The 112,153-nt window shown below is 55.5% G+C and carries 112 protein-coding genes, 1 tRNA gene and 2 pseudogenes; 50 read left to right on the top strand and 65 right to left on the bottom strand.

The window, feature by feature from the left end:
- Nucleotides 1-108: 108 nt before the first annotated feature.
- The 10 genes and pseudogenes from ACO07T_RS05545 (at nt 109) to ACO07T_RS05500 (ending at nt 10,357) form a co-directional block, all read left to right on the top strand.
- Nucleotides 109-606 carry a flagellar basal body-associated FliL family protein gene (locus ACO07T_RS05545; protein ID WP_422048576.1) on the top strand — a complete coding sequence of 166 codons (498 nt, stop codon included), beginning with the start codon at nt 109-111 and terminating at the stop codon, nt 604-606.
- Between the two features lie 11 nt (nt 607-617).
- Nucleotides 618-908 (top strand): annotated as a pseudogene (locus ACO07T_RS05540) (hypothetical protein); the annotation flags it as partial.
- A gap of 350 nt (nt 909-1,258) precedes the next feature.
- Nucleotides 1,259-1,912 carry a MotE family protein gene (locus ACO07T_RS05535; RefSeq protein WP_422048575.1) on the top strand — a complete coding sequence of 218 codons (654 nt, stop codon included), beginning with the start codon at nt 1,259-1,261 and terminating at the stop codon, nt 1,910-1,912.
- 60 nt (nt 1,913-1,972) lie between these two features.
- On the top strand, nt 1,973-2,842 hold the full coding sequence (gene motA, locus ACO07T_RS05530) for a flagellar motor stator protein MotA (RefSeq protein WP_209058421.1): 870 nt from the start codon (nt 1,973-1,975) through the stop codon (nt 2,840-2,842).
- Nucleotides 2,839-5,163 carry a hypothetical protein gene (locus tag ACO07T_RS05525; protein ID WP_422048574.1) on the top strand — a complete coding sequence of 775 codons (2,325 nt, stop codon included), beginning with the start codon at nt 2,839-2,841 and terminating at the stop codon, nt 5,161-5,163. The genes motA and ACO07T_RS05525 overlap by 4 nt, the downstream gene beginning before the upstream one ends.
- A 343-nt stretch (nt 5,164-5,506) precedes the next feature.
- A complete protein-coding gene (locus ACO07T_RS05520) occupies nt 5,507-6,001 on the top strand; it encodes a transglycosylase SLT domain-containing protein (protein WP_422048573.1) in 495 nt (164 codons plus the stop codon).
- Between the two features lie 63 nt (nt 6,002-6,064).
- On the top strand, nt 6,065-8,089 hold the full coding sequence (gene flhA, locus ACO07T_RS05515) for a flagellar biosynthesis protein FlhA (RefSeq protein ID WP_422048611.1): 2,025 nt from the start codon (nt 6,065-6,067) through the stop codon (nt 8,087-8,089).
- A gap of 20 nt (nt 8,090-8,109) precedes the next feature.
- Nucleotides 8,110-8,862, top strand: coding sequence for a flagellar biosynthetic protein FliR (locus ACO07T_RS05510; protein ID WP_422048572.1), 753 nt, complete (start codon nt 8,110-8,112; stop codon nt 8,860-8,862).
- The gene (locus tag ACO07T_RS05505; protein ID WP_422048571.1) at nt 8,859-9,950 is read left to right on the top strand and encodes an EscU/YscU/HrcU family type III secretion system export apparatus switch protein; all 1,092 of its coding nucleotides are present in this window, start codon (nt 8,859-8,861) and stop codon (nt 9,948-9,950) included. The genes ACO07T_RS05510 and ACO07T_RS05505 overlap by 4 nt, the downstream gene beginning before the upstream one ends.
- On the top strand, nt 9,947-10,357 hold the full coding sequence (locus tag ACO07T_RS05500; RefSeq protein ID WP_422048570.1) for a hypothetical protein: 411 nt from the start codon (nt 9,947-9,949) through the stop codon (nt 10,355-10,357). The genes ACO07T_RS05505 and ACO07T_RS05500 overlap by 4 nt, the downstream gene beginning before the upstream one ends.
- Before the next feature lie 69 nt (nt 10,358-10,426).
- Here the strand turns inward: ACO07T_RS05500 and ACO07T_RS05495 are convergent, their stop codons facing one another.
- Genes ACO07T_RS05495 through ACO07T_RS05455 form a run of 9 tightly spaced genes read right to left on the bottom strand, consistent with a single transcriptional unit; the run spans nt 10,427 to nt 15,008 of the window.
- A complete protein-coding gene (locus tag ACO07T_RS05495; protein WP_422048569.1) occupies nt 10,427-10,945 on the bottom strand; it encodes a flagellar basal body-associated protein FliL in 519 nt (172 codons plus the stop codon).
- 12 nt (nt 10,946-10,957) lie between these two features.
- On the bottom strand, nt 10,958-11,692 hold the full coding sequence (gene flgH / locus ACO07T_RS05490; RefSeq protein ID WP_209058407.1) for a flagellar basal body L-ring protein FlgH: 735 nt from the start codon (nt 11,690-11,692) through the stop codon (nt 10,958-10,960).
- A gap of 9 nt (nt 11,693-11,701) precedes the next feature.
- Nucleotides 11,702-12,121: a flagellar basal body P-ring formation chaperone FlgA gene (gene flgA / locus ACO07T_RS05485; protein ID WP_209058406.1), complete on the bottom strand. Its 420-nt coding sequence runs from the start codon at nt 12,119-12,121 to the stop codon at nt 11,702-11,704.
- A 1-nt stretch (nt 12,122) separates the two neighbouring features.
- A complete protein-coding gene (gene flgG, locus ACO07T_RS05480) occupies nt 12,123-12,908 on the bottom strand; it encodes a flagellar basal-body rod protein FlgG (protein WP_209058405.1) in 786 nt (261 codons plus the stop codon).
- Between the two features lie 15 nt (nt 12,909-12,923).
- Nucleotides 12,924-13,637, bottom strand: a complete 714-nt coding sequence (locus ACO07T_RS05475) for a flagellar hook-basal body complex protein (protein WP_209058404.1) — start codon at nt 13,635-13,637, stop codon at nt 12,924-12,926.
- Nucleotides 13,638-13,639: 2 nt separating this feature from the next.
- On the bottom strand, nt 13,640-13,909 hold the full coding sequence (locus tag ACO07T_RS05470; RefSeq protein WP_209058403.1) for a flagellar biosynthetic protein FliQ: 270 nt from the start codon (nt 13,907-13,909) through the stop codon (nt 13,640-13,642).
- The gene (gene fliE / locus ACO07T_RS05465) at nt 13,909-14,196 is read right to left on the bottom strand and encodes a flagellar hook-basal body complex protein FliE (RefSeq protein WP_209058401.1); all 288 of its coding nucleotides are present in this window, start codon (nt 14,194-14,196) and stop codon (nt 13,909-13,911) included. The genes ACO07T_RS05470 and fliE overlap by 1 nt, the downstream gene beginning before the upstream one ends.
- 22 nt (nt 14,197-14,218) lie before the next feature.
- Nucleotides 14,219-14,605 (bottom strand): flagellar basal body rod protein FlgC, encoded by a 387-nt coding sequence (flgC, locus tag ACO07T_RS05460; protein ID WP_209058400.1) that lies wholly within the window; start codon nt 14,603-14,605, stop codon nt 14,219-14,221.
- Between the two features lie 19 nt (nt 14,606-14,624).
- On the bottom strand, nt 14,625-15,008 hold the full coding sequence (locus tag ACO07T_RS05455) for a FlgB family protein (protein ID WP_422048568.1): 384 nt from the start codon (nt 15,006-15,008) through the stop codon (nt 14,625-14,627).
- A gap of 84 nt (nt 15,009-15,092) precedes the next feature.
- Between ACO07T_RS05455 and ACO07T_RS05450 the strand changes: the two genes are divergently transcribed.
- The gene (locus ACO07T_RS05450) at nt 15,093-16,427 is read left to right on the top strand and encodes a FliI/YscN family ATPase (RefSeq protein WP_209076468.1); all 1,335 of its coding nucleotides are present in this window, start codon (nt 15,093-15,095) and stop codon (nt 16,425-16,427) included.
- Between the two features lie 118 nt (nt 16,428-16,545).
- Here ACO07T_RS05450 and ACO07T_RS05445 read toward each other — a convergent pair whose 3' ends face one another.
- From ACO07T_RS05445 to ACO07T_RS05420, 6 genes are all read right to left on the bottom strand, one after another.
- On the bottom strand, nt 16,546-17,283 hold the full coding sequence (locus ACO07T_RS05445) for a DUF1217 domain-containing protein (protein ID WP_422048567.1): 738 nt from the start codon (nt 17,281-17,283) through the stop codon (nt 16,546-16,548).
- A gap of 47 nt (nt 17,284-17,330) precedes the next feature.
- Entirely contained in the window at nt 17,331-17,735 is a 405-nt protein-coding gene (gene flbT, locus ACO07T_RS05440) for a flagellar biosynthesis repressor FlbT (protein WP_422048566.1), read from the bottom strand.
- Entirely contained in the window at nt 17,732-18,112 is a 381-nt protein-coding gene (gene flaF / locus ACO07T_RS05435) for a flagellar biosynthesis regulator FlaF (protein ID WP_422048565.1), read from the bottom strand. Before flaF ends, flbT begins: the two co-directional genes overlap by 4 nt.
- A gap of 81 nt (nt 18,113-18,193) precedes the next feature.
- Nucleotides 18,194-19,423, bottom strand: coding sequence for a flagellin (locus ACO07T_RS05430; protein WP_422048564.1), 1,230 nt, complete (start codon nt 19,421-19,423; stop codon nt 18,194-18,196).
- Between the two features lie 225 nt (nt 19,424-19,648).
- Entirely contained in the window at nt 19,649-20,017 is a 369-nt protein-coding gene (locus ACO07T_RS05425) for a flagellar biosynthesis protein FlgN (RefSeq protein WP_422048563.1), read from the bottom strand.
- Nucleotides 20,010-20,315, bottom strand: coding sequence for a rod-binding protein (locus ACO07T_RS05420; protein WP_209058385.1), 306 nt, complete (start codon nt 20,313-20,315; stop codon nt 20,010-20,012). Before ACO07T_RS05420 ends, ACO07T_RS05425 begins: the two co-directional genes overlap by 8 nt.
- 110 nt (nt 20,316-20,425) lie before the next feature.
- Here ACO07T_RS05420 and ACO07T_RS05415 point away from each other — a divergent pair, with 110 nt between their 5' ends.
- The 3 genes from ACO07T_RS05415 to ACO07T_RS05405 all read left to right on the top strand — a co-directional run bounded on the left by ACO07T_RS05415 (nt 20,426) and on the right by ACO07T_RS05405 (nt 23,481).
- Nucleotides 20,426-21,853: a flagellar hook-length control protein FliK gene (locus ACO07T_RS05415; RefSeq protein WP_422048562.1), complete on the top strand. Its 1,428-nt coding sequence runs from the start codon at nt 20,426-20,428 to the stop codon at nt 21,851-21,853.
- Nucleotides 21,854-21,862: 9 nt separating this feature from the next.
- Entirely contained in the window at nt 21,863-22,543 is a 681-nt protein-coding gene (locus tag ACO07T_RS05410) for a flagellar hook capping FlgD N-terminal domain-containing protein (RefSeq protein ID WP_422048561.1), read from the top strand.
- 92 nt (nt 22,544-22,635) lie between these two features.
- A complete protein-coding gene (locus tag ACO07T_RS05405) occupies nt 22,636-23,481 on the top strand; it encodes a phosphotransferase family protein (RefSeq protein WP_422048560.1) in 846 nt (281 codons plus the stop codon).
- Here ACO07T_RS05405 and ACO07T_RS05400 read toward each other — a convergent pair.
- The 5 genes from ACO07T_RS05400 to ACO07T_RS05380 all read right to left on the bottom strand — a co-directional run bounded on the left by ACO07T_RS05400 (nt 23,460) and on the right by ACO07T_RS05380 (nt 28,785).
- Nucleotides 23,460-24,704: an NAD(P)/FAD-dependent oxidoreductase gene (locus ACO07T_RS05400; RefSeq protein WP_422048610.1), complete on the bottom strand. Its 1,245-nt coding sequence runs from the start codon at nt 24,702-24,704 to the stop codon at nt 23,460-23,462. The genes ACO07T_RS05405 and ACO07T_RS05400 overlap by 22 nt on opposite strands.
- Nucleotides 24,705-24,781: 77 nt before the next feature.
- Nucleotides 24,782-25,600, bottom strand: coding sequence for an ABC transporter permease (locus tag ACO07T_RS05395; protein ID WP_209058375.1), 819 nt, complete (start codon nt 25,598-25,600; stop codon nt 24,782-24,784).
- Nucleotides 25,597-26,484, bottom strand: a complete 888-nt coding sequence (locus ACO07T_RS05390; protein ID WP_422048559.1) for an ABC transporter permease subunit — start codon at nt 26,482-26,484, stop codon at nt 25,597-25,599. The genes ACO07T_RS05395 and ACO07T_RS05390 overlap by 4 nt, the downstream gene beginning before the upstream one ends.
- Nucleotides 26,485-26,487: 3 nt before the next feature.
- Nucleotides 26,488-27,612 (bottom strand): ABC transporter ATP-binding protein, encoded by a 1,125-nt coding sequence (locus ACO07T_RS05385; RefSeq protein WP_422048558.1) that lies wholly within the window; start codon nt 27,610-27,612, stop codon nt 26,488-26,490.
- Nucleotides 27,613-27,699: 87 nt separating this feature from the next.
- Nucleotides 27,700-28,785 carry a polyamine ABC transporter substrate-binding protein gene (locus tag ACO07T_RS05380; protein ID WP_422048557.1) on the bottom strand — a complete coding sequence of 362 codons (1,086 nt, stop codon included), beginning with the start codon at nt 28,783-28,785 and terminating at the stop codon, nt 27,700-27,702.
- Nucleotides 28,786-28,951: 166 nt separating this feature from the next.
- Here ACO07T_RS05380 and ACO07T_RS05375 point away from each other — a divergent pair, with 166 nt between their 5' ends.
- The 6 genes and pseudogenes from ACO07T_RS05375 to ACO07T_RS05350 form a co-directional block, all read left to right on the top strand.
- Nucleotides 28,952-29,650 (top strand): GntR family transcriptional regulator, encoded by a 699-nt coding sequence (locus ACO07T_RS05375; protein ID WP_422048556.1) that lies wholly within the window; start codon nt 28,952-28,954, stop codon nt 29,648-29,650.
- An 89-nt stretch (nt 29,651-29,739) separates the two neighbouring features.
- Nucleotides 29,740-31,128 (top strand): aspartate aminotransferase family protein, encoded by a 1,389-nt coding sequence (locus tag ACO07T_RS05370; protein WP_422048555.1) that lies wholly within the window; start codon nt 29,740-29,742, stop codon nt 31,126-31,128.
- Nucleotides 31,129-31,433: 305 nt separating this feature from the next.
- On the top strand, nt 31,434-32,537 hold the full coding sequence (locus ACO07T_RS05365) for an ABC transporter ATP-binding protein (RefSeq protein ID WP_209058361.1): 1,104 nt from the start codon (nt 31,434-31,436) through the stop codon (nt 32,535-32,537).
- A gap of 85 nt (nt 32,538-32,622) precedes the next feature.
- Nucleotides 32,623-33,729, top strand: coding sequence for an extracellular solute-binding protein (locus ACO07T_RS05360; RefSeq protein WP_422048554.1), 1,107 nt, complete (start codon nt 32,623-32,625; stop codon nt 33,727-33,729).
- Nucleotides 33,730-33,869: 140 nt separating this feature from the next.
- Nucleotides 33,870-35,144: an ABC transporter permease gene (locus ACO07T_RS05355; RefSeq protein ID WP_209085210.1), complete on the top strand. Its 1,275-nt coding sequence runs from the start codon at nt 33,870-33,872 to the stop codon at nt 35,142-35,144.
- 14 nt (nt 35,145-35,158) lie between these two features.
- Nucleotides 35,159-36,004: pseudogene (locus ACO07T_RS05350) on the top strand (ABC transporter permease); the annotation flags it as partial.
- Between the two features lie 71 nt (nt 36,005-36,075).
- Here ACO07T_RS05350 and ACO07T_RS05345 read toward each other — a convergent pair.
- Entirely contained in the window at nt 36,076-37,347 is a 1,272-nt protein-coding gene (locus ACO07T_RS05345; protein WP_422048553.1) for a lytic murein transglycosylase, read from the bottom strand.
- 68 nt (nt 37,348-37,415) lie between these two features.
- Complete coding sequence (locus ACO07T_RS05340; protein WP_422048609.1) at nt 37,416-38,126, bottom strand: helix-turn-helix transcriptional regulator; 711 nt, start codon at nt 38,124-38,126, stop codon at nt 37,416-37,418.
- Nucleotides 38,127-38,209: 83 nt separating this feature from the next.
- Between ACO07T_RS05340 and ACO07T_RS05335 the strand changes: the two genes are divergently transcribed.
- Nucleotides 38,210-38,947 carry a glutathione S-transferase family protein gene (locus ACO07T_RS05335; protein WP_422048552.1) on the top strand — a complete coding sequence of 246 codons (738 nt, stop codon included), beginning with the start codon at nt 38,210-38,212 and terminating at the stop codon, nt 38,945-38,947.
- On the opposite strand, the gene rnr is transcribed toward ACO07T_RS05335, so the two are convergent.
- From rnr to dapE, 3 genes are all read right to left on the bottom strand, one after another.
- Nucleotides 38,928-41,189 (bottom strand): ribonuclease R, encoded by a 2,262-nt coding sequence (gene rnr, locus ACO07T_RS05330; protein WP_422048551.1) that lies wholly within the window; start codon nt 41,187-41,189, stop codon nt 38,928-38,930. The genes ACO07T_RS05335 and rnr overlap by 20 nt on opposite strands.
- 114 nt (nt 41,190-41,303) lie before the next feature.
- Entirely contained in the window at nt 41,304-41,885 is a 582-nt protein-coding gene (locus ACO07T_RS05325; protein ID WP_422048550.1) for a TIGR04282 family arsenosugar biosynthesis glycosyltransferase, read from the bottom strand.
- A 10-nt stretch (nt 41,886-41,895) separates the two neighbouring features.
- Nucleotides 41,896-43,041, bottom strand: coding sequence for a succinyl-diaminopimelate desuccinylase (dapE, locus tag ACO07T_RS05320; protein ID WP_422048549.1), 1,146 nt, complete (start codon nt 43,039-43,041; stop codon nt 41,896-41,898).
- Nucleotides 43,042-43,333: 292 nt separating this feature from the next.
- Here dapE and ACO07T_RS05315 point away from each other — a divergent pair, with 292 nt between their 5' ends.
- Both ACO07T_RS05315 and ACO07T_RS05310 read left to right on the top strand, forming a co-directional pair.
- Nucleotides 43,334-44,908 carry a Hint domain-containing protein gene (locus tag ACO07T_RS05315; RefSeq protein ID WP_422048548.1) on the top strand — a complete coding sequence of 525 codons (1,575 nt, stop codon included), beginning with the start codon at nt 43,334-43,336 and terminating at the stop codon, nt 44,906-44,908.
- 66 nt (nt 44,909-44,974) lie between these two features.
- On the top strand, nt 44,975-46,069 hold the full coding sequence (locus tag ACO07T_RS05310) for a Hint domain-containing protein (RefSeq protein ID WP_422048547.1): 1,095 nt from the start codon (nt 44,975-44,977) through the stop codon (nt 46,067-46,069).
- Between the two features lie 23 nt (nt 46,070-46,092).
- Here ACO07T_RS05310 and ACO07T_RS05305 read toward each other — a convergent pair whose 3' ends face one another.
- The 3 genes from ACO07T_RS05305 to ACO07T_RS05295 all read right to left on the bottom strand — a co-directional run bounded on the left by ACO07T_RS05305 (nt 46,093) and on the right by ACO07T_RS05295 (nt 48,481).
- Nucleotides 46,093-46,458: a hypothetical protein gene (locus tag ACO07T_RS05305; RefSeq protein ID WP_209058343.1), complete on the bottom strand. Its 366-nt coding sequence runs from the start codon at nt 46,456-46,458 to the stop codon at nt 46,093-46,095.
- Between the two features lie 193 nt (nt 46,459-46,651).
- Nucleotides 46,652-47,479, bottom strand: coding sequence for a 2,3,4,5-tetrahydropyridine-2,6-dicarboxylate N-succinyltransferase (gene dapD, locus ACO07T_RS05300; protein ID WP_422048546.1), 828 nt, complete (start codon nt 47,477-47,479; stop codon nt 46,652-46,654).
- Nucleotides 47,480-47,557: 78 nt separating this feature from the next.
- Nucleotides 47,558-48,481 (bottom strand): threonine/serine dehydratase, encoded by a 924-nt coding sequence (locus ACO07T_RS05295; protein ID WP_422048545.1) that lies wholly within the window; start codon nt 48,479-48,481, stop codon nt 47,558-47,560.
- 76 nt (nt 48,482-48,557) lie between these two features.
- Between ACO07T_RS05295 and ACO07T_RS05290 the strand changes: the two genes are divergently transcribed.
- A complete protein-coding gene (locus ACO07T_RS05290; protein ID WP_422048544.1) occupies nt 48,558-49,391 on the top strand; it encodes a TIGR00730 family Rossman fold protein in 834 nt (277 codons plus the stop codon).
- Between the two features lie 87 nt (nt 49,392-49,478).
- Here the strand turns inward: ACO07T_RS05290 and ACO07T_RS05285 are convergent, their stop codons facing one another.
- From ACO07T_RS05285 to rlmN, 3 genes are all read right to left on the bottom strand, one after another.
- On the bottom strand, nt 49,479-49,688 hold the full coding sequence (locus ACO07T_RS05285; protein ID WP_422048543.1) for a hypothetical protein: 210 nt from the start codon (nt 49,686-49,688) through the stop codon (nt 49,479-49,481).
- 79 nt (nt 49,689-49,767) lie between these two features.
- Nucleotides 49,768-50,169 carry a phage holin family protein gene (locus ACO07T_RS05280; protein ID WP_422048542.1) on the bottom strand — a complete coding sequence of 134 codons (402 nt, stop codon included), beginning with the start codon at nt 50,167-50,169 and terminating at the stop codon, nt 49,768-49,770.
- A 79-nt stretch (nt 50,170-50,248) separates the two neighbouring features.
- Nucleotides 50,249-51,442, bottom strand: coding sequence for a 23S rRNA (adenine(2503)-C(2))-methyltransferase RlmN (gene rlmN, locus ACO07T_RS05275; RefSeq protein ID WP_209085196.1), 1,194 nt, complete (start codon nt 51,440-51,442; stop codon nt 50,249-50,251).
- A 164-nt stretch (nt 51,443-51,606) separates the two neighbouring features.
- Here rlmN and ACO07T_RS05270 point away from each other — a divergent pair, with 164 nt between their 5' ends.
- Both ACO07T_RS05270 and ACO07T_RS05265 read left to right on the top strand, forming a co-directional pair.
- Complete coding sequence (locus ACO07T_RS05270) at nt 51,607-51,912, top strand: hypothetical protein (protein WP_209085195.1); 306 nt, start codon at nt 51,607-51,609, stop codon at nt 51,910-51,912.
- Between the two features lies 1 nt (nt 51,913).
- Nucleotides 51,914-52,594 (top strand): helix-turn-helix transcriptional regulator, encoded by a 681-nt coding sequence (locus ACO07T_RS05265; protein ID WP_422048541.1) that lies wholly within the window; start codon nt 51,914-51,916, stop codon nt 52,592-52,594.
- Here ACO07T_RS05265 and ACO07T_RS05260 read toward each other — a convergent pair.
- Nucleotides 52,591-53,232 (bottom strand): Hint domain-containing protein, encoded by a 642-nt coding sequence (locus ACO07T_RS05260; RefSeq protein WP_422048540.1) that lies wholly within the window; start codon nt 53,230-53,232, stop codon nt 52,591-52,593. The two genes, ACO07T_RS05265 and ACO07T_RS05260, sit on opposite strands and share 4 nt — an antisense overlap.
- 101 nt (nt 53,233-53,333) lie before the next feature.
- Nucleotides 53,334-53,864 (bottom strand): invasion associated locus B family protein, encoded by a 531-nt coding sequence (locus tag ACO07T_RS05255; protein WP_247738564.1) that lies wholly within the window; start codon nt 53,862-53,864, stop codon nt 53,334-53,336.
- 169 nt (nt 53,865-54,033) lie between these two features.
- Here ACO07T_RS05255 and ACO07T_RS05250 point away from each other — a divergent pair, with 169 nt between their 5' ends.
- The gene (locus ACO07T_RS05250; RefSeq protein WP_422048539.1) at nt 54,034-55,029 is read left to right on the top strand and encodes an asparaginase; all 996 of its coding nucleotides are present in this window, start codon (nt 54,034-54,036) and stop codon (nt 55,027-55,029) included.
- 88 nt (nt 55,030-55,117) lie between these two features.
- Here the strand turns inward: ACO07T_RS05250 and ACO07T_RS05245 are convergent, their stop codons facing one another.
- The 5 genes from ACO07T_RS05245 to serB are packed head-to-tail and all read right to left on the bottom strand — an operon-like array spanning nt 55,118 to nt 57,909.
- Complete coding sequence (locus tag ACO07T_RS05245) at nt 55,118-55,432, bottom strand: YciI family protein (RefSeq protein ID WP_209085189.1); 315 nt, start codon at nt 55,430-55,432, stop codon at nt 55,118-55,120.
- Between the two features lie 36 nt (nt 55,433-55,468).
- Complete coding sequence (locus ACO07T_RS05240; protein WP_422048538.1) at nt 55,469-55,897, bottom strand: SRPBCC family protein; 429 nt, start codon at nt 55,895-55,897, stop codon at nt 55,469-55,471.
- Entirely contained in the window at nt 55,894-56,214 is a 321-nt protein-coding gene (locus tag ACO07T_RS05235; protein WP_422048537.1) for an ArsR/SmtB family transcription factor, read from the bottom strand. Before ACO07T_RS05235 ends, ACO07T_RS05240 begins: the two co-directional genes overlap by 4 nt.
- A gap of 54 nt (nt 56,215-56,268) precedes the next feature.
- Nucleotides 56,269-57,027: a TSUP family transporter gene (locus ACO07T_RS05230; protein ID WP_422048536.1), complete on the bottom strand. Its 759-nt coding sequence runs from the start codon at nt 57,025-57,027 to the stop codon at nt 56,269-56,271.
- Between the two features lie 3 nt (nt 57,028-57,030).
- On the bottom strand, nt 57,031-57,909 hold the full coding sequence (serB, locus tag ACO07T_RS05225) for a phosphoserine phosphatase SerB (protein WP_422048535.1): 879 nt from the start codon (nt 57,907-57,909) through the stop codon (nt 57,031-57,033).
- Between the two features lie 295 nt (nt 57,910-58,204).
- Here serB and ACO07T_RS05220 point away from each other — a divergent pair, with 295 nt between their 5' ends.
- From ACO07T_RS05220 to ACO07T_RS05195, 6 genes are all read left to right on the top strand, one after another.
- Nucleotides 58,205-59,353, top strand: a complete 1,149-nt coding sequence (locus tag ACO07T_RS05220) for a phosphoserine transaminase (protein ID WP_422048534.1) — start codon at nt 58,205-58,207, stop codon at nt 59,351-59,353.
- Nucleotides 59,354-59,439: 86 nt separating this feature from the next.
- Nucleotides 59,440-61,035 carry a phosphoglycerate dehydrogenase gene (gene serA / locus ACO07T_RS05215; protein WP_209076288.1) on the top strand — a complete coding sequence of 532 codons (1,596 nt, stop codon included), beginning with the start codon at nt 59,440-59,442 and terminating at the stop codon, nt 61,033-61,035.
- Between the two features lie 139 nt (nt 61,036-61,174).
- Nucleotides 61,175-61,762 carry an ATP-dependent Clp protease proteolytic subunit gene (locus ACO07T_RS05210; RefSeq protein WP_422048533.1) on the top strand — a complete coding sequence of 196 codons (588 nt, stop codon included), beginning with the start codon at nt 61,175-61,177 and terminating at the stop codon, nt 61,760-61,762.
- Nucleotides 61,759-62,490: a metallophosphoesterase family protein gene (locus tag ACO07T_RS05205; protein ID WP_422048532.1), complete on the top strand. Its 732-nt coding sequence runs from the start codon at nt 61,759-61,761 to the stop codon at nt 62,488-62,490. Before ACO07T_RS05210 ends, ACO07T_RS05205 begins: the two co-directional genes overlap by 4 nt.
- Nucleotides 62,491-62,622: 132 nt before the next feature.
- Entirely contained in the window at nt 62,623-63,825 is a 1,203-nt protein-coding gene (locus ACO07T_RS05200) for an ABC transporter substrate-binding protein (protein ID WP_422048530.1), read from the top strand.
- A 14-nt stretch (nt 63,826-63,839) separates the two neighbouring features.
- Complete coding sequence (locus ACO07T_RS05195) at nt 63,840-66,593, top strand: ATP-binding protein (RefSeq protein WP_422048529.1); 2,754 nt, start codon at nt 63,840-63,842, stop codon at nt 66,591-66,593.
- A gap of 56 nt (nt 66,594-66,649) precedes the next feature.
- Here the strand turns inward: ACO07T_RS05195 and ACO07T_RS05190 are convergent.
- Nucleotides 66,650-66,725 (bottom strand) — tRNA-Thr (locus ACO07T_RS05190).
- A gap of 214 nt (nt 66,726-66,939) precedes the next feature.
- Between ACO07T_RS05190 and ACO07T_RS05185 the strand changes: the two genes are divergently transcribed.
- Together ACO07T_RS05185 and ACO07T_RS05180 are read left to right on the top strand one after the other, a co-directional pair.
- Nucleotides 66,940-68,166, top strand: coding sequence for an argininosuccinate synthase (locus ACO07T_RS05185; RefSeq protein WP_422048528.1), 1,227 nt, complete (start codon nt 66,940-66,942; stop codon nt 68,164-68,166).
- Between the two features lie 247 nt (nt 68,167-68,413).
- Complete coding sequence (locus tag ACO07T_RS05180; RefSeq protein WP_422048527.1) at nt 68,414-68,695, top strand: SCP2 sterol-binding domain-containing protein; 282 nt, start codon at nt 68,414-68,416, stop codon at nt 68,693-68,695.
- A gap of 62 nt (nt 68,696-68,757) precedes the next feature.
- Here ACO07T_RS05180 and ACO07T_RS05175 read toward each other — a convergent pair whose 3' ends face one another.
- Nucleotides 68,758-69,471, bottom strand: a complete 714-nt coding sequence (locus ACO07T_RS05175) for an HAD family hydrolase (protein ID WP_422048526.1) — start codon at nt 69,469-69,471, stop codon at nt 68,758-68,760.
- A gap of 523 nt (nt 69,472-69,994) precedes the next feature.
- On the opposite strand from ACO07T_RS05175, the gene msrA reads away from it, so the two are divergent.
- Entirely contained in the window at nt 69,995-70,657 is a 663-nt protein-coding gene (msrA, locus tag ACO07T_RS05170) for a peptide-methionine (S)-S-oxide reductase MsrA (RefSeq protein WP_422048525.1), read from the top strand.
- Nucleotides 70,658-70,745: 88 nt separating this feature from the next.
- Here the strand turns inward: msrA and ACO07T_RS05165 are convergent, their stop codons facing one another.
- Nucleotides 70,746-71,615, bottom strand: coding sequence for a ribokinase (locus ACO07T_RS05165; RefSeq protein WP_422048524.1), 870 nt, complete (start codon nt 71,613-71,615; stop codon nt 70,746-70,748).
- Between the two features lie 181 nt (nt 71,616-71,796).
- Between ACO07T_RS05165 and mutS the strand changes: the two genes are divergently transcribed.
- The gene (gene mutS, locus ACO07T_RS05160; RefSeq protein WP_422048608.1) at nt 71,797-74,412 is read left to right on the top strand and encodes a DNA mismatch repair protein MutS; all 2,616 of its coding nucleotides are present in this window, start codon (nt 71,797-71,799) and stop codon (nt 74,410-74,412) included.
- 69 nt (nt 74,413-74,481) lie between these two features.
- Here the strand turns inward: mutS and ACO07T_RS05155 are convergent, their stop codons facing one another.
- Nucleotides 74,482-75,042, bottom strand: a complete 561-nt coding sequence (locus tag ACO07T_RS05155; protein WP_209076308.1) for a nucleotide exchange factor GrpE — start codon at nt 75,040-75,042, stop codon at nt 74,482-74,484.
- Nucleotides 75,043-75,051: 9 nt separating this feature from the next.
- Nucleotides 75,052-76,116 (bottom strand): heat-inducible transcriptional repressor HrcA, encoded by a 1,065-nt coding sequence (gene hrcA / locus ACO07T_RS05150; RefSeq protein ID WP_209076310.1) that lies wholly within the window; start codon nt 76,114-76,116, stop codon nt 75,052-75,054.
- 129 nt (nt 76,117-76,245) lie between these two features.
- On the opposite strand from hrcA, the gene rph reads away from it, so the two are divergent.
- From rph to ACO07T_RS05130, 4 genes are read left to right on the top strand one after another with little or no spacing between them, the layout of a single operon-like run.
- Nucleotides 76,246-76,959, top strand: a complete 714-nt coding sequence (rph, locus tag ACO07T_RS05145; protein WP_209076312.1) for a ribonuclease PH — start codon at nt 76,246-76,248, stop codon at nt 76,957-76,959.
- Nucleotides 76,956-77,567, top strand: coding sequence for an RdgB/HAM1 family non-canonical purine NTP pyrophosphatase (gene rdgB, locus ACO07T_RS05140; protein ID WP_422048523.1), 612 nt, complete (start codon nt 76,956-76,958; stop codon nt 77,565-77,567). Before rph ends, rdgB begins: the two co-directional genes overlap by 4 nt.
- On the top strand, nt 77,560-78,717 hold the full coding sequence (hemW, locus tag ACO07T_RS05135) for a radical SAM family heme chaperone HemW (RefSeq protein WP_422048522.1): 1,158 nt from the start codon (nt 77,560-77,562) through the stop codon (nt 78,715-78,717). The genes rdgB and hemW overlap by 8 nt, the downstream gene beginning before the upstream one ends.
- Nucleotides 78,718-79,071 (top strand): YbaN family protein, encoded by a 354-nt coding sequence (locus ACO07T_RS05130; RefSeq protein ID WP_422048521.1) that lies wholly within the window; start codon nt 78,718-78,720, stop codon nt 79,069-79,071.
- On the opposite strand, the gene ACO07T_RS05125 is transcribed toward ACO07T_RS05130, so the two are convergent.
- The 7 genes from ACO07T_RS05125 to ACO07T_RS05095 all read right to left on the bottom strand — a co-directional run bounded on the left by ACO07T_RS05125 (nt 79,061) and on the right by ACO07T_RS05095 (nt 86,424).
- Nucleotides 79,061-79,951, bottom strand: coding sequence for a ParB/RepB/Spo0J family partition protein (locus ACO07T_RS05125; protein WP_422048519.1), 891 nt, complete (start codon nt 79,949-79,951; stop codon nt 79,061-79,063). The genes ACO07T_RS05130 and ACO07T_RS05125 overlap by 11 nt on opposite strands.
- A gap of 11 nt (nt 79,952-79,962) precedes the next feature.
- Entirely contained in the window at nt 79,963-80,772 is an 810-nt protein-coding gene (locus ACO07T_RS05120) for a ParA family protein (protein ID WP_422048517.1), read from the bottom strand.
- Nucleotides 80,750-81,388 (bottom strand): 16S rRNA (guanine(527)-N(7))-methyltransferase RsmG, encoded by a 639-nt coding sequence (rsmG, locus tag ACO07T_RS05115; protein ID WP_422048516.1) that lies wholly within the window; start codon nt 81,386-81,388, stop codon nt 80,750-80,752. The genes ACO07T_RS05120 and rsmG overlap by 23 nt, the downstream gene beginning before the upstream one ends.
- Nucleotides 81,388-83,250, bottom strand: a complete 1,863-nt coding sequence (gene mnmG / locus ACO07T_RS05110; RefSeq protein WP_422048515.1) for a tRNA uridine-5-carboxymethylaminomethyl(34) synthesis enzyme MnmG — start codon at nt 83,248-83,250, stop codon at nt 81,388-81,390. The genes rsmG and mnmG overlap by 1 nt, the downstream gene beginning before the upstream one ends.
- Before the next feature lie 23 nt (nt 83,251-83,273).
- Nucleotides 83,274-84,572, bottom strand: coding sequence for a tRNA uridine-5-carboxymethylaminomethyl(34) synthesis GTPase MnmE (gene mnmE, locus ACO07T_RS05105; RefSeq protein ID WP_422048514.1), 1,299 nt, complete (start codon nt 84,570-84,572; stop codon nt 83,274-83,276).
- Nucleotides 84,573-84,582: 10 nt separating this feature from the next.
- A complete protein-coding gene (gene rho / locus ACO07T_RS05100) occupies nt 84,583-85,854 on the bottom strand; it encodes a transcription termination factor Rho (RefSeq protein WP_209058261.1) in 1,272 nt (423 codons plus the stop codon).
- A 120-nt stretch (nt 85,855-85,974) separates the two neighbouring features.
- Nucleotides 85,975-86,424, bottom strand: coding sequence for a CopD family protein (locus tag ACO07T_RS05095; protein ID WP_422048513.1), 450 nt, complete (start codon nt 86,422-86,424; stop codon nt 85,975-85,977).
- Between the two features lie 413 nt (nt 86,425-86,837).
- On the opposite strand from ACO07T_RS05095, the gene ACO07T_RS05090 reads away from it, so the two are divergent.
- The 4 genes from ACO07T_RS05090 to dnaQ are packed head-to-tail and all read left to right on the top strand — an operon-like array spanning nt 86,838 to nt 89,596.
- The gene (locus ACO07T_RS05090) at nt 86,838-87,437 is read left to right on the top strand and encodes a Maf family protein (protein ID WP_422048607.1); all 600 of its coding nucleotides are present in this window, start codon (nt 86,838-86,840) and stop codon (nt 87,435-87,437) included.
- Entirely contained in the window at nt 87,434-88,267 is an 834-nt protein-coding gene (locus tag ACO07T_RS05085) for a shikimate dehydrogenase (RefSeq protein ID WP_422048512.1), read from the top strand. The genes ACO07T_RS05090 and ACO07T_RS05085 overlap by 4 nt, the downstream gene beginning before the upstream one ends.
- A complete protein-coding gene (coaE, locus tag ACO07T_RS05080; protein WP_422048511.1) occupies nt 88,264-88,866 on the top strand; it encodes a dephospho-CoA kinase in 603 nt (200 codons plus the stop codon). The genes ACO07T_RS05085 and coaE overlap by 4 nt, the downstream gene beginning before the upstream one ends.
- Complete coding sequence (gene dnaQ / locus ACO07T_RS05075; protein WP_422048510.1) at nt 88,859-89,596, top strand: DNA polymerase III subunit epsilon; 738 nt, start codon at nt 88,859-88,861, stop codon at nt 89,594-89,596. The genes coaE and dnaQ overlap by 8 nt, the downstream gene beginning before the upstream one ends.
- 37 nt (nt 89,597-89,633) lie before the next feature.
- Here dnaQ and secB read toward each other — a convergent pair whose 3' ends face one another.
- Entirely contained in the window at nt 89,634-90,128 is a 495-nt protein-coding gene (gene secB, locus ACO07T_RS05070; RefSeq protein ID WP_209058244.1) for a protein-export chaperone SecB, read from the bottom strand.
- Between the two features lie 54 nt (nt 90,129-90,182).
- Nucleotides 90,183-90,725, bottom strand: coding sequence for an FxsA family protein (locus tag ACO07T_RS05065; RefSeq protein ID WP_422048509.1), 543 nt, complete (start codon nt 90,723-90,725; stop codon nt 90,183-90,185).
- Nucleotides 90,726-90,829: 104 nt separating this feature from the next.
- Between ACO07T_RS05065 and ACO07T_RS05060 the strand changes: the two genes are divergently transcribed.
- The 3 genes from ACO07T_RS05060 to ACO07T_RS05050 are packed head-to-tail and all read left to right on the top strand — an operon-like array spanning nt 90,830 to nt 93,128.
- Nucleotides 90,830-91,489, top strand: a complete 660-nt coding sequence (locus ACO07T_RS05060) for a Tim44/TimA family putative adaptor protein (protein ID WP_422048508.1) — start codon at nt 90,830-90,832, stop codon at nt 91,487-91,489.
- Nucleotides 91,486-92,538, top strand: coding sequence for a murein transglycosylase A (locus ACO07T_RS05055; RefSeq protein ID WP_422048507.1), 1,053 nt, complete (start codon nt 91,486-91,488; stop codon nt 92,536-92,538). The genes ACO07T_RS05060 and ACO07T_RS05055 overlap by 4 nt, the downstream gene beginning before the upstream one ends.
- On the top strand, nt 92,535-93,128 hold the full coding sequence (locus tag ACO07T_RS05050; protein WP_422048506.1) for a Smr/MutS family protein: 594 nt from the start codon (nt 92,535-92,537) through the stop codon (nt 93,126-93,128). Before ACO07T_RS05055 ends, ACO07T_RS05050 begins: the two co-directional genes overlap by 4 nt.
- Here the strand turns inward: ACO07T_RS05050 and ACO07T_RS05045 are convergent.
- From ACO07T_RS05045 to hslV, 5 genes are all read right to left on the bottom strand, one after another.
- Complete coding sequence (locus ACO07T_RS05045; protein WP_422048505.1) at nt 93,114-94,337, bottom strand: MFS transporter; 1,224 nt, start codon at nt 94,335-94,337, stop codon at nt 93,114-93,116. The two genes, ACO07T_RS05050 and ACO07T_RS05045, sit on opposite strands and share 15 nt — an antisense overlap.
- A gap of 110 nt (nt 94,338-94,447) precedes the next feature.
- Nucleotides 94,448-95,758 (bottom strand): ATP-dependent protease ATPase subunit HslU, encoded by a 1,311-nt coding sequence (gene hslU / locus ACO07T_RS05040; protein ID WP_422048504.1) that lies wholly within the window; start codon nt 95,756-95,758, stop codon nt 94,448-94,450.
- Between the two features lie 11 nt (nt 95,759-95,769).
- The gene (locus tag ACO07T_RS05035; protein WP_422048503.1) at nt 95,770-96,834 is read right to left on the bottom strand and encodes a hypothetical protein; all 1,065 of its coding nucleotides are present in this window, start codon (nt 96,832-96,834) and stop codon (nt 95,770-95,772) included.
- A gap of 19 nt (nt 96,835-96,853) precedes the next feature.
- Nucleotides 96,854-97,888, bottom strand: coding sequence for an aldo/keto reductase (locus tag ACO07T_RS05030; RefSeq protein ID WP_422048502.1), 1,035 nt, complete (start codon nt 97,886-97,888; stop codon nt 96,854-96,856).
- The gene (gene hslV, locus ACO07T_RS05025) at nt 97,885-98,442 is read right to left on the bottom strand and encodes an ATP-dependent protease subunit HslV (protein ID WP_209058218.1); all 558 of its coding nucleotides are present in this window, start codon (nt 98,440-98,442) and stop codon (nt 97,885-97,887) included. The genes ACO07T_RS05030 and hslV overlap by 4 nt, the downstream gene beginning before the upstream one ends.
- 98 nt (nt 98,443-98,540) lie before the next feature.
- Between hslV and ACO07T_RS05020 the strand changes: the two genes are divergently transcribed.
- Nucleotides 98,541-99,449 (top strand): hypothetical protein, encoded by a 909-nt coding sequence (locus tag ACO07T_RS05020; RefSeq protein WP_422048501.1) that lies wholly within the window; start codon nt 98,541-98,543, stop codon nt 99,447-99,449.
- Nucleotides 99,450-99,519: 70 nt separating this feature from the next.
- Here the strand turns inward: ACO07T_RS05020 and trxA are convergent, their stop codons facing one another.
- From trxA to regB, 8 genes are all read right to left on the bottom strand, one after another.
- On the bottom strand, nt 99,520-99,840 hold the full coding sequence (gene trxA, locus ACO07T_RS05015) for a thioredoxin (RefSeq protein ID WP_422048500.1): 321 nt from the start codon (nt 99,838-99,840) through the stop codon (nt 99,520-99,522).
- A 47-nt stretch (nt 99,841-99,887) separates the two neighbouring features.
- The gene (addA, locus tag ACO07T_RS05010; RefSeq protein ID WP_422048499.1) at nt 99,888-103,283 is read right to left on the bottom strand and encodes a double-strand break repair helicase AddA; all 3,396 of its coding nucleotides are present in this window, start codon (nt 103,281-103,283) and stop codon (nt 99,888-99,890) included.
- Nucleotides 103,280-106,216 carry a double-strand break repair protein AddB gene (gene addB, locus ACO07T_RS05005; RefSeq protein ID WP_422048498.1) on the bottom strand — a complete coding sequence of 979 codons (2,937 nt, stop codon included), beginning with the start codon at nt 106,214-106,216 and terminating at the stop codon, nt 103,280-103,282. Before addB ends, addA begins: the two co-directional genes overlap by 4 nt.
- Entirely contained in the window at nt 106,209-106,901 is a 693-nt protein-coding gene (locus ACO07T_RS05000; protein ID WP_422048497.1) for a nucleotidyltransferase family protein, read from the bottom strand. The genes addB and ACO07T_RS05000 overlap by 8 nt, the downstream gene beginning before the upstream one ends.
- Nucleotides 106,877-107,899: an aminoglycoside phosphotransferase family protein gene (locus ACO07T_RS04995; protein WP_422048496.1), complete on the bottom strand. Its 1,023-nt coding sequence runs from the start codon at nt 107,897-107,899 to the stop codon at nt 106,877-106,879. The genes ACO07T_RS05000 and ACO07T_RS04995 overlap by 25 nt, the downstream gene beginning before the upstream one ends.
- Nucleotides 107,896-108,369, bottom strand: coding sequence for a tRNA (adenosine(37)-N6)-threonylcarbamoyltransferase complex ATPase subunit type 1 TsaE (gene tsaE / locus ACO07T_RS04990; RefSeq protein WP_422048495.1), 474 nt, complete (start codon nt 108,367-108,369; stop codon nt 107,896-107,898). The genes ACO07T_RS04995 and tsaE overlap by 4 nt, the downstream gene beginning before the upstream one ends.
- A 41-nt stretch (nt 108,370-108,410) precedes the next feature.
- Entirely contained in the window at nt 108,411-109,937 is a 1,527-nt protein-coding gene (locus ACO07T_RS04985) for a PAS-domain containing protein (protein WP_422048494.1), read from the bottom strand.
- Nucleotides 109,938-110,031: 94 nt separating this feature from the next.
- Nucleotides 110,032-111,423 carry a sensor histidine kinase RegB gene (regB, locus tag ACO07T_RS04980; protein ID WP_422048493.1) on the bottom strand — a complete coding sequence of 464 codons (1,392 nt, stop codon included), beginning with the start codon at nt 111,421-111,423 and terminating at the stop codon, nt 110,032-110,034.
- Between the two features lie 84 nt (nt 111,424-111,507).
- Here regB and ACO07T_RS04975 point away from each other — a divergent pair, with 84 nt between their 5' ends.
- Nucleotides 111,508-112,137 carry an SCO family protein gene (locus ACO07T_RS04975; RefSeq protein WP_422048492.1) on the top strand — a complete coding sequence of 210 codons (630 nt, stop codon included), beginning with the start codon at nt 111,508-111,510 and terminating at the stop codon, nt 112,135-112,137.
- Nucleotides 112,138-112,153 lie beyond the last annotated feature (16 nt).

The following is a 112,153-nucleotide window of genomic DNA, read 5'->3' as shown; positions in this document are numbered from 1 at the left end:
TGCCGCACCTTCTGCACGACCTTGAACAACTGTTTCCACGATCAGGCTTAACAATCGGTTAGTTTCTGTGTGGTTGAACTTGCAGGGACAAAGAATTTGGAACCTGCGATGACTGACGAAACTGTCGACACAGAGGAGACGCCAAAAAAGGCGTCAAAACTCCCTTTAATTATTGGGCTTGTGCTTGCTTTGGCAGGCGGAGGCGGCGGCTTCTTTGCCGTCTATTCAGGCATGATATTGGGAAGCGATTCTGCACCAGCGGCAGAAGAAGAATCGGTTGAGATGGATAAACCCGAAGCTCTCCCGGACATCACATATGTTGGTCTCGACCCGTTTGTCGTTTCACTGACATCTGGTGGTTCTGCTGACTATTTGCGGTTTCGCGCGCAGCTAGAGGTTCCCAGCGCACACCAAGAAGAAGTCGAACGCGTTCTCCCACGGGTCGTTGATGTCCTTAACGGATATCTCCGCGCGCTTAGCCCTTCCGACATCGAATCGCCCGATGCCTTGGTGAAGCTGCGCTCTCAGATGTTGCGCCGTGTCCAAATTGTAACTGGCCAAGAGCGGGTTTCCGACCTTTTGGTCATGGAATTCGTGCTGAATTAAGGAGTGCCGAGATGGATTTGATTGCAGATATCTTACTGGTCGCGGGTGCTCTTGGTGCAGGGCTTTATTGCTATGTGCTCGCACGCAGACTTGCGAAATTTAATGACCTTGAAACCGGTGTAGGTGGTGCGGTCGCTGTCTTGTCCGCGCAAGTTGACGACATGACACGCACCCTCAAGGCCGCTCAGCAGACCGCTGGGAAGTCGACAGAGCGACTTGAAACGCTGACCGAGCGCGCAGAAGGCGTTTCGAAGCGTTTGGAACTCATGCTGGCGTCAATGCATGACTTGCAGGACAGCGCCGCAGCGGATGCGGCCAAAGCTGAGGCAAAAGCCGCAGAAGAAGCTCTGCGAAAAGAGCTTGAAGCAGCTGCCAAGCGCAAAGCTGAAGACGCAGAACAAGATGATGATGACGAGCTGACGGATGAAGATCTCCTCGACCAAGAGTTCGAGATTGATTTCGAAGCCGAAGAAGAAGAACGCCTGCGTCGTCGCGAGAAAAAGAAAGCCAAACGCAAGGCGAAGCGAAAAGCTGCAAAAGAGGCGGCTACGCAAACCAAAAAGAAAGGCAAATCGGGCAAGACAAACGCAGATGAGGGCACAAAAGCTGCCCCGGTCTTCACCCGTCACGTTGCTTAAACGGAGCGAAAGCAATGAAAAAGGCTCAGAAAAACGCGCCAGCCAAAGCTGGCGCTGCCGACAAAACCCGCAAGCCAAAAGCCAAAGGCAAAACGCCGCGCAAACAGGCCAAAGGCAGCCTGTTTATGATTGCGTCTTTCCTGGTTGCTTCTGCCACCTTGCGGGTGGGCGTGGGCGCAACAGAAGCGCTGGCACGCGAAGAGCCACTCCTTGATTCGCCTCAAATGGCGATGGCGGAACCGCAGGCCTGTGAGCATCCAGAAGATATGCGCAAGCTGATGTCCGTGTTTGAAGAACGCGAGGCACGCATCGCGAAGCAGGAAGCCGAGATCAAGAATCGCCTGCAGGCGCTCAATATCGCAGACGCCGAAGTTTCGCGCAAAATGGCGGCGCTTGAAGATGCTGAGAATCGCCTGCGCGACATGATTTCCATTGCCGAAACCGCGGCAGAAGACGATCTGACGCGCCTGACGCAGGTTTATGAAACCATGAAGCCCAAAAGCGTCGCTCTTCTCTTTGAAGAGATGGATCCACAGTTTGCTGCCGGCTTTATTGGCCGGATGAAGCCTGAGGCCGCTGCTGGAATCATGGCCGGCATGAAACCTGATGCCGCTTACACAATCAGCGTGATTTTGGCCGGACGGAACGCAAATTCGCCCACCGAATGAGACATTGTTAACCCGCTGCTGCGTATGGTCACCCAAGAAGGGTAAAAGGAGTTTGGACTCATGATCAGCATTATCGGCATCGCTGTCGTTTTCATCATGGTGTTAGGTGGCTACGTGCTTGCTGGCGGTAGCTTGGGACCAATCATGAAGGCGCTGCCCTTTGAGATGATCATCATCGGCGGCTCTGGTGTTGGTGCATTCTTGCTGTCCAACGACGGAGCGGCGGTAAAGCACACGCTGAAGGATCTCGGCAAAGTGTTTAAAGGGACCAAGTGGCAACCACAGGACTATCAAGATCTGCTCTGTCTGCTCTTTGAGCTCATACGACTTGCCCGAAAGAACCCCGTGGCGATCGAAGAGCATATTGAAAACCCGGAAGAATCTTCAATTTTCCAGAAGTACCCAAAAATCCAAGCGGATAAGGAATCCGTGAATCTGATCGCCGATACCCTGCGCTCTGCGTCGATGAACTATGATGATCCACATCAGGTTGAAGAGGTGCTTGAGAAGCGGATCGAAGCAAACTTTCACCATTCGATGCATTCCTCGCACGCACTCCAGTCCTTGGCAGATGCGTTGCCAGCTCTCGGAATTGTTGCGGCGGTTCTTGGTGTTATTAAGACGATGGGCTCGATCGACCAGCCACCAGAAGTGCTTGGTAAGATGATCGGTGGCGCTCTTGTGGGAACATTTCTTGGCGTTTTCCTTGCTTATGGTTTGGTTGGCCCATTTGCAGCCAAAATCAAAGGGATCGTGGAAGAAGACGCACACTTCCACCAGCTGATCCGCGAAGTTCTTATCGCGAACCTGCACAACCACTCGCCAAACATCTGCATCGAAGTCGGTCGACAGAACACACCTGGGCACAACCGCCCACAGTTTGCTGAACTTGAAGAAGCACTCAAAGAAGTGAAGAAGGAAGCGGCGTGAGACCACTACTCCTGTCCATTCCGTTGGCCTTTGTGGCCGCGACCGTTCAGGCTCAAGATGTGCCCTTCATCTCCGGGGAGCATGAAGATTTCACACGGCTGGTGGCAACCTTGCCATCCAGCGATACCGAGTGGACGATCGACCGGAATGGAAACACCTATCGCATCAAGATTGACGGCAATGATCTGAACCTCATCACTGATGACGTGTTCGACCGCATTCCCCGGACACGTCTCGCGGACATCAAGGCCAATGACCGTACGGGCGAAGTCGAGCTCACCCTGGCGTGTGATTGCCGGGTGGTATCGATCCCTTACAACGAACGCTATGTGATTTTTGACATTCGCGAAGATCTGTCAACTGAACCAGAGGATGTTCCGCAGATCCCGCTGTCATTTGGCGAAGCCGTGGAAACGGAAACACCGCAGCGGGTTTTCCGCTTCTCCGCACTTGAGGCGGCCAAACCGGTCCCCCTCGCGCCAGTTCCCGAAGAAGAGCCTGCACAATCACCGGACTTTTCCGGCCTTCTGGCGCTTGAGAACTTTGTGAACCGCAGCGTCCAAGTCACCACGCTGCGGCAAGACCTGATCAAACAGGTTGATCGCGCCGCGACGCAAAACCTGCTGAAATCCCAAGTTCCGATGCCGAAACCAAAACCGGCGCCGAAACCAATGGAACTGGCAGCTGGGCCGCAGTTCAAAACGCCAGAATCTGCCGGCCAAAATATGGATCACGTTCCGCCACAGGCCGCTGTCGGCCTAGATGGCCAGAATGTGAACATCGTCGCCTACAACGTAATTGACGAAGTGGGGCGGGATATTGCGGCCCTTCTGAGTGGTCAGGTTGGCGTTGGAACTTGTCTGCCGGACTCCGCCGTGAACATCGCTGACTGGAGCGGCGAAAAAACCTTCGTAGAAGAACTCGCAGATGTGCGCAGAAATCTGGTGGGCGAATTTGACCGCACCAATGAGAAAGCGCTGCAGCGGCTGGTAAAGCTCTACGTTCATTACACGTTTGGCGCCGAGGCCCAGCAAGTCCTCAAGCTTCTGCCCAACACAGGCGAAACCCGCATTCTACATGCCATGGCGCAGATCGTTGACGGTGATGCCCCCAAAGACAGTGACCACATGTTTGCCAAGCAAGGCCATTGCTCCGGTCACGTGGCTCTTTGGGCCGCCCTGTCCGGCGAGCGTCTCACCGGGGAAAGCGCGATCAATGGCGCAATGGATGGCTTGAATGTGCTACCACGCCATCTGCGCGACTATTTCGGGCCACGCCTGAGCAATCAGCTTGTTGAGCAGGGCGATACCGAAGCTGCGACCCTTGTGCTGAATGGCATTGAGCGCACCAACCCAATGCCGGGAACAAGCTTTGATTTTGCGCAAGCCAATCTTGATGCCGAGCTGGGCAACACCCACGCCGCAGATGCCACTCTGGAAGACATCGCCACTCAGAACACAGATCTCGCAACCCTAGCGATTGTTGAGCTGATCGACTCGCATGTCAAACAGGCCCTGCCTCCGTCGAATGACACCATTTCACTTGTCGGCGCGCTTGCGGTTGAACACAAATCCGGCGAGATGGGCCCTTCTTTGCGACGCGCCCATGCGCTCGCGCGGATGTTGGTGCATGAATTTGAACCAGCCTTTGAAATCGTTGCAGAGATCGAAGCGAAGGATGGTCCCGAACCTGCCGTTGAGGTGCGTAGTCGGCTGGCCAGCGCTGTAATCGAACACGCGCAAGATTTTGACATTGTCACCTTTGCGCTCGCGGAAGATCTGGCCGAACCTGGCAAGATTACCCCGGACACTGCGCTCGCCCTTGCTCAAAAGATGTTTGAAATGGGCTTTGTTGGGGAAACCAAACGTCTGCTGCAAGCCGCTCAGAACTCACATCAGAACGATGAAATGCGTTTGCTGAAAGCGCGCGTCGCTTTGGCCGATTCCCTACCCCGCCGTGCAGAAGCTGAATTGCTTGGCATGACTTCTGCAGACGCTGAACGCCTCCGAGCGCAAGCGCGTTCTCTGGTCGGCGATCATGAAATGGCAGCACAGATGCTCTCTGATCTTGGCGAAAACCAAAGTGCCGAAGAGCAGAATTGGCTTGGTGGAAATCTCGATGCCCTGGCATCGTCCGAAAACGAGGTCTATCGCCAGACAAGCGATATGATGATGAAAACGGACACTGAGGAAACTCAGGTGGACGAGGCCACACAAGGCATATTGGCGCGCAACCGTGGGCTGCTTGATGACAGTGCTGAAAGCCGCAACGTGCTTGGCGATTTGTTGGATTGGCATAGTCTGACCGAGCCTTCCTCTTAACCACGCTTACCAAATGTAAAGAAACGACCGATAGCTTGGCCTCAAACTGGGGCAGAAAGCTATCGGTATGAAAAAACAGAACGTTTTCAAAGCATTGTTGTGCCGTGTGCGCGACTCGCTTATGATAATCAGCGTCGGTGCGGCAAGCACGCTGATAAACCCTTTTTCGCAAGGGTCTCACGCCGCGCACGCCAGCACTGAAGAGGCTGAGACCTGCGACCGTGTCGCGCGAATCGTCTCTAATGAAACTGGCGTCCCACTTGACGTCCTTCGCGCCATCACCCGCACCGAAACCGGCCGCGCAAAAAACGGTGTTCTGACGCCGTGGCCTTGGACTGTGAACATGGAAGGCAAAGGCGTCTGGTTCAACTCACAGCGCGAAGCCCTGTCCTATGTTCAAAAGCACTTCGCAGCAGGCGCACGTAGCTTTGATGTGGGCTGCTTTCAGCTGAACTACCGGTGGCATGGCCAGCATTTTACCGACGTGACTCACATGTTCCAGCCCATCGCCAACGCGCGCTATGCGGCGGATTTCTTGTCACGCCTCTATGCTGAGATGCAGAATTGGGATGATGCCGCCGCGGCCTATCATTCCCGCACGCCCAAGTACGCAAAGAAATACAAAGCGCGCTTCAAGCGTATCATGGCGAACCTGCCTGATCCCGGGTCAATGCCGCTCGCGCCGGCCAAGCAAACCGAGCCCTTGGTGCAGACCGCCGCTGTTGCACGGGAAAACAATTTCCCGCTGCTTCAACGGGGCAGCAGCGCAGGTGCGATGGGATCACTCTTTCCTGGCAGCACTGGCTCCGCTCGCCCCTTCCTCGGTAACGGAGGCTAATTCGTGAATCCGCAAACTCTAAAGACCCTCTTCAGCCCGACCATTTTGCTGGCCTTGGCGCTGATGGCGATCATCGTAATGATGATTTTGCCAATGCCATCTTGGGTGCTGGATATCGGTCTGGCGGCGTCGTTTGCGCTCGCCATTTTGATTTTTACCGTCACGCTGTTTATTGAGCGTCCGTTGGATTTCTCCGCGTTTCCAACAATTTTGCTCGCATCCCTGATGCTGCGCCTGTCGCTCAACGTGTCTTCAACCAAGTTGATCATTGGTCAGGGACACACAGGCACAGGTGCAGCGGGCGACGTGATTGAAGGCTTCGCCAACTTCGTTATGGGCGGTAGCGTCTTCTTGGGCCTTGTTGTCTTCTGTGTCCTGTTGATCGTGAACTTCATGGTCATCAACAAAGGCGCCACACGTATGGCCGAAGTCGGCGCGCGTTTTGCCTTGGACGGTATGCCGGGTAAGCAGCTTGCGATTGACAGCGACATGTCCGCTGGCGCGATCGACCACGCTGAAGCAAAGGCCCGCCGTGAACGTGAACAGCAAGAAACCACTTTCTTCGGCTCTCTGGATGGTGCCTCAAAATTCGTGAAGGGGGACGCAGTCGCCGGCCTTCTGATCACCCTGCTCAACCTCGTGATGGGCTTGATCATGGGCGTCGCGATCCACGGCATGCCAATCGGTCAAGCGTTTGAGACCTACGCGATCCTGACTGTTGGCGACGGGCTGGTCACACAGATCCCTGCTGTGATCATCTCCATCGCCTCAGCGCTCCTGCTGGCGCGTGGTGGCACCACCGGTTCCACCGACCTGACACTGGTCAAACAGCTCGGCAACTACCCGCCCGCTTTGGCCACAGTGGCCGTCCTGATGGTGCTCTTTGCGCTTGTACCAGGCCTGCCCTTTGTTCCGTTTCTATTTGGCGGCGCGGTGCTCGGCGGGGCCGCCTATTATCTCTATAAGCACAAGGCACAAGAAGAAGAGGCTCCGCTCGAAGAAGAAGCCCCTGTTCTGCCGCGTGACAAGCCCATTGGCGATGTCTTGGATTTGGATGACATCCACGTCGAATTCGCCACGGATCTGGTCAATATGGTGCTGGATCCCGGCGCGGGTCTGGACGCCCGTATCACCAATATGCGGACCCATGTGGCCTCAACCTTCGGACTGATCCTGCCCGAGATCCGCCTCACCGATGAGCCCTCTCTGCCTAACGGCACCTACACCATCCGCATTCAGGGGGTAGAGCAGGTGCGCGACCGTCTGGAGCCGGAGAAAGTTCTGGCACTTGCTGGCGACACACCTGATGCGCTGCCCCTGGGCGAAGATGTTTCTGAACCGGTCTATGGCGCCCCCGCACGCTGGATCGACAGCAAAGCTCAGGAAGCCGCGGCGCTCTCCGGCATCACCATTGTGACGCCCGGGGAGGTTCTGGCCACGCACTTGCTAGAAACGATCAAGACCAACTTCGGCCGCTTGCTAACCTTTAAAGCACTGCGCCGCATTCTGGACGAGATGGTCAACCTGTCCGACCCTGCACGAGCAGATGCCAACCGCCGTATGATGGACGAGTTTGTACCCGATAAAGTGCCGCTGGATCTGTTGCATCGGATTTTGCGCATGCTGCTGGATGAACAGGTCTCCATTCGCAACATGCCGCTGATCCTCGAAGCGATTGCCGAAGCGAGACATGTCACCGTTATGCCGGATGCAATCTGCGAGAATGTGCGTCAGCGTCTTGGTTTCCAACTGATATCTGATCTGAAACGCGACGATGGAACCATTCCGTTGGTGCAGCTGGCACCCGAGTGGGAAGATACCTTTGCGACATATCAAGTCGATGGTGACGCTGGCAGTATGGATGTGGCGCTTCCACCGGATGTGTTCAACGCTCTCGCCCAGTCGATCGCTGATCGCATGAACGAGGCCGGCAACAGCGGTATTTTTGCAGCTCTGGTCACCTCAACGCGCCGCAGACGCTTTTTGCGAACAGTCTTGAGTGCGAAAGGCATTTCAAACCCCGTTCTGTCTTTTGAAGAAATCGGTTTGGATGCGCGTCCTTCTCTTGTTGGGGTTGTCGCCGCATGATGGAAAATGCGCTCGCGCTAATGAATTTGACGGAAACCATGCTCTGGCATGGTTTTCTCGTGTTTTTGCGGGTTGGCGCAGCGGTGTCTGTATTGCCGGCCTTTGGCGAAACCAGCGTCCCGCCGCGGATCAAGCTTGGCGTGGCTCTGGCATTCACCGCCATCATTGCCCCGGCAGTACCCGTCTTTGAAACCGTACCCCCCGGCGTTGGTGAAATCGCGAGGTATACCGCCACCGAAGGTCTGATCGGTCTGTTGATGGGCATTTCGGTACGCATGTTCGTCTTTGCCCTACAAACCGCAGGCACCATTGCAGGTCAATCCACCTCTCTGGCCCAATTGTTTGGCGGTGCTTCCGGTGAACCCTTGCCCGCCGTCGGCAACGTGCTGGCTCTTGGCGGCACCGCGCTTGCGGTGACCATGGGCCTACACGTCTATGTCGCGCAATTTCTCATCGGATCTTACATTCTGTTTCCGCCGGGCGTTTTCCCCGCGCGCGAGATCATGACCGAATGGGGCGTTCCTCAAGTTTCGTCCGCTTTTGCCATGGCGTTCCGACTGGCTGCACCCTTTGTGATCATTTCAGCGATCTACAATCTGATGCTCGGTGTTATCAACCGCGCCATGCCGCAGCTGATGGTGGCCTTTGTCGGTGCGCCACTCATCACGGCAGGCGGCCTGTTCCTTCTGTTTCTTGTCGCTCCAGCGCTCCTGGCGCTCTGGTGGGGGGCGCTCCAGGGTTTCATGATCAACCCGGTTGAGGGATTGAGATGAGCGGAGGCGGTCAGGACGACGACAGCGAAAAGTCCTTTGAGCCAACCCAGCAGAAGCTGGATCAGGCACGAAAAAAGGGTGAAATCGCAAAATCTGCCGATGTATCGGTCGCCGCAGGATATCTGGGTATCACACTGGCTTTTCTGGCTGTGGGTGCAGGCACCATCAAAGCGGCTGGAAATGGTCTGATGGTTCTTCTGGATCAGGCAGAATCCATCGCGCCGCTGGTTTTTGAAGGCAGTCCTTCCACGCCTATTGGCGGCATCATGCTGGAGATGATTTGGGCTGTGGCACCATGGTTCGTGATCCCGATGATCGCTGTGATCCTCAGCATCATCGCTCAGAACGCCTTTATCTTCGCCCCTTCAAAAATTCAGCCCAAGCTTTCAAAGATCAGCCCGATTTCGAATGCCAAAAACAAATTTGGGCGCAACGGACTCTTTGAATTTGCGAAAAGCTTCGCGAAGCTTGCGATCTACTCGATTTGCCTCGGTATCTTCTTGAACATACGGATGCCTGAAATGGCCTCCTCAATCCAGCTCGATGCAATCATGGTACCGGCTCTGCTTGGGCGGCTGATGCTCGAATTCTTGATGATCGTGATCATCGTCGCTGCCTCAATCGCAGCTGTGGATTATTTCTGGCAGCGCGCCGAGCACATCCGCAAAAATATGATGACCCGAAAAGAGATGACCGACGAGCAGAAAGAATCTGAGGGCGACCCGCATATGAAACAACAGCGCCGCCAGAAAGGTCAGGAAATCGCGATGAACCAGATGCTGGCGGACGTGCCGGAGGCAGATGTCATCATCGTTAACCCGACACATTATGCAGTTGCGCTCAAATGGTCGCGGCTCCCTGGCGAAGCACCGGTCTGCGTTGCCAAGGGCGTCGATGAAATCGCTGCGCGCATCAGAGAAAAGGCGCAAGAAGCCGCCATTCCAATCCACCGGGATCCTCCAACAGCGCGCGCATTGCATGCGATTGTAGAGATCGGTCAGGAAATTCCGGTTGAGCAATATGCGGCAGTGGCTGCAGCCATACGCTTTGCAGATGCCATGCGCCAACGCGCGAAAGGACGGGTATGAGCGACGATTTGAAAGAACTGAATGTGATCACTCAGGCGCGCTACCAAAAAGCACAGGCCGCCATGCAAGTCGTACAAGCAGAAGAAACAAAGCTGCGTGGCTTGCTCAATGACCTCACCGAGCAAGAAAAAAGCGGGCGCGAGACGATGCGCCATGACAGCGCCTTGCGTATGACGGGTGGCGATCTGGCATGGAACAACTGGATTGGCCGCAACCGCAAAATCTTGAACCACCAGCTCGCCAATGTCTTGGTTCGCAAGGAAATGGCGTTTCGGGAACTGCAAAAGCACTTCGGCAAAGCAGATGTCATGAAGACCTTGCTTGAAGATGCAGAAAGCAAACGCCGCCAAGCGCGGCAAACCGCGCTGATCGAAGCCGTGATGGAAACCAAGCTCAACTGCGGATAAAAAAACGCGCCAGAGCCATGGCTCGGCGCGTTCTTTTTGTCGTCGTGAGAAGGGAGAGTCCCTTACCTCTTACGACACGTCCTGGCGGGTAATTTGCACGATCAAAACGTCAGAAATCTCGTCGCCGTACACTTTTTGCGCCACCTCTACGAAGGTCTGGCGAAGCGGCTCAAGCTTGCTTGAGTTTGTGAAAGCGCCATTAAATCCGCCAATATTTGCGTGATCAAACATCGCTTGCAGCAACGCGCCGCGAATACGTGGCTCGGCCTGGAACACCCGCTCCGTGGCGCCGGAGTCAACTTCCAGCGTGAGTGTGATCAAGATCAGCGAGGTTACAGAACTGTCGTTCACGACCGGGATGATGAACTGGTCAACCAGTTCAACATATTCGCGCCCCTTTGGTGGGCCGTCAGCCTTCTCTTCCTTTTTCATTTCCTTTTTCATGTCGTGCTCGTCGGCGTGTTCGGCGCCGTCAGCCATCTCTGCATCCATAGCCGGAGGTTCCGGTGCCGGGCGCAGGGCAAGCCCTGCACCCACACCCGCGCCAACACCGACGAGCAACATGATGATTGGGAGAAGTTTTTTCATGGGAGACCTTGATCAGAATGGCAGCACAGCGTCGAGGACTTGCTGTCCAATGCGGGGTTGTTGCACGTCAGTGATCTGTCCGCGGCCACCGTAAGAGACACGCGCCGACGCGATTTTGTCAAAAGTGATCTCGTTTTTACGAGAAATATCGGCTGGTCGCACATATCCAGAAACCAGAAGCTCCCGCAGCTCAAAGTTCACACGGAGCTCCTGCGTACCCTGGATGGCAAGCACGCCATTTGGCAGCACATCTACGATTGTTGCGGCGACGCGGAGCGTGAGTTTTTCGCTACGTTTCACAGAGCCATCGCCGCTGCTGCTGCTTGTCGAAGTCAGATCCACCAAAGGATCCGTCGTCGCGCCGTCTGGCAGCCTGTCGTTGACACGCTGAGGAATGCCGATCAGCTGCGGAACACTCAGGCTTTCAGAGCCGCTGCGGTTACGCTCGGTTTCATTGTCGATTTCAGCTTCTTCATCTACCTCAATGACAACAGTCAGAATGTCGCCACGCTGCGCGGCTCGGCGGTCGCCAAGCAAGGACTGCTTATTGCCACTCCAAAGAGAGGCACTGTCAGAGCGGCGGGATACGTTGGTTTGAGCCGGCAGCGGTGGATTCATCATCGCATAGTGCTCTTGATTATTCGTAGTCGGCGTAAAGCTAGGCGCTTTGCCGATGTGATCCATACGCGCGCACCCAGAGATGGCCAGCGCTGAGATCACGAGAACTGCTGAAAAAAGACGCACCATTCTCTTCCTTTAGTTAGACACGTGGACGCTGCCGTCCGGCATTACAGTCCCTGTCACTGTTGACCGGGATCCAATATTCATGACGCGCAAAGCCTCTCCGGCACCTGCACGCGCCAAGGAGCGCCCTTCGGTTAGAATCTCGAGACCTCCCGAGTTGTACCTGAGGGTCACGATTTGGTTGCGCTCAACCAATGCCGGCGCACCAACATCGCCAAGTCGCACGGGGCGGCCGGGATAGATCGCTTTCCGTGCTTCGAGCCCGATGACGGCTTCAAGGTCAGAATGCACCCCGGCGACATCACCCTGTTTGAGACCAACAGCGTCGGCAGTGACGATGGTATTGGCTCGGATGGTTTGAGTCGCCACAACGATTTCAGCTGAAACCGGTGCCGCACAAACCAGAAGTAGAGCTGCAAGGATGCGTTTCATTTTATCTTACCTGCGCTGTGGCAGCCATCATCTGGTCGGCCGCGGTGATAACTTTGGCGTTCATTTCGTAACCACGTTGCGCCTCAATCAGCTCGGTCACCTCGCGTACAGCATCCACGGAGCTGTCTTCAAGGAAGCCCTGGCGAATGGTGCCCAGACCATCTTGACCGGGGTCGGATACGGCAGGAGCGCCGGACGCCTCGGTTTCAAGGAACAGGTTTCCACCAATCGCCTCGAGCCCTTTCGCATTTGAGAAATTGGCCAGAGAGAACTGCCCCAAAAGTTCCGCATCAGGGGAGTCGTTGAAATACGCGTAGACTTCACCATCACCGTTGATGGAAATGCTCCGCGCATCCTCTGGGATCGTGATCTGAGGCGCCACAGGGAAGCCATCGGATGTCACGATCAAACCGTCGGCACTGCGTTTCAGACCACCATCACGGGTATACGCAGACTGTCCGGAAGGCAGTGCCACCTCAAAATAGCCTTTGCCTTCGATGGCCACATCAAGGTCACCACCGGTGTTGGATAACGAGCCCTGTTCGAGCTGAACGGAAATCGCGGAAGGGCGCACACCTAGACCTACCTGCACACCCGTCGGCAGAACCGACCCATCAGAGGCGCTGATCGCACCAGCGCGCGACACTTGCTGGTAGTGCAGGTCGGCAAATTCAGCGCGACGTGCGTTGTAGCCAGTGGTCGACATGTTGGCGAGGTTGTTGGAAATGGTTTCGACACGCAGCTGCTGTGCGCTCATACCTGTGGCTGCAATCGTAAGGGCCCGCATGGCAAAATCCTCTGGTTACTTGACTAGTGTTTTTACCGCGTCGCGAATGCGGTTGTGTTCATTGTCGAGGAAGGTTTGACCCATCTCATAGGCGCGTTGCACCTCGATCATGCGCGAAATTTGGTTGATCGGATTGACGTTGGAACTTTCCAAGAAGCCCTGCAAAATACGCCCATCTTCGATGGGTTCGTATCCATCCGGCGCTTCAAACAGAGTGCCCGACTCACGTCTGAGATCGAGCGGATTCGTCGGTCGATAGAGACCAATCTGCCCCAGCGGCTGGCCATCAACACTCAGCGTACCGTCTGAGGCCACATCAACGCCCTTGGCATCTGGTGGAATAAAGACCGGCGCACCGCCAGCATCCAGAACCAGGTTGCCATCCATGGTGACCAAATCACCATTCTCATTTGGTGTAAAAGCACCTGCACGAGTCAGTCGTTCCCCTTCAGGAGTCTGAATGAGGAAGAACCCTGTACCTTCGACCGCGAAATCAAAGCTGCCACCGGTCTTTTTCAGAGCGCCCTGCTCCAGCGACGTCGTCTGCACATTGGCGGCAGCCATCGAGATACTTTCAGTCCCTGGCGCAGACTTAATGAATTCCGAGAAGGTAATACCTTCTGCGCGATAGCCCGTTGTCGCCGCGTTGGCGATGTTATTGGCCAAAACAGTCATCTCTCGTTTCAGCCCGGATTGACGGGTCAGTGTGGTGTAACCGGCGTTATCCATAGTCAGCCTCCGACAACAAGCGGGATAATGTTTGATTGAAAAAACGACACGAGCGTCTGCACCATGAAACCCATGGTCGCCCAGAAAATGATGACGATGCACAGAACCTTGGGCACAAACGTCAGCGTCATTTCCTGAATGGATGTCAAAGCCTGAAACAAGCCAACTGCCACACCAGAGATCAGCGCCACAGCCAGGATCGGCGTGGAGATCAAAACTGCAACCCAAAGACCTTGGCGCAGCGTGTCAAAGAAGATGGCCTGCTCCAGCATCAGACGGGCATGCGCAGGATTTCTTGGTAGGCTTCCACGACCTTGTTGCGCACGGTCACGGCAGTTTCGACGGCCAGCTCAGTCTGAGCCAAAGCTTGGACCAGCGTGTGCGGGTCCGCTTTGCCGGTCATGGCCTGCATGGACACCTGCTCGCTTTCCTGCAGGGTCGCGGCGAAGTCTTTCGCCAGACCAAATAGCGCGTTGCCACCTTGAGCATTTTCCGCCGGGCCGGTTGCAGGCTTGGAAGCGGTATATTTCTGTGCGGCGAGTACTGTACGGACATCCATTCTGGCTCTCCTTATTCACTTGTTATTTGCGTAAAAGTTCCATCAGCGACGAAGACATCTGTCGCGTCTGGTCGAACATTTTGAGGTTGGCTTCATAGCTGCGCTGCGCCTCACGCGCGTCCGCAATTTCGATGATCATATCAACGTTGGAGCTCATGTAGTTCCCGGTGCCATCCGCCATCGGGTGGCTTGGGTCATAAATCTGCTGACCCTCCGAACGATCAAGCTGTACCGGACCAACCGAGACGCGCCCGTCGCGCGCAGCCGTATCAGCTTCGAATTGAACAGTTTTACGCTGATACCCGGGTGTATCAGCGTTTGCGATGTTCTCAGAGACGTGGCGCAGGCGCGCGGCCTGTGCACGTAGGCCAGAGGAGGTGACACTTAGGGCTGTACCGAAGTCGCTCATAGATCAGATACCTTGTGAATTAACGCGAGATGGCTGTGCGCAGGACAGACATGGAGGATTTGTAAATCGCGACCGAACGATCATGCTGGCGCTTGATTTCTACTGCTTTCAGCATCTCTTCTTCGACAGAAACGCTGTTACCGTTGGGGGAAACTTCCGCAGTGGAGAGACCTGGAGCCATGTCAGAGGACTCCAAGCTGCTGCCGTGATGACCAGCGCGGGTTGCACGCATGGTGCCGCTACCGCCATCATTCTGATAAATCTCTTGGAAAGGTTTGATATCGCGGGCTTGATAACCCGGAGTATCCGCATTCGCCATGTTCTGCGCAACGACGGTCTGTCGTGCGGCTGCATGTTTGCCCATGGCATGGGCGGCTTTGAAAACGTCCAACGATTTGAACATCGGGGCTTCTCCCTCGAACTGCTTAAAGCAAGGCTTAACCCTGATTCCTTTAGAAAGTGTTTCGTAGGAACTTTGGAGAATCCAATGGACACAAAAGGGCTAGAAAGCCTTGGCGCGGAACTCGAAAGAGTGCGCCCAATCAAGGACATAGGCCGTGTAAGCGCGGTTGAGGGCAATCTTCTGAGGGTGCGCGGCCTCAACAAAGTCGCGCGAATCGGAGATTTGCTAGAAGTTACACTTCAGGATGAGCGCAGGATTTCCGGTGAAGTCATACAGTTGCATAGTAACGATATGACAATGTTACCTGACGCGGCACCGGATGGCGTGTCGATTGGAGATCGCGTTGCGTTGCGCGACCAGATCGGGATCGCGCCTTCGGATGCTTGGATCGGGCGGATCATTGATCCTTACGGAAACCCGATTGACGGAAAACCTCTGTTGCGTGGACCGGAAATGCGGCCCCTGAAAAACCCGCCCCCACCTGCGGCGGCGCGACGGGCACTTGGCAGCCGGCTTGAAACCGGGATGGCGGTCTTCAATACGATGCTGCCGATCGTGAAGGGCCAACGTATTGGTTTGTTTGCAGGATCTGGTGTCGGCAAATCGAGCCTCATGGGGCAATTCGCCCGCCACATGACAGGTGACATCGCCGTCATTGCGCTGGTTGGGGAACGGGGGCGTGAACTTCGGGAATTCGTTGAGCATGTCTTGGGGCCTGAAGGGCTTAAGCGGTCCATCGTCGTCGCCGCCACATCCGATCAATCGCCGCTCGTGCGCAGGCGTTGCGCTCTCGCCGCGATGAGTGTGGCAGAGCACTTCCGCGATCAGGGTAAGCATGTGATTTTCATGGCAGATTCGATTACCCGATTCGCAGAGGCTCACCGTGAGGTGGCCGTTGCGGCCGGAGAAATGCCAGCGCTTCGGGGATATCCGCCATCGACCTCTCATATGATCATGTCACTGTGTGAACGTGCCGGCCCCGGGTTGGAAGGGCAAGGCGATATCACCGGTGTGTTCAGTGTTTTGGTGGCGGGCTCGGATATGGATGAGCCGATCGCGGATATTTTGCGGGGGGTGTTGGATGGACATGTGGTGCTGGATCGCAAGATCGCTGAGCGCGGCCGCTACCCAGCTGTGGACCTTCTGAGGTCAGTGTCACGGAGCTTGCCGCACTGTGCTACACAAACAGAAAATGCAGTGATTACAGAGGCTCGCAAGCTTTTGGGCGCCTATGAACAATCCGCCACGATGATCCGCGCCGGGCTTTATTCCGCCGGATCTGATCCTGCCTTGGACGTGGCGATCAACGCCTGGCCAGAGCTGGATTCCTACCTTGGAGATGGCCAGAGCGCGTCCATTGACAACGCCTTTGCCAAGCTCACATTGCTGCTGAGACGCGCCGGGGCACGCGGCGTCTGAACACAGAAAAGGCGCGCCTTCGAGCGCGCCTTTTTGAGCGATTTGGGACGTCGGTATCGCGTCTGTATTGCGTCGTTATCGCAGCTGTATCGCGTAAGTGCCTTGTCGGTCTTTAAGATCAGTAGGACAACAGGGTCAGAGCGATCTGTCCGGAGCTTGCGACGGAGACATTGTTGATCTCAGACATCAGCAAAAACCGCTGCACAATCTGGTCACGCGCTTCCGTTGACACAAATTGGGAAATCTCGCCATCACCTGTGAGTTTCTCCAGACGGCTGCGGAAAGTGTTCAGTTGAGAATCCAGATCTTGTGAGCCAAATTCACTTGGAAGCCCAAAAGCGGTTTCAAACACCCGGCGCAGTGGCGGGTTGCCCATCACTGTGAACCAGTTGGTGTTGTCACTACTGCCTGAGAGCGCGATGTCGTCCAGCTCACGTACCGCGTTCATGGCAAAGCGCAGATTTTCATCCTGTTCGCCAACCGCTCGCTCAAATTGGCGTGCGACAAAATCTTCTCGGATGTTTTCTGCAAAACCTGGCGTTTTGTGCCAAGGCCCACCCAAATCACCAAAACCAAAGGCTTCGGCAAATTCGCGATACCTTGTGTCGGCCAAACGGTTCGCCAAGGCATCATCTGCTTGTGAACCCTCTTCGAGGATGGTTTTGATAAAGAACTTGCTGTTTATATCTTCATCAAGGCCAAAGGCGCCCAGTGCCACTGTTAAAAGCCGACGATCGTTCACCAAGTCTTCGGCGTTCTCAACCTTACCGATATTCTCGGCAAAATAGTCGAGATCGCGTTTGACGATAAAGGAGTTCTCAAACGCTTCGGTCTGGGTCTCCATGGTCCGTTGCATGAAACCCCATGCAACAAGACCCGTGCCTACGACAATCGGCTGGTAAGTCATTGGCGTGCAACTGCCATGAGGCGTTCCTCACGGTCCAGCAGGGACCGCAGCGCCTTGAGACCCTGATAGTGACGTCCACCGATCACCGCCTCTGTCGCCAAACCGATCTGACGACGACTGTCGCTGTCGGTAAACACCTGACTGAGATCTTCTATGTGGCGCAGCAGGGAGCGCTCCACCTCGTCGGCATCCGCGTCACCGGACAGCACAAGCTGCAAGGAATAGCAGGCACGGCGTACCGGGGTGTTGGCTTCTTCGGGGTGAATGGCATCCCGCAGGCGCAGGATGTTTGCGTTTGGGGTCATGATGGAGAGGCGGGACCGACGGTCGCCGTTTTCAATCACTGCTCCATTGACCAGAACCCGCTCTTTCGGGCTCAATTTAAGAACAAGGCCGCTCATGCTGCTGCTGCTCCACTTCGAAGACCGCGCAAGATGGCGGTGTTAACTTCAAGAAGGGGGCGTACATTGGCGTCGCCCGCCAGCACCTTGGTGCTATGATGATCTGTAAACTCGGCGAGGTAGAAAATCTGGGCGCGCAGCTCTTGTGGCAATTCATTGTCTGCATCTGCCACCATGGTGGCGAGCAATGTCCAAAGCTGGCGATTTTCGTGTATGGCTTCCACCAATGCCGGAAATCCGCGTTTTTTGCCCGTTTTGGCCGCTTCTTTCAATTTGTGGGTGATGCGTGCGATTACATCGTATTCGAGTTTCCCCCCGGTTCTGGTTGGTGCAGAAGCTTGACTGTATGCCTTTTTGGCAAGAACGTTTGGGGTCACGTCAGAATTCCCTGAATAGTAGTCGGTCGGGCGATTTAATGGAGGGAGTGAGGGCGCGTGGCGCGCCCCCACCTAGATCCATTAACGGAAGAGGGACAGCAGCTGCTGTGGGCCTTGGTTCGCGATAGACAGCGACTGGGTCGCCAGCTGCTGCTGAACCTGAAGCGCCTGCAGACGTGCAGAGGTTTCTTCCATATCCGCATCGACCAGGGAGCCGATACCGGATTTCACAGAGTCAGACAGGTTAGACACGAAGTCTTTCTGAATGCTGATACGGCTTTCAACAGTACCAAAGGCCGCGGAGGCGTTGATGCTGGTGGTGATCATCGTTTCGATGGAACCCAGAGCAGCCTGAGCGCCCGACAGGTTGCTCACGTTGATCGCAGCCAAAGCGCCAAGACCACCAGAGTTGCTATTGGTGAATTGGCCAGAGATGGTGATATCGGTTGGACCGGTATTGTTGAAAGTGAGCTGGTCAGCAGCTGGCGTGCCAGATGCGTTGTACTCCACCGTCAGGCCAGCAATGTTGAGGCCATCAATTGCGGCCTTAAGACCGGTTGCTGCAATCTCTTCAACATCACCACCACCGACAATGTCGTCTGCGGTAACAGTGTAAGACGCTGTTTTGCCAGCAATGCTGATGGAGACCGAGTCGCCTGCAGCAAGTGTATCCGTACCGTTCAGACCAATGGTTCCGGTACCGGCGCCATCGATTGTCATGGAGAAGGTATCACCTGCGGTTGAAACAGACGCACCACCGGAGGCAACAGTGGTAGAGAACGTGTTCTTGGCAGTATAACCACCCTGAGACAGGTTCTGACCGTTCACTGTGATAGTGGAGGACGAAACAGTACCGTTGGAAGCACGGTCCAACGAAGACAGAATCTGGGTGGAGCTTGTGTTGCCATCCACCAAGTTCAGGCCGTTGAACTGAGCTGCACCCACTACGGATCCGATCTGATCCCGCAGCGACGTAATTTCGTTTTGCAGCTTTGTACGGTCAACGTTGTCGCCCTGCGCAGATACGATACGTGTTTTAATCTCACCCAGCAGGTCGGTCACGGTTTCGGTGGCCTGACGAGCAACCGCAACAGTGGATTCACCCAGTGCAAGGCTTTCCTGAACGGATTTGAAGCCGTTTACGTCGGATTCCATGGTTTTGGAGATCGCCCAAACAGCGGCGTTCTGTTTGGCGTTGTCCACTTTTTTACCGGTGGAGATTTGACCCTGAGTCTCGGAAAGGCTTGCGTTCACGGATTTCAGGGTTTGCAGCGCAACCATAGCGCCGTTGTTTGTCAGAAGGCTGGTCATGGCTTTCCTATACCTAATATAAATGGCGCTTTTGCGCCGGGTTGTATTTTGCGCTCCTTCGCGGGAACGCTCCTGAACGTCATTCTGACATGTACCGCCGGGGTCTCCGGATCAGTGCCACTCTCTGTGGAGTGCGGGTTCAACATGGCGGGATAAGTGCTAACGCTTTCCTAAACACGAACCCCGCAATCACTGGCATTTTAACTAAACTTGCGAGAGGTTGATTTATGCTCTCTTTTCAACACGTTGACCGGCGCTCATTTGAACAGCATGGCGCTGGCCTGTGTTGGTGTAGGTTTCCAAAGATGTGCGCACACGGCGCATCGCGCCCATGCGCTCTGTGGTTGCGCGCAAACCCTTCTGAGTCGATTCCAGAAGTGCGTGGTTGCGGCGGAAAAGATCCTGCAGGGGCGCAAGGGATTCGGGGGCGATCGTGTCTTCTTCCTGCTGCTCTTCGAGCTCTTCAAACAGCGCTTCCTTACGGGTAAGCAAACCTTCAAGCGCATCAAGCTTGCCTTCGATCAAGGCGGTGCGCTCATCCTCCAGTAGAGAGGTCAGAGAATCGATCAGATCATTGGTCACATCATCAGACATCGGCGCGCTCCTTTAAGGCGTTGAAGAAAGCTTCGGACAGGCCAATCCCGCCCGAGGCGACCATGGCGCGGGCCTGCTCCTGACGAAGAAAGGAAGAGAACTGGTCTTCGCCAGCGCCGCCGCCAAAAGATTCGCTGGTTTTGCCCAGACCGGCAGATTTCAGCATTTCAGAGAGAAAGGTGATTTCGAGCTCATTGGCGGCGCTGCGGAGCGCCTCCTCCTGAGCGGTGGGCAGAGGGCGGATCGGCTGAGCACTGGGCGCAACCGGCACCGCGACTGGGGCCGTTGTGTGGAGCATTTCTTGCCTCGCGGGTTGTGCATGTTTTTCCGTTGTGACCGAGGACGGTAAAGAAGTGGTAAGGAAAGCTGAGGTAGGGGTTTTGCGGTGGAAGAATTCCCGGAGGCCCTATGTTGAACCTGCCTTTACTCGCGCCGCAGCCTGCCCAAACGGCAGCCGCAGCCCCCAAAAAAAGCGCTGATGCGCGCCAGGAAAACAACGGTTTTTCTGATGTTTACGACGATATGAACAGTGCCGATGACCGGCCTTCTGACGATCTCCATGAATCGCGAGAGGCACGCGCGGACCAAGCTGAGGATGCGCCGGTAGAAGGCGAATCGCAGGTCAAGCAGAGCAAATCAAACTCCGAGAAAGAAGCGCCTGAAGAGGCGGACTTTGCTGCGACCGAAACGGCAGAGCCGAGCGAGTCGGAGCCGGAAGTTCAAATGCGCGGCGTCGAAAAACGTGCGGCGGTAAACGCTTCTGAAAATGCTGCGATGATGCGAATGGCACACCCGGCAGAAGGCACCGCGGCCACCACCAAAGCTGAGGCACCAACTGCAGCCGCACAGGCCCAAACCACCGCCACCGCCGCAAAACCGCTCATCGATGAAACCAAAATTGCGGCCACCGCAAAATCAGGTGAATCGGCGCAACTCTCTGAGTCCCAAGCAGCCAAACTGGCAGCCGAGACGCCTGAAGGACTTGACCCAATGCAAGTTCAGGTGCGCAACAAAGGCACCCAACCTTCTCAGGCTCAAGCTGCCAATGCGGCGCTTGCGGCCGCGCAAAGGGCACTGCCGGAAGCCGCATCTGAGACCGCTGCAACGCGCAACCCGGTCAAATCAGATGTGGAAGTCGAAGCGGACGCAGAGGCGCCGACCGCCAAACTGGAAGCACCGAGCACACCAACGGTTTCCACCACTCAGCAAATGCAGGCACGTGCCATTATGGAACAGGTACAGGCAGGGGCCCAATCGATTTTGGCCAAGGGTGGTGAAGCCAACGTCGGGCAAGCAGCAGACTCAGCTTTGCCTGCCGCTCTGGAAGAAAACAGCATCAGCCCACGCGGAATCATGAGCGCGCAGGAAGCGGCCTCTCAGGCCCGTCTTGCCAACAGCGCCCCGAACCCGGCCTATGTGGTGCGCCAGCTCGCAGATGCAGTGAAGACCAGCGACAAAAATCTGATCGAACTGACAATGGATCCGCCGGAGCTAGGCAAAGTGCGCATGTCGATGGCGGAGACCGGCGGCGTGATGGCCGTGACCATCAGCGCGGAAAGCCAGGCGACCACTGAATTGATGCGCCGCCACATGGACCTGCTGCGCAAAGACTTCATGGAGATGGGCTATCAGGATGTGTCTTTCTCCTTTGAACAAGGTGGCAGCGACGCTTCCGGCCAACAGGCCCAAATGAACAACGAATTTGGCCAAGGTGGCGGCGGACAGGGCGAATCATCTCACGGTGGCTCTGTCCAAACTGACGCCGCGCCCATCTTGGCCGCACAACAAACTTCGCAACTTTCAGCCGCAAGCAGCGGCGTTGACATCCGCATCTAGGAGACTCCTATGGACGCTGTAACCTCTTCGACCAGCGCAGCCCCATCACGCGCCGCAACCGCGGCCAATGCAGTGGCTGCAAATCAGAATGAAACCGCGCTTTCTTCTGACTTTGAGACCTTTTTGCGCATGCTTTCGGTTCAAATGCAGAACCAGGATCCGCTGAACCCTCAGGACTCCACCGAATTCGCCACGCAGCTGGCGCAATTCTCAACCGTGGAACAGCAAACCCTGACCAACACGCTGCTGACCAATCTCGGCTCGCAGTTGAACGCGATGGGGCTGAGCGGTCTGACCAATTGGGTTGGCATGGACGCCCGCGTGAACGCACCTGCGCATTTCTCAGGCGCACCGATTGAGGTCGTGCCAAACGCCAATGCGCAGGCAGACAAAGCCTATCTGGTGGTGAAAAACGCCAATGGCGCAGAAGTTCAGCGTTTCACCATTGATCCCAAGGCGGACACGCTGGAATGGGCCGGTGTAGACAACTCAGGCAAGCCATTTGCCAGTGGCCTCTACAGCTTTGAAACAGAGAGTTACGCGAAAGACGAGCTGCTCGATACAGTCAGCGCTGATGTCTATGCGCGGGTGACGGAAGCCCGCACCGGCACCGATGGAGTGGTTCTCATCGCTCCGGGCGGTGTTGAATTTGCATCTGACAAAGTCCTGTCCCTGCGCCAGCCAAGCTGAGGCTTGCCCCTGACACGGACGTGAATTAGCGTCGCGGCGCTCTGAAAAGGAACGCCGCGCTGCCTGTTTTTGCCCCCTCCCCCTCTGCATCTGTGATTGCGGCCTTTGCGCGGGCATTGCCAGATACGCCGCTCCCATCCTCTTGGGAGCCTCTGTTTGGTGGACGAACCAATATGGCATGGCGCGGGATCTGTGAGGGCGCGCCTGATGTGGTCCTGAAACTCTATCGGGGTGCCGCTCAGAACCCGCTTTTCCCAAATGACCCGGCAGCGGAAACCCAGCTGTTAAAAATACTTGCGACACATCCTATGGCGCCGCACTTCTGTGCTTCGTTTGAAGCGGAAGATGGTCAGTGCAATGTTTATGAGCATTTGCCCGGGCGCGTTTGGAAATCAGACACAAAGGCGGTTGCCTCGCTGATGCTTGATTTGCACCGCATCCCGCCCCCTACTGGTTTGCGGCAGGTGCCCGATGGATCATCAGAGCTTCGCACCCAAATTGAGTCGATTCTATCGCGCTGCTCTACAGCACCTGATCTGCTGTCACAGCTGCCGACGGGAGACATCGCCCCAAGCGGACGACGCGTACTCTTGCACAGCGACATCGTACCGGGAAACCTCATCGAAAACGACAAAGGCTTGCACCTGATAGATTGGCAGTGTCCGGCAATAGGTGATCCCTGCGAAGATATTGCCATATTTCTCTCCCCTGCGATGCAAGTCCTGTATCGCGGAAAACCTCTCAATCAGGCTGAAATAGAGACATTTTTTGAAGCATATGATGACGAAACGACCGCAACGCGTTACCGATCTTTGGCGCCATTTTATCACGCCAGAAGCGCTGCCTATTGCCGGTGGCAGATGGAAAACGGACAACCGGAATATCGCGATGGCTTACAACTTGAAATGGTGGCGTTTCAGAGGTCCTTGAAGGCGTAGTAGAGATAAGCAGGATACATCAACAGCCTGCGTGAGCGCCCAAGGGGAAAGCGTTGGGGCGTGGCGCGCATAATCCCCGGGTGTCGATGCGTTCCGGTTCCCAGAATCTCCTGAGCAAGGAGCAAGCCTGCATAGCTCCCCATGGCAACGCCGTTTCCATGAAAGGCGAAGGCGGCAAACAGATCATCTGCCCCCGGGACTTTGCCGGCAAAAGGTGTTTGAGCGCGGCTGTAGCACACAAAGCCACCCCAGAAATGTGGTGTTTCCACCTCTCTCCAGGCAGGAAAAAGCTGTGCGAATTCACGCTTGATGCGGATGCGAATGGCCTCATGCGCGGGCCTCGTCGTGGCCAGACCACCGCGCATTCCGAATAGAAACCGGCCATCCGGCATGAGCCTGAAGTAATGCAGCAGATTTCGGCTGTCATAGGCCATCTGTGCAGAGGTCCAACTTTGCGCCTTTTGCTCAGCCAAGGTGAGCGGACGGGTGACAAGGATACTCGATTGCGCGGGCAAAAAGCGCCCCGCAAGCCATGGCGGAATATGCTCACCGGAGTAGCCATTTGTTGCGATCACAAGCTTCTTTGCTGTGACCTGTCCTTGCGGGGTGGTCAGATGCCAAAGCCCGTTTTTGTACTCGGTCTCAGTGACAGGCGTGTCACCGTAGATCTTTACGCCAGCCGCCTCTGCTGCGTCAGCGAGACCACGAAGGTATTTTCTCGGATTGAGCGCGAAGCCAATTGGCAGCGTGAGCGCACCATGAAAACTCGTGCCCAGCCCCTGTGCCGCAAGCTCTGACTTATGAGTCACCTTCGCTTTCAAGCCATATGTTTGCTCAAACGCAGCGGCTTCAGCAGGGAAAGTCTGAGAAACACGAGCATTGTGCGCAAGCAGCGTTTCACCTTCGGAATGTCGATCCACATCCCAACCAAATCGTGCCAGGAGCTGCTCGACATGCTCCACCGCCGCACGTTCAGTTTGGAGATAATCTGACAGAGCGTCCTGACCAAATCGCTTTTCAAGCGCCCTGTGGGATGCTTTTGCTCCACCCAAGCAGCAGAAGCCTCCGTTGCGGCCGGAAGCGCCCCAACCAACCTGTTTCGCATCCAGCACAGCGACGGACACACCAGCCTCTGCAAGGTGTAGCGCGGCGTTGAAGCCTGTCACACCTGCACCGACGATGGCGACGTCGGCACTGGCAGTCTCGCTGAGCGGACCCCGCACAGTCAAAGAGACTGTTTCAGCCCAAAAGCAGCTTTCTAGCGGTCCATCGCCATAGGCAAATGAATCGCAAATCCGGCTCATGCCGACTTGGCCGCGGCCGCCTCATCCCGCCGTTGACGCACCACATTGCGCTTGTTGATCAAGGATGCTGTCACCACACCAATGGTGACCACCAGGATCATGATGGTTGAAAGCGCGTTGATTTCAGGGCTGACACCCAAGCGCACAGAGGACCAGATTTTCATCGGCAACGTGGTGGCAGAAGGTCCAGAGGTGAACGACGCAATGACCAGATCATCAAGCGATAGCGTGAAGGCCAAAAGCCAACCCGAAATCACAGCAGGCGCGATGATCGGTAGGGTCACAAGGCGGAAGGCTTCCACTGGCGTGCAGCCCAAATCCAACGCAGCTTCCTCAAGTGATTGATCAAAGCTCACGAGACGGGAACTGACCACCACAGAGACGTAGCACATCGAGAAAGTGGTATGCGCAAGCACAATCGTGAACACGCCGCGGTCCATGCCAAGGCTGATGAACAGCAGCAGCAGTGACAGGCCGGTGATGACTTCTGGCATCACCATCGGAGCGTAAATCATGCCGGAGAACAGCGTGCGCCCGCGAAAGCGCCCAGCGCGCACCATAACGATGGCCGCCATGGTGCCCAATACTGTGGCCAAGGTGGAGCTGATGAAAGCAACCTTCAGAGTGACCCAGGCCGCATCCAGAAACGCGCGATTGTTGATCAACTCGCCGTACCATTTTGTGCTGAATCCAGCCCAAACAGTGACGAGTTTGCTTTCGTTGAAGCTGAAGATGATGAGGATCACCATCGGCAGGTAAAGGAACACAAAGCCGAGCGTCAGCGAGGTGACGTTGAACCAAGACATCTGTCTCATCTGCCTGCCTCCCGCTGCTTCTGCTCATTGCGTTGGAAGAGCACGATGGGAATGATCAGGATCAGCAGCAGGACAACAGCCACGGCGCTGGCAACGGGCCAGTCGCGGTTGGAGAAGAACTCCTCCCACAGCACTTTGCCGATCATCAGCGTGCGCGAGCCACCCAGCAAAGAGGGGATCACAAATTCACCGATTGTGGGAATGAAAACCAGGAAACTGCCTGCGATGATGCCCTGTTTGGAGAGCGGCACAGTGATCAGCCAGAAGGCGGAGAAGCGCGAACAGCCAAGGTCTTCGGCGGCCTCCAAGAGGCTGATGTCGAGCTTTTCCAGAGCGGCATAGATCGGCAGGATCATGAAGGGCAGATAGGTGTAAACGATGCCGATGTAGACGGCGATATTGGTGTTCAGGATCACCAAAGGCTCACTGATGACACCGATGCTAAACAGGAACTGGTTGAGGTAGCCTTCCTGGCTGAGAATGCCCATCCATGCATAGACACGGATCAGAAAGCTTGTCCAAAACGGCAGGATCACCATCATGAAAAGCATGGCGCGCCATTCTTCAGGCGCCCGCGCCATTGCATAGGCGATGGGATAGCCAACCAGCAGCGTCAGGAAGGTGGAGATCAGCGCGATTTTCAGGCTGGAGAGATAGGCTTTCCAATAGAGGTCATCTTCGGTCAGCCAGATGTAGTTTTCCCAGTCGAGTTCCGAGAAGAACTCTCTGATCGCGCCAAAGCCCGCCGATATATCCAGCGTTGGCGTGTAAGGCGGGATCGCGATGGCTGTGTCAGAGAGGGAGATTTTGAAAACGATCAGGAACGGCACAATAAAGAGTGCCAGAAGCCAGACGTAAGGGATTGCGATCAGAAGACGACGCATCAGTTAGCGCTCCAGAAAGACGCCGGCTGTGGCGGTCCAGCTGAGCCAAACATCGTCTTCCCAAGTGAAAGCGCGTCGGGAGATACGGCGGTTGTTGGCAGCCTGGGCTTTGATGATCTGCCCCCCCGCGAGCTCCACGTGGTAGGTAGAAATATTTCCAAGGTAGGCGATATCCAGCACTTTGCCCTGCACGGCATTGGCGGCCTCAACGGGCTTTTCAGCTGAAATAGAGACTTTTTCTGGCCTGATGGCGTAGTGCAGATCCTGCCCCGCCTGCGCCCCCTCAAGCGGCGCACCAACGATGGCAGGCTGGGCTTCGGCCCAGTGCATTTGAAGGACATCTCCTTTCGGATCCGCCTTGCCCGTGATCAAATTCACCTCGCCAATAAAGTCGGCAACATAGGTGGAGTTCGGAGCCTCATAGATCACGTCAGGGGTGGCCACTTGAATGATTTTTCCGTGGTCCATCACCGCAACGCGGCTTGCCACAGTCATCGCCTCTTCCTGATCGTGGGTCACAATCACAAAGGTGGTGCCGGTTTTCTCCTGAATGTCCATCAGTTCAAACTGCGTTTCCTGACGCAGCTTCTTGTCGAGTGCGCCAAGTGGCTCATCAAGCAAGAGAAGCTTGGGCGCTTTGGCGAGAGACCGGGCCAGCGCCACGCGCTGTCTCTGGCCACCAGAGATTTGGTGTGGCTTTCGCCGCGCAAATTTGTCCAAACGTGTCAGGCGCAGCATCTCTTCGACGCGCGCGGCGATCTGGTCTTTGGGCATCCTGTCACGACGCAGACCAAAGGCGATGTTTTCCCAAATACTCAGATGCGGGAACAGCGCATATGACTGAAACATCATATTCACTGCGCGTTTGTTTGGCGGCACAGGTGCGATGTCTTGACCGGCCAGCAATATGCTGCCCTCGGTTGGCGTTTCAAAACCCGCGAGCATGCGCATCATCGTTGTTTTGCCACAACCCGAAGGCCCGAGCAGGGCAAAAAACTCACGCTCAAAAATGTCGACATTCAGATTGTCGATCGCCGTGAAATCGCCAAACCGCTTGGTAACGTTTTGAAACTGGATAAGGGGTTTTGCTGTTGGGTCTTCCCAAGGGGCAAAGGCATCAAGCGCCATGGCGGTCTCCGAAGTGGCAGGAGGCGAACTCACGAATGCAGAAAGAGGCCCGCGCCTCAAAGACGCGAGCCTGTGGTCACTTTGTTCTTAGGTGCCGGATTTGATCTTCGTCCAGAGGCGGGTCACAACACGCTGCACTTTCGGAGGATACGGAGACACTGTGTAGAGGTTTCCGAGCGTTGCCTCATCCGGGTAGATCGCCGGATCACCAATCACGTCTTCCGCCAAGAGCGGCTGTGAGGCGAGGTTGCCGTTTGCGTAGTACACATAGTTGGAAGCATCTGCCATGTTCTGCGCTTCCATGATGAAGTTCAGGAACTTATGCGCCGCTTCCGGATTTGGCGCATCAGCTGGAATGGCCATTTGGTCAAACCACATCAGCGCACCTTCGGATGGCGCATTGTAGGCGATTTCGACCCCGTTTTCCGCTTCCCATGCACGATCTCGCGCCTGCAGAATGTCCCCGGACCAGCCCATCGCTACGCAGATATCGCCGTTGGCAAGCGCGTTGATGTATTCAGAGCTGTGGAACTTCTGAACGTAGGGTGCAATCGCGGTAAAGAGTGGCTCAACCTTGGCAATCACATCTTTGTCTTGGCTGGTGGGGTCTTCGCCCAGATACGCCAGCGCCGCCGGGATCATCTCATCGGAAGCGTCCAGAATGTGAACGCCACATTCCGCGAGTTTCTCCATATTTTCGGGGTTGAAGATCAGATCGAGGGACCCGATCGGCGCATCCTCACCCAGCACCTCTTTGACTTTGCCGAGGTTCACGCCAATGCCCGTGGTGCCCCACATGTAGTTAATGGAGTAGGCGTTGTCTGGATCGTAGTTGGCTGTGCGCTGCTCAACCACATCCCACATGTTGCCGATATTGCTGAGCTGACCTTTGTCGAGCTTCTGAAACACGCCTGCCGCGATCTGACGCTGCAGGAAGGCACCGGTGGGCACCACGACATCATAGCCGGAGTTGCCCGCGAGCATTTTGGTTTCGAGCACATCGTTGCTGTCAAACACATCATAGATCAGCTTGATGCCGGTTTCTGCTTCGAACTTTTCCAGCAGTGCTTCGTCGATATAGTCGGACCAGTTATAGACCCGGACTTCTTCGGCCGATGCCGTCGCCGCTGTCAGCGCAAGGGTCGCGGTGAGGGTAATAAGGGGTGTCTTCATGTTGATCTCCCGTTGGATGCCGAGTTCTGGGCCCGGTCACATTATGCGAGATTAATTTGATCAAGTTTTTGCGCTATGGCAACATACTTGTGCAATTGAGCGTCACAGAGGCGTGTTTGAGAGAACCACTCAGGCGTGGTTTGCATAAATGAAAGGCAGGTCGGATTTGACACAAGCTGGTGAGCAGACAAAAGAAAGTACGGCCCGTGTTCCGGTACATCAGCAGGTCTATGCACAACTGCGCGAAGCCGTTCTTTTTGGAGAGCTTGCACCGGGTCAGGCCGTGACCATCCAAGGCCTCATTGAGCGCACAGGCGCAGGCATGACACCAATCCGAGAAGCGATTCGACGCCTGACAAGCGAAGGGGCGCTGGAGTTTCGCGGGAACCGGCGTGTTGTGGTGCCATTGCTGACTGTCGATGCCATTGATGACCTTATTTTTCTTCGAGAATCAGTGGAAACGCGGCTCGCAGAACAGGCTGCGACCCATATTTCGGCACGCCAGATCGCACGCTTGGAACAGATCGATTCCCGGCTGGATGAGGCCATCACACGCGGCGATGTTTCTGCCTATCTTCGTCGCAACTATGATTTCCACGCGCTGCTTTATGAGGCAGCCCAAGCGCCGATCCTGCTGGATGTGGCCAACAGTGTGTGGCTGCGGTTCGGGCCTTCCATGCGCGTGGTATGCGGGCGCATGGGGACGCAAAACCTGCCAGACAACCACAAAACCGCGCTGGAAGCGCTGCACAAAAAAGATGCAGCGGCGGTGGGAGAAGCCATCCGCCAGGACGTGACACAAGGGATGGAAGAGATCCGTGATGCCCTTCGAGAAGGCACTGGATTCGCCGAGATGATTGACTAATCAAAATTTGATCATATTTTTGAACGCAGACAATGAAAGCAGCTGAGGACACCCTCACCCTGCCCCAAATTTTCTCTGCGAGGATTGCCATGAATATGATCACCAATCACCTGCCGACGGCAGAGCTTCAGGCGTTGGATGCGGCGCACCACATGCATCCGTTTTCCACGCAGGCAGATTTTGACAGCACTGGCGCGCGGGTGATCACGCAGGCCAAAGGCGTGACATTAACCGACAGCGAAGGCGAGCAGATCCTGGACGCAATGGCCGGGCTTTGGTGCGTTAATATCGGCTATGGCCGCGAAGAGCTTGCGGAAGTCGCCGCGCGCCAAATGCGCGAACTGCCCTATTACAACACGTTCTTCAAAACCACTCATGTGCCGGTGATCGCCCTTTCAGCAAAGCTTGCAGAGCTTGCTCCGGGTGATCTCAATCATGTGTTTTATGCAGGCTCCGGCTCTGAGGCCAATGACACCAATATGCGACTTGTGCGGCATTATTGGTCTGCCAAAGGCAAGCCCAGCAAAACGGTCTTCATCAGCCGTAAAAACGCCTATCACGGCTCCACCATGGCCGGTGCAAGCCTCGGCGGTATGGTGCCAATGCACCAACAAGGCAGCCTGCCCATTCCGGATGTGCACCATATCAACCAACCAAACTGGTGGGCTGAGGGGGGTGACATGAGCCCTGAAGAGTTCGGCCTTCAGCGTGCCCAAGAGCTGGAAGAGGCCATTCTGGAACTTGGTGAAGACCGCGTGGCGGCCTTCATTGCGGAGCCAATCCAGGGGGCCGGGGGCGTGATTGTTCCGCCAGAGACCTATTGGCCGGAGATCCAGCGTATCTGCGACAAATATGAGATCCTGCTGATCGCGGATGAAGTGATCTGTGGCTTTGGGCGCACCGGAAACTGGTTTGGCAGCCAGACAGTGGGCATCAAACCCCACATCATGTCGATCGCCAAAGGCCTTTCCTCAGGTTACGCGCCAATCGGCGGCTCGATTGTCTGTGATGAGGTGGCAAATGTGGTCGGCGCGACCGAGTTCAACCACGGCTATACCTACTCCGGCCATCCGGTGGCCTGCGCAGTGGCGCTGGAAAACCTGCGCATTCTGGAAGAGGAGAACATCATTGGCCATGTCCGCGACGACGTGGCGCCGTACCTCAAAGAGAAATGGGAAGCGCTGACAGAGCATCCTTTGGTTGGTGAGGCCAAAATCGTCGGGATGATGGGGTCAATTGCGCTGACACCCAACAAGGAAACCCGCGCGCCGTTTGAAGCAGAGACAGGAACCGTGGGCTACAAATGCCGAGAGCACTGCTTTGCCAACAACCTCATCATGCGCCACGTCGGCGACCGGATGATCATCTCCCCGCCGTTGGTGCTTCAGAAAGCAGATGTTGATGTTCTGATCGAACGCGCAACGCGCGCTTTGGATCAGACCTACGAGCAAATCAAAGCTGAGGGACTCTACAAATAGTCGCCTAATAAGTGATCAAATTGACATCCCCGGAAGCACTTTCCGGGGATTCTTTTTTGCCTCGCACACATCACTTCTCAACCCAAAGGGGAAATTCACGGATATTTTTTAGAATTATGGGTTTACCTCTGTCGGTTTTTGACGAAAATCATCTTTGTTGTGTCGCAAACCGACCTTGCCGGACGAGATTGACTGGCAAACTTTCCGATGTGGACTGCGGTGTTGCGCAATGAGACGCAGGTGTGGTTACACTTGAAACAGATGAGCAGAGACAATCTGCCGACTGAAAACACAGGGAGCCTATTTTGGCTGATAGTGCATCTAATGGCGCGTTTGTCGAATTCGACCGCGTGCAAAAGAGCTACGATGGTGAGACACTCGTCGTCAAAGATCTGAACTTGAGCCTGCCCAAAGGCGAATTTCTAACCATGTTGGGGCCATCCGGGTCAGGCAAGACGACCTGCCTGATGATGTTGGCAGGTTTTGAAACCGCAACCCATGGCGATATTCGACTTGGCGGCACCTCGATCAACAATATCCCCCCCCACAAGCGCGGCATTGGCATGGTTTTCCAAAACTATGCGCTTTTCCCCCACATGACGATTGCCGAGAACCTCAGCTTTCCTCTCGAAGTGCGCAAGATGGGCAAAACCGAGCGTGAGGAGAAAATCCTTCGCGCGCTGGATATGGTGGAGATGGGCGCCTTTGGCGGCCGCCGGCCGTCCCAGCTTTCAGGTGGCCAGCAACAGCGTGTCGCTCTGGCGCGTGCGCTGGTGTTTGAACCTGAGCTGGTACTGATGGACGAACCTCTCGGCGCACTCGATAAGCAGCTGCGCGAAAAGATGCAGTTCGAAATCACCAACCTCGCGCACAATCTGGGCATCACAACAGTTTATGTGACCCACGACCAGACGGAAGCTTTGACCATGTCTGATCGCGTTGCGGTGTTTGACGATGGCCGCATTCAGCAGCTTGATCCACCGGACACCCTGTATGAAGCGCCTCAGAACAGCTTCGTTGCGCAGTTCATCGGCGAGAACAACACGCTGGAAGGCACCGTCAAGGAGCTCAACAATGGTCTCGCGCTGATCCAGCTGGATGACGGAGAGCTGATCGATGCCATGCCAGTGCACGAAAGTGTGAAGGCGGGCGCACGCACTCGTGTATCGATCCGTCCGGAGCGCGTGGAATACAATAAAGACCGCATCCAAGAAGGCGCACACACGCTGAAGGCCGAGGTGAAGGAATTCATCTACATGGGCGACATCTTCCGCACGCGCTTGTCTGTGGCGGGCAATGATGAGTTTGTAATCAAAACCCGAAATGCACCGGATGTGGAACGCCTGAAACCAGGTCAGCAGATCGAGATCGGCTGGCTGCCTCAGGATTGTCGCGCGCTCGACGCCTGACAATAGGGACATAAACCTCCGGCGCCCAATTGACCGGGGGAAAAATGAGCCAAATTCAAGAAAACCAACAAGGAGAGAGTGTTCTATGAAACTCACCAAACTTGCAGCACTGGCGGCAACGACCGCACTTTGCGCCCCGGCAGCATTTGCCGAGGAAATGGCAAACGAAATGACCCTGGTGTCCTGGGGTGGTGCATACCAATCCAGCCAGATCAAAGCCTATGTAGAGCCCTATCTGGCACTGAATCCAGAAGTGAAAGTCACTTGGGACGAGAGCTCTGCTGAAGCCGTGGCAAAGCTGCGCGCCATGAACGAAGCGGGCAATGTGACCTGGGATCTGGTCGATGTTGTGGCCTCTGACTCCATGCGTCTTTGTGACGAAGGTCTGGCGGTCGAGCTGGATCCAGCCACCGATCTGGCGGCGGCGCCTGATGGCACCTCCGCAGAAGATGACTTCGGTGATCTGCTGGTGTCTGAGTGCTTTGCCCCTCAGATCGTATACTCCACCACTTTCGGCTACCGCACCGATCTGGTCGGCGACACCGCTCCAACCTCCGTTTGTGACGTATTCGATCTGGCAGCTTACCCAGGCAAGCGCGCGCTTCAGAAACGCCCAATCGACAACATGGAATGGGCTCTCTTCTGTGACGGCGTTGCCAAAGAAGACATCTATGACACGCTGGGCACCGACGAAGGTGTAAGCCAGGCACTGGCAAAGCTTGACACCATCAAGGATCAGGTTGTCTGGTGGACCGCAGGCGCGGAAACCCCACAGCTGCTGGCTGACGGCGAAGTTGTCATGGGCTCCACCTTCAACGGCCGTCTGTTCTCTGCCATCGCAGAGCAGAACCAGCCGATTGGCATGCTCTGGGACATGCAGTCCTTTGACCTTGATGGTTGGATTGTTCCAGAAGGTCTGCCTGCAGACCGCAAAGCACGTGTGATGGACTTCCTGAAGTTCGCAACAGACACACAGCGTCTGGCCGATCAGGCGAAATACATCTCCTACGGTCCAGCGCGCGCATCCTCTGCGCCACTCGTGGGCACCCACGCTGAACTGGGCATCGACATGGCACCACACATGCCAACCGACCCGGCCAACGCGACCAACGTGCACATCTATGACTACGAATGGTGGGCAGACAACCGCGACGATCTGAACGCAAAGTTCGAAGCGTGGCTGGCGAAGTAATTCCTGCCTAAGCTGAGAAGATTTGGGAAGGGGCCTCAACCGGCCCCCTCCTCCAAAACAAGAACAACCTAAAAATAGGTGTTCGTCTGCGCCTTTCGCAGACTTGCAACGCACAAACGGCAATAGCCGACAGGGATACCATGAGCGATATGACCGATACCGCCGGCCCGGTTCTGGCCGCAGACGGGACGCCCCTCAAGCGCAGTCTCGCGCGGGCACTCCGGCGACAGAAAATGCGGGCACTGCTGCTGATCGCACCTTTGCTGATTTTTATTCTCGTGAGTTTCATCCTTCCCGTGGTGGATATGCTCTATCGCTCGGTCCAGAATGGTATCGTTTCCAACACGCTGCCGCGCACAGTCGAGGCTCTGGCCGACTGGGATGCCAGCACCGGAGAATTGCCGGATGAGGTGGTCTTTGCCGCGATGGCGGCGGACCTGAAAGACGCCGCGGAGGCAAAGATCCACACCAAAGTCGGCACACGTCTGAACTATGAAAATCCCGGTATGTCGTCCCTCTTCCGGAAGACCGGACGGAAAGCCAAGAAATTTGATATCGAAAACGGCGGTCCCTGGAAAGAAGAGCTGATCGACATCAACAAAGGCTGGGGTGAGCTCGACAACTGGCGCACCCTACAGACCTATTCTCCGGCCATCACCTCTGGCTACTTCCTCAACGCGGTTGATATGCGTGTGGGCACCGACGGGCCTGAAATGCGTCCCGAAGATGAGCAGATCTATATGAAGCTCTTGGGCCGCACCCTGTGGATGTCTCTGGCGATCACATCCTGCTGTATCCTGCTGGCCTATCCGGTGGCGTGGATTCTGGCCAATCTGCCCGCGCGCAAGGCCAATATGCTGATGATCCTTGTGCTGCTGCCGTTCTGGACCTCGCTTCTGGTGCGCACCTCGGCCTGGAAAATCCTGCTGCAACAACAGGGTGTGATCAATGACATCCTTGTCTATGTCGGACTTGTCGCCGATGACAGCCGCCTCGTGATAATCAACAACCAGTTCGGCACAATCGTGGCCATGACCCACATCCTGCTGCCGTTTATGATTCTGCCGATGTATTCGGTGATGCAGACCATCAACCCCTCATATCTGCGCGCGGCCAAATCTCTGGGCGCAACCGATTGGACGGCGTTCTGGAGGGTCTATTTCCCGCAGACCGTACCGGGCATTGGTGCCGGATCGATCCTCGTGTTCATTCTGGCAATCGGCTACTACATCACGCCAGCTCTAGTGGGGGGGACAAAAGGCACCTTCATCTCTAACCAGATCGCCTTCCACATCTCGACGTCGCTCAACTGGGGTCTTGCCTCGGCACTTGGCGCAATCCTTCTGGCGGTCGTTCTCGTGCTCTATTGGGCCTATGACAAAATCGTCGGCATCGACAACGTGAAGCTGGGGTAACGGACATGAGCGCACTTCCACCATATGCAACCACCGGCCAACGTGTTTGGTACTATTCCTTCCGCGTCATCTGTGGCCTGATCTTCTTCTTCCTGATCGCTCCGATCATGGTCGTGATCCCGCTGAGCTTTAACGCGCAGGACTTCTTCACCTTCACCAAGGAAATGCTGAGCTTCGATCCGGAAGGCTATTCGCTCAAACACTACCGTGACTTCTTCGGCAATCCGGACTGGCAGGATGCCCTCTGGAACTCGGTGAAAATCGCACCTGCGGCGACTTTGCTTTCCGTGTCTCTTGGTACCCTCGCAGCGATTGGTTTGAGCCAGCCGCATGTGCCCTTCCGCCGTGCGATCATGGCCACGTTGATCTCTCCGATGATCGTACCTCTGATCATTTCGGCCGCGGGTATGTACTTCTTCTATTCCCGCATGGGTCTGGCAGGCACCTACTGGGGCGTTGTCCTCGCGCACGCAGCGCTGGGTATTCCGTTTGTGATCATCACCGTGACTGCAACTCTGGTGGGCTTTGACCACTCTCTGACACGCGCTGCCGCCAGCATGGGTGCCAACCCGGTCACGACGTTCTATCGCATCCAGATGCCTCTCATCCTTCCGGGCGTGATCTCCGGTGCGCTGTTTGCCTTCATCACCTCCTTTGACGAGGTGGTGGTGGTGATCTTTGTGGGATCGGCCAAGCAACAGACCCTGCCATGGCAGATGTTCACTGGCCTTCGGGAACAGATCAGTCCAACCATTCTGGCCGTGGCAACCATTCTGGTGGCGATCTCTATCGCACTCTTGACCACGGTAGAGCTCCTGCGCCGCCGCTCAGAACGCCTGCGGGGCATGTCCCCAACCTAAACGGGTAGCAGAAACAGAAAAAGGCGGTCTCTGGATACAGAGGCCGCCTTTTTTGTGGAAGGATGCAGACACTAGCGCAGTGTTTTGAGCAACGTCAGAGAGGCATATCCATCAGGCTCAAGCCCAACAGAGCGCTGATATTGGCGCACTGCTTCGATGGTCAGAGGCCCGATTTTGCCATCTACCTTCTGGGTATCAAAACCCGCTTTGGTCAGACGACGCTGCAGCTCTTTGCGCTCCTTGAAGGTCAGTGCGCGATCACCACGTGGCCATTTTCCTTGAATGGCTGGCCCACCTTCGAGGCGGTCGCTCAGATGGCCAACGCCGATCACATAAGCATCTGCCGCGTTGTAGCGCTCGATCACCGCAAAGTTCTTAAAAATCAGAAAGGCCGCGCCCTGACCACCCGCGGGCAACAAGAGCGAGGCAGTGCCGTGGTTTGGCACAGAGCGGCCGTTGATCCCCACAACCCCCAAACGCGCCCATTCAGCAGGGGATTTCTTGATTTTGCGATTGGCGAGGGCGTAGTTGAAGCCACGCGGCAGTTTTACCTCGACACCCCAAGGCTGGCCAGACACCCACCCCGAACGCTTCAGATACGCCGCGGTGGACGCCAGCGCATCTGTCGGGTCTTCCGACCAAATGTCGCGCTTGCCGTCTCCGGTGAAATCAACTGCGAAGGATTGATAGGAGGTGGGGATGAACTGTGTGTGCCCCATGGCACCAGCCCAGCTCCCGGTCATATTGCCCGCCGAAACATCCCCATTTTGCAGAATCTTCAACGCCGCTGTGAGCTGCTGCTCGAAGAACTTACCGCGGCGGCCATCGTAGGCAAGCGTGGCCAAGGCCTCAATAATGGGCGTGTTCCCACGATAGGTCCCGTAGTTGCTCTCCAAACCCCAAACCGCGACAACCACCTCCTTCTCGACGCCATAGTGCGCCTCGATGCGCTGGAGGGTCCTGCGGTGTTTCTTGAGCGCAGCCTTGCCGTTTTTGATCCGGCTGTCAGAAACAGCGCTGTCGAGGTATTCCCAAATGGTTTTGGTAAACTCGCTTTGATTGCGATCTCTCTGGATCACATCACTGTTGTATTGCACGCCGCGAAAAGCCTGGTCAAAAACCGCAGCACTCACACCAGCGCTGATTGCACGACCACGGTATCCATTGATCCAACGCTGAAATCCCTTATTGCTGACAGCGACTGTTTGGGGAACTGGCGCTGTCAGGGCAGAATCAAGAGGTCGCAGAACGGGACGAAGCGATTGAGAGGGCGCATTGGCCGTCGCGCTCGTGGATATGGCTGCCGATAAAACGCCAACAACCCAATATCTGTTTTTCCACATGGCCCTGCTCCTCGCCTGTTTAGGAAAAGTGTAGCGCGATCCGCCCCGTCACAAAAGAACAGACACAATCAAGCGCGAGGATTTGCCGACGTCTGATTTTCATTCCGAAGGCGCTGCTTAAACTCCCGGAGCATCGGGATACGGCGGGGGCGAAACGAACGCTCGGTAACTGCTAGATCGGACATGCGGTCCAATCGGAACGCCCGAAAATCTTTCCTGAGATGGCAATAGGCCAACAAGCAGTGCGCGGTTTTCATGAAGACAATTGACAATGGGTCGGCCTGACGCGATGTCTGCGCGCCCTGTGCATCGGCATAGTCAAAGCCCACCGTGCGCTCTTCCCAGGCAGCTTGCCGCAAAACACTTGCGTCAATTCCGGGAGCCGGTGGCTTTTCAAAGCGTCTTGCCGTGAGAACAGCATGTTTCAAGCGGTGCGCCTGTGCCTCTGGCAGACGCGATTTAAGCTTGTTTAGAGCCGAATGAGCGGCTGACGCCAGGGCCGGGTCGCCAACTTCCATCACTTCATTCAATCCAACCACCAAGGCCTCTATTTCTTCAGGCACAAACCCCAACGGCGGCAGTGTCGCGTCTTCGATCAAAGTGAAGCCAAACCCCGCTTCGCCATCAATCACCGCTCCGAGCCCACGCAAACTGTCGATGTCTCGGTAAATGGTGCGCTCTGATACGCCGGTTTCCCGCGCCAAAGCCTGTGCTGTGGCGGGAGGTGGAAGATCACGCAAAGCTTGCATGAGTTGAAACAAACGGTCGGTGCGGCTCATAAGTTTTGATACTGCATCCAACTGACGAAAACTGGCAAGAGCCTCCGTTAGACAAAGCGCATCTTTTCTAAAGGAGTGAAGAAATGCACTTGATAATGTTCCCCGGCACCGAAACCCTGCCAAGCTTGTCGCCATTCTGCACAAAGGCCATCTGCCTGCTTCAGATGGCCGGCGCAGACTGGCAGCCGGAGATCACCACGGATGTCTCCCCAATGCCGCTTGGCAAACTGCCGGTGCTGCGTCTGTCTGACCGTCTGATCCCCGACAGTGCCAATATCGAGGCCTATCTGACCGCGCAGGGCGCGCAGTTCTATACGAACATGAGCGCGCAGGACCGGGGCATGGCCCACGCGCTGGTGCGTATGGTCGAGGACAGTCTGGTGCTGGGCATGGCCCATGACCGCTGGCTGGATGACATGGTCTGGCCGGACACCCGCGCGCTGCTGTTCTCAGAGGTGCCTGAGGACATGCGCGATACGGTGGCAGAAGAGGCCCGCGCAGGCGTGCGCGCCGGATTGACCGGACATGGCATTGCCCGCTTCTCCCCCGCCGACCGGCAGGCTCGGTTTGACAAGGATTTGGCTGCAATAGAGACACAATTGGGCACAAAACCCTATCTCTTTGGCACATCGCCTACAGGCGCGGATGCCGCCATTGTGCCGACGCTGGACATGATCCTGCAACTGCCCGCCGAAACCGATCTCCAAGCGGCGCTGAAGGCCAAACCCACGCTCACTGCTTATGTGGCACGTGCGCGGGCCGCGCTTTATCCTCAGAGCATCCCAACGGCGGCGTCGCCGATCAGCTCCGCCGCCGAGTGACCTTGCGTTTGGTCTTGGCCGCCTTGTGCTTTGCCTTGGCGGCCTTGCGCCGGGGCGGGCCACCGCGCCGGTTCTTGCCGCCGCGCCCCGCCCGTTTCACCACTTCGCCATCCAGCGAAATCAGCTCCAGCGCGATGCCACCTGTCACCGGCGCCGCTTCTGTCAGACGCGCGGTCACGCGCTGGCCAAGACCAATCACAATGCCTGTGTCAGAGCCGGTCAGCGTATTGGTTTCCGCATCGAAGTGGAAATACTCCCGCCCAAGTTCCCGCATCGGGATAAGCCCGTCCGCGCCGGTTTCGTCCAGTTTCACAAACACCCCGAACCGCGCAATGCCGCTGATCCGCCCGCTGAACTCATTGCCGATCCGCTCTGACATATAGGCCGCCAGATAGCGATCAGTGGTGTCGCGCTCTGCCAGCATGGACCGGCGCTCAGTATCAGAGATATGGGTTGCCGTATTCTCGAGCCGTTCGATGGTTTCCGGCGTCAGCCCGTCCTCTCCCCATCCGTGGGCCGTAATCAGCGCTCGGTGCACAATCAGATCCGCATAGCGCCGGATCGGCGAGGTGAAATGCGCATAGGCCCGCAGCGCAAGACCGAAGTGGCCGAAATTCTGCGGCGCATAATAGGCTTGCGTCATCGAACGCAAAGTCGAGAGGTTGATGAGTTCAGCTTGCTCTGTTCCCGCCGCGGCATCCAACAGCTGGTTGAGGTGGCGTGTTTGCAAGACTTGCCCCTTGGCCAGGGTCAGCCCGGAGGCCTGTGCCGTGTCGCGCAGCGCATTGAGTTTCTCCGGGCTGGGCTCTTCATGCACCCGGAACAGGAGTGGCGAATTTTTGGCAATCAGCGTTTCGGCGGCGCAGACGTTTGCGAGCACCATGAACTCTTCGATCAGTTTGTGGGCGTCAAAGCGGTCACGGAAATTGACTGACAGCACATCACCTTTGTCTGACAGCTCAATTTTGCGCTCCGGAAGATCAAGAGCCAGCGGTTGGCGGGCTTCGCGCGCTTTGGTCAACGCTGCATAGGCCGCATAAAGCGGGGTAATCACGCTGTCCATGAGCGTGGCGCAACGCTCGTTGGGATGGCCATCCTGCGCCTGCTGCACCTCGCCATAGTTCAGCGAGGCAACCGAGCGGATCATGGCGCGGCAGAAACGGTGTCCGATCTTTTTGCCATCAGCATCGATCTGTATGCGGAGTGCGATCACTGCGCGTGGCACACCTTCGTGCAAAGAGCAAAGATCACCGGACAGCCGATCCGGCAGCATGGGCACAACACGATCCGGGAAATACGAGGAATTGCCGCGTTTTCGCGCTTCGCGATCAAGCGCTGTGTCGGGGGTGACGTATTGTGCCACATCGGCGATCGCGACCCAAAGCACGTGCCCACCCGCATTTTGGGGATCATCATCAGCATGTGCCCAGCAGGCGTCATCATGATCTCTGGCATCCGCCGGATCGATGGTGACAAACGGCATGTCGCGCAGATCTTCGCGCGCGCCGAGCGGTGCCGGTTTGGCTTTGTCGGCCTCCGAGACCACCTCATCTGGGAAGGTATCGGGAATTCCGTGCTGATGGATCGCGATCAGCGAGACGGACTTTGGGGCTGAGGGATCGCCCAAACGACCAACAATGCGCGCGCGTGGCAATCCGAGGCGCCCGCGTGGGCCGGATTGCTCCGCTTCCACCAACTCGCCATCCTTTGCACCTGCGCTCTGATCGCTGGCGACGGACCAATCTTTGCCGTCGCCCTTATCAATGGGAACGATGCGCCCTCCTTCGGCGGTTTTCCGGAAGACCCCCAGAACACGGCGTGGGTTGGTGCCGATGCGGCGAATGAGACGGGCTTCGTATTGGTAGCCCTCGTCCGCAACTTCGGTGAGGCGGCCCAATATGCGGTCACCTTGTCCCAGCGCAGGATCAGAGGCGCGCGGGATCACCAAGACTGTTGGTGCCTCTCCTTCGCCATGCCACTCAAGCGGCCGCGCAAAGAGATCACCATCTTCATTGGGACCAGCAATTTGCAGAACCGAGACCGGAGGCAATTTGTCCGGATCGCGATAGGTCTTACGGCGCTTTTGCAGATGTCCCTCGGCCTCAAGCTCCTTGAGCAGGCGCTTAAGATCGATACGCGCAGCCCCTTTGATGCCAAAGGCTTTGGCGATGTCACGTTTGGAAGTGAGGGTCGGGTTTTCGGAAATCCACTCAAGGACTTCCTCTCTGGAGGGCATAGGCATAGGGCTGCCCTATCACGGTGTACTCAGTAGGTCTACGTGCAGAATAGAAAGGGGCCAGCCCCTTCCTGTGCCTGCGGCCCAGTTCATCCCCGGGATACTTGACGAATGAGAAGCTTAGAGCCGCGCAAGATCCGCAACTGTGTCCACATCAGCAAGAGTGGCAACCGTGGCAATCTTTGCATCCGGCAGTGTGGCACGGCTGTCTGCCAGCGCGTGTTCGCTGGACCAACGCACATTCTGGAAGAGGGAAGGCGGCGGCGGCGCGCTGCGTTTCAGGCCAACCAGCCAGAAACCGCCATCAGGCGCAGGACCAAAGACGGCTTCGTGATCGCCCAGCGCGCGGAAAGCTTCGCTGACCCGTGCGCGGGTGATGCCCGGGATGTCGGCCCCAATGATGCAAACCGGGCCCGGCGGCATCCGAAGAAATTGACGCGCCATACGGGCACCAAGATCACCGCTACCCTGAGGAACCCTCGGGAGATGGCTTGGCCAAACGCGAGAAGTAAGCCCAGCGCGATCCGGAGCGACAGCAAGAAAGAGATCCCAGCGCGGGTCTTCCAGACGTTTTAAAAGCGCCGCGGACTGGTGGCGAAACCACCAGGCAGAGGTCGTCATGCCTATGTCGCGCCCTAAACGCGTTTTGACACGACCGGGGCGTGGCTCCTTGAGCATCACAACAAGTCGTTGACGGCGCATTGCGCTGTTTTTAGCTGAAATAGTCACTTAGTATCCGGCTGTAGATCGCTTTGAGTTGATGGATTTGTGTCACCGGGACCTGCTCGTCGACTTGGTGCATGGTCTTGCCAACCAGACCAAATTCAACAACCGGACAGTGATGCTGCACAAAGCGCGCGTCAGATGTACCGCCAGATGTTGAGAGCTCGGGCGTGCGGCCCGTTTCAGCTTCCACAGCAGCTGCGACCAGATCAGAGAGCATCCCGGGAGGTGTGATGAAGCTTTCGCCAGAGACCTTAACCTGCAAATCGATCTGCACACCTGTTTCAGCGGCAAGCGCATCCACTTGGGTTTGCATCCAGTCTGTCAGCGAGGCACCGGAATGCGCGTCGTTAAACCGTATATTGAGCGTCGCACGACATTCGGCGGGGATCACATTGGTCGCAGGGTTTCCCGTGTCCATCGTGACAACGGCCAGTGTGGAGGCGTCGAAGTGATCTGTGCCCTCATCCAATGTGTGGCGCGACAGCTGGTCCATCAGTCGTGCCATGACCGGAACAGGGTTGTTGGCGCGATGAGGGTAGGCCGAATGCCCCTGCACCCCGGTGAACTTGAAAAACGCATTGAGAGATCCGCGGCGACCGATCTTCATCATCTCGCCCATTTCGTTTGGGCAGGTTGGCTCTCCGACCAGGCAGACGGACATTTGCTCGTTCTGTTCGACCATATAATCCAGCAGAGCGGTGGTGCCATCAAGCGCATCCCCCTCCTCATCGCCGGTGATGGTCAACACAATGGAACCGTCTGGTGGTGTGTCAGAGACAAAATCGATCGCAGCCGCAGCGAAGGCCGCGACACCTGACTTCATATCGGTTGCACCGCGCCCGTAGAGAATACCGTCTTTTTCCTGGGCACCGAAAGGGTCCACACTCCATGCCGCAGCATCGCCCACCGGGACCACATCGGTGTGGCCATTAAAACCAAAGGTCTTTGCATGCCCCCTCTCCCCCCAACGTGCAAAGAGGTTGCTGATTCCATTTCGGTCCACGCGCGCGCAGGTGAAACCCGCGCCAGAGAGCAAATCCTCCAACAGTACCAGCGCACCACCTTCTTCAGGTGTCACGGAGGGACAACGGATCAGATCTGCAGTCAACTTGGCGGCATCTGTGGAAGTCATGGGCGCATCCTCATTTTCAGTCATCGTCTTGTGGCACAGGAAGACAGGACCGGAAAGCCACATTTCCGCCACAAAGCGAGAGGTTTCAGGCCTAACCTCTTAACAAACCCCAAAGTTTCCGATTTACTGATTGTTAATAAAAATCGACCGAGGCAGGTCACCAGCAGTTGGCGAAAGCCACCCCCATGGAAACGATCAGCAAAAAGCTGCGCCATGAGGTTTTATCATCACCCGGATCCACCGGCGTGATCTCTGATGCGTGATGTGCCTGTTGGAAGCAGGGAAGAGCAACATGCCCAGAGTACCAATCAACACCGGTGCCTCCGCGATCGACATGGCCGAAACCATTTTCGGCGATGATGTCACTATCGTTTCTGCATCCTACAGCGGTCAAAGCACATCATCTGGCATTTATACGGACGGCGATTCCCTCTCTCCGGAAGCCACGCCAAGCGATTCCGGAGTGATCCTCTCAACGGGGCGGGCCACCAACTTTTCCAATAGATTTGGTGCTTTTAACCAGCGGACCAACCGCTCTTCAAATACCAATGGCGAAGACAACAACCCCGAATTCAACGCGATAGCGGGTACTTCAACCTTTGATGCGGCTTACTTGGATGTGTCCTTCACGGCCACTGAAGCCAGCCAGATGACAATGCAATTTGTCTTTGCCTCCGAAGAATATCCGGAGTTCACCAACTCGATCTACCAGGACTTTGTGGCCGTTTCCGTCAACGGAACTTATGTGCCGCTGGCGATTGGCGATGGCGACGTAGACCCCCGAAACATCAACACGGGAAACAACGAAAGCCTCTTTGTCGACAACACTGGTAGCCAATTCAACACCGAGATGGACGGGTTTACCCAGACCATGACGTTGAAATTCAACATCACGGAAGGGTTGAACACCATTCGCATCGTCATCGCGGATGTTTCCGACAGCAGCTATGACAGCTCGCTACTGATCGCGGCGAACTCGCTGCAAACTTCCTTGGTTGCCAATCTCGATGAGGTGAACCTGCCAATCGATGGCACGCGCACGATCGATGTGCTTGCCAATGATGTGAACGACACCGGCAACTCTCTCACCATCACCCATATCTCCGGCCAGCCTGTTGCAGCGGGGGGGACTATCACCCTGCCCAGCGGTCAAGAAGTGACGGTCAACGGCGATGGGACGCTCACGCTTGTGGGTGATGACGACGAAGAAGTGGTCAACTTCTCCTATACGGTCGACGATAACAACGGCACCACGGATGTGGGCTTTGTCACCATAAATCAGGCCCCCTGTTTCACCGCAGGCACGTTCATTCGCACCCCTTACGGCGAGGTGCCGGTGGAATGCCTGAACATCGGTGACATGGTGGAGACCATGGACCATGGCGCGCAACCCATTCGTTGGGTCGGACGGCGAAAGGTGCCGGCGGAAGGCAATCTGGCCCCCATCCACATCGCCGCCAACACTTTTGGCAAGCATCGCAGCCTCAAACTGTCCCCCTTGCATCGCGTTCTGATGCAGAACGCGTGGGCAGAACTGCTTTTTGGCGAAGAAGAGGTCTTGGTGGCTGCGCGGGATCTGGTCAACGATCAGTCTGTGCGGCGGGTGCCTGGTGGTACGGTTGAATATGTGCACCTGCTGTTTGACGAGCATCAGATTGTGTTTTCAGAGAATCTGCCGACCGAGAGTTTTTTGCCAGGGCCCCAGACCTCTGCCAGCTTTGAAGCGGAAATTGTGGACGAGATCTGCGCCATATTCCCGGAAATCGACCGGGATTCCGGAGAGGGATATGGTCCGATGGCACGGCGGGGGCTGCGCAGCTATGAGGTGGCTGCAATGACGCATCTTGCTGCCATCGCAGCAGAATAACCGCGTGGCGCGTATGAACACGGCACAGGCATATCCACATTCTACCCCTCTCAGGAGCAACGCCACATGAGCTGGATCGGCTTACTGGACAAATCCCGAGCCCTCTTTTGTGCAAATGGGTTGGCCCATCTGGGCGTTGGCGCGGGGGCCGATACGGGTGACGACGAGACACCGATGACGCGCGGAAGTGTTGTACTTGAGATGCGTGCATCCCCATATGATCGTCCACAAACGCTGTTGGCTTTTCGGCCAGTTGACGGCCACGGGGTGCGTTTTTCTCTGCAGGCGGTGCCCGGTGGCGGCGTGGTATTGGTCATGAACCGCGCCGGCCGCACCTGTCACGGCGCAGTCAATCTGGACACCATCGGGCGGGCCGATGCCTTGCGGGTCACATACTCTTGGGATCTGACGGCAGGATTGGGACGTCTGTCGGTCGAACAACCGGGCACGTTTCGCGTAGCACACCGCAGCATCAAGGCACCGATCGCGCTCAGCCCTGAAGACGTCAAGGCCTGTACAGTGCTCGCGGAAACCCGCACCCTTGCCAACGATGTGTGCTTTATCGCCTTCTCAAATCGAATCGAGCCCATAGGCCCTATGCCGAGCTTGTCTCCGGAGACGCCAGTGATGACAGACCGCGGCTATCAGCCGGTAGGCAGCCTGCGGCGCGGCGATGTTGTCCAAACGTCCACCGGTGATCTTGTACCTGTTCTGTCCAATATCATGCGCACCGTCCCAGCAGCCGGCCATTTCGCTCCTATCAGACTCCGCGCGCCTTTTTTTGGTCTCGCCCAAGACATTGTGACAAGCCCAACCCAAAGGCTGGTGATTGGCGGAAGCCGGGTCGAGTATATGTTCGGATCAGAATATGTGTTGGTGCCAGCAGGCCATCTCCTTCACGGAAATGCGGCGACCAGCGGTGGCTCCACGCCACTTACGACATACTGCCAATTGCTGCTGCCAGACCATGCCGCCGTTTTGGTGGCAGGAACCTATCTGGAGAGCTTCGACATTGGACGGCTGCGTCGCAAGCGGGAAATTTTGAACGCGAGTATGCTATCTGGCTATCCACGCGCGAAACTGCCCGAGCACTCTCGCACGGCCTATCCGGTACTAAGAGAGTTTGACGCGCTCACACTTGCCGCCCAACGGGCCGCGTAGGTCAAAAGCCGAACTTGCCCAAATTAATGTTCGGTGCTTTCGCCTTCGCTTTCTTCGCCGTGAAAGAACGGCGTCATCTGCGCGACAACAACGGAGTTTTCATCCAGTGCACGCTGCATCAACTCGCGCTCTTGCCCGTCAATTTCATGGCCTTGCGCTTCGCGCTCTTCAATGGTGCCATATCCGGTCACGTCAAGCGGGTTGAGGTCTGCCTGCTTCAGGATCGCCACCGTTTCACGCACAGCTTCCGCTTCATCCACGCCGCTGGCATAGATCATAAGCGCGCCACCGGTCGCTTCTTCGGGCAGACCATCACCGTCTTTGCGCCCAACCTGAACCAACAAAGTGTAGACCTGTTGGCGTGTTTTCTTTTTCTTCTCTTGGGCCATCGCGATGCTTTCCTTTGTTTGTTCTACCTTGATCTCACTTTGTGACGCACACACAGGTTGATCTTGGTCGGATAAATGGGCTGAGCGATCCTCGTTCATTGCTCCCATACAGGCTTCGGCATCTGATGGATAGAAAGAAGGCGCTCAATCCCGAGAGCGCCTTCATTTGTTTCAGTCAGTGGCCGCTGCCAAATCAGTCGCGGAGCAGCTCGTTGATACCGGTCTTCGAGCGTGTTTTTTCGTCAACGCGCTTTACGATCACGGCGCAATAGAGGTTCACACCATTCTTGGACGGCATGGAGCCAGCAACAACCACGGAGTATGGCGGCACTTCGCCGTACATCACTTCGCCGGTTTCGCGATCCACGATCTTGGTAGATTGGCCAATGAAGACGCCCATGCCCAGCACCGAGCCTTCACGCACGATGCAGCCTTCGACCACCTCTGAACGTGCGCCGATAAAGCAGTTGTCTTCAATGATGGTTGGGCCAGCTTGCATGGGCTCCAGCACGCCGCCGATACCCACACCACCGGAGAGGTGCACGTTCTTACCGATCTGCGCGCAAGAACCAACAGTGGCCCAAGTGTCGACCATAGTGCCTTCATCAACGTAGGCGCCGAGGTTTACGAAAGATGGCATCAACACCACGCCAGGTGCGATATAAGCGGATTTGCGAACAACACAGTTGGGCACGGCACGGAACCCTGCCTCTTTCCACTTGGTCTCGCCCCAGCCTTTGAACTTGCTGTCGACTTTGTCCCACCAGCCGGAACCCTGCGGGCCGCCATCCTGGATTTCCATATCTTTGATGCGGAAGCCGAGCAGCACAGCCTTTTTGGCCCACTGGTTCACATGCCAATCGCCGCTTTCAAGTTTCTCAGCAACGCGCAGGCTGCCGCTGTCCAGCGCGTTCAGCGTGTCTTCGATCGCCTCGCGGGTTTCGCCGGTGGTCGCAGAGGTGATGGTATCGCGCGCATCCCATGCGGCTTCGATGGCTTGTTCCAGTTGGGCATTGGACATGTCTTCAGGCTCCGGATGTCTTGAGTTCACGCTTATCTAACGAGAACGGACGCAGCCGTCACGTCCTCTTTGCGACCATTATTGCATCGGATCGGGCGCAATATTGGCTCCGCAGACCAGGACAGCGACTTTTTCACCGGGCTCCGGCACATAAGCGCCCGACATCAACGCCGCGAGAGCGGTTGCCCCCGCCGGTTCCACAAGCAGACGACGCTCACGCCAAAGCGCCTGTTGCGCGCGTGTGATTGTGTCATCTGAGACCAAAATGGACTCCGCTCCAGTGGACAATGCGAGGTCATAACAAATTTGCCCAATGCGCTTGGCGCCCAGCGCGTTTGCGGCGACGCCTGACACCTCTACATCCACCGGAGACCCAGCGCCCAGCGCAGCATTGAGCGCGCAGGACGTTTCCGGCTCAACAGCGACCACACGACGGCGACCGTCAAACCAAGCCATTGCCCCCGCAATCAAACCGCCACCGCCCACGGCGATCAGAACAGTGTCGGCATCCAGCCCCTGCTCTTCCCATTCCAAAGCCAAAGTGCCTTGCCCGGCCACCGTCGCAGGCGCGTCATAGGCGTGTATTTGCATCGCGCCGGTTTCTGCCTCATAGGCCGTCGCCTGCTCAAAAGCGTCCGCATAGGCGCCTGGCACAACCTGCAAATCCGCCCCTGCATCCTTAATGAGCGCGACTTTTGCCGGGCCCGCCATTTCCGGCACATAGATTCGAGCCTTATGACCAAGCTGATGCGCGGCGTAAGCCACCGCCGCACCATGATTGCCACCGGAAGCTGCAACCAGACCTGCCGCAGGTACGTCACGAGATAGCAGGGTGTTAAATGCCCCGCGCGCCTTGAATGTGCCGGTGTGCTGCAGCTGCTCCAGCTTCATCTCGATGCTGTGACTTAGGCCAAACCCGCCATCCACTGTCATCACAGGTGTGCGCACAATATGTCCATTTATGCGCGCAGCAGCGGCTTTAATCTCGGCGTTCCAGTCCATTTTGCGTCCCTGTTACTGGCTTTGTTAACGTGAAACCTATAGGCCTGAGCTAAACGCGCAAGCAAGGACCAACACCATGCAGGATGAACGCCCCCACCCATTGTCTGATGCCCATTCAGATCGTGAAACCGCGTCACATGTCCCGGACACTCCACAAACCCGTGCCCCTTCTTACAGATTGGCTTTTGCGGACGCTGATTTCCTGTGTCGGGATGAGCTACGCCCGGTGAGATTGCAGCTTGAACTTCTCAAGCCAGAACTGGCGCTCGACGAACACGGTATTGAAAGCACCGTGGTGCTGTTTGGCGGCGCACGCATTCCTGAACCTGCCAAAAAGGAGACTGCACGCACGCAGACTTTGGCAGATTTGTCGTCCTTTTATGACGAAGCACGCAAGTTTGCTCAGATCGTGACCAAAGCCAGCGATGGCAAGAAGAACGTGATCGTCACGGGTGGCGGCCCCGGCGTGATGGAGGCGGGCAACCGTGGCGCAATGGAGGCTGGTGGGCGCTCAATTGGCCTCAACATCGTACTGCCTCACGAACAGGCGCCAAACGAATATGTATCCCCGGACCTGTGCTTCAACTTCCATTATTTTGCGATACGCAAGATGCACTTTCTGATGCGCGCACGGGCCATCTGTGTGTTCCCTGGCGGGTTTGGCACGCTTGATGAGCTGTTCGAAGCCCTGACGCTCATTCAGACAGGGCGGATGCAGCGCGTCCCGTTCCTGTTGTTCGGGCGTGCATTTTGGGAAAGCATCATCAACTGGGACGCTCTGTCAGACGCAGGCACCATCTCGGCTGATGATCTGGATCTCTTCCAGTTCGTGGAAACCGCTGAAGAGGCTGTTGAGGTGCTCGAAAACTGGAAAGACTATTCCCGCCGCGCGGAGATTCCCGGCCGCTGAGCCCGACACACCCAGAAATTTCAGGCGCTCCGATATCTTCGGGGCGTCTCGGCTCTGGCAAATGCGTATATGACCGGTCTGACCGACTTAGTGAAACTGCTTTGGCAGAACGCCGATCTCTGTACCCTGAGGCAACTTGGTCACAACCTGCGCACCGGCCACATCCTTGATGGCATATCCATAGCCAGCGAGGCGAAACTTCCATTCACGCGCGCTCAAAGCCTGATCCCGCTCTCGCTTCAGAATATCCAAGACAGGTGCTTCAATCTCAGTGCTAAGAATTTGAGTAGGTGTCATCGTGCCTTCCTTCCCGTTGTTTACAGAAAGGAAACTGAAGGCCGATCTCGACTGAATTGGCGCCTAACTGTGAAAAGTTTTAGGCTTTGTTAACCTTTTGGGATTTGGCATCTGCCAAAGACGGGAACAGATACTTCGGCAGCAACACCCCGGAAATCAACGCGCCAAGCCAGACAATCAATGTCGCTGCGAGCAGGTTGGCGACCCCACCGATGGTAAAATCTGAAACAAGCAGTTCGGTGATGAGCAGGCCAGCGAAGGACACAACCAGTGAAATGCCACCCAAAAGCTCCGGCAGCTTCTTCTCTGCAATTTTGCGAACCACCGGCAGAAGCACAACCGACACCACCGTGAAAACCAATGTCACAATGATTGCGCCCAAGATGCCAATGGAAAACCCTGGCAGCAGAACACTGGCAAGGATAAGGCCGACCGCGTTGGCGATCAGATGCGCAGCGGTGGAAAGCACAAATTTGGGCATAACAACTCTTCCGTGATGAAAACCACAATCAGATTACCCAAATTTGCAAAGCTTTCCAACCCGTTGCAGCGCCAAAGGCTTAGGGCTGTGAAAGCCCCGCCTCTTCCGCAATTTGCTTGCGCGATTTGCGTGCCCGCTCTGTTGCGGATTTCAACTGACCGCAAGCCGCCATGATATCTTCACCGCGGGTTTTGCGGATCGGGGAGGCATAGCCCGCCTGATAAATGATATTGGCAAATGCACGGATGCGGTTGTTGGAGCTGCGTTTGTAAGGCGCACCTGGCCATTCATTGAAGGGGATCAGGTTGATCTTGGCCGGGATGTTGTAACGTTTGATGTGGTCGATCAGACGGTGAGCGTCTTCGTCGGTATCGTTCACACCGTCCAACATCACATACTCAAAGGTGATCCGCTCGGAGTTGGAGACTTTTGGATAATCGGCAAGGGCCTGCAACAACTCGTCAATGTTCCAACGCTTGTTGATCGGAACCAACACGTCACGGGTTTCGTTGGTCGTGGCATGGAAGGAAATCGCAAGCAGACAGCCAATCTCTTCAGCCGTGCGTGCAATCTCCGGAACAACGCCAGAAGTCGACAGCGTGATACGGCGACGAGACAGCGAGATCCCTTCCGGGTCCATTGCGATCTTCATCGCGTCACGCACATTGTCGAAATTGTAGAGCGGCTCGCCCATGCCCATCAGAACAATATTGGAGAGCAGGCGCGTCTCGTCTTTAGGCGCACCAGGTACCGGCCATTCTTCAAGATCATCACGCGCCATCATCAGCTGACCGATAATTTCCGCCGCCGTCAAATTGCGCACCAGTTTCTGTGTGCCTGTATGGCAGAAGGAGCAGGTCAGCGTGCACCCGACCTGAGAGGAGATACATAGCGTACCACGATCATCCTCAGGGATGTAAACCACCTCAACCTCATGCCCGCCGGCAATACGCACCAGATATTTCCGGGTCCCGTCCTCACTCACCTGTTTGGTGATGACTTCAGGGATCGCAATTTCAAAGACCTCATCCAACTCTGCGCGGTAGGCTTTGGACAGGTTGGTCATCTCATGAAAATCACGCACGCCCCATTGGTATATCCACTGCCAGATTTGCCCAACGCGCATCTTGGCCTGCTTCTCCTTGGTCCCATTGGCAATCAGAACTTCCCGCATCTGATCACGGGTCAAACCAACGAGGTTGATCTTGCCGCCCTCAGGCAGCTTACGGGGAATGGTCATCACGTCCTGCGTGATTGGCGCGGAGGTACTCATGGCTCAGGGACTCATCTGGGAATTCAAGCGGTGCAGATACACCATTTAGGGCGTTTTGCAAATATTGCCAGAAAACCTGGCTGTCTCCAAAACCAACTGACAGACCGTGTCAGTTGGGCTGTGACACAAGGCGGATATCGAAACAGACCACATAGGAGACCAAAATGTCTGTTATTGAAATTGTGCGCTACCGCCTGAACGCCGACGTCAAACCGGAACAAGCCATTGCCGCATGGGAAAAATCGCAGAGCTTTGCAACGGCACAGGCAGGCTTTCTCCGCCGCCGTGTCGCAGTCACCGCGGAAGGTGATTGGATCGACGAGGTGGAATGGGAAACGCTTGCGGATGCGCATGCGGCTTCCGCAGCGTTCAACCCAGAAGCACATCCGGAACTGATGGACCTGATGGCGGTTCTGGATCAGAATTCCATGAGCATGTCCCACTACACCATCAAAGGCAGCACGTCATAAAATGCGCCGGACCGACCGCCTCTTTGATCTGATCCAACTTCTGCGCGATGGACGCCTGCACAAGGCATCAAACCTCGCCGAGAAAATGGAGGTGTCGGTCCGCACGATCTATCGGGATATGGACACACTGGTTGCCTCAGGCATTCCAGTGGAGGGTGAACGCGGGGTGGGCTACATTCTGCGAGCACCCGTGTTCATGCCCCCTATGGCGCTGACGCAGGTCGAGCTTGAGGCATTGCACCTTGGCGCCTCTCTGGTGCGGCAAACCGCTGATCCAGAATTGCAAGAAGCGGCCGAACGTATGTTGAGCAAAGTGGATCGCGCCATGCCTGAGCCCATGTTTGGTGGGATTGACGGTTTTGGCAAAGAGATCTTTGCAGCCCCTGAAGTGGCAGCAAGTTTTGCCCAAATGCCAATCATTCGCCGCGCCATACGCGAAAGGCAGGTACTGATGATCGACTATACCACACTGGATGGCCGCCAAAGCCGAAGACGTATTCGACCTCTGCAGATGGAATATTGGGGTCGCGCCTGGACCTGCACTGCATGGTGCGAAACCCGTGAAGACTTCCGGGTCTTTCGGGTCGATCACATCAACGAGGCATTGCTGGCTGGGCAGATTTTTGACGAGGAGCCAGAAAAATCTCTTTTGGAATATCTCAAACGCTTCGAAGCACCCTAAGCGCGCTTTTTGACCTCAACCACGTGAGCCGCTTCGTGTTTATCCAAACGGCGACGCCATTTGTCCGATTTTGGATTGAGAGCCAGAAGCTCCGGTAAAAAGACGGCCATTTCGTCCGCATCTACCGTCGCAAATTCCGGCATATCAGCTCCAGCGTGGCGCATCTCCACCTGCATGCCATCCATGGTTAGGATTTGCGGTGTGTCACATAGCACAAGGAAATAGTCGGTCGAGGGCGCATGAGAAACATGCTTCGTTATCCCGTGCCAACCGACGAGATCCTTCACCGGAACCATCACTTCACGTTCAGCAAAGGCAGTCTCAAACTCATTGCCCCGCATCCAGATCCGAGAATTTGGCGCAAGCAAACAATCGCGCGCTGGGACATTTCTCCCCAAAGCGCCAGCAGGCACTCGGATCGGGTGCTCGATTGCCTGCAACATTCCAACCCAGCGCACACGGATAAGCCCCAGATCCCGGCTGACCACTTCATCACCAGCGCGGAGCGCTTCGACGGCCACCTCTCCTTGTCGGGTAGCGATCTTTGTGCTTCTCGTAACCAGACTCACATCTTTGGAGCCCAGCTCTTGCACCGGAGACTGCCGGCCATTTGTGTATGCTGTTTCTGCCTGCGCCATTTTTGCTCTCCCATGGCCATTGAACCGACCGGTTGTTCCGATCGATCTCCCCCATGGTGACGTTGGATGCGTGTTAGGCCCTGGCAGGGGCTTTGTTGATCTTAGTTACAGCGTTTCTCTGCGTCTTCGACGGCGGCGGTAAAGCCACGCAGGGAAAACGTATCAGCGGTTTTGGTCCCACGTGAAGAGCGCGCCGTCAGCGTCGCATCCGCCCCGCGTTTCATGGCCGCTACAATTTTGGCATCATCTCCGGAAGACGCAGGCCAAGCCCATTCGCCTTCTGTGATCATCACAAAACTCTGACCATCAATGCTCACTTCAACGGTGGATCCACCAGCAAAGGGATATCCACCGGTAAACCCAACCTGAGCCGAGACGCTCTCGTGGGGCAAGAAAGACACCATCAGCAGAATATCGCTGCGGCGCACGGCCACAACCTGTCCGCCACGGGTGTTCACGCTCTCTTTGGCTGTGCTCACCGCCCAGCATTCACGTTTATCGCCGTCTTTGTGCTCAAAGACGCTCCAATCCGTGATGGCGTTGACCTGATTTTCGCTTGATGCCTGTGCCGAAACACTGCCACTCCAAAGCGTCGCCGCCATGGCCAGCGCCGTCATCCAACGTGATGTCATGCTCTTCTACAGCCTCCAAGCTGTGTGTTGCCTCTGGTTCCTGCCCGCTGGTTTTGCACCATTTGTCTTGGGCCGGAGATTATTATACGCGATAGGATAAGCTTAGCCCATGTTTGCCGCGAGACGAAAGACCCGTTGGCACAAATTTGCCCATGAAAGCGAGAGATTTATGACCAAAGCCGTGCCGATGACCGAACTCTGGCGGGGAGACATTCTTGAGAGTGTCCACAGCGGCCATGCCGTGGTCTGCAATGCCGACGGGGAGATTGTGCATGCATGGGGCGATCCGGATGCCATTGTGCTGCCTCGCAGCTCCTCAAAGATGATCCAAGCATTGCCTTTGGTGGAAAGCGGCGCAGCCGATGCCGCCGGTTTGACAGAGCAGCACTTGGCGCTGGCCTGCGCGTCCCATAACGCATCTGCCATCCACAATGACATGGTGAATGCCTGGCTCGCAGCGCAGGGGTTCTCGGATGACGATCTGATTTGCGGACCTCAGGAACCGCGCGACATCGGAATTCGTGATGAGTTGATCCGCTGCAATGACCCAGTCTGCCGCGTACACAACAACTGTTCCGGCAAACACACCGGTTTTCTCACCCTGACCAAACATCTCGGCGCGGAGAAAAACTACACAGACATAAACCATCCTGTGCAAAAAGCCGTTCTGGCAGCGCATGAAGAGCTGACACAGGAAACCAGCACAGGCTACGGCATTGATGGCTGCTCTGCTCCCAATCACGCCAGCACACTCAAGGGCATGGCCCGCGCTATGGCATTCTTTGCAACCGCTCGTGAGGGGGATGGCACCCGCGAAACAGCCGCTGCACGCTTGCGGGACGCTATGGCCAAACATCCGGAGTATGTGGCTGGCGAAGGCCGCGCGTGCACCAATCTGATGCGCGCAATGAACCATAAAGTCGCGATCAAAACCGGTGCTGAGGCCTTCTTCATCGCCATATTGCCTGAACAGAAATTGGGTGTCGCACTGAAAATCATTGATGGCGGCACGCGCGCTTCTGAAAATGCGATTGCGGCGATTTTGGCGAAGCTCGGTGTTTTAGACCCTAACCATCCAGAAGCGGCCAAATATCTCGATGCTCCGATCAGAAATTGGGACGGTCTACAAACCGGGATGATGCGCGCTACAGAAGTCATGCGCTGAGTTTCGCAACTCCAGCTTCACTCTGCAGAAAATACTCCCGCCGGAAGCATCGTCCTATGCCACCGGCGCTTCATTCAGTCTGGTTTGGCTACATCTCCATGGCTTCGGCCACTTCCACTGTGCCCATCCCGCCCTCCAGGATTGGGCAGCCTTTTGCGATTTCGCAGGCCGCGTCGATATCGGGCGCATTGACAAGCGTGTAGCCTGAGACCGGGTTGGCACCGCCATCATTCGCCACACCATCTGCGCTGACGGTTTTGGACATACCTGCCGGGTTTCCGCCATCGACGAGATCAGCGCCAATCCCTTCCATCCACTTCATCCAGGCTGCCATGACTTTCTCGCCTTCCTCCGGCGTTTCCGGGCGCCCACCTCCGTGATAAATGAACATAAATTTTGGCATTTGAAGTCTCCTTTGTTGAAGGGTCTTGATCCAAATTTATTCCAGAAGCGTCCGCAGCCTGTTGGCAGAACTGTTCCAGCCCCAACTGTGGCCACGCACAGCTTCTTCGTCCTGCAAGTTCTTGTGATCTATAATCAGCTTGGCGCCCCGCGCCGTCGCCTCAACGGTGAATGTGACATGACTTTCATGTCCACGTTGATCATTTTCGTCGTGCCAAGCCCACGTAAACCCGACCGAATGTGGCGGATCGATACTTGTCACTTGGCCTGACATTTTCATCTGCCGACCAGCGTCACTGATTTTGACAGAATGCCACGGGCCAAGTCGCGTAAAATCTAAAGTGTGGTCGCCCAATGTCATGCCTTCCGGCCCCCACCAACGGCTCAGGTCAGCCGGATTTGTGATCGCAGCGTAGAGGCGCTCAGGCGAGACAGAGAACTCCCTTTCCAATCGCGCATCGCTCACGACGTTTCCTCCGCCAACAGGGCATCCAAACGCTCCAAGCCTGACTGCCAAAACGCTTTGTGATCCATTGTCCATCCAGCAACGGCTTGCAGCGCTTCCGGTCGAACGCTGTAAAGACGTTTTGTGCCCTCTGCGCGCTGTTTCACCAAGCCTGCGTTGCGCAGAACTTTAAGGTGGCGAGATACCGCAGGACCGCTGATCGACGCATCTGCTACAAGATCACCTGCTGGAAGCTCCCCAACAGCCATCAGACGTTCCACCATGGCAAGGCGGGTTTCATCGGAAAGGGCTGCAAAGGTTGTGGTCAGGCGAGTCATAGCCTGATCTTGAGGGGATTCTATATTTAACACAAATGTTAAATTACAAATCTGTCAGAGCACATCCCAGAGCAGTTTGAGCGCCAATGCGACGGAGGTTGCCACCAAAAGCGGGCGGATCAACCTTGCCCCTTTCGCCATGGCCACCTTGGCACCAAGCCGAGCGCCCAAAATTTGCATCGCGCCCATGGCTAAGCCAATAGCCCAAAGCGGGTTGGCAACGAGGATAAACCCGGCGAGCCCGCCAACATTGGAAGCGAAATTCAAAAGCTTGGTATGAGCGGTCGCTTTCAAGATGCCGTAGCCGCCCAGCGCAACGAAGGCGATCATATAAAAACTGCCCGCGCCCGGCCCCAAGATTCCATCATAGAAGGCCACAACCGGTACAGCTGTGAGGGAAAAGATGATGGGTTTGAGACGCGCTGTACGATCCATCTCGCCGGGATCTTTGCGAAGGGCAAAGAACAGCGCAATTCCGATCAGCAGAATCGGCAAGATCAGCCGAATCCAGTCTGTTGGCAAAACGGATACAAGGAGTGCACCGCCAAGCGATGCGATAAACGCCAACAGTGCAGGTCCAGCCTGAGCGCGTAGGTCGACCAAACCGCTCTTCGCATAGGAATAGGCAGCGGTGCCCGATCCAAACATCCCTTGTATCTTGTTTGTTGCGAGTGCTTGTACAGGCGGCACACCGGCAATCATCAGCGCCGGTACCGTGATCAATCCACCACCACCAGCTATCGCATCCACGAAGCCCGCAAAAAATCCTGCTGCCAACAAGAGCAGCAGCCCTTCAACCCCGAATTCCAACATGAATTAGAGGCCCGTAAACTCAGACTTGGCATAGCCTTGGATATACAGCAGCGCAGTAAGGTCCCCGTGATTGATGCGGATGTCACATTCTGCCGCGACTGAGGGCTTTGCGTGTAAGGCCACCCCTGCCCCAGCGAGCCCCAGCATGCCAAGGTCATTGGCACCATCACCCACAGCCATCACATCTTCATGCGCAAGCTCAAGTCGTTCGGTGATCTCTTTGAGCGCCTGCACCTTCGCTTCGCGCCCCAAGATAGGGCGCCCTACATCCCCGGTCAGTTTGTCATCTGCCACCAAGAGCGTGTTGGCGCGGTTTTCGTCAAAGCCAAGTTCGGATGCTACTTTGGCGGTAAAGGCTGTGAAACCGCCTGACACTAACGCTGCGTAGGCGCCTTCCGCTTTCATTGTCGCCAAAAGCGCTTTCCCCCCGGGCATGAAAGTGATGCGTTCCGCGAGCACCTTGGCGATCACCCCTTGATCCAAGCCTTTCAACAGGCCAACGCGCTCCGTCAATGCACCTTCAAAATCGAGTTCTCCGTTCATCGCCCTTGCGGTGATATCTTTGACGCGATCCCCGACACCAGCTTCGTCAGCCAACTCATCGATGCACTCTTGTTCGATCATCGTGCTGTCCATGTCCGCCAGAAGCATCTTCTTTCGACGGCCTTCAGTCGACTGAACAACGAGATCCACACCCAATTTTTGCAAATCGGCCCAAACCTCCCAAAGATTGTCGGGCTTGGCAGGCAGAGAAAACTCCGCAGCCTCTTCGACTGCGAGCCAATGTACGGTGTCACCTCCCCACGCATTGCGCAAATTCTCCACAAGCGCCCCATCAAGACTTGGTAACGTCGGATTGGTCAAAAGCGTGGCAGTGAACATCGGAGGCCTCAACAGATTTGAAGTTAGCTTGAGCGCCATAGAGCACGGCATCAAAGATGTTTCCAGTCTCGGATATTTCTGGCCGTAAGGTTTTATTCATTAGAATCTGCACCTGCCGCCCCCACATCGTTCATGTGACCGAATGTTTCCGATAGTGGTCATTTGGCGTCGCTTTTGAATCACAAACTGTCGTCAACGCGGATTTTTCCTGTTGTGAGATCCCGCCACTCCGCCTAAGTCGGTCCGTGGGACACCTCTCCCCAACGAGAGGCATTTATCTGGAAGGATAGCATTTATGGCTACTCAGCAACCAGCGGTTCGCCCGGCGAATCCGCGTTTCTCCTCTGGCCCCTGTGCCAAACCCCCCACATTTGATGTCACCAAGCTCGCCGATGCCGCTCTCGGCCGCAGCCACCGTGCCACCATCGGCAAGGACAAGCTGAAGGCCGCGATTGAAGGCACTCGCGAGATCCTGGGCATCCCCGCAGATTACCGTATTGGTATCGTGCCCGCCTCAGACACAGGCGCGGTTGAAATGGCGCTTTGGTCCCTTCTGGGCGCGCGCAAAGTTGAAATGCTGGCTTGGGAGAGCTTTGGCGCTGGTTGGGTCACCGATGTGATGAAGCAGCTTAAGATCGACGCCGAGGTCAAGACCGCCGACTATGGCGACATCGTAGATCTGACCACAGTCGACACCAAGAACAACGATGTCGTCTTCACATGGAACGGCACCACCTCCGGTGTGCGTGTGCCAAATGCAGACTGGATTGCGGATGACCGCGAAGGGCTGACAATCTGTGATGCGACATCCGCCGCATTTGCGATGGATCTGCCTTGGGACAAGCTGGATGTAACGACCTTCTCCTGGCAGAAAGTGCTGGGTGGCGAAGCGGCGCATGGCGTGATTGTCCTGAGCCCGCGCGCTGTTGAACGGCTGGAAAGCTATACACCAGCATGGCCGCTGCCAAAGATCTTCCGCCTGACCAAAGGCGGCAAGCTGATCGAAGGCATTTTTACCGGCGCCACCATCAACACCCCCTCTATGCTGGCAGTCGAAGACTATCTCTTTGCGCTGGATTGGGCGCGGTCTGTGGGTGGCCTTAACGGTCTCATCGCGCGCGCTGATGCCAACGCCAAAGCGGTTTTCGATTTCTGTGACGCAAACGACTGGATAACGAACCTCGCCGAAGACGAAGTCACCCGTTCCAACACATCGGTTTGCCTGAAGTTCTCAGACGACCGCATTCAGGACGGTGCAGCCTTTGCCAAAGCAGTCGCCAAACGTCTTGAGGCAGAAAACATCGCCTTGGACATCGGCGCCTATCGCGACGCACCTGCTGGCCTTCGCATCTGGTGTGGCGGCACGGTTGAGACCTCCGATCTGCAGGCGATGCTGCCATGGCTCACATGGGCTTTTGAGGCCGAAATCACAGCGCAAGCTTAAAAGGGACGCTCCGAGGGCACACCCTACGTTGGGTGCGCAGTTGTTGCGCACCTTCCCAGACATAGATTTTCCAAAGGACGCTTAAAATGGCTCCCAAAGTACTCGTATCCGACAAACTCAGCGAAACCGCCGTTCAAATTTTTCGCGACCGCGGCATCGACGTTGATTTCATGCCTGACCTTGGCAAAGACAAAGAGAAACTGGCCGAAGTGATTGGCCAATATGACGGGTTGGCGATCCGCTCAGCCACCAAGGTGACCCCGACAATCCTGAACGCTGCCACAAACCTCAAAGTGGTCGGCCGCGCAGGCATTGGCACCGACAATGTGGACAAGGAAGCTGCTTCTAAAAAGGGTGTGATCGTGATGAACACGCCTTTCGGCAACATGATCACAACTGCGGAACATGCCATCGCGATGATGTTTGCTGTCGCGCGCCAAATCCCAGAAGCCAGCACATCGACCCATGCCGGCAAATGGGAAAAGTCCAAATTTATGGGGGTCGAACTGACCAACAAAACCCTCGGTGTGATCGGTGCCGGCAACATTGGTGGCATCGTTTGTGATCGCGCCCGTGGTCTAAAGATGAAAGTCGTGGCTTATGATCCATTCTTGTCCGCCGAGAAAGCCGACAAGATGGGTGTGGAAAAAGTGGAGCTGGACGAATTGCTCGCCCGCGCTGATTTCATCACGCTGCATGTGCCATTCACGGAACAGACCGCCAATATCCTGAGCCGCGAGAACCTTGAGAAGACCAAAAAAGGAGTGCGGATCATCAACTGTGCCCGCGGTGGTCTGGTGGACGAAGAAGCACTGGCCGAGCTGCTGAAATCCGGTCATGTCGCTGGTGCGGCCTTTGACGTGTTCTCTGAAGAACCCGCCAAAGAAAACGCGCTCTTCAATCTGCCTAATGTGGTCTGCACCCCGCACCTTGGCGCAGCGACCACCGAAGCTCAGGAGAATGTCGCTCTGCAAGTGGCTGAGCAAATGTCCAACTACCTGCTGACCGGCGCTGTTGAAAATGCGCTCAACATGCCGTCGGTGACCGCGGAAGAAGCCAAGGTAATGGGACCCTGGATCAAATTGGCAGATCATCTTGGCGCCTTTTCTGGCCAGATGACGGACGAGCCGATCAAAGCCATAAACATCCTCTATGACGGCGTGGCGGCGGATATGAATCTTGCAGCTCTGAATTGCGCTGTGGTGGCTGGGATCATGAAAAAGGCCAACCCAGACGTGAACATGGTTTCCGCCCCTGTGGTCGCCAAAGAGCGCGGCATCCAGATCTCGACCACCAATCAGGACAAATCCGGCACTTTTGATGGCTACATCAAAGTGACAGTGGTGACCGACAAGCGTGAACGCTCCATCGCAGGCACCGTCTTCTCGGATGGCAAGCCGCGTTTCATCCAGATCAAAGGCATCAATATCGATGCCGAGATCGGGGCCAACATGCTCTACACCACAAATGAGGATGTGCCTGGCATCATTGGTACCCTGGGTCAGACATTGGGTGACAATGGCGTGAACATCGCAAACTTTACATTGGGTCGTGCGGACGTTGGCGGAGAAGCGATTGCACTCCTTTACGTGGATGAACCGGTCCCGGCCGAAGCGCGCGCGAAACTGGCAGAAACCGATATGTTCCGGCAAATCAAACCATTGGCCTTTGACGTCGCTTAAACTGTGACAAAGCCAACAAAAGCGCCGCCCTTTTTGGCGGCGCTTTTTTGTTGTCTCTGAAAGATCCTCTGGGGTTGTGCTCAGAAGATCTCCAATCAACAGTGGGGGTGTTTACACATAGTCGGTTTAGGAGGTTTCCATGTTTCCCCAAATGCGTGACGCTGACCAGCACTCGCCCACTGTTTCCGGTCCGATTGACCAGCTGTTTTTCCAAAGCCGCAACGTGATTGTTGCCGGAGAAATCAACGATGTTCTCGCCCGCCGTACAGTGACCCACCTGCTCTCGCTTGCTGAGGCCGGGGATGACCCGATCAACGTGTTTATTTCCTCTCCCGGTGGGCATGTGGAAAGCGGCGATATGGTGCATGATGTCATCCGCTTCATCCGTCCCAAAGTACGCACAATCGGAACCGGCTGGGTGGCAAGTGCCGGTGCGTTGATTTTTGTCGGTGCACAGGCTGAAAATCGGTTTTGCCTGCCCAATACACGTTTCTTGCTCCACCAACCTTCTGGCGGCATTGCCGGACAGGCCTCCGACATGGAAATTCAAGCGCAACAAATTCGGATGATGCGTGCCCGCTTTGATACTTTGTTTGCCGAAGCGACCGGCCATACTCCGGAACAAATCGCCAACGACACTCAACGTGATTTTTGGCTTACAGCGCAGGACGCGGTCGACTACGGTCTTGTTGGGCAGATTATTCAAACAGCAGATGAACTCCGATGACAGATCCAGTTTATGCCATCGGCGACATTCACGGGCATCTCGAGAAGCTAGAAGACATACTCGCGCGCATTGAGGCAGACGGGGGTCCCGATGCGCGTATTGTCTTTCTGGGAGACCTCGTTGATCGCGGACCAAACAGTTGCGGTGTAGTCGATAGGCTTGTGCGCGCGCGCAATGAAGGCTGCCCTTGGACCGTAGTGAAAGGCAATCATGATCGCATGTTTGAATATTTCATGGGCACGCAACCAAAGCATGATCCCCGCCTACGACCAGAACTCACATGGCTTCATCCGCGACTGGGCGGCGCTGAAACTCTGGCCAGCTATGGTGTAGATGCTCACGTCGATCGTGCTGTCGAGGACATTCATGCTGACGCGCTCGCACTTGTCCCGAAAGAGCACATAGAGTTCATATCGAGCCTGCCTTTGTTTCACCTCATGGATCCTATCCTCTTTGTACACGCCGGCATTCGACCGGGCATCGCGTTGGAAGATCAGTCAGAAGACGATTTATGCTGGATCAGAGACGATTTTCTCTCCGATCCCCGGCCACATCCCTGGCTGGTGGTGCACGGACATACGGTTGTTGAAGCGGTCGAACACAAAGGCAATCGCATCGACCTGGACACAGGAGCTGGCTACGGAAGGGCTATTTCAGTGGCCGTCTTTGAAGGCTCAGATGTCTGGACCTTGGAAAGTTCCGGCAGGAATGTCCTTAAGCCCGCATAACCAGCAGGCAGCGCCTCTTAAAACATCATCGATCCTCCGCGCCCCTTCTGCGCAAAGCTGGCTAGAGGCTTTGTTAAGATTTTCTTCTTACTCTTTTCGGATCAAGTGTATGTGTTTTGTTCTGGTGTTGTTATGTTTCTGCGTGTGTTGGCGCTGCTCTGCGGCCTATCTGCGATGGCTTCGGCCGATGTCTACAAGGTGTATTTGGATGCGGATAGGACATCCAACTACGCCTCTGCACGGTCAATCGAAATTGGTATTCTGGCCGCGTTTGACGAGGTAGATCGAGTTGTAAATGGGCGCGAGATTGAGTTTGTACCCCTTGATCACCGCGCCAATAGCAAACGCTCTAAGAGACATCTCCAGCAATTTTTAGAAGACCCTCAGGCAATCGCAGTTGTTGGTGGCCTGCACTCACCGCCTTATCTTTCCTCCAAAGACTATGTGAATGAAAATGGCATACCACTGCTATTGCCCTGGTCGGCCGCTGCCCCACTCACACGCGCACAAACTGCTCGAAACAGCATTTTTCGCCTGTCTCTAGATGATGCGAAAGCAGCAAAAATCCTTGTTCCGCAGGCCGTCACACAGGACAAATGCCAGCATATCACCCTGATCTTGTGGCGGTCAGGATGGGGAGAATCCAACGAGCGCACCATGACCGCGGAGATGAAATCTCTCGGGTTTGATCGCTATAACATCCGCTATTTTGAGGGTAACCTGGGGGAGGCTGATGCCTTGTCTCTTGCCAACGCATTGGATGCCGCGGGCAGTGATTGCGCCATTTATGTGGGCAATGCGAAAGATGCTTCTGTCATTTTCACCGCACTCCACAAAACAGAAATGAAAACCAGAATGCTCAGCCATTGGGGCATTACCGGAGGAGACTTCGAAGAAGATGTTCCGGCCCCAGTGCGCGATGGGTTGCAACTCCGTTTCATTCAGCCCTGCTTTAGTTTCGAAGCACCGGCAGGATCTTCCGGTGTGCGCCTAAAGCAGATCGTCAAAACGTATGGTGAGGATTTTGATGAAAGTGGCTATTTGCGAGCGCCAGCCGGGTTCTTTCACGGATATGATCTTGGCCTTTTGCTCATTGAAGCATTGAGAAACATCGAGGTCGAAGCCGATATTGCGACACAACGCGCGATGTTGATCAAAGCATTGACCAATATCGAAGGCCCGATCGACGGGTTGCTTCGCCGCTATGTGTTTCCTTTTTCGGAATACGAGACTCAAAATCCAGAAGCGCATGAAGCGCTCGAATTAAAAGACTTCTGTATGGCGCGTTTCGACAATGAGGACCGTATTGTTACCGCCAAGTCTGACCACTTCTAAAAATGGCCAGCTCAATGCGCTACACGTTGTTCTTCAACATCTTCGTTGTGCTCGCCTCTTTGGTATCAGGGGCCTTCACGAGCGCCGTGGTCCGTTTTTCGGTGTCAGAACAAACTCTGAGCTCCCAACAGGAATTTGCCAAAGTCGAAGGAGACGCACTTGCGGATCGGTTGCACACTCATATGGATCAGTTGGGCTTAGGTCTGACTTTTCTCGCCACGCAACCAGCCATCGTAAATCGTGTCCTGGGAGATGTGCAAACGGACACCTATGCAGATGCAATCTTTGACCGCTATCTCGAAATTGCCTCCTTTGACGGCACTCTCTTGTATGATTTTCTCCCGGAAGAAATTCTCCGTCTAGACGCAAACAACATTCTAAACAAACGCCTCTCAGATCATACAAATCTCTTGGCGCAGCGCGTTGTCGCAGCCGAACAAACGCTGTTTGACGTCGTCTATTTTGAGAGCACGCCAACATTAATGATAGCCGTGCCGGTACTGGCAAACGGATTTGTCGAAGGCGTTCTGGTAGCTATTGACGCCGAATGGAGTTTGCCGGTTCTAATCATCCCGGCTGGGGTGGAAACCTTGACGCTGACGCGAACCCAGCAACACGATCCCGCAAACTGGCTGTTTGCAAGCAACCTAGAGGGCACCGGCCTAACCCTCCAAGTGCAGTGGGACGCAGCGGCGCTGGATCAGGCACGAACGGCACTTTTGCGCTCTCTCACATGGGCGATTTTCGGAATTCTGTTGGTGGCAGCGCCATGTATGTCTTTGCTCGGTCACCGGTTGTTGGTTCGGCCTGTCAAAGAGCTAGAGAAAGCCAAAACCGAAATGGAGGAACTAGAACAGAAACATAGGGAACTGTCAGAAGTCGCAATCCGTTCCAATGATGCAGTGGTCATCACGGATAAAAACAGGCTGGTCACCTGGGTCAATCCAGCGTTTGAAAACCTAACAGGCTATACACTGGCAGAGGTTCTCGGAAAATCTCCGGGTGCGCTGCTACAGGGCGAACTGTCTGATCCAAAAGCCATTGCAACCATGTCTCGCAATCTAAACGCCGGAAAGGCGGTTACCGTCGAACTGATCAACCACGCAAAAGACGGGCGCCCCTATTGGGTGGAGGTCGCGATCAACCCGGTTTTTGATGAAAGCGGTACATTGGTGCGTCTGATTGCCGTAGAGCGAGACACAACACGGCAAAAGGAACACGAAAAACGCCTCAATCAGGCAGCGCTTGAGGCCGAGGAAGCCAACAAAACCAAGAGCCGTTTTCTGGCAAATATGAGCCACGAAATCAGAACGCCGATGAATGGGATCATTGGCATGTCGGAAGCTTTGTTGGACGAAGACCTTTCCACCGAAGCGCGGGAATCGGTCAATGTTATCCGCTCTTCTGGCTTGGCTCTTGTCGGGATTATCAACGATATCTTGGACTTTTCAAAGTTGGAGGCAGGACAGTTTGAAACATCGAGCGAACCTGTTTTGATTGACGATCTGGTCTACGAAGTTGTGGGTCTGGTCAAACAGGGACTCGAAAAACCTGACGTGGCCTTTGAAGTGACATTAGAAAAAGCCATGCCAAGAGTGATTTGGTCTGACGCAAAGAGACTGCGGCAGATTCTGCTGAATGTCGTTGGGAATGCGAACAAATTCACCCTAAGCGGACATGTCCGAGTTTCCCTCCAAAGACGCCCCAAAGCACAAGACGACTCTTTCGAAATACATGTTTCCGACACCGGCGTCGGCATCGCTGAAGACAAGCTGGACCGGGTGTTTGAAGCATTTAAACAGGTGGACAATTCTGCAACGCGCACCTTTGATGGCAGCGGCTTGGGGCTCGCTATTACAAAGGGGCTGATTGATGTCATGGAAGGCCAAATCTCCGTGGCCTCTGTACTGGGTGAAGGAACCACCTTCTCGATTGTTTTGCCCCTGTGCACGACGGGCTGCGGTCACGCCCCAATTAACAATCTGAATGGTAAACGCATAGCCATATTAACCCAAGACTCACCAGAATTGGCGCGGTTCTGGCAAGACCGATTGGCTTATGTTGGTGCAGAAGTTGTCCTACTGCGTATGAGCGAATTCAATCTTCCACTGATGAATCGACATACGATCCTGGTTGGTGGGTCGAAGCTCCCGAAATCAGTGCAGCAGAACGTGGAAAAGTCGAAGTGCCACGTATTTGAGATTGGCGATGGTGACCAAACGAGAGGTAAGTATCCATCACTGAGTCCGTTGATGACTAACTCCACTCTCATAGAACGCCTGTCTCCCGAAGAAGACGCGTTGAATACCCCACGAGATGCGAGAACAGAATTGCCCAATTGGCGGATCCTTGCTGCGGATGACAACAAGGTTAATCGGTTGGTATTGGAGAAGTTGTTCAAAAATCAGCCTGTTGAATTTCAATTCTGCGTAAACGGACAAGAGGCGGTAGATGCCTTCCAAGATGACCCGAGTTTCTCTGTCGTGCTCATGGACATATCCATGCCGATAATGGGCGGGTTGGAAGCAACACTGCGCATTCGTGAATACGAACTTGTTCACGGGTTAGCACCCACCTCCATCATCGCGCTCACAGCCAATGCAAGCAAAGAAGATCGTGAGACCTATCTCGCCCAAAAAATGAACGCTGTCCTTTCAAAGCCCTTCAAGAAAGAAGAGCTGCTCGACCTGCTTTGGGAATTCGCCAAGCCAGAACTCGCTTCATCTCAGTCAGACGCACGAGAACCAAAAGCCAGAGCCCGCTCGTAGACAAATCGTGCCTTTGGGATTGTGGTAAGTGTTGCGTCACTTTTGAAGCTGAAAGATGGTGCCTCAAGAGGGACTCGAACCCCCGACCTTGTCCTTACGAAGGACCTGCTCTACCAGCTGAGCTATTGAGGCACTGCGCCCGTTCGTCTAACCGCTAACGGTTTAGCGCGCAAGGGTCCGCAATCAAACACGAGATCATTTGTCCTTACCAAGAGTGGCTATCCAACGGGATCCAGACCTTTTTTAGTTGATTAGCAATCATTATCGGCTCCGGAGGGAGGCTCTCCTTGCCCAAGCGGTTAAAAACCGCTATCGCGCGTGCGTTATATGGACGAAGGGAAAAGACATGTCGGCTCCGAAGAAAGTTGTGTTGGCCTATTCCGGTGGCCTGGATACCTCGATCATCCTGAAGTGGCTGCAAACCGAATATGGCTGTGAGGTGGTGACCTTCACCGCAGATTTGGGTCAAGGTGAAGAGCTTGAACCGGCCCGCCAAAAGGCGGAACTGCTGGGCATCAAACCTGAGAACATCTACATCGAAGATGTGCGCGAAGAGTTTGTGCGAGATTTCGTTTTCCCAATGTTCCGCGCCAATGCGGTTTATGAAGGCCTCTATCTGCTGGGCACATCGATTGCACGCCCACTGATCTCCAAACGTCTGATCGAGATTGCGGAAGCAACGGGCGCAGATGCAGTCGCACATGGCGCAACCGGCAAAGGCAACGACCAGGTGCGGTTTGAGTTGGCCGCCTATGCGCTGAACCCCGACATCAAAGTGATTGCGCCTTGGCGTGAATGGGATCTTTCTTCCCGAACCAAACTTATCGACTTTGCCGAACAGCATCAGATTCCCATCGCCAAAGACAAACGCGGCGAAGCGCCTTTCTCGGTGGACGCGAACCTTTTGCACACATCTTCAGAAGGTAAAGTACTGGAAGATCCGGCCGTCGCGGCTCCGGACTATGTCTATCAGCGTACCGTCCATCCTGAGGACGCGCCAAACGAGCCAGAATTCATCGAAATCGGCTTTGACAAGGGTGATGCGGTCAGCATCAATGGCGAGGCAATGAGCCCGGCAACCATTCTGACCAAGCTGAACGAATATGGTGGCAAACACGGCATTGGCCGCCTGGACCTCGTAGAAGGCCGCTTCGTGGGCATGAAATCCCGTGGCATCTATGAAACACCAGGTGGCACCGTACTTTTGGAAGCTCATCGCGGTATCGAGTCCATCACCATGGACCGTGGCGCGATGCATCTCAAAGATGAGTTGATGCCGAAGTACGCGGAGTTGATCTACAACGGCTTCTGGTATTCTCCAGAGCGTGAGATGCTGCAGGCTGCGATCGACAAATCCCAGGAGCACGTCACAGGCACCGTGCGCATCAAGCTCTACAAAGGCAGCGCAACCACTGTAGGCCGCTGGTCCGACTATTCTCTTTATTCGGAAGAGCACGTAACCTTTGAAGACGACGCAGGTGCTTATGACCAAAAAGACGCAGCCGGCTTCATTCAGCTGCAAGCGCTGCGCCTAAAGCTGATTGCAATGCGCAACAAACGCAACCCGGACTAAAGAGCAGCGAATAGAACACGAGAACCCGCCCATTTGGGCGGGTTTTTCTTTAAGCACAGAGTGCGTATTCGGAATGCGCGTCAAAAAGTTGATCTGCCCAAACATAGCAGGCTCACATCGTCAAAATAGCGGAGATTCTTACGAAGTGTCCGCACTTAACGTTGAGGTAACCTCTGCTACGTAACTCTTGCGACAACGCAGGGATGCTGCGAGTGACGTCTTGGTCAATTTCTACATGGGAGGATGCATGCTTGAAGAAATCGCCGCGCAGATGCGCGAAGGCTTGAAAGACCGCACATTTGACAACACGCTCAAATTTGATTGCGGCGCGGATGGTGTGCTGGTGCTGGCCGATGGGACAGCGACTACTGATGATCGTGACACCGACTGCACGGTGACGATTTCAGCGGACAATCTTAACAAACTCCTAGCCGGAGATTTGAAACCCACTACAGCTTTGATGTTAGGCAAGCTCAAAGTGTCAGGTGACATGGGCGTCGCCATGAAGCTGGGACAGCTTCTGGCTTAAATACCTGTTTCTAAATTCCCTTTTCACGGAGGCAGCGTTTCCTGCCTCCGCGTTGAGTACGCTCAGCGTTTTTGAGATTTCATCTCTTCGTAGATTGGCAAAGCCGCATTAAGCACCGACTGGAGGTTATCAGGAACCTCTGGCAGCGGGCCCTCTGCACCTGCAAATCCCGTGGAGTTCCAAACTGCGCCATACCAGTGTTTGGCCCATACGCCATCATCCTTATGCCCCCCTTTGGGCCAGCTGAGCATCGCCGGATTATAGTCTAAGCCTATATCATCACATAGCTTTTTCAGCTCATCCTCGGGGTTTTCCCGTATGTCATGGCTGTCAACGATGACGACATCTTGGCCCCAACCACGCACTTGTTTGAGAAGCGCTAGTTGTTGAGGAAAACCAATATCCTCAAGTGTGGGGTTCTCTCGTTTGGCCGCATAAGAGGCGATCACGCGTGCCGGATGGCGCAGCAAAAACACATTTTTTGCATCCCTCATCCACTCTCTGGGAACGCCATCAATCATATGCTGGGTCATATGTTTTTGATAAAAAACGGGTTTACCATCTGGGTGAGTGCTTGAGAGCGCTGAAGCCACCGCTTGTGGATCCTGGTGTTGTGACCCCAGGATCTCTGCGCGCATCGGATGATCTAGGCCGGTTTTTGCAAGATAAGCCGCATAAAAAGGCTCATCCACCACTGCACAATCTGAGCGATTGCCAAAAGCATACATCATCGCCGTGGACAGATTTCGCGGTCCACTCCACATCGCTATTTTCATCAAAATCACCCCTCTGTATTGCGTCGGTATCACGGCTGTATCGCGGAGGTGGATTTCTCGGCCACTCAGTCGCCCTGACACAACCTATACTAGCTTTGATACCGTTGATTTTCGCAGACGCTAGCGCGCACCTTCACGAAGACCAAGAGCAAATCCTTCTGGTAACTGACAAGCTTGAATGCCACTGCGTGATATCGCTGCAAGTGTGCATCGCGCGACCATTCTGTGCGCATCTTGAACCAAGACGATCGCCACTTGTTCTACCTTTCAGAGCGTATGAAAACGCCGCAGGGATCCAACTGATCAAGTTCGGCACGAAAATAAATGCCCCCCCAAGACAGAGATGTTTCGGTCGGCAACAGTTTTTCGCAGAGTTTCACCGGTCTATCGCTCTCGAAAGCGTGAGTAGAAACGGCTCCGGCCGCTCCTATTCACCGCCTTTCACCTTGGTGTGACAACTGGTTTCATAGGATTGAGACTCACGAAGAGCCAGCGCAAGATTGGGGCAACAAGGAGTTGTCTGATGAAAAAACTGCAGAACCTGAAAACCGCAGCCCTATCCGCTCTGATTGTTCTGGGAACATTTGCTCACAGCGATCGCGCCTACGCCATGAACACGGAGAAACTGATCGTCGCCGGCGGATGCTTCTGGTGCGTGGAGAGCGACTTTGAAAGCGTCAAAGGTGTTCAGGAAGCGCGGTCCGGCTTTATTGGCGGCAGCACAGCCAACCCAAGCTATAAGCAGGTGACCAAAGGTGAGACAGGTCACTACGAGGCCGTAGAAATCACTTTCGACCCCTCCAAAGTTTCACGTGAAACGCTACTTGATCTCTTCTTCCGCTCTGTTGATCCCACAGATGCAGGCGGTCAATTCTGCGACCGAGGCGACAGCTATCGCACCGCGATTTTTGTCGCCAATCAAAGCGAACAAAGCAAGGCGCAAGCCGCGAAAGTGAAAGCCCAAGCTCAGTTGGGGCAGACAATTGTGACGCCAATTTTGCAGGCCGGAACCTTCTATGAGGCAGAAGCTTATCATCAGGATTACTACAAAGGCAGCAAGATTGTATTGACCCGCTTTGGGCCGAAAAAGCAGAGCGAAGCTTATAAGCGCTACCGCAAAGCATGCGGCCGGGATGCGCGCGTAAAGGAACTTTGGGGAAGCGCCGCTCCATTTGTGGGCCATTAAAGACCATCCGCGGGCTGCGCCCCCTCCGGATTAGATCAGCGATCCCCTCGAGGGTCATTTCTAGCCGAAATTAGGTGCGAGGCAGCGCTTAGAAACGCGCCTCGTCCACTTCTTTCAAATCAGGGATCACATCTGCGGTTCCCTGTCGGGTCACCATCAGAGCACCTGCCCGCATCGCGAGGGCAATCGCCTGCTCCATGGGCAGACCACGGTCACGCGCAGCAAGCACATAACCTGTGAAGGTGTCTCCAGCCCCCGTGGTGTCGACCGGTGTCACAGGCATTGCAGGAAAATCGCGAGACTGCCCCTTATGCAGCCAGCGCGCACCTTTCGCACCAAGCGTAATGATCACGTCGGTGACACCCAGAGCATCCGGAGATTTTCCAGTCGCCTCTTCCAGTTGCTCAGCCTCCACCTCATTCAGGATCAAGAAATCGAGGTGAGGGAGTACAGCCTCAACAGCCTCGGCCTCAAATGGCGCAGCGGCATAAGCGACGTAAAGACCAAGCTCCCGCGCAATTTTGGCGGCCTCAGGCTGATCTTTGGTTTCATTCTGCATCAAAAACGTGTCGCCTGTACTCGCCTCTGACAGCGCTGCAGAAATGGTTTCGGCCGGTATTTGATGATTGGCACCTTGGAAAAGAACGATGCTATTTTCGCCGCCCGCGTCGACATAGATGTGAGCTTGGCCATTTGGAGTGTCTGGAAGCTTGCTGATGTGACGTGTATCCACGCCGAACTCCGTCATACGGTCGGCCGCCCAATGCCCATCATGCCCAACCGCACCAACATGCACTGTATGCGCACCTGCACGTGCGGCGGCAACGCTCATATTTGCGCCTTTGCCGCCAAGGCCCCGAGTCAACTTGGTCGCTGCAAGAGTTTCGCCCGGCCCCGGCAGATGAGGCACATGATAAAAGAAATCGGCGTTGATGGAGCCGAGGTTGTAAATCGCCATGAGAGTACGCCGTGTTTCTGGTTTCTTTGATCTAACGATCAAAAATTTGCACGCTTGTCTATTGGCAATGACCTTACCTGAGGTTTTGCGCTTTTCCATAGGGACCGAGGTTTGCTATCTGAGGAAAACCAAACCTTGGGGGTTCTGAGCAGTGAAGGGCGACAAGCCGGGCGTCACGCCGATGATGGCGCAATATCTGGACATCAAAGCGCAGTATCAGGATGCGCTGTTGTTTTACCGGATGGGTGATTTTTATGAGATGTTCTTTGACGACGCTGTGGCGGCGGCAGAGGCGCTCGATATTGCCCTGACCAAACGTGGCAAACATGAAGGCAATGAGATCCCCATGTGTGGCGTCCCGCATCACGCCGCAGAAGGGTATTTTCTGACCCTCATCCGCAAAGGCTTTCGTGTCGCCGTTTGTGAACAGCTTGAAAGCCCGGCAGAGGCGAAAAAGCGTGGCTACAAAGCGGTGGTGAAACGGGATGTGGTGCGGCTGGTGACGCCAGGCACGTTGACCGAAGACAGCCTGCTGGATGCGCGACGACACAACTTTTTGGCAGCTTACGCTGTGGTGCGAGATGAGGCGGCGCTGGCCTGGGCCGATATTTCGACAGGTGCGCTGCATGTGATGCCTTTGGCGCCGGTACGACTGGGGCCTGAACTTGCACGCTTGGCGCCAAGTGAGTTGTTGGTGGCAGAAGGCTCGGAAGGTGAGCTCGGAGCGGTTGTCGATGATATGGGGGTGCCGCTGACATCTGTGTCACGCGGTAGTTTTGACTCTGTTTCAGCGGAAAAACGGGTTTCTGCGCTGTTCAAAGCGTCGTCTCTTGAAGCCTTTGGCGCATTTTCGCGGCCCGAGACCGGAGCACTTGGTGCGATCGTCGACTACTTAGAGCTGACCCAAAAGGGAAAATTGCCGCTGTTGCAACCGCCGGTGCGCGAAGCGACGCAGGGCGTGATGCAAATTGATGCGGCGACACGACGGAACTTGGAGCTAACAGCAAGCCTTTCTGGCGGACGGGCCGGATCGCTTCTCGCAACGATAGACCGGACAGTGACCGCCGGTGGCGCACGCTTGTTAGAGCAACGCTTGTCCTCGCCCTCTCTACGCTTGGCAGCCATTCGCGGGCGGCTGGATGCCGTCAGCTATATGGCTGATCAACGTGGCGAGGCAGCGGATCTACGTGAAGCTTTACGCAAGGTGCCAGATTTGGACCGCGCCCTGTCTAGGCTCGCGTTGGACCGAGGCGGTCCTCGGGATTTGGCTGCCATCCGGAACGGCCTCGGCCAAGCAAGCCTTTTGGCAGAACGAGCTTTTTCTGGTGATTTGCCAGATGATTTAACAGCAGCACGTCGGGTACTGTCCGGGCATGAGGAGCTGCTTGATCTTCTGGAAGACGCGCTGATCGCAGAGCCGCCGCTTCTTGCACGCGATGGTGGCTTTATTGCCCCCGGCTTTGACGCAGAGCTCGACGAAAGCCGTGAGTTGCGCGATCAGGGGCGTGGTGTGATTGCTGGCATGCAAGCACAGTATAGCGAGCAAACCGGCATCACCGCGCTTAAGATCAAGCACAACAATGTGCTTGGATATTTCATCGAAACCACCGCAAAGCATGCGGATACGATGATGTCTCCGCCCCTGTCTGAAACCTTTATACATCGTCAGACCACCGCCAATCAGGTGCGCTTTACCACGGTTGAGTTAAGCGAAATGGAAACCAAGATCCTGAACGCCGGAAACCGGGCGCTCGAGATCGAAAAACGGCTCTATGACAGCTTAAAAAGCGCGATTTTGGATCGCTCCGCTGAGGTTGCAGCGGCTTCCAGAGGCCTGGCGGAGTTTGATTTATCTGCGGCTTTGGCAGAGCTGGCAGCGAATGAGAAATGGACCCAACCTGAGGTTAACGACAGTCGGGACTTTGCCATCGAAGGCGGGCGACATCCGGTTGTGGAAGCAGCTTTGCGCAAAACCGGTGATCCGTTTGTTGCCAATGATTGTGACCTTTCAGGTGGCGATACTGCGAGCATTTGGCTTCTGACAGGCCCAAACATGGCCGGTAAATCGACCTTCCTACGCCAGAATGCACTCATTGCCCTGCTCGCACAGATGGGAAGTTTTGTGCCTGCAAACAGTGCACGGATCGGATTGGTCAGCCAGCTTTTCAGTCGCGTGGGCGCGAGCGATGATCTGGCGCGAGGACGCTCCACATTTATGGTGGAGATGGTCGAAACCGCCGCGATCCTCAATCAAGCTGACGACCGCGCCTTGGTCATTTTGGATGAGATTGGACGTGGGACCGCGACCTATGACGGCTTGTCGATTGCCTGGGCAACACTCGAGCATCTGCACGATGTGAACAAATCCCGCGCGCTCTTTGCAACGCACTATCACGAGATGACACAGCTTGCCGGGAAGATGCCAGGTGTGGACAATGCGACAGTTGCGGTGCGTGAATGGGAAGGTGAAGTGATCTTCCTGCATGAGGTCACGCAGGGGGCCGCAGATCGGTCTTACGGCGTTCAGGTGGCTCAGCTGGCAGGCCTGCCCGCAGCGGTGGTATCGCGGGCCCGTGTGGTATTGGATGCGTTGGAAAAAGGTGAGCGGGAAGGTCAGGCACAGAAAGCGTTGATTGATGATCTACCGCTCTTTGCTGCGACGCCTGCGCCTGTGCCCTCTGCACCAGCGGGACCTACTCCCTTGCAAGAGAAACTCGCGGATGTGCATCCGGACACGTTGAGCCCGCGAGAGGCTCTGAACCTCATTTATGAATTGAAGGATCTGGCGGAGACCTAATTCTCCCCTTTACCCAAAGAAAAAGCCTCCGTGTGATCGGAGGCTTTTTTAGTTCAATAATTCTGTCAGTTAAGCTGGAGTGGAGCTCACGCCAACCTGTGCCGGGCGCAGAAGACGGTCGTGCAGCATGAAGCCCTGAGCGGAAACTTGAATGATGTCACCCGCCTTGGTGCCGGGAACAGGCGCTTCAAACATCGCTTCGTGCACGTTTGGATCAAATTTATCGCCCACTTCAGGGGAGATCACTTCGATTCCGTGCTTGGAGAAAGTTTTCAGCAGCTCGCGCATCGTGAGCTCAATACCTTCGATCAGCGCAGAGGAGGCCTCTTTCTGCTCCTCAGTGATCGATTCAACTGCGCGTTTCATATTGTCAAAGACAGGCAGCATGTCACGGGCCAGCTTGGAGCCGCCGTATTGCTCTGCATCGCGACGCGCTTTGTCGCCACGTTTGCGGGCGTTCTCAGCATCTGCCAGCGCACGCATCCAGCGGTCTTTCAGCTCGTCACGCTCGGCACGCAGCTCATCCAGTTCCACCGCCTCATCTGCGAGCTCATCAAGGCTCTGAGCAAATTCTTCGGCTTCGGCTTCTGCGATGTCGTCCAGAAACTCGTTGTCTTTCGGCTCAGCCATTTTTCACCTCTAACCGCGGTCGGAGATCAATTTTCCAACCAGTTGCGCCGTGTAATCCACGATCGGCACAATACGTCCATAGTTTAGGCGCTTGGGTCCGATGACCCCAACAGCACCCACGATCTTTCGATCAGCGTTCATATAGGGAGACACCACCAAAGAGGAACCCGAAAGTGAAAAAAGTTTGTTCTCTGAGCCAATAAAAATGCGCACACCATCGCCTTGTTCGGCAAGTTCCAGAAAATCGGCAATGTCGCGCTTACGTTCAAGGTCATCAAACAACGTGCGGATACGCTCCAGATCCTGCTCCTCGCCACCAGAACCAAGAAGATTCGCTCTCCCGCGGACAATGAGACGTTCTTCCTGTCCACCCTCACCGGCCCAAAGTGCCAAACCGCTTTCCACAAGATCAGCAGCCAGCGTATCGATTTCCTGGCGCCGGCGCGCGATCTCTTCCCGTACGGCTTTGCCTACCTCACTCAGCGTGCGCCCTTCAGCCACAGCATTGAGGAAATTCGCAGCCTCGCGCATGGAACTGGGTGTTTGCCCCGGTGGCGGTGTAAAAAGACGGTTCTCCACATGCCCATCCGCAAACACCAAGACCACCAGAGCACGATCGTGTGCGAGAGAGACAAATTCGATGTGTTTGACAGGTGCCTCATGTTTGGGTGCCAGAACCAGCGAAGCCCCCTGTGTGACGCCAGAAAGCGCCGTGCTGACGCGATCAAGCATGTTGCTCACATCCTTATCGCCTTCGCCCAACGTGGCATCGATCTTCTTGCGATCTCCGTGATCCAAATCGCCAACTTCAAGGAGACCGTCCACAAACATGCGCAGGCCCTGCTGCGTCGGCACGCGGCCTGCCGAAACATGCGGACTGTCCAGAAGGCCAAGGTATTCCAGATCCTGCATCACATTGCGAATGGTCGCCGCACTAACTTTTTCCGACAGAGACCGGGTGAGCGTGCGGGATCCAACCGGATCGCCGGTTTCAAGATAGCCTTCGACCACACGGCGAAACACCTCTCGGCTGCGATCGTTCATTTCTTCGAGGATTTTAGTGGTGTCTGTCATCTGCCCGTGCCTTCTGCTCTTCAATAAAATAGGCTCAAGCACAAAGGTCAATCGGCGTTGGTCAATCGGGGTTGCACCCGCCCTGCCCGCGCGGCTATGCCCAAAAGAAATCAAGAGAAGGAAATTCCCATGCGCCCCTCTGGACGTCAGCTCAATGAAATGCGTGCCGTGTCGATTGAGACCAATGTAACCAAACATGCGGAAGGCTCCTGCCTGATCAAAATGGGCGATACGCATGTGCTTTGCACCGCCTCTCTGGAAGCGCGCGTGCCGCCGTTTATCAAAGGCTCCGGTCTGGGTTGGGTGACAGCAGAATACGGGATGCTGCCACGCTCTACCTCTTCCCGCATGCGGCGCGAAGCTGCTGCCGGCAAGCAAGGCGGCCGCACCGTAGAAATTCAGCGCCTGATCGGCCGTTCCCTGCGCGCAGGCGTGGACCGTGTGGCTTTGGGCGAGCGTCAAATCACCGTGGATTGCGATGTAATCCAAGCTGATGGCGGCACGCGCTGTGCTTCAATCACCGGCGGTTGGGTTGCCCTGCGTTTGGCTGTGAACAAGCTTATGAAAGCCGGCGACGTCACCACTGACCCGCTTATTTCTCCGGTCGCGGCAGTGTCTTGCGGCATCTATGCAGGTCAGCCAGTGCTTGATCTGGACTACCCAGAAGACAGCGAAGCAGGTGTGGATGGCAACTTCATCATGCTGGCCAACGGACAGATGATTGAAACCCAGATGTCCGCCGAAGGCGCAACCTACTCCCGCGATCAGATGAACCAACTGCTTGATCTCGCAGAAAAAGGCGTGGCAGAGCTCGTTGCCGCGCAAGAGGCAGCCGTGGCATGACGCGGAAGTTCACGGACAAAACGTTGCTGATGGCGACACACAACAAAGGTAAACTTGAGGAGATGATTCATCTCCTTGAGCCCTTTGGCGTGAAGGTTGTCGGTGCTGCAGAAATGGATCTGCCCGAACCAGAAGAGACCGAAGACACATTTGTCGGAAACGCCCGGATCAAAGCCCACGCTGCAGCAAAGGCGACCGGTCTGCCTGCCCTCTCAGACGACAGTGGCATCACGATTGACGCGCTCAACGGCGCCCCCGGCGTCTATACAGCGGACTGGGCCGAAAGCGAAAATGGCCGCGACTTTGTGATGGCAATGACCCGAGCCCACAACGAGCTTGAGGCCGTAAACGCTCCGCACCCAAGGCTCGCGCAATTCCGCTCCACGCTGGTTCTGGCTTGGCCTGACGGGCATGATGAGGTGTTTGAGGGCGTGGCTCCCGGGCATCTTGTATGGCCTATGCGCGGCAAAGATGGCTTCGGCTATGACCCGATGTTTGTGCCCGAAGGACATGATGTCACCTTCGCGGAAATGGACCGCTGGGCCAAAAACAAGATCAGTCATCGCGGACGCGCGGTGAAAGCCTTTGTGGCGGGTTGTTTTGGCTGAAGATTGGCAAAACGGGGGCTTTGGCCTGTATATACATTGGCCGTTCTGTCAGGCCAAATGCCCCTATTGCGATTTCAACAGCCATGTAAGCCGTGAAATCGACCAAAATCGCTGGCGACACGCCTATCTCAGCGAACTGGACCGCGTCGCAGCTCAGGCGCCGGGCCGCGTGCTCAATACTGTCTTCTTTGGTGGAGGCACCCCAAGCCTAATGGATCCAGATATCGTCGCAGCCATTCTGGAACGCGTGCGAAAACTCTGGCCCACATCAAACGACATGGAAATCACGCTTGAGGCGAATCCAGGATCTGTTGAAGCTGGTCGGTTCGCAGCTTATCGCGCAGGCGGGGTAAACCGAATTTCCATGGGTATTCAGGCGCTGAATGACAGAGACTTACAGCGTTTAGGCCGTATTCACACTGTATCAGAGGCCAAGAAAGCCTTTGAAATAGCGCGCAAAACTTTTGATCGGGTAAGTTTTGACCTGATCTATGCACGCCAGGATCAATCCTTGAGCGATTGGCAGGCCGAGTTGAAAGAAGCTCTGTCGATGGCGATAGATCATCTTTCGTTATATCAACTCACAATTGAACAAGGCACAGCCTTCGGCGATCGCTACAACCGTGGAAAGCTGCGTGGCTTGCCAGAAGATGATCTTGCTGCAGACATGTACGAAACAACGCAGGAGATCTGCGCTGAAGCGGGCATGTTGCCTTACGAAGTTTCCAACTACGCAGCCATAGGCTCTGAATCTCGGCACAATCAAATCTATTGGCGCTACGGCGATTACGCAGGAATTGGGCCCGGGGCGCATGCCCGGCTGACACTTAACGGGAAACGTCACGCGATAGAGACCTGGAAGAATCCGAACAAGTGGCTGGAGACTGCGGAAGACGGAAATGGAGAAAGTCTGGACGAGGTGATTTCCAGAGATGGCCAAGCCGCGGAATTCCTTCTCATGGGGCTTCGCCTGAGCGAGGGTATCGATCTGGCCCGCTACGAGGCCCTCTCCGGGCACGCTCTTGAAGGGCCCCGCGTGGATCACATGGTCGAAATTGGCATGATTGAAAAGACAGCGCGACATCTGCGCGTCTTGCCACAAGGGCGCATGGTGCTAAATTCTGTCCTGTCGGAACTTTTGGTGGACTAAATGCGCGCGATTTGGCTGATCTGCGGATTGATGTGTGTCGCGTTTGCCTTGGTCGGCGTAGTGCTCCCCCTCTTGCCGACCGTACCCTTTTTGCTGCTCGCAGCTTTCTGTTTCGCACGTTCATCGGAGAGGCTGCACAATTGGCTCCTCAGTCACAAACTCTTTGGTCCGATGATTGATGATTGGCATCGCAATGGTGCAATCAGACCAAGCGCAAAAAGGGCAGCAACACTGTCCATAATGTTGGTTTTTGCTATTTCATTGGCTCTAGGTGTCAAAACCACCGTTTTGATCATTCAAACGGTGGTTTTAGGCGCGGTACTTTTTTTCCTCTGGACGCGACCTAACGCGTAGAAGACAGAATCCGGCACAGTTCGTCTAGATCATCAAGTGTCTGATAACTAATGGTAATTTTACCAGATTCTCCGCCAGACGTATGATCGACGCTGACTTTCATGCCCAAATTAGCGGAAAGATCGCCTTCTAGCGCGACTGTATCGGCGTCCTTATGGGTCTTTGGGCGAGATTTTTTAATTTGCTCGACGAGAGAGCCTGTTTTTTTCGCGAGTTTTTCAGTCTGGCGAACAGAAAGACCATCCTTCACAACTTTCTTGGCGAGCTCTGAGGCATTTTCCGAGGTCACCAAGGCGCGCGCATGACCGGCCGAGAGCTCTCCCTCCCGCAACATCATCTGAACGTCATCCGGCAGATTGAGCAGACGCATCAAGTTTGCGATGTGGCTTCGGCTTTTGCCGAGCGCTTCAGACACCTTCTCCTGCGTGTGACCAAACTTCTGCATCAATTGGCGATAGCCCATCGCCTCTTCAACCGGGTTCAAATCCGCACGTTGAATGTTCTCGATGATTGCAATCTCGAGAACTTCAGTGTCATCATACTCTCGGACGATGACCGGAAGCTCATGCAGCTTCGCCATCTGGGAAGCGCGCCAACGGCGTTCGCCAGCGACAATCTCGTATCGATCTCCAGATTTCTTCCGAACAATAAGCGGCTGAATGACGCCCTTTTCGCGAATGGAATTCGCCAGATCGTCCAGCTGTTCAGGTGTGAAGTCACGGCGCGGCTGATCAGGATTTGGCTCAATCCGCTCGATTGGGACAACCATATCTGCCCGACGAGGTGTTTGCGCGACTTGCGCGCTCTTATCTTCGGTCACATCCGCCATCAATGCACTGAGGCCGCGGCCAAGGCCACGTGGTTTCTTTTTCTCTGCCATACCGGCCTCCTTTAAGCGGCGACTTTATAGTTTTTGACCAACAGCTCCTTGGCCAGGGCTCGATATGCCTCTGCACCCTTGGATGTTGGATCATACTCCAAAACCGGCTGTGCGTAAGAGGGAGCCTCAGAAACACGCACATTCCGAGGGATTTTAGTTTCAAACACCAACTCACCGAGGTTATCCCGCGCATCCTGCTCCACTTGTTGAGACAGGTTATTTCGTGCATCGAACATGGTCAGAACGATGCCCTCAATGCGCAGTCCTGAATTTGCCGTTTGTCGCACTTCACGCACGGTCAGCATAAGTTGTGACAATCCCTCAAGTGCGAAAAATTCGCTTTGAAGCGGTATCAAGACCGAATGTGCCGCGATCATTGCATTAACAGTCAACAAGTTGAGGGATGGCGGACAATCAATCAATATGTAGTCCAGATCATAGGCATCCATAGCATGCTGACGTAGGGCGTCATGCAACAAAAAGCTGCGCTTTTCATTGGTCATCAACTCAATGTCCGCCGAACTCAGATCAACTGTTGCCGGAACAATCCACATGGTTTCCGAGTCCGTCGTTTGAACCACGTCCTCAAGTTCGGCTTCACCGGTCAACAGGTCATATGTTGTGTTCTGACGATCTTCGACCTCTACGCCCAACCCCGTTGAAGCGTTGCCTTGAGGATCAAGATCCACCAAAAGCACACGACATTTCTGCTCTGCGAGAGCAGCGGCGAGATTTATGGCTGTTGTGGTTTTACCAACCCCACCTTTTTGGTTGGCGACAGCGATAATCTTGGGGCCCTTAGGGCGCGTTGGATCCGTCACGTTTCAGTTCTCCGACCTTCAGGATGACTGCTTGAGAGTCCGTAATACTCTTTACCACTTCGCAATCAAATGACCACGATTCCTGTACGGATTTAAGCTCTTTTTGCCAGCTTGCTCCCTTTGGAAACAGCCCAACGCCATCTGCCCGCAAATGTCGCTCTGCAAAGTCAAACAACAACGGAAGATCCGCCAGCGCGCGTGCAGAAAGAACGTCGGCATTCTGCGGAGGTGCTTTCTCGATACGTTCTGTCAAAACAGCTGCTTTCACACCGGTCTCTCGCAAAACCGTCCGCAAAAAGGCACACTTACGTTGATCACTCTCAATCAACGTTACCTTCTGCGGCGCAGTTGGCTCTTCCGACATCAGCGCAATGACCAATCCAGGGAAACCACCTCCGCTGCCAATGTCCACCCAATGCGCCACATTATGAGGTGCGCTACGCATCACCTGAACCGAATCCAGGATATGACGTTCCCATAAGGCGTCGAGTGTGGACTTAGAAACGAGGTTAATTCTCGGGTTCCACTTAACCAGTAAGTCCGCCAAGATCTGAAGACGTTGGAATGTTTCACGTGAAACATTCAATGCGTCACGAATGTTCTCTGGACAGTTCATTAGGCGGTTTTCGCTTTCTGGGCCTGGCGCAACTTAGCAAGAAGCAGAGTAAGAGCCGCAGGTGTCATGCCATCAATCCTCCCCGCCTGCCCCAGGTTCGCTGGACGTACGGCATTCAACTTGGATTTCAACTCGTTGCTCAAACCTTCGATCACATCGAAGTCGAAATCAGACGGGATAATCTGCGTTTCATCTCTGCGCATTGCCTCGACATCGCGCTTTTGCCGCTCGATGTAATTTGCATAAAGCGCATCACGCTCAAGCTGAAGTTGGATATCTTCGTCTATCTCAGCAAAGCGAGGATCCAGCTCCACGACATCTCCGAAGCTCACTTCAGGGAAAGCGAGAACCTGGAATGCTGTGCGACGGTTACCATCTTGGTTAACAGAAATGCCCGCAGCATTAATTTGTTTTGGCGTATAGCCAGTTTCTTCGAGGAGGGCTTTGCCAAACGTTAGCTTCTCCTGCTTGTTTAAGAACACCGACTTCCGCGTTTCGCCAATGAGACCCAGCTCCAACCCAATTGGTGTGAGCCTCTGATCTGCGTTATCCGCACGCAAAGACAAGCGAAACTCTGCACGTGAGGTGAACATACGATAGGGCTCTGTGACACCGCGCGTGATAAGATCATCGACCATGACACCGATATAGCTGTCCGATCGGCTAAAATGGTGGGGCTCTTTGCCTTGTGCTGCCAAAGCCGCATTCAAGCCAGCAACGAGACCTTGCGCCGCAGCTTCCTCATATCCAGTGGTTCCGTTGATTTGTCCCGCAAGATATAGACCTGGTACGCCCTTAACACCAAGCGCCGCATCCAGAGCTCGCGGATCGACATAGTCGTATTCAATCGCATACCCTGGCTGTAGAATTTCTGCATCTTCCAAACCATACATCGACCGCACATAGCTTTCCTGAACGTCCATTGGGAGCGACGTCGAAATGCCGTTTGGGTAAACCGTGTGATCGTCCAGACCTTCTGGTTCCAGAAAAACCTGATGCGAGGTCTTATCCGCAAAACGCACAATCTTATCTTCGATAGATGGGCAATACCGCGGCCCAACGCCTTCGATATGGCCACCATACATCGCCGAGCGATCTAGGTTTTCCCGGATAATCTCATGTGTTTTCTCATTCGTATGCGTGATGCCGCAAGAAATCTGCCGGGCGCTTGGCGCATTGTTCAAGAACGAGAAAACCACCGGATCATCATCTCCCGGTTGGCTGTCGAGTAGATCCCATTTGATGGTTTTGCCATTCAGACGTGGAGGCGTGCCTGTTTTCAACCGGCCAAGTGGCAAGTCAAAACTGTCAATGCGCTCCGCAAGTTTGACAGACGGGTCGTCCCCCATTCTGCCGCCAGGGCGAGAAACATCCCCGATGTGGATGACTCCCCTTAGGAAAGTCCCTGTGGTGAGTACAACAGAATGCGCCGAGATCTCTGATCCATCTGCGAGGACGACCCCCCGCACCGCCTGCCCTTCCATTCGGAAGTCAGTTGCCTCGCCCTCCACAATGGTCAAGTTGGGTGTGGCTTCAATTTCCGCCAACATTTCTTCGCGATATATCTTTCGATCGGCCTGCGCGCGTGGGCCCTGTACAGCTGGGCCTTTACGACGGTTGAGCAGTCGAAACTGAATTCCAGCCTTATCCGCGATACGCCCCATGACCCCATCAAGCGCATCTACTTCACGCACAAGGTGGCCTTTTCCAAGACCACCAATGGCAGGATTGCAAGACATGACGCCAATGCCTGATTTCTTCAAGGTGACTAGAGCTGTTGAAGCACCCATACGCGCCGCCGCCGACGCAGCATCCGTTCCGGCGTGTCCTCCGCCCACAACAATGACGTCAAAATGTTTCACGTGAAACACTCCTCAGATTTGAATCACTTCCCGATACAAAAGCTCGAAAAGATTTCGTCCAGCAGGTTCTCTACATCGACATGACCAACGATGGAATCAAGAGCACGAATCGCGGTTCGTAACTCTTCAGCACCAATATCATAGTGATCTGGTCCGTGAGCGAGAACAGCACGCGCTGCATCCAGCGCTTCTGATGCGCGTTTCATCGCAATCCGATGCCTCTCGCGCGTCGCCACTCCGGATCGTCCGGCCTGTTCAGAAAGCTTCTCGGTGATCTCTGAAACCAATTCGCTGACACCAAATCCGGTTTTGCCTGAAATCGCATTTTTGGGATCAGACAAAGTATCTGCCTTCGCCGTTCTGATCACATCCTCTGGCAGCGGTTCGAAATCCGGCGCTTCATCCTGAGTTTGAAGGAATACACGGAGATCCGCAGCCTCTGCCCTCTCGCGTGCACGCTGAATGCCGATCCCCTCCACGTGATCCTCAGTCTCACGAAGCCCGGCGGTATCCAGCAAAGTCACCGGCAATCCGCTAAGCTCCATGCGGACTTCGATCACGTCGCGTGTTGTCCCGGCATATTCAGAGGTAATTGCGGCCTCGCGACCAGCAAGTGCGTTGAGCAGCGTGGACTTGCCAACATTTGGCGCACCGAGGATGGCGACTTCGAAACCGGTTCGGATGCGTTCAGCCGTATCGACACCTGCGATCTCCCGATCAAGCTCATTTCGTACGCCAGACAGAAGCTCAGTGACTTCCGGCGTGACATCTACAGGGACTTCCTCGTCGGCAAAGTCGATTGTCGCTTCAATCAAAGCAGCGGCGCGGATCAAATCCGTGCGCCATTTGCCTGCAAGATTTCCGAGATCACCTGACAGAACCCGCAAGGCCTGCCGCCGCTGGGCCTCGGTCTCAGCATCAATCAGATCAGCGAGCCCCTCGACCTGGGCCAGATCAAGACATCCGTTTTCCAAAGCACGGCGGGTGAACTCTCCTGCTTCGGCGAGCCGGAGCCCATCCATCTCAGAGAGTTCACGAAGAACCGCATTCACCACAGCTGTTGAACCATGCAAATGCAGCTCAAGGACCTCTTCGCCGGTAAAGCTGCTCTTGTCCGGAAAGTAGAGCACCAGGGCCTGATCCAAACGACGGCCTTCACTGTCCTTCAGGATCTTCAAAGCAGCGTAGCGTGGTTTGGGCAGATCGCCGAAAAGCGCCCTACCCGCCTCTGTGGCTCTGGAACCGGACACACGAACGACAGCGACCCCCGCTTTACCGGGGGCCGTTGCTAAGGCGAAAATTGTGTCTGGCACATAGGCCATCTCACATTCCTTAAGTGTTCATCGAGTCAAAGAACTCGCCATTTGTTTTGGTCTGCTTGAGTTTGCCAAGCAGGAACTCCACAGCATCCGTGGTGCCCATCGGGTTGAGGATACGGCGCAATACGAATGTCTTGGCCAGATCTCCCTTGTCGACGAGCAGATCTTCTTTCCGAGTACCAGATTTGAGAATGTCGATCGCAGGGAAAACACGTTTGTCTGCAACCTTACGATCCAGAACAATCTCAGAGTTACCCGTACCTTTGAATTCTTCAAAGATCACCTCGTCCATCCGCGAGCCAGTGTCGATCAGCGCAGTCGAGATGATGGTCAGCGAACCACCCTCTTCAATGTTACGAGCAGCACCAAAGAAACGTTTGGGACGCTGGAGAGCGTTGGCGTCCACACCACCGGTCAAAACTTTACCGGAAGATGGCACCACGGTGTTGAAGGCACGACCAAGTCTTGTGATAGAATCCAAAAGGATCACAACATCTCGTTTATGCTCCACAAGGCGCTTTGCCTTTTCAATCACCATTTCAGACACAGCAACGTGGCGGGTGGCCGGTTCGTCAAAGGTAGAGGAAATCACCTCACCTTTCACAGACCGCTGCATGTCCGTCACCTCTTCCGGGCGTTCGTCGATCAGAAGAACGATCAGGTAACACTCCGGATGGTTCGCTTCGATGCTGTGCGCGATGTTTTGCAACAGAACGGTTTTACCAGTGCGCGGCGGCGCAACAATTAGGGAACGCTGGCCCTTACCAATCGGCGCAACCAGATCGATAACCCGTGCAGAGCGGTCTTTAATGGTGGGATCTTCGATCTCCATCTTCAGGCGCTCATCCGGATAAAGCGGCGTGAGGTTGTCAAACGCGATCTTGTGCTTGGCTTTCTCTGGCGCTTCAAAGTTGATCTGAGACACGCCAGTCAGCGCGAAATAGCGCTCGTTGTCGCCAGGCGCGGTCATAACGCCATTCACGGTGTCACCGGTGCGCAGAGAATGCTGGCGGATCATCTCCGGGCTGACATAGATATCGTCCGGGCCCGGCAAATAGTTGGCTTCTGGAGAGCGCAGGAAGCCGAAACCATCCTGAAGTACCTCAAGCACACCATCACCGGAGATTTCCCAACCATCATCCGCGCGTTCGCGCAGAATCTGGAACATCATCTCGCCCTTACGCATGGTGGAGGCGTTTTCGATCTCCAGCTCTTCGGCCATCGCCAAGAGCGCTTTAGGGCTTTTGGCCTTCAGATCGCCAAGAGCGAGCTTTTCTTGTGTCATGAAACAATCCTGTACTGCCCGAAACGGGGCAGATCATGTGCTCTATATAAGGGATACACTTAACCCGGACGGGCCAGTTGTCGACTCAGATAGGGCTTTCCCTCTTCTGAGTCAATAAATTCAGAATTTCACCACAACCGAGACAACGATGATCACCATCAAAATTGTCGGTACTTCGTTCATCATTCGATGTTGGCGCCCAGTAAGCGTGTTCTCGTTGCGATCAAATTTCTTTCGCATTTGCATGAGCCAGTGATCAAACCCTGTCATGGCAATCACAGCAAACGCTTTGGTGTAAGGCCAAACTGACGACCAATCGACAATACCAGGCGTAAGCACCAGCGTGAGACCTGCAAGCCAAGCAGCAACGCTGGCTGGTGCCATGATATAGCGCTGAAGCTTGTATTCCATGATCTTAAGCGTTTCGTCGAGCTGATCCCCCTGCTCTGCCCGTTCCGCGTGATAAACAAATAACCGTGGGAGATAGAACAACCCTGCCATCCAGCTGATCACAGCCATGATATGGAAAGCGAGGACATAGGGGTAAATGTCTACGAGAAAGTAACCCATGCGGTTTCGATCCTTGGTACGAGCTCACCCTCTCTAAATAAATAAATATATTTAGAAAAGGATGATGATTTTGTTGGGAGCTCCAAACCTGTGGATTATGGGTTTTCCCCCGCAGTTTTACACAGGAGGATAGAATATCTAAGAAGACTCCCACATCTGGGGCTAAAGTGAAAAGAGTCTATGAGAGTCAAAGACTTGAGAACAAGATGACGTGTGCATGAATGTGGATAAACGTGAGGATGAACCAGTATGTGGCTGATTCCTCCCCCAAGCAAAGTTTTCCTCATCCACGGTGCAGAAAAACGGGGGATTTCCGTGAAGTCCGGGTGAGTTTCCCCAGCTTGCAAAATCTCACAGAAATTTCCAGAAAGGACTCACCAGATGTTCCTTTCCTTCTCCACGGATTTATCCACATGGCCGCACCCCTGATCCTTGCTTCGGGTTCCGAGATACGGGCTCAGCTCCTACATAAAGCCAATCTTGGTTACGAAGTTGTTAAGCCGCGTGTTGATGAAGAAATGATCCGCCGATCTTTGCAGGCGGAAGGCGCGCCACCAAGAGATGTTGCGGATGCGCTCGCGGAGGCCAAAGCGCGTAAGGTGAGCCTGAAGCGGCCGGAGGCCATGGTACTTGGCTGTGATCAGGTGCTTGATTTTCAGGGCACGATCTTTTCCAAACCCGCGAGCATTGATGACGCGCGCAACCAGCTCCTGATGCTACGTGGAAATCGGCATATGCTCTTGTCTGCCGCAGTGATCTATCAGAATGGCGAGCCACTATGGCGTTTTGTCGGTGTGGTACGCCTGTTCATGAGAAACTTTAGCGACGCGTTTCTTGAAGACTATCTGGCCCGAAATTTTGAAAGCATACGCCATTCGGTCGGCGGGTATAAACTCGAGGAGGAAGGCGTGCGGCTTTTTGAAAAAGTAGACGGAGACTACTTTACCGTCCTTGGAATGCCACTTGTTGAAATACTCTCATATCTGACCTTGCGGGGAGAACTGCCACAATGACTTTGCCCTCGATCCCCCTCGCCGGTGTGATTGGCAATCCCATCGCCCATTCCAAATCCCCACTTCTGCATGGTCATTGGCTGAAGACCTACGGCATCGCAGGACATTACGTGCCGCTTGAAGTGGACGCAGAGCATCTGGAGGCTGTCCTTAAGGCGATGCCACAAATGGGGTTTGTGGGATGTAACGTCACCATTCCTCATAAAGAGCGTGTCGTTCAGTTTGTTGACCAGATCACGGACCGCGCGACATTGATCGGTGCGGTGAACACGCTGATTTTCCGCCCGGATGGCAGCATCGTTGGTGACAACACTGATGGATACGGCTTTATCGAAAATCTGCGTCATGGCGCACCGGATTGGCAGGCCGAGGCCGGACCGGCGGTGGTCTTGGGCGCAGGTGGAGCCGCGCGGGCTGTGGTTGCGTCACTTCTAGACGCAGGCGTGCCAGAAATCTTGCTAACGAACCGGACGCGCGTGCGCGCAGATAGGTTGCGGGAGGATTTTGGTGCGCGTGTCAAAGTTGTCGAATGGGTGCAAGCCGGCAATATTCTTGAAGAAGCAGCGACGCTCGTGAACACAACCTCTCTTGGCATGGCTGGGAAATCGGAGCTTCGGATTCCCATGGACGGATTGCGCAGCGAAACTGTTGTCACGGATCTGGTTTATAATCCTCTGGTCACAAATTTCCTGAAAACCGCCCAGGAGCGCGGATGTGTGACCGTTGATGGCCTTGGTATGTTGCTGCATCAGGCGGTGCCGGGTTTTGAGCGTTGGTTTGGCCGCCGCCCTGTTGTGGATGAAGCCACACGGCAGGTGGTTTTGGGATGACCAAAAAGGTATTCAAGCTCGGCTTGACCGGCTCAATCGGCATGGGGAAATCGACGACAGCTAGGTTTTTTTCAGAATTGGGTTGCCCGGTTTGGGATGCGGATGCAGCGGTGCACCGGATCTATGCTAAGGGAGGCGCAGCTGTAGCCCTCATTTCAGCGGCACTACCAGACGCGATTGAAGATGGAGCGGTTTCGCGAGATCGGTTGAAAGAGCTGATTGCACAAGATGCGTCTGTGTTGAGCACCATCGAAAAGATCGTCCATCCTTTGGTTGCCCAGGATCGCGCGGATTTCATTAACGAGACTGACTCTGAAATCCTCGTTTTTGATATTCCGTTGCTCTTTGAAACAGGTGGCGATGCAGCGATGGACGCGGTTGTATGTGTCTCTGTTTCACCTGAATTGCAGAGAATCCGCGTGCTGGAACGTGGCACGATGAGCGAAGCTCAGTTTGAACACATCCGGTCAAAACAGATGCCAAATGAAGAAAAAGTGGCATTGTCAGACTATGTGGTAGAAACGGATACACTTGACCATGCCCGGTCTCAGGTGGAGAAGATTGTGAAAACCATCAGAGGACAGTTGGATCATGCGTGAAATCGTACTTGATACGGAAACCACGGGCTTTGATCCGTTTTCTGGTGACCGCATCGTCGAAATCGGTGCGTTGGAGCTCTACAATCACCTGCCAACCGGCGAGACATTTCATGTCTATATTAATCCTGAGCGATCCATGCCGGATGAGGCGTTCAAGGTGCACGGGATTGGCCCAGATCTCCTGGATATCCCCCGCGACGCAGCGCCGGGAGAGGTAACACTGCGCGACAAACCTGTGTTCAACGCGTTTGGCCAAAAGTTTCTCGACTTCATCGGCAATGACAGCAAGCTTGTCATCCACAATGCCAAGTTCGACATGAAATTCTTGAATGCCGAACTGAGCTGGATGAACCTGCCGCAAATCCCGATGGAACGCGCCGTTGATACCTTGGAAATGGCACGTAAGAAATTTCCGGGGTCTCCTGCCACGCTGGATGCTCTTTGCCGCAGATTTGGGATCGACAACTCCTCACGGACGCTGCACGGCGCGCTTCTTGACTCCGAAATTTTGGCGGAGGTGTATCTGGAGCTGATCGGGGGACGCCAACCAGATCTGGTTCTGGCCTCTGACAACACTTCAGAAAAGAAAAGCACGGCCATTCAGGATGATTGGCGGCCGAGCGCCCGTCCAACGCCATTGCCCTCCCGGCTTACGGAGGCCGAGGCAGAAGCGCATAGAGGTTTTGTAGAGAAAATGGGCGAAAATGCCCTCTGGACCAAACTCGGCTAGTTTGGTGAGGCGCTGCCAAAGGGCAGCGCCCAACTGATCAATTTGCGACAGGCTGTTCGCTCTGTTCTTGTGCACGACGCGCCAGTTCTGCGCGGTAAAGTGCAACAAAATCAATTGTTTCAAGGTTTAGCGGCGGGAAGCCACCGTCACGGGTCACGTCAGACACGATGCGACGCACGAACGGGAACAACATGCGTGGGCATTCGATCAGAAGGAACGGGTGCAGCTGATCTTCAGGCACGCCCTCAATGTGGAAGACACCGGCGTAGTCCATTTCCAGGATGAACATTTCAGCACCGTCATCTTTGTTCTTGGCGGTGATGTTCAGCTTGATGGCCACTTCAAACTGGTTGTCCGCTGCGCGCTTTTTTGCGTCCAGATTGACCTGAACCTGAACATCAGGCTGCGGGTTCGCGCTGGAGCCCTTTTGTGCAAGAATGTTTTCGAACGACATGTCGCGCACGAATTGGGTCAGAACATTCATCTTCAGCTGAGGTGCCTGCTGTGCAGCACCGTTTTCTGTTTCCGCCATTGGGATCTCCAAAAAAACACGTTTGGCCTGCTTTATCAGGTCAGACTTAGTGCCTCAATGCTTTGTCCAACCTGAGGGTGAATGTGTGGGCTTTTTGACCGTCTCATCCTGATTGGTCACAGGTTTCGCATACGGATCGATTTCGGAAAACTCCCCGTCAATAATATTAGCTTGTGCGCTGTGGGGCGGGCGCTGCGATGTGTTTGCGTGAAACTGAGCAGAACCTGCGCTTCCCATCGTGAAACTTTGCACCCGAACGCGTTTGCGTGCGTAATGAAATACAGCGGAGCGAAATGGCGGCGTCAGCAAGGCAAAACCAAGCGCGTCGGTAAAGAAACCAGGTGTCAGCAACAGGACGCCAGCGATCAGGATCATGGCCCCATGCGCCAAAGGCTCGGTAGGATCATTCAATTCGTTGAAAGATCTTTGTACATTTCCAATCGCGGCGAGCCCTTGAGAGCGCACAAGATGCGTGCCAAGCATCGCGGTCAAAAGCACAATTGCAAGCGTTGGCCACAAGCCAATCGCACCGCCAACGCTGATAAACAGGGCGATCTCAATCATCGGGACCGTAACAAAGGCCAACAACAGCCACATCTTCGCTTTACTCCAATGTCATCTCCGGTGAGGTGGACTTGACCCCGCCTGTAACTTACATAAGTGCGTGAGACAGTTGTTTCCATGCCCAACAAGAGGTTCAAATGAACTCCTCCCTACTTCAACTTCTGGTTCTTGCCGGTATTGCTGTGTTTCTCATCCTGCGCCTGCGCAATGTTTTGGGCACACGGGACGGCTTTGAGCCTCCTCGTCAGGAAACAACAGCGCCATCACGTCGTCGCGGGCCGGAGCTCGAAGTGATCGAAGGTGGTCCGGATCAGGACATTCTTGACCATGCAGAAGAGGGCAGCCCGCAGGCTGACGCTCTTGCTAAAATGAAGTCCGCAGAACCGCAGTTTGGCGTGAATGACTTCCTTGGTGGCGCCCGTGGCGCCTATGAGATGATCCTGATGGCCTTTGAAAAAGGCGATCTTGCGTCGATCAAGGATTTCCTTGGAGAAGAGGTTTATGAGAGCTTTGCCTATGTGGTTCAGATGCGCGAGGACAAAGGTCTGACCGTTGAAAGCGAATTCATTGGCGTTCGTGAAATGGTGCTTCAGGATGCGACCTTTGATGATGCGACCAAGGAAGGCGAGATCTCTGTGCGCTTCATCGGGGAATTGACCCATGTTGTGCGCGACAATGGCGGCGATATCGTTGAAGGCAGCGACAGCCAGATCAAACGCCAGAAAGACGTTTGGACATTTGCCCGTGTCATGGGATCTGATGACCCGAACTGGCAGCTCGTTGCCACAGGCGAATGATTGGGATGTTTCGGGCGGCGTTGGCCGCAGCCCATGTGATGGCTGGTGTCATGGCCGGGAGCGCAGCGATGTCCGAAACAACCATGAAAATCCTATCATTTGAAGAGCTTGAAGGCTGGGCAGAGGATGATCACGAGGCTGCCCGACAAGTGTTTTTGAACACATGTGCTGATCTGGATGCACCAGATTGGCAAACCGTCTGTGCCGCAGCCTCGGGCATTTCGGATGCGCGCAAGTTCTTTGAGCTGCTGTTTCGGCCTGTCCTGATAGAGGAAGCAGATCGGGATGCGTTGTTTACCGGATATTTTGAGCCTGAACTCGACGGCGCGCGTCGCCCAGGCGGGCCATATCAATTTCCGATTTACCGCGTGCCGCCAGAGGTGCGGCGTGGTGGGCAGTGGCTAACACGGCGAGAGATTGAAACCAGCGCTGCGATGGACGGCCGTGGGTTGGAAATCGCTTGGGTCGACGACCCTGTTGAGCTTTTCTTTCTACAAATTCAGGGATCTGGGCGGGTACGTTTGCCCGATGGTGGCTATATTCGCGTTGGTTATGGCGGTGCAAACGGGCATGAGTATCGCTCAGTGGGTGCAGAACTCGTGCGGCGTGGCATCTACGGCGCGCATCAAGTGAGCGCGCAGGTCATCAAAAACTGGGTGAAGCGCAACCCTGCCGAAGGGGCGGAGCTGTTGCGGCACAACGACAGCTTTGTGTTCTTTCGGGAAGTCAGCCGTGTGCCAGCGCACAAGGGCCCGCTTGGCGCCATGAACCGATCCATTACCGAGATGCGCTCCGTTGCCGTTGATCCGGCTTTTACGCCACTTGGCGCCCCAGTTTGGGTGGAGAAAGATGGCAAAGGTCCTCTGCGCCGTCTCATGATCGCACAGGACACCGGTTCTGCCATAAAAGGCGCGCAGCGTGCCGATATTTTCTTTGGTACCGGAGATGCAGCTGGCCGCGCTGCTGGGACGTTGAAGGATCCCGGCCGGATGGTGGTTCTGCTGCCCATCCAACGCGCCTATGCAATGTTGCCGGAGTCCGTTCTGTGACACGCCGAAAACTGAGCGAAGATGAAGTTGCGCTTTGGCGCAAGGTGGCTGACACGGCTGAACGACTGAACCCAGCAGCGAAGTCACATGATCTGCCGCTGCCCAAGCCCAAACCGCAGAAGAAACCACGAGTGCGGGACGCGTCGCCTGCTCTACCCGCTTTTGAAGTTGGGTCACGGGCATCGAGTGATTTGCGTGGGCATGATCTGATGGGCTCTGTTTCAGATCGCGTGGCGCGACAGCCTGTGCAAATGGACAAGAAAGCTTTCGGCCGTATGAAACGCGGAAAGCTGGTTCCTGAAGGCAAAATCGACTTGCATGGAATGACCGCCGATCAGGCGCATGGAGCGTTGACCGGCTTCATCATGCGATCCCATGCCGAGGGAAAAAGACTGGTTTTGGTCATCACTGGCAAAGGCAAATCCAAACGTGATGACGGACCCATTCCGACGCGCCGTGGTGTGCTCAAACATCAGGTCCCGCAGTGGTTTGCCCTGCCCCCGATGAAAAGTTGCATTTTGCAGGTTGCTGAAGCGCACATCAAACACGGCGGCACCGGAGCGTACTACGTTTATCTACGGCGTCGGTAGGCTGCGGCGCGCCCGGGCAAAGGGGATGACCATCGCGGCGCTTGCGAGAGCAAAACAAACGGCAAACCCCTGGAGCTGGCTTTCATAGGCGACATCTGCATCAATCAGCCATCCGGACAAACCTGGTCCAAGCGCAGATCCCAGCACGCCAAAGGCAGCCACAGTGGCTTTGATCGCGCCAAGATGCGCCGTACCAAAGAACTCGGACCAGACCGATGCAGGCAATGTGGCCATGCCTCCCCCTGCCATACCCATCAGAATAACGCCGACTGCGACCCAATTCACCGAGGGTGCCCATGCGTGGATCGTAAACGCGGCCACAAGCGGGAGAAGGTAAAAAGGCATAAGACGCGCGGCGCCAAATCGGTCGATCAACCAGCCATAGATCAAGGTCGACACCGCAAAAGAAATGGTGCCAAGCGCGAAGACTGCGACAAGGGAGAGATGGGACCACCCTTTGATCTCTGCAAAATAGGCCTGTTGGAAGAAAAACACGGTAGCAAATGCCGGGAACGCCATCATCGCAGGAATTGCAGAGAGAAAAACCGGATGCCGAATGGCCTCCCTACGCGTCCAGTTGCGGCTTTGCATACCAAAGGTGGAGTTTTCGGAAACGATGCTGTTGGGCTCCCGCTCTTGGCGCAAGAGCACGAAAATGACCGGCGCCATGATCAGACAAAAACAAGCGGCTGCGATCCAAATCATTTGCCATTCCACACGGGCTTTGAGCCAGACGACAGTGACAGGCATGATCGCCTCTGCCAGCATGAAGCCCATTGTTGCAAAGGCCAACGCACGGCCGCGAGATGCGGAAAACCACCGAGCCATGGCCACTGCTGAAATATGTGGCAGCATGCCCTGAGCGGTAAACCGCAGCACAAGTATCACGATAGGCAATGCCCAGACCCATGTGAGTTGTGAAAGTGCAAAACACGCAGATGCCAGCAGGATGAGCATCATCGGGCCCAGCAGGCGCACACGGATACGATCAGCCAATGTGCCAGCCCACAGCATGACCAAAGCGGAAGTTCCTGTACCCAGCATATAGATGGCGCCCCAGTCTCCATGAGACAGGTTAAAAAAGGCGCGAATATCGGCCGCAAAGGTTCCGATGAAGAAGGTCTGCCCAAAGCAGGACAGAAACATCAACGCGGCACCGGGCAAGAGAAAGCGCCCGTTTTGCCGCAGGAATGCGCGGGTGGAAACCATTGTATTGGCTCAATGTGGTTGGGCCTTTGGCACACAGTGCGCAAAAGAAAGCCCCGGAAAGAAAACTCTCCGGGACTATGGCTGGCTTCGAGTTGTGGAACCAGAAGAAATCAGAGTACGTAGCGGCTGACGTCCATGGATTTTGCCAATTCGCCCAAATTCGTCTCTACAAAGGCCGCATCGACAGTGATTTCCTCGCCGGATCGATCTGGTGCAGAGAAGCTGAGTTCCTCAAAAACCCGTTCCATCACGGTGTAGAGGCGACGCGCGCCGATGTTTTCCACCGATTGGTTTACTTCCGCTGCGATCTTGGCAAGCGCTGCAATGCCATCGTCGGTGAAGGTTACAATGACTTCTTCGGTGCCCATCAAAGCAGTGTACTGACGTGTCAACGCGTTGTCGGTTTCCGTCAGGATGCGTACGAAATCTTCTTCGGTGAGCGCGCGCAATTCCACGCGGATAGGCAGGCGGCCCTGAAGTTCCGGCAGCAAGTCAGAGGGCTTTGCGATGTGGAACGCACCCGAGGCAATAAAGAGGATATGGTCGGTTTTTACAGGACCATGTTTGGTGGAAACCGTGGTGCCTTCGATCAAGGGGAGCAAGTCACGCTGAACCCCTTCTCGGGAAACATCACCGCCACGCGCCTCTTGGCGGGCGCAGACCTTGTCGATTTCGTCCAGGAACACGATTCCGTTTTGCTCAACCGCTTTCAGAGCGGCGGTGTTGACGGTTTCGTCGTCCAGCAACTTGTCTGCTTCGTCAGAAATCAGCACCTCGTAGCTCTCGGCCACAGTCATACGCTTTTTGACAGTGCGCCCGCCAAGCGCTTTGCCGAAGATATCGCCGAGGTTCATCATACCCATCTGGCCACCGGGCTGGCCGGGGATGTCAAACATGCCGCCCATAGGGTTGGAGGTGTCCGCCACTTCCAGTTCGATCTCCGTATCGTCCAGCAAGCCATCTTTGAGCTTCTTGCGGAACATCTCGCGCGTCGCTTCGCGGGCATCAGTGCCTGCAATGGCTTCGATCACGCGGTCCTCGGCGGCAGCGTGGGCTTTGACTTTCACATCTTCGCGCATGTGCTCGCGGGTTTGGATGATCGCTGCGTCCACCAGATCACGCACAATTTGTTCCACGTCTCGGCCAACATATCCCACTTCCGTGAATTTGGTGGCTTCCACTTTGATGAACGGTGCACGGGCAAGCTTTGCAAGCCGGCGGCTGATTTCTGTTTTGCCAACACCGGTTGGGCCGATCATCAGGATGTTTTTGGGGTAAACCTCTTCGCGAATGTCATCAGACAGCTGTTTGCGGCGCCAACGATTGCGCAGCGCAACGGCGACGGCCCGTTTGGCGTCTTTCTGACCGATGATGAAACGGTCAAGCTCAGATACGATTTCGCGGGGAGTGAGATCAGTCATAAAAGGTCCAATCAGTGAGACGGCGGGAGGCGGTGCAATGGCAGGATGCCTGAAAGCGGCGCCAGAAGAGCCGCGCGAATGCGGGCCCAGAATGCGCCGAGCACCACAAGGAAGATACCAAGGAGGAAAATTGTCATGGCCGCGCCCTCGCCTTCAAACACCGTGCCTGCAAGAGCCACGGTGTAGCCAATGGCAGCAATGAGGAACGAGCGGCGGTCGATGATGATGGCGATGAAAGCGAAGAGCAACAATACTGCAAAGAGTGTTGTGTTCGCGCCGGAGCTGTCCCGCTCCAGAAGGCTGAGCGCGATCGTATTCACAAGTGCCGGTGCCGCGATGACATGCAGCCAGAAACCCTGCGCAGCGCGCCGGGTAACACGGTGTGGATCTGACATATCAAAGATCATGGCGACGGCAAAAACACCGGCACCCACAGCCAGCGTGATGAGGGCAAATGGTCCGCCTGCAGACAGAAGGAACATATCAGAGAAGCTGGCCGGAGTGCCCGCTTGATTGGCACCGACCATCATCGCCACGCCAAATACACCAAGTGCGATCAGCGCCATGGCGAAGGGTACGCGGAAACGCAGCCAGTATAGGAACATGGCCACTGTGGTGAGCGCGAGCGGGAATGGCAGGCTGGAGAAATCTTCCTGTGCCACCATGAAGGGTTGCGCAAAATAGGCCGTGATGCCGGAACCCGCGTTGATCGCCCAAAGACAGGAAAGCGCAATTGCTGGCGCCACCATGCGGCGACGGCGTATGAAATACTCCGACAAGCCCCACAGAACGAGGGCTGAAATGCCTGCCGTGGTCACAAGTTTGCTTTTGTAGTCTACGATTTCGACTGCCATGGAGAGGCCGTTCACCGCGGCCCACCCGCCTGCGAGGATCAGAAGGCCAATGACAATGAAAATCTCATTGAACCCCTTAAACAGCTCAAAGGGTTCATCACCGGGCGTAAGCTCTTCGCGCGCGCCACGTCGGCTGTCAGCCAGAGCCGCAAGCGAAGCCGCTTGAGACTCGTTCAAAAGGCCGGAGCCGACAGCGGCGCGCAGGTCATCTTTGGAAATCATGCGGGTTCAACGTCTCTTGTTACGCAAGCACTTTGGCAAACAACTCGTCTTTCATCATGTCGTCAAACCACTCGGGATAGCGACGGCCCGGCGCAGCAGCGGCATCAAGCGCGGCCATTTCATCTGCACTCAGGGTGATATTGGCCGCAGAGATCACGGTTTCAAGCTGGCTGAGCTTGGAAGCGCCGATGATGACCGTGTGGTCACGGCGTTTGTTCAAAATCCAGGCCTGCGCGATTTGCGCTTGGGTGGCGTCGTGGGCCTCGGCTGCTGAGCTCAAAGCGTCCAGCGCGATCTGTGCTTGTTCTTTGGAAACCTGAAGGAAGTCCCCTTCGGCCAAACGGCCATCGCTGGCTTCCAGTTTGTTCAGATCATATTTCCCGGTCAGCAAACCACCCGCCAATGGGGACCAGGCCATCAAACCTAGGCCCAGCTCTTCGCCCATGCGCAGAACATCCATCTCGATGTCGCGACCCACGGCGTTGTAAAGGTATTGCCCAGCCACAAACTGGCTCATGTTATTGTCGCGCTGAAATTGCACTGCTTGCGCAACCTTCCACGCGGGCCAGTTGGACACGCCGATATGGCGGACTTTGCCTGCGTCTATGACGTTCTGCAGCGTTGAAAGGGTTTCTTCCATCGGTGTGGTAAAGTCTGTCTTGTGTAAGACAAGCAGGTCGATCCAATCGGTATTAAGGCGTTTCAAGCAGCCATCGACTGACGAGAGGACATGGCCACGGGACAGTCCGGCATTGTTGATCCGGTCATTCTGGCGAAAGCCCAGCTTGGTACAGATTACCGCTTCGTTGCGTTTGCCTTTGAGCGTTTGGCCGAGGATGTCTTCGGCCTCGCCATTGGAATAACCGTCCGCAGCATCAAAGAAGTTGATACCGCCATCAAGCGCCACATCCACCATGCGCTGCGCATCCTGAAGACCTACTTTGGCCACGCCGGGGATCCAGTCTGAACCATGTGTGAAGGTCATGGTGCCAAGTGCCAGACGGGATACCACCAGGCCGGAGTTTCCCATACGGGTGTAGGTCATCTCAGTCATTTTTTGATGGTCTCCAAGGTGAGGTTACCATTGGTGTAGACGCAAATGTCACCGGCGATTGCCATGGCTTTGCGCGCCACTTCCTCAGCTGTCAGATCGGTGTCCATCAGCGCGCGACCTGCGGCGAGTGCGAAGTTACCGCCTGAGCCAATCGCGGTGACGTCATGCTCCGGTTCCAGAACGTCCCCTGCCCCGGTGATGACAAAAATGTCTGTGCCATCGGAAACGATCAGCATCGCCTCAAGCTTTTGCAGGTATTTGTCTGTCCGCCAATCCTTGGCCAGTTCCACAGAGGCACGCGCGAGTTGGCCCGGCGTTGCCTCGAGCTTGGCCTCAAGGCGCTCCAGAAGTGTGAAAGCGTCCGCAGTTGAGCCTGCGAAACCTGCCACGATTTCATGTCCACCCGGGGACAGACGGCGCACCTTGCGCGCGGTGCCCTTGATGACTGTCTGACCAAGCGAGACCTGACCGTCACCGGCAATCACAACTTCGCCGCCTTTTTTCACACCGATGATCGTGGTGCCGTGCCAACCGGGGAATTGATCCTCTGACATGAAAAGCTCCTTTTGTCTGCGCTCTTATATGAGCCTGTCGCGGTTTGCGCACAAGGGTGAGACTTGCTCCTCTGGGGCTAAGCGCATAGCGTCGCCGCATGAGCAGCAACCATCAGGCCCGCTTTTATCTGCATGAAACGCTGCGCCAGCGTGCAGAGCGCGGTGAACATAATTTTATCAATAAAATCTCAGAGGTACTGCAGAGTGCAGGATTCAGGGTGTCCTTTGATATTCCTGAAAACGCTTTGCCTCGCAAAGGGGAGTATTCGCTCTTTTTCATGCGAGAACCCTTTGCGCGCAATTCGGTTTCGTTTCGGCGGGCCTATTACTATCCGTTCTGGCATATCGAGCGTACAAACGAGCGCTGGTACTGGGATGTGGCCAAAACGCATTTTGATACCACCAAGATTGATGAAGCTGAGGCGCGAAAGTTCTTTCATACATGGCGCAAACGCCTTTATGGGCCGCTGCTGGGAAAGGTCGAAAAGGGCGGTTTTGTTTACGTGCCGCTGCAAGGGCGGTTGTTGGAGCAGCGCTCCTTTCAAACCTGTAGCCCCGTGCAAATGATCGAACATGTGTTGGAGCAAAATCCCGGAACCAAAGTTGTCGCGACTTTGCATCCGGGAGAGGAATACTCTTTAGCAGAACGTACAAGGCTCGACCAGTTGGTGGAGAAACACGCCCAGCTGTCTGTTCAGCTTGGAGGCGTGGAGAGCCTGTTGCCCTGCTGCGATTATGTTGTGACCATGAACTCCAGCGTTGCCTTTGCAGGGTATCTTCTCAAGAAGCCTGCGGTGCTGTTTGGCCGTATCGATTTCCACCATATCGCGGCAAATGTAGAGACGTTGGGCGTTCAGGGTGCGTTTGAGAAGGTGCGCGACATGAGGCCGCCCTACCCTCAGTACCTCTGGTGGTTCCTTCAGCACATGTCGATCAACGCTGGCCGCAGTGATGCACAAGACCATATTCGTGCCCGTTTAGCCGAATTTGGTTGGCCCGTGTCTTAGCTGGCCTGTGTCTTAAATGAAAAAGGCGCCCCTTAAGGGACGCCTTTGATGTATCTGAGCTGATGTCAGATCACAGAGAGTCTTCAATCCAGCTTTGCAGCGCAGCTTTTGGAGCAGCGCCTGCGCGGTTGGAGATCACCTGACCGTCTTTGAAGATGAACAGCGCCGGAATACCGCGCACACCCAGTGCAGCAGCGGCGTTCGGGTTGCTGTCGACATCAACCTTGGTGATTTTCACCTTACCGTCCAGCTCAGCAGCCAGCTCTTCGAGAGCTGGGCCGATTTGCTTACAAGGGCCGCACCACTCGGCCCAGAAATCTACGACGACGGGCACGTCGGCGTTTTTTACTTCTTCGTCAAAAGTGGCGTCGGTGACAGCGACGGTTGCCATTGGAGGTCTCCTGAAAGGGAATTGGATAAGTCTTGGTCTGGTGGAACCTAGGTTTGCGGCGGCAGGGCGTCAAGATATGCTGTGGCGCGCAGTGCATTTGTCACAAGATCGTGTGGCAATTCCATAAGCTCCGCTTTGGCTGTCCATAGGATGGCAGTCCGTATGGCTTTGCCGGGGAAAACCTGTTCCAAAGCATGGGCATAGGCTCCCATTTGCCGCAAAATCCCTTCGGGTGTGGCCTTGGGATTTTCGGGAACAACGGCGTTGGTTTTGAAGTCGACGGCCCAAATACAATCGTCCTGAATGACAAGCCGATCGATGATCCCATGCAAGCGATGCGTCCCTAAATCTGCTGTGATTGGCACCTCAGCCAGGGCTTCCTGCGCGAAGATCCAGGTCATTTCCGGCGCAATAAGATTGGCTTGGGCCTCATCAAGCAATGCTGAAAAGACGCCGTCTTCCATCTCAACAAGGTCATCCTGCAGCAGGTTTTCTGCGACCTCCTGCCAGCGCTCTTGTGGATGTATCGGCAAATGCTCCAGCAACACGTGCAACCATGTTCCCCGTTGCATGGCCGCCTCCTGATCAAGCCCCTGCTCACCTGCCAAAGCCTTCGCGCCCCCGAGGTCTGATGGGCTCAGTGTGCCGGATTTTGGCAGCGGCTCCGAGGCCGCGGTTTGCAAATACTCCGGAATATCGGGTTTGATGTCAGGCGCGGTTTCAGGCGGTTTGGTGACGGATCCTGCCCAATCTCCGTGATCGAGCCGCAGCCCCTCGCCGCCCTGAAACTTGTACGGCTCCGCGTCTGAGGCCGCCATCGCGCTGCGCACAATGTCATACCAACTGTTGCCATCTTTGCCGAGATCACCCGCCGCCGCGACGATCAGCCATTTTTCCGCCCGCGTCATGGCAACATAAAGCAAGCGAAGCCTTTCCGCTGCCTGTGCCTCAGCCATTTCGGCACGTGCCTCCGAAAGAGCGTCAGGTGCCGCATCTGCGGACATATTCCACAAGGCAGTCTGCCCCACCGGCACAATCGGCGCATCGGTTTTGATGAGACGCTTGCCCGTGTCCGGCATAATCACAATGGGTGCCTCCAACCCTTTGGAGCCATGCACGGTCATCACGCGAATACGATTAGAGGCGCTGTCCATCTGGCGCTTGATCTCCAGATCGTCGGTTTCCATCCACTGAAGGAAACCGGTCAGGCTGGGCACCGAAGATTTTTCATAAGCGAGAGCTTGGCTCAGAAGTGCGTTGATGCCGTCTTCCGCCTCAGCTCCCAGTCTGGCGAGCAATGCGTGCCGGCCCTTGTGCCGGGTCAGGATCCGCTCGATCAAATCATAGGGGCGCAAAAAGTCGGTCTGCCCGCGCATGTCATTCAGAATGGTCATGGTCTCGGGAAACTCTGCGCTGCGATCTCGTAGCGCAGTCCAAAGATAGGACCCCGGCTTTCGGCGATGTGCCAGATCAAACAGGTGCTGTTCAGACCAGCCAAACAGCGGCGAACGCAGGACCGTGGCAAGCGACAGGTCATCTTCCGGCGTGGCAAGGAAGGCCAAGAGCGCACCAAGATCGCGCACGGCCATTTCCCCTCCCACCTTGAGGCGGTCGGCACCTGCGATTGGCAGCCCTTGGAGTTTGCAGGCGCGGATAATCTCATGAAAGAGATCAGAACGCCGCTGCACCAAGATCAGGAAATCGCCAGGTTCAATGGCGCGCTGCGTGAATTTTCCGTCTGGCCCGCGGTGATCCGCAATCGTGTCCTGATTGATCATGCGCGCGATTTGCGCCGCGACGCGTTCGGCAAGGATCACCGTATGGTGGGTGTCTCCAAGGCGATCAACCGGATCAAACCACTCGTCTTTCTCTGCTTTTCTAACAGGTTCGACCACTGGCCACAGATCAACGCGACCGGGCATATCATCGTTGAACGCTATGTGGCGATTACCAGCGGGGAAACCCGCTTCCACATGATGCTCAAAGCAGGTGTCCACCAGACTGAGCACTGCTGGCGAAGAGCGGAAAGAATACTCAAGGCTCAGGTTTTGCAGTTTTTTACCCGTCGGCTCTAAACGGGCGGCGAACTCTTCGCGCATGCGGTCAAACTCCGCGGGATCAGCGCCTTGAAAGCTGTAGATCGACTGCTTTTGGTCTCCCACCACAAATATCGTACGCGTGATATCGCTCCGTGCACCGGTGCCGGATGTAAATTCCTGTGCAAGCCTTTCGATCACTTGCCACTGCACAGGGCTCGTATCCTGTGCCTCATCCACGAGAATGTGGTCAATGCCGCCGTCCAGACGATAGAGTACCCACTCGGCGACAGCGGGTTCGTTGAGCAGGTTGCGTGCGCGCAGGATCAGGTCGTCAAAGTCGAGCCATCCGCGTTGTTGCTTGGCTTTGTCATAGCGCGCAATGAAACGCGCGGCAAAAGCATGAAGCGCTGCACTGCGTTCTGTGGCCCGTAGCGCGACGCGGCGAGGACGCACATCTTCCACACGCAGCATCAAGTGCTGAAGTTGATCGATCAGATCAGGGTGTTTGGTGCGCAGGCCTTTCGTTGGAAAAGTGTCTAACTTGGCCGAAAAGGGCGACTTTGCCGCTTTCCCGTTGAGCAGCACAGTTTCCAAGATTTCCAGCGCGGCGAGGTTGGGCGCGGAAATGGCGGCAAGCTTATCCGCAGCGCGGTTGTCGTTTGTCCCGCCAGTACGCAGCATAGCGATGACCCGCGTGATCAGCTCAATTTCTCCGCCAAGAAAAACCTCTGCGAGCAATTGCGTTTGATTGTATCCATCCGGCAACCCCAGCAAGGCACCGAGTTCAGAGCTGGATTTTCCATTTCTCAGCCGGTCTGCATGCCGTGTGATAGCCGCTGTAAGTTCTTCAAGGGCTGCACCGGTGAAATGCACCGCGACATCGCGAAGAAGCGGCGCATCCTCGCCCTCCGCCATAGCTTCGACGATGTCTTCCCGAAGGAGCGCCGCCGCACGGTCTTCCATCTCAGAAAACAACGGAGACACACCGGCCTCTAATGGGAAGCGGCGGAGCAGAGAGGCGCAGAAAGAGTGGATGGTCTGAATTTTCAAACCGCCCGGTGTCTCAATCGCGCGGGCAAACAGCGTGCGCGCTTGGCGCAGGTCTTCTGGATTTGCTTTGCCTGCTACGCCGAGCTCGGCCAACTCGGCAGCAAGCTCCTCATCACTTTTCATGGCCCAACTGCCAAGGCGCTTGAAAAGCCGGTTTTGCATCTCACTTGCGGCTGCCTTTGTGTAGGTCAGGCACAAGATATGCTGGGGCAGGACCCCTTCGAGCAGGAGTCGGGCCACGCGATCGGTCAGCACACGGGTTTTGCCGGATCCGGCGTTGGCTGAGAGCCATGTGCTGGCATCAGGGCGCGCGGCAGAGATCTGGCGCAGGGTCGCATCGTTCGGGGCGTTCATGTCAACTCCTCCGGCGCAGGTTCATCCGTCGCGTCCCACTCGCCAAACCGGGCAAGCTGATCGTAAAGACATTCGTCGCGCTCCGATTGCATCGCGCGGCGGGAGGTGAATCCTTTCCCGTCTTCAAGGTAGTGGCCGATGAGGGTCGAAAACTCCTCCCAAACCTTTTCAGTGGGTGTTTCGGACAGCGGGGCCGGTTGATCCTTGGGGGTGGTTCCCAGACCGATATAAATGGCATCAGCGACCTGCGCGGGATCAATGTCTTTAAAACCGTTCTGTTCCGCCATGACCGCTTCCAGAAGCAGCTGTTTGTCAAAATAGGTCTGCTCATCCTTGGAAGGAGGCGCACCGGTTTTGTAGTCGTAAAGGATCAGATCGCCTTTCTCAGTGCGGTCGATCCGGTCAGCCTTGGCCGTGAGCGTGAAATCCAAGTCTTCAATCCGTGCGCGCGTTTCCGCTTCAAAAGCCAGTGGAATGGCGCGTTTCCGGCGGCGTTCCTCGCCATGTACAATGTGATCTGAAACACGTGCAAGACGGGCCAACCAAAGTGCACGCGCAGTGGCCCAGGGAACATTTTGCGCCAAAACAGTCTCTGATATCTCCAAAATGCGCGCGCGGGTCACAGGAATATCCTGATCACGACTTTCCTTGATCAGCGTTTCAAGAACCTCATGTACGACGATCCCACGCAACAAGGCATCCGGTGTGCGCATCAGAGGATCAAGCGGGCGCAAGCGGAGCACGTGTTTGGCGTAAATCGCATATGGATCGCGGATCAGACGTTTGATTTCTGTAACGGAGAGCTTTCGTGGACGCGCCGCAGCTGGCGGAGTGGGCGAAGGACGTTTTGCAGCTGGCACAAGCGGCACGGTTTCCAAGGCGCGAACGCGATCAAGCCAAACCTGTGCACGCCCGCGCATTTCCGCCAAAGCCTCCGGACCGTTCTGCTGTGGCAAGCCGCCCAAAAGGTTGATCAGCCGATTGACCCAGCGCGAAGGCACAGTTTCGGCTTCGTCAGAACGGATCGCGCGGGTGAGCCAGACTTCTGGCGCGCCAACGGCCTGTTGAAAATCATGCGCGGCAAGACCGATACGGCGTTCTGGCAGCAGCAAGCCGGCATCGTGGCGCATTTTCCGGTTGAGCCAAGGGTCAGGGCTGGGCGCTTCTGGCCAGCTGCCCTCGTTCAAACCACCGAGGATCACAAGATCCGCCCCTTGAACACGTGCTTCCAACGTGCCCCAGATCAGAATGTGTGGGTGGCCAGCATCGCGATCGCGAACCTCTCCACGCGAAAGAAGCGCTCCTATGAGATCGGCATAATCCGTGGATAAAATCTCGCCAACAACAGGCGCATGGTCCTTGATGTCGGCCAAAACCCGCACGGCCGCACGCCCAGCAGCTTCCTGCCAAAGCGCGCCGCTTCCCGTTTCTCCATCCCCTTGGGGACCATGTGCGATTTTCTCCGAAAGCAAGAGATGGGCTTCAAGCAGGCTGGCCATATCAGAGGCCCCGCGGAGCTGATCACAGAAGCACCCCGTGAGCCAGGCGATCCACTCTGACATATCGTCTTTCTGGGCCTGCGCCCAAGCGCTGAGCGTTTCGGCGTCAGGATAGGTGACGCCTTTTCGGCGAAGCCAAAGCTCTAGCTCCCTTGTATAGCGCAGGTGTTTGCCACGTTCTGCTCCGCTGTGCGTCAACGGGTGCTTCAGCAGCGTCAGCAGCATCTCAGAGGTGAGTTTTTGGTGAAACAGTACCACAACATGGCGCAGGAAACGGCCCGGAGGGGAGAGTTGAAGAGGTTGTCCGGCGCTGTCGTCTGGCACGATCCCCCAGCGATCCAACGCCGCAGTGACCTGGCGTGTGAGCATCCGGTCGGGTGTGATCAACGCGCAGGTTTGCCCGTCTTCTGCGGCTTTGCGCATGCGAGCGGCGATGGTGAGGGCTTCTTCGCGCTGAGTTGTTGCCTCAACCAAAGTGACGTCCTTGGTGGCGGGAAGCAGATCTCCAAGCTTCGGGCCTTCACTAAGCCACTGGTCCGTGACCGGGGCAGGTCGCAGCGCGAGCGAAACCAGCCGATTGCGCGCAGGTGAGGGAGCCGGGCAGGGATCCCATGTTTGAACGGCTTTGATCGGCAGATCCAATGACGCCAGCAAGGCATGATACCGGAACTGCGGGTGATCTTCGCTTTCCAAAGCCGTGCTGAGATGCCCCCATGTGGCCGCAGGCATGTCAAAATCAAAACCGGGCAAAACAATCGCACCTTGGGGAAGTCGCGCAACGGCCCGCATCAGAAGCTGCATGGTGCCGCGAGACCCGGTGGAGCCCGCCAATATGATCGGATGGGTGGGGGGCGCAGTTTCCCAACGCGCGATAATGGCCTCGATGGCACGGCGTTGACGTGCCTCGGCACCCGGTGCGCTTTCGAGGTCTTCCAGAAAATGCCGGGCAATCGCAAAGAAGGACTGCGCGCGCGCCCAGTGACCGGACTGATCAGCCACATCCAATGTCTCAATGGTGTCCACAGCCACACCTTCTCCGGCCATCTCATCAAAGAGAGAGGCCAGACTGTCGGCGAGGTCATAGACAGAGGCGCGCGCAGCCAAGTCGGGCTGTTGTTCCAGCAAGCGCGTGACCAGTTGGATCAGCTCAAATCGTTGGCGGATGGGGGAGGATGCCTTGGGCAGGTCTGCGGATTCTGTGTTGGCAAAATCTCCAAGCAATTGAATGCGCGGCAAGAGCGTTGCCGGGCCATTGTCAAAAAGCGTCTGGATGCGCCGCGCCATACGGGCGGTGTTCACAATCACCTGAGCGCGAGCAATGTCCTGTGGCGGCTTGCCGTCAAACCGCGCGCGCAGTCCCTTCACAAAGGCCTTGGGAAAATCCACACCAGGTGCGAGCGCAAAAACGCGCGGAGTGTCGCTTGGCTCAAACATCGCGGGCCTCCAACATGGTTTCAGCGAGCGCGATGCCTTCTGGTGAACCCACATCGCACCACGATCCCGGGTATGTGAGGCCGAACAAACGGTCGTTCTCCAGCATGCGGTCCCACAAAAGATTGAGCGAAAAGGCCGTTTCGCCGATCTCGGACAACCCGTGCGTTTTCAGAATTTGCACCCCGGTGTAGATCTGTCCCGGTCCACGGGTGAGTTTCCCGTCGGTGGATAAAAAGAAATCGCCGGAACGCACATGGCCAACGGCGTGTTCTTTCGGAACGCAAAGCAGCAATGCATCCATGCTCTCGGGGTTCCACGCGGATTTTAGCAATTCAAAGGGATTTGGACCGCGCCAAACCGCGTCTGTGTTGCTTGTGAAAACAGGGCCTTCGCCCAAAAGGGGCAGGGCGTGCCGCAACCCACCGCCAGTTTCCAGAATGTCCGGGGATTCGACAGAAACCGCCACGTCTTTTTGCGCCAGATGGGCTTCAATCTGAACATGGTGATAGTGGGCATTCACCACGATTTTCTGTGGGGAAACGGCCTGCGCTAGGTCCAGTGTGTGGTCCAGCAGCGTTTTGCCTCCAACGGACAAAAGCGGTTTGGGGTGGTCTTTGGTCAGTGTGCCCATGCGCGTGCCAAAACCGGCGGCGAACAGCATTATGGCTTCGGGTGTGTGGCGCATTGGTCTTTCAAAGATTGGAGAAATTCTGGGGTTGGTTCAGGCAGAACAGATTTTAGAAGTTTGGCGATGTCCTGCAGAGCAGGGTGGGCCAGATTGCGGATCACATGGTCATGAACACGCGGTATGAAATCCACGTAGTGCGGTTTCCCGGCCTGCTTACACAATCGGGCAAAGATGCCAAGAATGCGAAGGTTTCGCTGCAAACCAAGCAGGTGGTAGCCGGCAACAAAGCTTTCAGGATCTGTCTGGGTTTTGCGTTGATAATAGGCCTTGGTCGCACGCTCGATATTTTCAGGCACATCCCGGCGTGCGTCCTGCAGCATCGATACCAGATCATAGGCCGGATGGCCTATCAAAGCGTCCTGAAAATCCAACAGCCCAACACGTGCGCTGTCGGCGCGATCGGGCAGCCAGAGCAGATTCTCCGCATGAAAATCGCGCAACACAAGTACGCTTGGTTCGGGAAGGTAAGTCTCCAGCAGGCGCCGCAACGCCCCCACAAAATTTGCGACGGCTTCATCGATCCCCTTGGCAGGTGCGTCGCAATACCAAGTGAAAGCAGGCTCAGTCATTTCCGCGAGCGTTTTGTTATCCATGACCGCCAGATTGGCGGGCGGAGCGAGCGCTTGCAGTTCCAGCAGCACGTCCACAGCGGCCTGATAAAGCGAAAGCTGATTGGCTGTCCTATCCGCCATGACCTTTACAAAAAGGTCGTCGCCGAGGTCTTCCATCACAATCAAACCCGCTTCTTCTGACGCGTGCCAGATCTCCGGCGCAGAGAAACCATGCGCCGTCAAAAACTGCGCGATCCGCAAGAAAGGGCGAATGTCTTCACCGTTTTCCTTGGGCGCATCCATAAATATGGCTGTTTGTCCGGATGGGCGTTGTAAACGGATGTAGCGACGTGCAGAGGCATCCCCGGCAAGCGGCGTCTGCGTGGCATCAGACCACTGGGTTTCTTGCAAAAATGTTGCGATCAAGGTCGCACGCGCGGTCATTCGGGCAGGCTTTCAAACAGATCGGCCCAGCGTGGCGCGGTCGCTGACAGGGTCAGCTGACGCCTTTCTTCTTCTTCGGCGAGGGCAAAGGAAAGCGTTAGGGCGTTTTCAGGTTGCAACTCCGCAAGGCGGTCAGGCCACTCCACCAGACAAATAGCTTCTTCAAAAGCATCGGTTAGGCCAAGCTCAACCACCTCATCAGGGGCAGAGAGTCGATAGAGATCCGCGTGCCAGATTTCACTTTCAGGTCCATCATAAACCTGCACCAGCGTGAATGTGGGGGAAGGCACATCTTCGACAATCGGCAAAAGAGATTGGATCAGGCTGCGTGCAAAATGCGTTTTTCCGGCACCTATCGGGCCTTCCAGAAGCAATACATCAGCTGGCGTGAGTGTTTTGCCGATACGCATGGCCAATTGCTGCGTTGCGTCGGCAGAAGGAAGATCGAGGGAAAGCTGGAGGACGGTCATGCGGCCACAGTAAAAATCGTGGCCGGAGGCTGCAAGCGAGATCAGCCGTGAATGGGGGTCTCTTCCTGTGTTTCCACTCTGATAGGATCCGGCGTGCCAAAGGGCAAGATCTTGTCAAAGGAAACCAGCGTCATTCCTCCTGCTATGGGCGTCAGTGTCAGGCGCACAGCAGTGAGTGTTTTCAGCGTGATGGTGGCATGCCAGTGTTCTCGAATGGAGGTCGACAGGATACGGTTTTGGAGCTGCGGCCATATCTCATTTGGCAGGCAATCGCTGCGCCAGTGGGCGAGGGCGTCTGTGAGGGTGTATTTGGCAAAGCTGCTGTCCGGGTCTGATTTCCAGAGACGCCGGTAGGCTTCGTTGCAAAGCTGCAGCTGGCCGGTGGAGGAAAACAGAACAAGCGCAGATTTGATCGTATCCATGACGCCGTGGCACTGATCCAGCTCGGCACGAAATCGTCGTGTGACCGTGATTTCCGCCGTAATGTCTTCCACCAGAAAGACCAAAGCGCCATCCGGATGCGGGCGGCCCGTGACGCGATAGGTGACGCCAGAAGGCAAGGTCCAGGTCTTGCTATAGCGGTCCTCAAGTGCCGCCTGCATGATGATTTCAACCTGCTCCGCCCAGCTTTTGTTGGTGCTGACGTTGGGCGCTACGTGCATTTCCCTGAGCTGGTCAAAGAAAGACTTCGCATCGCAGCGTTTGGACAGAAATTCCGCGCTGAGCCCGGTGAGCGCCATCAGGGCAGGATTAAACAGGATCAGTCTGCGGTCACGATCAAAAATCGCCAGTCCGGTTGAGAGATGCGCAAAGGTTTTGGAGAAGATTTGCACAAAGCTGCGCTGTGCATCCAAAGCGGATACGACGGCATCTGCCTCAGTGGCATAATACATCACGTTGTTGCCCGCCTGCACGGCTGTCACGTCAAACCATCGTGTCGTGGCGCCGATTTTGTCGGTGACTTGCAAACGTTTTGACGGCTCCCCAACGATCAACTCGCGGACGTCAAAGACAGGTTCGTTTCTGGACTGATGGCCAAGCTGTCCAACCAGGTTCTTATACGACCCATTGCGCCAGACCACGTTTCCCTCGGTGTCTGATTTCCAGATCGGGTTGGGGGCTTGAAACATCGCCTGCATAATCGCGGTGCGACGGGCCGCATCGGGCGCATCGTCTTGCGCGATGGTGATGCGGGCGACTTCGTCCCATTGATCTATGGTCACGATGGAGCCGTCTTCCGGATCCTGAGACCGTAAAATGGTGACGTCACGATCCTGACTGGCACCTTGGATCCTTGGGAAATCCGGAAAGAGCGGTGCCATCTTCTGGTGGAGCGCGGACCAGTCAAAGGTCTCAACCGGCGTCTCTGCACATATCTGAAGCGCTGCGGGATTGGCATCAATCAAACTTCCGGAGCGAAACAGAAAGCAGGCTTTGGTGGCGTTTGGTGCGATCTCTGTTGGCGGTCGGGTGTTTTGCGGCAGGCGTCGGGTCATCATCCAGACGCAGGTCACAAATAAGACCGAAGCGGCTAAAACAAACAGAAGCTGAGTACTCGTTAACAACATGGAAGTCTCCATTAGCAACGTAGTGGAGAGGAAGATCTTCATTGAATTCGTTAAGAGTGTGCAAGAATCCGCTTGTTTTGCAAGATTTATCTGCTCAGGCCTGCGTTTGATGCACCGGGTTTTCGCCGCTTCCTACAAGATCGAGATTTAGGTTCGCCTCGATTTTTTGTCGTGGCCAGATGACCTCCACCACAGCGCCACTGCGCGCTGTGGTAAAGCGACCTTCCTCTATCACCTTGGAACCGTTTGCAAAACTTATCTCCGCACCGGATCTCTCCAGCAGCGTTTTTGCGATGAACAGGCCAAGCCCCATACCTTCGTAACCCGGGCGCTTCTTGCGTTCCTTCTCTGGTTTGCGGTGCCGCATGAAGGGGTCGCCAATGCGGCCGATCAGATGGGGCGGGTAACCGGGCCCATCATCCAAGATGCGCAAATAGATCGACGTTTCGTCCCATTCGGTTTCAACCCACACGTTCTCCCGGGCAAAGTCGACCGCGTTCTGAATGAGGTTTCTCAAGCCGTGGATGATCTCTGGCCGGCGCAAAATTTCCGGGCCGTCCACGATCTCAAAATGGTCAAAAATGATCTGTTTGCCCCGATCCATATGAGGCTCGGCGGCCTCTTCGATGACTGTGGAAAGAGGTGCCTTGCGCAGATGCAGATCGTCTTTGCCCGCACGTCCCATGGAGCGCAGGATGTCTCTGCAGCGGTCGGTTTGCTCCCGGATCAGGGCGGCGTCTTCACGGAGGTCCGGACGGTCATCCAGTTCTTCAAACAGTTCCGCGCTTGCCAGTTTGATGGTGGCCAAGGGCGTGCCGAGCTCATGCGCAGCAGCGGCGACAACGCCGCCAAGATCGGTGAGCTTCTGCTCCCGTGCGAGCGCCATTTGGGTTGCGGCCAAGGCTTCGGCCATGGAGGACATCTCTGTCACAACCTGACGCGAATAGAATGAGGAGAAGGAAATCGCGATTACGATGGCGGCCCAGTTGCCAAACAAGAACACGTCAGACACTTGTAGAATAAAGAAATTCTGGGTGCGCAGCGGCAGGTGGAATTCCAGAAGCGCGGTCACGATGATCACCGCCAGTGCGGCCAGCGTAACGGCGGAGCGGAGCGACAGGACAGAGGCGGCAATCGTGACGGGGGCGACAACGAGAAAGGCGAAGGGGTTGTGCAGACCGCCGGTCAGGAACAGCAAGAAACCAAGCTGCAGCACGTCAAACAACAGCATGTAGCGGTTCTCGGACTCGGTCAGCAACTTGTTCTCGGGAAAGACAAAAATCGCGACAAGATTGCCGATCACCGAAATGCCCACCGCGAGGTAGCAAAGCCCGTATTCCAGAACCAGGCCAAAGCCGAATTGCGCCACAAGCAGCGCGACAATTTGCCCGGCAATCGCAATCCAGCGCAAAGCGATGAATGTACGCAGGCGAATCCAGTTGCTGCGTCGATTTGCGCTGAGCAGTTCGCCTGACAAATCCGTCATTTTCCGGCCTTTCCACTTGTGTCTTTGCCCGTACTTGATAGGTCTCTAGACCATATCCCGCAACATGACTTGGTGAGGTGCGACATGGTTCGAATGGTGGCAGCTGTTGCTGTTTTTGTGGCGATCTTTGCGCTGGCCGCGATGTGGTTTGTTGGCCGCGGAGGTCATGGGTCAGATCAGTTTGCGCAGTGCCGTCAGGGGCAGGTCGCGGGCGGAACCAGTGCGATTGGCGGGCCTTTTGAGCTGGTGGATGAAGATGGTCAGACGGTCACCGAGAAAGACGTTCTGACACAGCCTGCGCTGATCTATTTCGGCTATACCTTCTGCCCGGATGTGTGCCCTCTGGACGCCACGCGGAATGCGGAAGCCGCTGAAATCCTTGAGGAAGATGGGGATATCGTCACACCGGTATTCATCACCATCGACCCAGAGCGCGACACGCCGGAAGTGATGAAGGAATACACCGATTACATGCATCCGCGCATGATTGGCCTGTCTGGTTCCCCCGAGCAGGTGAAAGCCGCGAGCCAAGCCTATCGCACCTATTACAAAAAGCAGCCAGCAGAAGATGGGGATGAGGAGTATTACCTCGTGGATCACTCCACTTTCACCTATCTGACACTGCCGGGGCATGGGTTTGTGGAGTACTTCCGTCGCGATGTTTCTGCAGCAGATATGGCCCAAAGAGTAGGCTGTTTCGTAGAAAACATGTAACGCAGGCCTCGGTTTG

This window comes from Shimia sp. (genome assembly GCF_965227725.1).
GTDB lineage: Bacteria > Pseudomonadota > Alphaproteobacteria > Rhodobacterales > Rhodobacteraceae > Shimia.
Note: the sequence above shows the minus strand (reverse complement) of the source record. Positions and strands in the feature narration are given on the sequence as shown.

Excerpts from the sequence above, each read along its gene's own strand:
- ACO07T_RS05385 (WP_422048558.1), bottom strand. The coding sequence starts at position 27,612 with ATGGCGCTTGATGCCTTTGCCCCTTGGGAAGACCCAACAGCAAAACCC.
- ACO07T_RS05285 (WP_422048543.1), bottom strand. The coding sequence starts at position 49,688 with ATGACACCTACTCAAATTCTTAGCACTGAGATTGAAGCACCTGTCTTG.
- flbT (WP_422048566.1), bottom strand. The coding sequence starts at position 17,735 with ATGAGCGGCCTTGTTCTTAAATTGAGCCCGAAAGAGCGGGTTCTGGTC.
- ACO07T_RS05055 (WP_422048507.1), top strand. The coding sequence starts at position 91,486 with ATGATTGGGATGTTTCGGGCGGCGTTGGCCGCAGCCCATGTGATGGCT.
- ACO07T_RS05155 (WP_209076308.1), bottom strand. The coding sequence starts at position 75,042 with ATGGCTGAGCCGAAAGACAACGAGTTTCTGGACGACATCGCAGAAGCC.
- dapD (WP_422048546.1), bottom strand. The coding sequence starts at position 47,479 with ATGTCCAATGCCCAACTGGAACAAGCCATCGAAGCCGCATGGGATGCG.
- ACO07T_RS05065 (WP_422048509.1), bottom strand. The coding sequence starts at position 90,725 with ATGTGGCTGTTGTTGGCCTTTGTTACGGTCCCGATGATTGAGATCGCC.
- ACO07T_RS05280 (WP_422048542.1), bottom strand. The coding sequence starts at position 50,169 with ATGCCCAAATTTGTGCTTTCCACCGCTGCGCATCTGATCGCCAACGCG.
- ACO07T_RS05455 (WP_422048568.1), bottom strand. The coding sequence starts at position 15,008 with ATGTTCAAATCGTTGGACGTTTTCAAAGCCGCCCATGCCATGGGCAAA.
- rdgB (WP_422048523.1), top strand. The coding sequence starts at position 76,956 with ATGACGCGGAAGTTCACGGACAAAACGTTGCTGATGGCGACACACAAC.
- ACO07T_RS05235 (WP_422048537.1), bottom strand. The coding sequence starts at position 56,214 with ATGACTCGCCTGACCACAACCTTTGCAGCCCTTTCCGATGAAACCCGC.
- ACO07T_RS05470 (WP_209058403.1), bottom strand. The coding sequence starts at position 13,909 with ATGCTGGAGCAGGCCATCTTCTTTGACACGCTGCGCCAAGGTCTTTGG.
- ACO07T_RS05520 (WP_422048573.1), top strand. The coding sequence starts at position 5,507 with ATGGAAGGCAAAGGCGTCTGGTTCAACTCACAGCGCGAAGCCCTGTCC.
- ACO07T_RS05545 (WP_422048576.1), top strand. The coding sequence starts at position 109 with ATGACTGACGAAACTGTCGACACAGAGGAGACGCCAAAAAAGGCGTCA.
- ACO07T_RS05060 (WP_422048508.1), top strand. The coding sequence starts at position 90,830 with ATGAACTCCTCCCTACTTCAACTTCTGGTTCTTGCCGGTATTGCTGTG.
- ACO07T_RS05265 (WP_422048541.1), top strand. The coding sequence starts at position 51,914 with ATGCGCCGGACCGACCGCCTCTTTGATCTGATCCAACTTCTGCGCGAT.
- ACO07T_RS05035 (WP_422048503.1), bottom strand. The coding sequence starts at position 96,834 with ATGATTTCCAAAGATGACCTGCGCGCCGCTGTCGGCTCCGGCCTTTTG.
- ACO07T_RS05495 (WP_422048569.1), bottom strand. The coding sequence starts at position 10,945 with ATGAAAAAACTTCTCCCAATCATCATGTTGCTCGTCGGTGTTGGCGCG.
- ACO07T_RS05165 (WP_422048524.1), bottom strand. The coding sequence starts at position 71,615 with ATGGCGATTTACAACCTCGGCTCCATCAACGCCGATTTCTTTTATCAT.
- ACO07T_RS05290 (WP_422048544.1), top strand. The coding sequence starts at position 48,558 with ATGCAGGATGAACGCCCCCACCCATTGTCTGATGCCCATTCAGATCGT.
- hslV (WP_209058218.1), bottom strand. The coding sequence starts at position 98,442 with ATGTCAGAGGATCAATTCCCCGGTTGGCACGGCACCACGATCATCGGT.
- ACO07T_RS05535 (WP_422048575.1), top strand. The coding sequence starts at position 1,259 with ATGAAAAAGGCTCAGAAAAACGCGCCAGCCAAAGCTGGCGCTGCCGAC.
- addB (WP_422048498.1), bottom strand. The coding sequence starts at position 106,216 with ATGTTTGAGCCAAGCGACACTCCGCGCGTTTTTGCGCTCGCACCTGGT.
- ACO07T_RS05260 (WP_422048540.1), bottom strand. The coding sequence starts at position 53,232 with ATGGCGCAGGCAGAAACAGCATACACAAATGGCCGGCAGTCTCCGGTG.
- ACO07T_RS05090 (WP_422048607.1), top strand. The coding sequence starts at position 86,838 with ATGGCCGCACCCCTGATCCTTGCTTCGGGTTCCGAGATACGGGCTCAG.
- ACO07T_RS05180 (WP_422048527.1), top strand. The coding sequence starts at position 68,414 with ATGCTTGAAGAAATCGCCGCGCAGATGCGCGAAGGCTTGAAAGACCGC.
- serB (WP_422048535.1), bottom strand. The coding sequence starts at position 57,909 with ATGTTCACTGCCACGCTTTTGACCAATCCGACGTTACCAAGTCTTGAT.
- ACO07T_RS05305 (WP_209058343.1), bottom strand. The coding sequence starts at position 46,458 with ATGGCCCAAGAGAAGAAAAAGAAAACACGCCAACAGGTCTACACTTTG.
- fliE (WP_209058401.1), bottom strand. The coding sequence starts at position 14,196 with ATGGATGTCCGTACAGTACTCGCCGCACAGAAATATACCGCTTCCAAG.
- trxA (WP_422048500.1), bottom strand. The coding sequence starts at position 99,840 with ATGGCAACCGTCGCTGTCACCGACGCCACTTTTGACGAAGAAGTAAAA.
- ACO07T_RS05255 (WP_247738564.1), bottom strand. The coding sequence starts at position 53,864 with ATGACATCACGTTGGATGACGGCGCTGGCCATGGCGGCGACGCTTTGG.
- ACO07T_RS05085 (WP_422048512.1), top strand. The coding sequence starts at position 87,434 with ATGACTTTGCCCTCGATCCCCCTCGCCGGTGTGATTGGCAATCCCATC.
- coaE (WP_422048511.1), top strand. The coding sequence starts at position 88,264 with ATGACCAAAAAGGTATTCAAGCTCGGCTTGACCGGCTCAATCGGCATG.
- ACO07T_RS05315 (WP_422048548.1), top strand. The coding sequence starts at position 43,334 with ATGCCCAGAGTACCAATCAACACCGGTGCCTCCGCGATCGACATGGCC.
- rlmN (WP_209085196.1), bottom strand. The coding sequence starts at position 51,442 with ATGAGTACCTCCGCGCCAATCACGCAGGACGTGATGACCATTCCCCGT.
- ACO07T_RS05505 (WP_422048571.1), top strand. The coding sequence starts at position 8,859 with ATGAGCGGAGGCGGTCAGGACGACGACAGCGAAAAGTCCTTTGAGCCA.
- ACO07T_RS05475 (WP_209058404.1), bottom strand. The coding sequence starts at position 13,637 with ATGGATAACGCCGGTTACACCACACTGACCCGTCAATCCGGGCTGAAA.
- ACO07T_RS05195 (WP_422048529.1), top strand. The coding sequence starts at position 63,840 with ATGCGCTACACGTTGTTCTTCAACATCTTCGTTGTGCTCGCCTCTTTG.
- ACO07T_RS05095 (WP_422048513.1), bottom strand. The coding sequence starts at position 86,424 with ATGGGTTACTTTCTCGTAGACATTTACCCCTATGTCCTCGCTTTCCAT.
- ACO07T_RS05340 (WP_422048609.1), bottom strand. The coding sequence starts at position 38,126 with ATGAGCCGCACCGACCGTTTGTTTCAACTCATGCAAGCTTTGCGTGAT.
- rho (WP_209058261.1), bottom strand. The coding sequence starts at position 85,854 with ATGACACAAGAAAAGCTCGCTCTTGGCGATCTGAAGGCCAAAAGCCCT.
- flgC (WP_209058400.1), bottom strand. The coding sequence starts at position 14,605 with ATGAGCGACTTCGGTACAGCCCTAAGTGTCACCTCCTCTGGCCTACGT.
- ACO07T_RS05395 (WP_209058375.1), bottom strand. The coding sequence starts at position 25,600 with ATGAGACAGATGTCTTGGTTCAACGTCACCTCGCTGACGCTCGGCTTT.
- dnaQ (WP_422048510.1), top strand. The coding sequence starts at position 88,859 with ATGCGTGAAATCGTACTTGATACGGAAACCACGGGCTTTGATCCGTTT.
- ACO07T_RS05245 (WP_209085189.1), bottom strand. The coding sequence starts at position 55,432 with ATGCCAAAATTTATGTTCATTTATCACGGAGGTGGGCGCCCGGAAACG.
- ACO07T_RS05205 (WP_422048532.1), top strand. The coding sequence starts at position 61,759 with ATGACAGATCCAGTTTATGCCATCGGCGACATTCACGGGCATCTCGAG.
- ACO07T_RS05270 (WP_209085195.1), top strand. The coding sequence starts at position 51,607 with ATGTCTGTTATTGAAATTGTGCGCTACCGCCTGAACGCCGACGTCAAA.
- ACO07T_RS05380 (WP_422048557.1), bottom strand. The coding sequence starts at position 28,785 with ATGAAGACACCCCTTATTACCCTCACCGCGACCCTTGCGCTGACAGCG.
- hrcA (WP_209076310.1), bottom strand. The coding sequence starts at position 76,116 with ATGACAGACACCACTAAAATCCTCGAAGAAATGAACGATCGCAGCCGA.
- regB (WP_422048493.1), bottom strand. The coding sequence starts at position 111,423 with ATGACGGATTTGTCAGGCGAACTGCTCAGCGCAAATCGACGCAGCAAC.
- ACO07T_RS05420 (WP_209058385.1), bottom strand. The coding sequence starts at position 20,315 with ATGCTCCACACAACGGCCCCAGTCGCGGTGCCGGTTGCGCCCAGTGCT.
- ACO07T_RS05345 (WP_422048553.1), bottom strand. The coding sequence starts at position 37,347 with ATGTGGAAAAACAGATATTGGGTTGTTGGCGTTTTATCGGCAGCCATA.
- rsmG (WP_422048516.1), bottom strand. The coding sequence starts at position 81,388 with ATGAACTGTCCAGAGAACATTCGTGACGCATTGAATGTTTCACGTGAA.
- ACO07T_RS05045 (WP_422048505.1), bottom strand. The coding sequence starts at position 94,337 with ATGGTTTCCACCCGCGCATTCCTGCGGCAAAACGGGCGCTTTCTCTTG.
- ACO07T_RS05310 (WP_422048547.1), top strand. The coding sequence starts at position 44,975 with ATGAGCTGGATCGGCTTACTGGACAAATCCCGAGCCCTCTTTTGTGCA.
- ACO07T_RS05450 (WP_209076468.1), top strand. The coding sequence starts at position 15,093 with ATGGACACAAAAGGGCTAGAAAGCCTTGGCGCGGAACTCGAAAGAGTG.
- ACO07T_RS05125 (WP_422048519.1), bottom strand. The coding sequence starts at position 79,951 with ATGGCAGAGAAAAAGAAACCACGTGGCCTTGGCCGCGGCCTCAGTGCA.
- ACO07T_RS05175 (WP_422048526.1), bottom strand. The coding sequence starts at position 69,471 with ATGAAAATAGCGATGTGGAGTGGACCGCGAAATCTGTCCACGGCGATG.
- ACO07T_RS05030 (WP_422048502.1), bottom strand. The coding sequence starts at position 97,888 with ATGACTGAGATGACCTACACCCGTATGGGAAACTCCGGCCTGGTGGTA.
- ACO07T_RS05230 (WP_422048536.1), bottom strand. The coding sequence starts at position 57,027 with ATGTTGGAATTCGGGGTTGAAGGGCTGCTGCTCTTGTTGGCAGCAGGA.
- mnmE (WP_422048514.1), bottom strand. The coding sequence starts at position 84,572 with ATGGCCTATGTGCCAGACACAATTTTCGCCTTAGCAACGGCCCCCGGT.
- ACO07T_RS05220 (WP_422048534.1), top strand. The coding sequence starts at position 58,205 with ATGGCTACTCAGCAACCAGCGGTTCGCCCGGCGAATCCGCGTTTCTCC.
- flhA (WP_422048611.1), top strand. The coding sequence starts at position 6,065 with ATGGCGATCATCGTAATGATGATTTTGCCAATGCCATCTTGGGTGCTG.
- ACO07T_RS05355 (WP_209085210.1), top strand. The coding sequence starts at position 33,870 with ATGAGCGATATGACCGATACCGCCGGCCCGGTTCTGGCCGCAGACGGG.
- ACO07T_RS05510 (WP_422048572.1), top strand. The coding sequence starts at position 8,110 with ATGAATTTGACGGAAACCATGCTCTGGCATGGTTTTCTCGTGTTTTTG.
- ACO07T_RS05335 (WP_422048552.1), top strand. The coding sequence starts at position 38,210 with ATGCACTTGATAATGTTCCCCGGCACCGAAACCCTGCCAAGCTTGTCG.
- ACO07T_RS05410 (WP_422048561.1), top strand. The coding sequence starts at position 21,863 with ATGGACGCTGTAACCTCTTCGACCAGCGCAGCCCCATCACGCGCCGCA.
- ACO07T_RS05130 (WP_422048521.1), top strand. The coding sequence starts at position 78,718 with ATGCGCGCGATTTGGCTGATCTGCGGATTGATGTGTGTCGCGTTTGCC.
- ACO07T_RS05295 (WP_422048545.1), bottom strand. The coding sequence starts at position 48,481 with ATGGACTGGAACGCCGAGATTAAAGCCGCTGCTGCGCGCATAAATGGA.
- flgA (WP_209058406.1), bottom strand. The coding sequence starts at position 12,121 with ATGAAACGCATCCTTGCAGCTCTACTTCTGGTTTGTGCGGCACCGGTT.
- hslU (WP_422048504.1), bottom strand. The coding sequence starts at position 95,758 with ATGACTGATCTCACTCCCCGCGAAATCGTATCTGAGCTTGACCGTTTC.
- ACO07T_RS05200 (WP_422048530.1), top strand. The coding sequence starts at position 62,623 with ATGTTTCTGCGTGTGTTGGCGCTGCTCTGCGGCCTATCTGCGATGGCT.
- ACO07T_RS04995 (WP_422048496.1), bottom strand. The coding sequence starts at position 107,899 with ATGACCGCGCGTGCGACCTTGATCGCAACATTTTTGCAAGAAACCCAG.
- ACO07T_RS05250 (WP_422048539.1), top strand. The coding sequence starts at position 54,034 with ATGACCAAAGCCGTGCCGATGACCGAACTCTGGCGGGGAGACATTCTT.
- ACO07T_RS05020 (WP_422048501.1), top strand. The coding sequence starts at position 98,541 with ATGAGCAGCAACCATCAGGCCCGCTTTTATCTGCATGAAACGCTGCGC.
- motA (WP_209058421.1), top strand. The coding sequence starts at position 1,973 with ATGATCAGCATTATCGGCATCGCTGTCGTTTTCATCATGGTGTTAGGT.
- ACO07T_RS05325 (WP_422048550.1), bottom strand. The coding sequence starts at position 41,885 with ATGCGCCGTCAACGACTTGTTGTGATGCTCAAGGAGCCACGCCCCGGT.
- mutS (WP_422048608.1), top strand. The coding sequence starts at position 71,797 with ATGATGGCGCAATATCTGGACATCAAAGCGCAGTATCAGGATGCGCTG.
- ACO07T_RS05185 (WP_422048528.1), top strand. The coding sequence starts at position 66,940 with ATGTCGGCTCCGAAGAAAGTTGTGTTGGCCTATTCCGGTGGCCTGGAT.
- ACO07T_RS05445 (WP_422048567.1), bottom strand. The coding sequence starts at position 17,283 with ATGCAACGGACCATGGAGACCCAGACCGAAGCGTTTGAGAACTCCTTT.
- rnr (WP_422048551.1), bottom strand. The coding sequence starts at position 41,189 with ATGCCTATGCCCTCCAGAGAGGAAGTCCTTGAGTGGATTTCCGAAAAC.
- ACO07T_RS05370 (WP_422048555.1), top strand. The coding sequence starts at position 29,740 with ATGAATATGATCACCAATCACCTGCCGACGGCAGAGCTTCAGGCGTTG.
- tsaE (WP_422048495.1), bottom strand. The coding sequence starts at position 108,369 with ATGACCGTCCTCCAGCTTTCCCTCGATCTTCCTTCTGCCGACGCAACG.
- ACO07T_RS05415 (WP_422048562.1), top strand. The coding sequence starts at position 20,426 with ATGTTGAACCTGCCTTTACTCGCGCCGCAGCCTGCCCAAACGGCAGCC.
- ACO07T_RS04975 (WP_422048492.1), top strand. The coding sequence starts at position 111,508 with ATGGTTCGAATGGTGGCAGCTGTTGCTGTTTTTGTGGCGATCTTTGCG.
- msrA (WP_422048525.1), top strand. The coding sequence starts at position 69,995 with ATGAAAAAACTGCAGAACCTGAAAACCGCAGCCCTATCCGCTCTGATT.
- serA (WP_209076288.1), top strand. The coding sequence starts at position 59,440 with ATGGCTCCCAAAGTACTCGTATCCGACAAACTCAGCGAAACCGCCGTT.
- rph (WP_209076312.1), top strand. The coding sequence starts at position 76,246 with ATGCGCCCCTCTGGACGTCAGCTCAATGAAATGCGTGCCGTGTCGATT.
- ACO07T_RS05430 (WP_422048564.1), bottom strand. The coding sequence starts at position 19,423 with ATGACCAGCCTTCTGACAAACAACGGCGCTATGGTTGCGCTGCAAACC.
- ACO07T_RS05425 (WP_422048563.1), bottom strand. The coding sequence starts at position 20,017 with ATGTCTGATGATGTGACCAATGATCTGATCGATTCTCTGACCTCTCTA.
- ACO07T_RS05390 (WP_422048559.1), bottom strand. The coding sequence starts at position 26,484 with ATGCGTCGTCTTCTGATCGCAATCCCTTACGTCTGGCTTCTGGCACTC.
- flgG (WP_209058405.1), bottom strand. The coding sequence starts at position 12,908 with ATGCGGGCCCTTACGATTGCAGCCACAGGTATGAGCGCACAGCAGCTG.
- ACO07T_RS05360 (WP_422048554.1), top strand. The coding sequence starts at position 32,623 with ATGAAACTCACCAAACTTGCAGCACTGGCGGCAACGACCGCACTTTGC.
- secB (WP_209058244.1), bottom strand. The coding sequence starts at position 90,128 with ATGGCGGAAACAGAAAACGGTGCTGCACAGCAGGCACCTCAGCTGAAG.
- flgH (WP_209058407.1), bottom strand. The coding sequence starts at position 11,692 with ATGGTGCGTCTTTTTTCAGCAGTTCTCGTGATCTCAGCGCTGGCCATC.
- ACO07T_RS05000 (WP_422048497.1), bottom strand. The coding sequence starts at position 106,901 with ATGCGCCACACACCCGAAGCCATAATGCTGTTCGCCGCCGGTTTTGGC.
- addA (WP_422048499.1), bottom strand. The coding sequence starts at position 103,283 with ATGAACGCCCCGAACGATGCGACCCTGCGCCAGATCTCTGCCGCGCGC.
- ACO07T_RS05210 (WP_422048533.1), top strand. The coding sequence starts at position 61,175 with ATGTTTCCCCAAATGCGTGACGCTGACCAGCACTCGCCCACTGTTTCC.
- dapE (WP_422048549.1), bottom strand. The coding sequence starts at position 43,041 with ATGACTTCCACAGATGCCGCCAAGTTGACTGCAGATCTGATCCGTTGT.
- ACO07T_RS04985 (WP_422048494.1), bottom strand. The coding sequence starts at position 109,937 with ATGTTGTTAACGAGTACTCAGCTTCTGTTTGTTTTAGCCGCTTCGGTC.
- ACO07T_RS05500 (WP_422048570.1), top strand. The coding sequence starts at position 9,947 with ATGAGCGACGATTTGAAAGAACTGAATGTGATCACTCAGGCGCGCTAC.